This window comes from Pseudoalteromonas sp. T1lg24 (assembly GCF_002964745.1).
Taxonomy (GTDB): domain Bacteria; phylum Pseudomonadota; class Gammaproteobacteria; order Enterobacterales; family Alteromonadaceae; genus Pseudoalteromonas; species Pseudoalteromonas spongiae.
Genome location: NZ_PQCB01000033.1, coordinates 589,849 through 705,191 on the forward strand (window position 1 = coordinate 589,849; position 115,343 = coordinate 705,191).

Annotated in this window: 101 protein-coding genes and 2 pseudogenes (1 of these 103 running past the window's edge); 45 read left to right on the top strand and 58 right to left on the bottom strand. The window is 40.9% G+C overall.

Annotation, left to right across the window (positions count from 1 at the left end; translation table 11 throughout):
* The first annotated feature begins 239 nt into the window (after positions 1–239).
* A complete protein-coding gene (locus tag C2M30_RS21625; protein WP_199775893.1) occupies positions 240–407 on the top strand; it encodes a hypothetical protein in 168 nt (55 codons plus the stop codon).
* Between the two features lie 115 nt (positions 408–522).
* Here the strand turns inward: C2M30_RS21625 and C2M30_RS14745 are convergent, their stop codons facing one another.
* The gene (locus C2M30_RS14745) at positions 523–2,448 is read right to left on the bottom strand and encodes a S9 family peptidase (RefSeq protein WP_105172200.1); all 1,926 of its coding nucleotides are present in this window, start codon (positions 2,446–2,448) and stop codon (positions 523–525) included.
* Positions 2,449–2,692: 244 nt separating this feature from the next.
* Between C2M30_RS14745 and C2M30_RS14750 the strand changes: the two genes are divergently transcribed.
* The gene (locus tag C2M30_RS14750) at positions 2,693–3,001 is read left to right on the top strand and encodes a hypothetical protein (RefSeq protein WP_105172201.1); all 309 of its coding nucleotides are present in this window, start codon (positions 2,693–2,695) and stop codon (positions 2,999–3,001) included.
* A gap of 465 nt (positions 3,002–3,466) precedes the next feature.
* Here the strand turns inward: C2M30_RS14750 and C2M30_RS14760 are convergent, their stop codons facing one another.
* Positions 3,467–3,988, bottom strand: a complete 522-nt coding sequence (locus tag C2M30_RS14760) for a peptide-methionine (S)-S-oxide reductase (RefSeq protein WP_105172202.1) — start codon at positions 3,986–3,988, stop codon at positions 3,467–3,469.
* A gap of 179 nt (positions 3,989–4,167) precedes the next feature.
* On the opposite strand from C2M30_RS14760, the gene C2M30_RS14765 reads away from it, so the two are divergent.
* Positions 4,168–6,015: a TonB-dependent receptor plug domain-containing protein gene (locus tag C2M30_RS14765; RefSeq protein ID WP_105172203.1), complete on the top strand. Its 1,848-nt coding sequence runs from the start codon at positions 4,168–4,170 to the stop codon at positions 6,013–6,015.
* Positions 6,016–6,146: 131 nt separating this feature from the next.
* Here the strand turns inward: C2M30_RS14765 and C2M30_RS14770 are convergent, their stop codons facing one another.
* Positions 6,147–6,686 (bottom strand): hypothetical protein, encoded by a 540-nt coding sequence (locus tag C2M30_RS14770; protein ID WP_105172204.1) that lies wholly within the window; start codon positions 6,684–6,686, stop codon positions 6,147–6,149.
* Positions 6,687–6,883: 197 nt separating this feature from the next.
* Here C2M30_RS14770 and C2M30_RS14775 point away from each other — a divergent pair, with 197 nt between their 5' ends.
* The gene (locus tag C2M30_RS14775; RefSeq protein ID WP_100914683.1) at positions 6,884–7,339 is read left to right on the top strand and encodes a hypothetical protein; all 456 of its coding nucleotides are present in this window, start codon (positions 6,884–6,886) and stop codon (positions 7,337–7,339) included.
* Positions 7,340–7,401: 62 nt separating this feature from the next.
* On the opposite strand, the gene C2M30_RS14780 is transcribed toward C2M30_RS14775, so the two are convergent.
* Positions 7,402–8,187: a hypothetical protein gene (locus C2M30_RS14780; protein ID WP_105172205.1), complete on the bottom strand. Its 786-nt coding sequence runs from the start codon at positions 8,185–8,187 to the stop codon at positions 7,402–7,404.
* 208 nt (positions 8,188–8,395) lie between these two features.
* Between C2M30_RS14780 and C2M30_RS14785 the strand changes: the two genes are divergently transcribed.
* Positions 8,396–8,926, top strand: a complete 531-nt coding sequence (locus C2M30_RS14785) for a GNAT family N-acetyltransferase (protein WP_105172206.1) — start codon at positions 8,396–8,398, stop codon at positions 8,924–8,926.
* Positions 8,927–8,982: 56 nt separating this feature from the next.
* Here C2M30_RS14785 and C2M30_RS14790 read toward each other — a convergent pair whose 3' ends face one another.
* Positions 8,983–10,596 carry a methyl-accepting chemotaxis protein gene (locus C2M30_RS14790; RefSeq protein ID WP_105172207.1) on the bottom strand — a complete coding sequence of 538 codons (1,614 nt, stop codon included), beginning with the start codon at positions 10,594–10,596 and terminating at the stop codon, positions 8,983–8,985.
* Positions 10,597–10,753: 157 nt separating this feature from the next.
* Between C2M30_RS14790 and C2M30_RS14795 the strand changes: the two genes are divergently transcribed.
* The 3 genes from C2M30_RS14795 to C2M30_RS14805 are packed head-to-tail and all read left to right on the top strand — an operon-like array spanning position 10,754 to position 13,465.
* Entirely contained in the window at positions 10,754–11,833 is a 1,080-nt protein-coding gene (locus C2M30_RS14795; protein ID WP_105172208.1) for a porin, read from the top strand.
* A gap of 14 nt (positions 11,834–11,847) precedes the next feature.
* Entirely contained in the window at positions 11,848–12,258 is a 411-nt protein-coding gene (locus C2M30_RS14800) for a phosphate ABC transporter substrate-binding protein (protein ID WP_010558318.1), read from the top strand.
* Between the two features lie 16 nt (positions 12,259–12,274).
* Positions 12,275–13,465: a porin gene (locus C2M30_RS14805; RefSeq protein WP_105172209.1), complete on the top strand. Its 1,191-nt coding sequence runs from the start codon at positions 12,275–12,277 to the stop codon at positions 13,463–13,465.
* A gap of 76 nt (positions 13,466–13,541) precedes the next feature.
* Here C2M30_RS14805 and C2M30_RS14810 read toward each other — a convergent pair whose 3' ends face one another.
* From C2M30_RS14810 to C2M30_RS14830, 5 genes are read right to left on the bottom strand one after another with little or no spacing between them, the layout of a single operon-like run.
* Positions 13,542–14,198: a flavin reductase family protein gene (locus C2M30_RS14810; protein WP_105172210.1), complete on the bottom strand. Its 657-nt coding sequence runs from the start codon at positions 14,196–14,198 to the stop codon at positions 13,542–13,544.
* Positions 14,199–14,252: 54 nt separating this feature from the next.
* Positions 14,253–15,812 (bottom strand): cryptochrome/photolyase family protein, encoded by a 1,560-nt coding sequence (locus tag C2M30_RS14815; RefSeq protein WP_105172211.1) that lies wholly within the window; start codon positions 15,810–15,812, stop codon positions 14,253–14,255.
* Entirely contained in the window at positions 15,802–15,954 is a 153-nt protein-coding gene (locus C2M30_RS14820; protein WP_105172212.1) for a DUF2256 domain-containing protein, read from the bottom strand. The genes C2M30_RS14815 and C2M30_RS14820 overlap by 11 nt, the downstream gene beginning before the upstream one ends.
* Positions 15,954–17,405: a cryptochrome/deoxyribodipyrimidine photo-lyase family protein gene (locus C2M30_RS14825; RefSeq protein ID WP_105172213.1), complete on the bottom strand. Its 1,452-nt coding sequence runs from the start codon at positions 17,403–17,405 to the stop codon at positions 15,954–15,956. Before C2M30_RS14825 ends, C2M30_RS14820 begins: the two co-directional genes overlap by 1 nt.
* Complete coding sequence (locus C2M30_RS14830) at positions 17,406–18,764, bottom strand: DASH family cryptochrome (RefSeq protein WP_105172214.1); 1,359 nt, start codon at positions 18,762–18,764, stop codon at positions 17,406–17,408.
* A gap of 191 nt (positions 18,765–18,955) precedes the next feature.
* Here C2M30_RS14830 and C2M30_RS14835 point away from each other — a divergent pair, with 191 nt between their 5' ends.
* Both C2M30_RS14835 and C2M30_RS14840 read left to right on the top strand, forming a co-directional pair.
* Positions 18,956–19,987: a helix-turn-helix transcriptional regulator gene (locus C2M30_RS14835; RefSeq protein ID WP_105172215.1), complete on the top strand. Its 1,032-nt coding sequence runs from the start codon at positions 18,956–18,958 to the stop codon at positions 19,985–19,987.
* 85 nt (positions 19,988–20,072) lie between these two features.
* Positions 20,073–21,197 (top strand): alpha/beta hydrolase family protein, encoded by a 1,125-nt coding sequence (locus tag C2M30_RS14840; RefSeq protein ID WP_105172216.1) that lies wholly within the window; start codon positions 20,073–20,075, stop codon positions 21,195–21,197.
* Positions 21,198–21,212: 15 nt separating this feature from the next.
* Here the strand turns inward: C2M30_RS14840 and C2M30_RS22075 are convergent, their stop codons facing one another.
* From C2M30_RS22075 to C2M30_RS14865, 5 genes are all read right to left on the bottom strand, one after another.
* Positions 21,213–21,770 (bottom strand): prepilin-type N-terminal cleavage/methylation domain-containing protein, encoded by a 558-nt coding sequence (locus tag C2M30_RS22075; RefSeq protein ID WP_158683469.1) that lies wholly within the window; start codon positions 21,768–21,770, stop codon positions 21,213–21,215.
* 142 nt (positions 21,771–21,912) lie between these two features.
* Entirely contained in the window at positions 21,913–23,388 is a 1,476-nt protein-coding gene (locus C2M30_RS14850; RefSeq protein WP_105172218.1) for a sensor histidine kinase, read from the bottom strand.
* Positions 23,385–24,122, bottom strand: a complete 738-nt coding sequence (locus C2M30_RS14855) for a response regulator transcription factor (protein WP_442792812.1) — start codon at positions 24,120–24,122, stop codon at positions 23,385–23,387. Before C2M30_RS14855 ends, C2M30_RS14850 begins: the two co-directional genes overlap by 4 nt.
* Before the next feature lie 142 nt (positions 24,123–24,264).
* Positions 24,265–24,972 (bottom strand): spondin domain-containing protein, encoded by a 708-nt coding sequence (locus tag C2M30_RS14860; RefSeq protein WP_105172219.1) that lies wholly within the window; start codon positions 24,970–24,972, stop codon positions 24,265–24,267.
* A gap of 12 nt (positions 24,973–24,984) precedes the next feature.
* Positions 24,985–25,689: a spondin domain-containing protein gene (locus C2M30_RS14865; RefSeq protein WP_105172220.1), complete on the bottom strand. Its 705-nt coding sequence runs from the start codon at positions 25,687–25,689 to the stop codon at positions 24,985–24,987.
* Between the two features lie 230 nt (positions 25,690–25,919).
* Here C2M30_RS14865 and C2M30_RS14870 point away from each other — a divergent pair, with 230 nt between their 5' ends.
* Complete coding sequence (locus C2M30_RS14870) at positions 25,920–26,255, top strand: DUF2834 domain-containing protein (protein WP_105172973.1); 336 nt, start codon at positions 25,920–25,922, stop codon at positions 26,253–26,255.
* 9 nt (positions 26,256–26,264) lie between these two features.
* A complete protein-coding gene (locus C2M30_RS14875) occupies positions 26,265–26,879 on the top strand; it encodes a LysE family translocator (RefSeq protein WP_105172221.1) in 615 nt (204 codons plus the stop codon).
* On the opposite strand, the gene C2M30_RS14880 is transcribed toward C2M30_RS14875, so the two are convergent.
* Entirely contained in the window at positions 26,868–27,773 is a 906-nt protein-coding gene (locus C2M30_RS14880) for a LysR family transcriptional regulator (protein WP_105172222.1), read from the bottom strand. The genes C2M30_RS14875 and C2M30_RS14880 overlap by 12 nt on opposite strands.
* 102 nt (positions 27,774–27,875) lie before the next feature.
* On the opposite strand from C2M30_RS14880, the gene C2M30_RS14885 reads away from it, so the two are divergent.
* Positions 27,876–28,379 carry a lactoylglutathione lyase family protein gene (locus tag C2M30_RS14885; protein WP_010558335.1) on the top strand — a complete coding sequence of 168 codons (504 nt, stop codon included), beginning with the start codon at positions 27,876–27,878 and terminating at the stop codon, positions 28,377–28,379.
* A gap of 124 nt (positions 28,380–28,503) precedes the next feature.
* Here C2M30_RS14885 and C2M30_RS14890 read toward each other — a convergent pair whose 3' ends face one another.
* From C2M30_RS14890 to C2M30_RS14915, 6 genes and pseudogenes are all read right to left on the bottom strand, one after another.
* On the bottom strand, positions 28,504–29,460 hold the full coding sequence (locus C2M30_RS14890) for a glycerophosphodiester phosphodiesterase family protein (RefSeq protein WP_105172223.1): 957 nt from the start codon (positions 29,458–29,460) through the stop codon (positions 28,504–28,506).
* A gap of 80 nt (positions 29,461–29,540) precedes the next feature.
* Positions 29,541–30,014 carry a hypothetical protein gene (locus C2M30_RS14895; RefSeq protein ID WP_105172224.1) on the bottom strand — a complete coding sequence of 158 codons (474 nt, stop codon included), beginning with the start codon at positions 30,012–30,014 and terminating at the stop codon, positions 29,541–29,543.
* A gap of 113 nt (positions 30,015–30,127) precedes the next feature.
* Entirely contained in the window at positions 30,128–31,045 is a 918-nt protein-coding gene (locus C2M30_RS14900) for a hypothetical protein (RefSeq protein WP_105172225.1), read from the bottom strand.
* A gap of 77 nt (positions 31,046–31,122) precedes the next feature.
* On the bottom strand, positions 31,123–31,713 hold the full coding sequence (locus C2M30_RS14905) for a hypothetical protein (RefSeq protein WP_105172226.1): 591 nt from the start codon (positions 31,711–31,713) through the stop codon (positions 31,123–31,125).
* 521 nt (positions 31,714–32,234) lie between these two features.
* Positions 32,235–32,980 (bottom strand): annotated as a pseudogene (gene bla, locus C2M30_RS22165) (subclass B1 metallo-beta-lactamase).
* 77 nt (positions 32,981–33,057) lie between these two features.
* Positions 33,058–34,458: an alkaline phosphatase PhoX gene (locus C2M30_RS14915; RefSeq protein ID WP_105172227.1), complete on the bottom strand. Its 1,401-nt coding sequence runs from the start codon at positions 34,456–34,458 to the stop codon at positions 33,058–33,060.
* A gap of 133 nt (positions 34,459–34,591) precedes the next feature.
* Between C2M30_RS14915 and C2M30_RS14920 the strand changes: the two genes are divergently transcribed.
* From C2M30_RS14920 to C2M30_RS14935, 4 genes are all read left to right on the top strand, one after another.
* Positions 34,592–35,041, top strand: coding sequence for a Fur family transcriptional regulator (locus C2M30_RS14920; RefSeq protein WP_010558343.1), 450 nt, complete (start codon positions 34,592–34,594; stop codon positions 35,039–35,041).
* A 32-nt stretch (positions 35,042–35,073) separates the two neighbouring features.
* On the top strand, positions 35,074–36,402 hold the full coding sequence (locus tag C2M30_RS14925) for a dihydroorotase (RefSeq protein WP_105172228.1): 1,329 nt from the start codon (positions 35,074–35,076) through the stop codon (positions 36,400–36,402).
* 71 nt (positions 36,403–36,473) lie between these two features.
* Positions 36,474–37,139, top strand: a complete 666-nt coding sequence (locus tag C2M30_RS14930) for a DUF1826 domain-containing protein (protein WP_105172229.1) — start codon at positions 36,474–36,476, stop codon at positions 37,137–37,139.
* Between the two features lie 116 nt (positions 37,140–37,255).
* Complete coding sequence (locus C2M30_RS14935) at positions 37,256–38,191, top strand: GTP-binding protein (RefSeq protein ID WP_105172230.1); 936 nt, start codon at positions 37,256–37,258, stop codon at positions 38,189–38,191.
* A gap of 76 nt (positions 38,192–38,267) precedes the next feature.
* Here C2M30_RS14935 and C2M30_RS14940 read toward each other — a convergent pair whose 3' ends face one another.
* From C2M30_RS14940 to C2M30_RS14960, 5 genes are all read right to left on the bottom strand, one after another.
* Positions 38,268–38,642 carry a hypothetical protein gene (locus tag C2M30_RS14940; protein ID WP_105172231.1) on the bottom strand — a complete coding sequence of 125 codons (375 nt, stop codon included), beginning with the start codon at positions 38,640–38,642 and terminating at the stop codon, positions 38,268–38,270.
* Positions 38,643–38,671: 29 nt separating this feature from the next.
* Positions 38,672–39,478 carry a substrate-binding periplasmic protein gene (locus tag C2M30_RS14945; RefSeq protein WP_105172232.1) on the bottom strand — a complete coding sequence of 269 codons (807 nt, stop codon included), beginning with the start codon at positions 39,476–39,478 and terminating at the stop codon, positions 38,672–38,674.
* A 6-nt stretch (positions 39,479–39,484) separates the two neighbouring features.
* Entirely contained in the window at positions 39,485–40,615 is a 1,131-nt protein-coding gene (locus C2M30_RS14950) for a porin (RefSeq protein WP_105172233.1), read from the bottom strand.
* Between the two features lie 65 nt (positions 40,616–40,680).
* Positions 40,681–42,552 carry a methyl-accepting chemotaxis protein gene (locus C2M30_RS14955; protein WP_100914651.1) on the bottom strand — a complete coding sequence of 624 codons (1,872 nt, stop codon included), beginning with the start codon at positions 42,550–42,552 and terminating at the stop codon, positions 40,681–40,683.
* Positions 42,553–42,734: 182 nt separating this feature from the next.
* On the bottom strand, positions 42,735–43,100 hold the full coding sequence (locus C2M30_RS14960; RefSeq protein ID WP_010558351.1) for a winged helix-turn-helix transcriptional regulator: 366 nt from the start codon (positions 43,098–43,100) through the stop codon (positions 42,735–42,737).
* 118 nt (positions 43,101–43,218) lie between these two features.
* Between C2M30_RS14960 and C2M30_RS14965 the strand changes: the two genes are divergently transcribed.
* The 4 genes from C2M30_RS14965 to C2M30_RS14980 all read left to right on the top strand — a co-directional run bounded on the left by C2M30_RS14965 (position 43,219) and on the right by C2M30_RS14980 (position 45,570).
* Positions 43,219–43,800, top strand: coding sequence for an NAD(P)H-dependent oxidoreductase (locus C2M30_RS14965; RefSeq protein WP_105172234.1), 582 nt, complete (start codon positions 43,219–43,221; stop codon positions 43,798–43,800).
* Between the two features lie 11 nt (positions 43,801–43,811).
* On the top strand, positions 43,812–44,354 hold the full coding sequence (locus C2M30_RS14970; protein WP_105172235.1) for a redoxin domain-containing protein: 543 nt from the start codon (positions 43,812–43,814) through the stop codon (positions 44,352–44,354).
* Between the two features lie 482 nt (positions 44,355–44,836).
* Entirely contained in the window at positions 44,837–45,046 is a 210-nt protein-coding gene (locus tag C2M30_RS14975; RefSeq protein ID WP_010558354.1) for a cold-shock protein, read from the top strand.
* Positions 45,047–45,210: 164 nt separating this feature from the next.
* Positions 45,211–45,570: a hypothetical protein gene (locus C2M30_RS14980; protein ID WP_010558355.1), complete on the top strand. Its 360-nt coding sequence runs from the start codon at positions 45,211–45,213 to the stop codon at positions 45,568–45,570.
* Between the two features lie 139 nt (positions 45,571–45,709).
* Here C2M30_RS14980 and C2M30_RS14985 read toward each other — a convergent pair whose 3' ends face one another.
* Entirely contained in the window at positions 45,710–46,174 is a 465-nt protein-coding gene (locus C2M30_RS14985; RefSeq protein ID WP_010558356.1) for an HPP family protein, read from the bottom strand.
* Between the two features lie 105 nt (positions 46,175–46,279).
* On the opposite strand from C2M30_RS14985, the gene C2M30_RS14990 reads away from it, so the two are divergent.
* The gene (locus C2M30_RS14990) at positions 46,280–46,831 is read left to right on the top strand and encodes a TetR/AcrR family transcriptional regulator (protein WP_105172236.1); all 552 of its coding nucleotides are present in this window, start codon (positions 46,280–46,282) and stop codon (positions 46,829–46,831) included.
* 62 nt (positions 46,832–46,893) lie between these two features.
* Here C2M30_RS14990 and C2M30_RS14995 read toward each other — a convergent pair whose 3' ends face one another.
* The 5 genes and pseudogenes from C2M30_RS14995 to C2M30_RS15015 form a co-directional block, all read right to left on the bottom strand.
* Entirely contained in the window at positions 46,894–47,913 is a 1,020-nt protein-coding gene (locus tag C2M30_RS14995) for an acyltransferase family protein (RefSeq protein WP_105172237.1), read from the bottom strand.
* Between the two features lie 162 nt (positions 47,914–48,075).
* Positions 48,076–48,564, bottom strand: a complete 489-nt coding sequence (locus C2M30_RS15000; protein WP_105172238.1) for a hypothetical protein — start codon at positions 48,562–48,564, stop codon at positions 48,076–48,078.
* A gap of 170 nt (positions 48,565–48,734) precedes the next feature.
* Entirely contained in the window at positions 48,735–49,112 is a 378-nt protein-coding gene (locus C2M30_RS15005) for a GNAT family N-acetyltransferase (RefSeq protein WP_105172239.1), read from the bottom strand.
* A gap of 425 nt (positions 49,113–49,537) precedes the next feature.
* Positions 49,538–50,008, bottom strand: a complete 471-nt coding sequence (locus C2M30_RS15010) for a hypothetical protein (protein WP_054978058.1) — start codon at positions 50,006–50,008, stop codon at positions 49,538–49,540.
* 336 nt (positions 50,009–50,344) lie between these two features.
* Positions 50,345–50,482: pseudogene (locus tag C2M30_RS15015) on the bottom strand (succinyl-CoA--3-ketoacid-CoA transferase); the annotation flags it as partial.
* A gap of 346 nt (positions 50,483–50,828) precedes the next feature.
* On the opposite strand from C2M30_RS15015, the gene C2M30_RS15020 reads away from it, so the two are divergent.
* From C2M30_RS15020 to C2M30_RS15030, 3 genes are read left to right on the top strand one after another with little or no spacing between them, the layout of a single operon-like run.
* Positions 50,829–51,782 carry an ABC transporter ATP-binding protein gene (locus C2M30_RS15020; RefSeq protein ID WP_105172240.1) on the top strand — a complete coding sequence of 318 codons (954 nt, stop codon included), beginning with the start codon at positions 50,829–50,831 and terminating at the stop codon, positions 51,780–51,782.
* Positions 51,772–54,705, top strand: coding sequence for a Gldg family protein (locus C2M30_RS15025; RefSeq protein WP_105172241.1), 2,934 nt, complete (start codon positions 51,772–51,774; stop codon positions 54,703–54,705). The genes C2M30_RS15020 and C2M30_RS15025 overlap by 11 nt, the downstream gene beginning before the upstream one ends.
* Before the next feature lie 10 nt (positions 54,706–54,715).
* Positions 54,716–55,792: a DUF4340 domain-containing protein gene (locus tag C2M30_RS15030; RefSeq protein WP_105172242.1), complete on the top strand. Its 1,077-nt coding sequence runs from the start codon at positions 54,716–54,718 to the stop codon at positions 55,790–55,792.
* 74 nt (positions 55,793–55,866) lie between these two features.
* Here the strand turns inward: C2M30_RS15030 and C2M30_RS15035 are convergent, their stop codons facing one another.
* The 5 genes from C2M30_RS15035 to C2M30_RS15055 are packed head-to-tail and all read right to left on the bottom strand — an operon-like array spanning position 55,867 to position 60,487.
* The gene (locus C2M30_RS15035) at positions 55,867–56,526 is read right to left on the bottom strand and encodes a 3-oxoacid CoA-transferase subunit B (RefSeq protein WP_105172243.1); all 660 of its coding nucleotides are present in this window, start codon (positions 56,524–56,526) and stop codon (positions 55,867–55,869) included.
* The gene (locus C2M30_RS15040; protein WP_105172244.1) at positions 56,526–57,230 is read right to left on the bottom strand and encodes a CoA transferase subunit A; all 705 of its coding nucleotides are present in this window, start codon (positions 57,228–57,230) and stop codon (positions 56,526–56,528) included. Before C2M30_RS15040 ends, C2M30_RS15035 begins: the two co-directional genes overlap by 1 nt.
* Before the next feature lie 9 nt (positions 57,231–57,239).
* On the bottom strand, positions 57,240–58,001 hold the full coding sequence (locus C2M30_RS15045) for a 3-hydroxybutyrate dehydrogenase (RefSeq protein WP_105172245.1): 762 nt from the start codon (positions 57,999–58,001) through the stop codon (positions 57,240–57,242).
* Positions 58,001–59,176, bottom strand: a complete 1,176-nt coding sequence (locus tag C2M30_RS15050) for an E22 family MetX-like putative esterase (RefSeq protein ID WP_105172246.1) — start codon at positions 59,174–59,176, stop codon at positions 58,001–58,003. The genes C2M30_RS15045 and C2M30_RS15050 overlap by 1 nt, the downstream gene beginning before the upstream one ends.
* A 9-nt stretch (positions 59,177–59,185) precedes the next feature.
* Entirely contained in the window at positions 59,186–60,487 is a 1,302-nt protein-coding gene (locus tag C2M30_RS15055) for a GntP family permease (protein ID WP_105172247.1), read from the bottom strand.
* A 258-nt stretch (positions 60,488–60,745) separates the two neighbouring features.
* Between C2M30_RS15055 and C2M30_RS15060 the strand changes: the two genes are divergently transcribed.
* The 5 genes from C2M30_RS15060 to C2M30_RS15085 all read left to right on the top strand — a co-directional run bounded on the left by C2M30_RS15060 (position 60,746) and on the right by C2M30_RS15085 (position 66,773).
* Positions 60,746–63,058, top strand: coding sequence for a TonB-dependent receptor (locus tag C2M30_RS15060; protein ID WP_105172248.1), 2,313 nt, complete (start codon positions 60,746–60,748; stop codon positions 63,056–63,058).
* Positions 63,059–63,168: 110 nt separating this feature from the next.
* The gene (locus tag C2M30_RS15065; protein WP_105172249.1) at positions 63,169–63,840 is read left to right on the top strand and encodes a response regulator; all 672 of its coding nucleotides are present in this window, start codon (positions 63,169–63,171) and stop codon (positions 63,838–63,840) included.
* A gap of 623 nt (positions 63,841–64,463) precedes the next feature.
* A complete protein-coding gene (locus C2M30_RS15070) occupies positions 64,464–65,057 on the top strand; it encodes a hypothetical protein (protein ID WP_105172250.1) in 594 nt (197 codons plus the stop codon).
* 428 nt (positions 65,058–65,485) lie between these two features.
* Positions 65,486–65,818 carry a hypothetical protein gene (locus C2M30_RS15075; protein ID WP_158683471.1) on the top strand — a complete coding sequence of 111 codons (333 nt, stop codon included), beginning with the start codon at positions 65,486–65,488 and terminating at the stop codon, positions 65,816–65,818.
* 232 nt (positions 65,819–66,050) lie between these two features.
* Complete coding sequence (locus C2M30_RS15085; protein ID WP_158683473.1) at positions 66,051–66,773, top strand: DUF2971 domain-containing protein; 723 nt, start codon at positions 66,051–66,053, stop codon at positions 66,771–66,773.
* Positions 66,774–67,274: 501 nt separating this feature from the next.
* Here the strand turns inward: C2M30_RS15085 and C2M30_RS15090 are convergent.
* Positions 67,275–68,516, bottom strand: coding sequence for an EAL and HDOD domain-containing protein (locus C2M30_RS15090; protein WP_105172254.1), 1,242 nt, complete (start codon positions 68,514–68,516; stop codon positions 67,275–67,277).
* Between the two features lie 485 nt (positions 68,517–69,001).
* Between C2M30_RS15090 and C2M30_RS15095 the strand changes: the two genes are divergently transcribed.
* Positions 69,002–69,886 carry a transporter substrate-binding domain-containing protein gene (locus tag C2M30_RS15095; RefSeq protein WP_105172255.1) on the top strand — a complete coding sequence of 295 codons (885 nt, stop codon included), beginning with the start codon at positions 69,002–69,004 and terminating at the stop codon, positions 69,884–69,886.
* Positions 69,887–70,002: 116 nt separating this feature from the next.
* Here C2M30_RS15095 and C2M30_RS15100 read toward each other — a convergent pair whose 3' ends face one another.
* Positions 70,003–73,434: a PAS domain-containing hybrid sensor histidine kinase/response regulator gene (locus C2M30_RS15100; protein WP_105172256.1), complete on the bottom strand. Its 3,432-nt coding sequence runs from the start codon at positions 73,432–73,434 to the stop codon at positions 70,003–70,005.
* A 451-nt stretch (positions 73,435–73,885) separates the two neighbouring features.
* Between C2M30_RS15100 and C2M30_RS15105 the strand changes: the two genes are divergently transcribed.
* On the top strand, positions 73,886–75,511 hold the full coding sequence (locus C2M30_RS15105) for a methyl-accepting chemotaxis protein (RefSeq protein WP_105172257.1): 1,626 nt from the start codon (positions 73,886–73,888) through the stop codon (positions 75,509–75,511).
* A 68-nt stretch (positions 75,512–75,579) separates the two neighbouring features.
* Here the strand turns inward: C2M30_RS15105 and C2M30_RS15110 are convergent, their stop codons facing one another.
* The 3 genes from C2M30_RS15110 to C2M30_RS15120 all read right to left on the bottom strand — a co-directional run bounded on the left by C2M30_RS15110 (position 75,580) and on the right by C2M30_RS15120 (position 79,591).
* Positions 75,580–77,625: a TonB-dependent receptor domain-containing protein gene (locus tag C2M30_RS15110; protein ID WP_105172258.1), complete on the bottom strand. Its 2,046-nt coding sequence runs from the start codon at positions 77,623–77,625 to the stop codon at positions 75,580–75,582.
* An 85-nt stretch (positions 77,626–77,710) separates the two neighbouring features.
* Entirely contained in the window at positions 77,711–78,622 is a 912-nt protein-coding gene (locus C2M30_RS15115; RefSeq protein WP_105172259.1) for a DMT family transporter, read from the bottom strand.
* A 243-nt stretch (positions 78,623–78,865) separates the two neighbouring features.
* Positions 78,866–79,591: a substrate-binding periplasmic protein gene (locus tag C2M30_RS15120; RefSeq protein WP_105172260.1), complete on the bottom strand. Its 726-nt coding sequence runs from the start codon at positions 79,589–79,591 to the stop codon at positions 78,866–78,868.
* A 216-nt stretch (positions 79,592–79,807) separates the two neighbouring features.
* Between C2M30_RS15120 and C2M30_RS15130 the strand changes: the two genes are divergently transcribed.
* From C2M30_RS15130 to C2M30_RS15140, 3 genes are all read left to right on the top strand, one after another.
* Positions 79,808–80,341: a dihydrofolate reductase family protein gene (locus tag C2M30_RS15130; RefSeq protein ID WP_100914629.1), complete on the top strand. Its 534-nt coding sequence runs from the start codon at positions 79,808–79,810 to the stop codon at positions 80,339–80,341.
* Positions 80,341–81,348, top strand: a complete 1,008-nt coding sequence (locus C2M30_RS15135; RefSeq protein ID WP_105172262.1) for a S66 family peptidase — start codon at positions 80,341–80,343, stop codon at positions 81,346–81,348. The genes C2M30_RS15130 and C2M30_RS15135 overlap by 1 nt, the downstream gene beginning before the upstream one ends.
* 335 nt (positions 81,349–81,683) lie before the next feature.
* On the top strand, positions 81,684–83,858 hold the full coding sequence (locus tag C2M30_RS15140; protein WP_105172263.1) for a M3 family metallopeptidase: 2,175 nt from the start codon (positions 81,684–81,686) through the stop codon (positions 83,856–83,858).
* Between the two features lie 113 nt (positions 83,859–83,971).
* Here C2M30_RS15140 and C2M30_RS15145 read toward each other — a convergent pair whose 3' ends face one another.
* The 4 genes from C2M30_RS15145 to C2M30_RS15160 all read right to left on the bottom strand — a co-directional run bounded on the left by C2M30_RS15145 (position 83,972) and on the right by C2M30_RS15160 (position 89,173).
* The gene (locus tag C2M30_RS15145) at positions 83,972–85,552 is read right to left on the bottom strand and encodes a methyl-accepting chemotaxis protein (RefSeq protein WP_105172264.1); all 1,581 of its coding nucleotides are present in this window, start codon (positions 85,550–85,552) and stop codon (positions 83,972–83,974) included.
* Between the two features lie 192 nt (positions 85,553–85,744).
* Positions 85,745–85,942 (bottom strand): GlyGly-CTERM sorting domain-containing protein, encoded by a 198-nt coding sequence (locus C2M30_RS15150; protein ID WP_105172265.1) that lies wholly within the window; start codon positions 85,940–85,942, stop codon positions 85,745–85,747.
* A gap of 369 nt (positions 85,943–86,311) precedes the next feature.
* Entirely contained in the window at positions 86,312–86,848 is a 537-nt protein-coding gene (locus C2M30_RS15155; protein WP_105172266.1) for a S8 family serine peptidase, read from the bottom strand.
* A 12-nt stretch (positions 86,849–86,860) separates the two neighbouring features.
* Positions 86,861–89,173, bottom strand: a complete 2,313-nt coding sequence (locus C2M30_RS15160; RefSeq protein ID WP_100914623.1) for a S8 family serine peptidase — start codon at positions 89,171–89,173, stop codon at positions 86,861–86,863.
* A 172-nt stretch (positions 89,174–89,345) separates the two neighbouring features.
* On the opposite strand from C2M30_RS15160, the gene C2M30_RS15165 reads away from it, so the two are divergent.
* Positions 89,346–90,461 (top strand): anhydro-N-acetylmuramic acid kinase, encoded by a 1,116-nt coding sequence (locus C2M30_RS15165; protein ID WP_105172267.1) that lies wholly within the window; start codon positions 89,346–89,348, stop codon positions 90,459–90,461.
* Positions 90,462–90,723: 262 nt separating this feature from the next.
* Here C2M30_RS15165 and C2M30_RS15170 read toward each other — a convergent pair whose 3' ends face one another.
* On the bottom strand, positions 90,724–91,074 hold the full coding sequence (locus C2M30_RS15170) for a gamma-glutamylcyclotransferase family protein (protein WP_105172268.1): 351 nt from the start codon (positions 91,072–91,074) through the stop codon (positions 90,724–90,726).
* Positions 91,075–91,157: 83 nt separating this feature from the next.
* Here C2M30_RS15170 and C2M30_RS15175 point away from each other — a divergent pair, with 83 nt between their 5' ends.
* Both C2M30_RS15175 and C2M30_RS15180 read left to right on the top strand, forming a co-directional pair.
* Complete coding sequence (locus tag C2M30_RS15175) at positions 91,158–91,724, top strand: DUF6942 family protein (RefSeq protein WP_105172269.1); 567 nt, start codon at positions 91,158–91,160, stop codon at positions 91,722–91,724.
* A 275-nt stretch (positions 91,725–91,999) separates the two neighbouring features.
* Positions 92,000–94,129 carry a sensor domain-containing protein gene (locus C2M30_RS15180; protein ID WP_105172270.1) on the top strand — a complete coding sequence of 710 codons (2,130 nt, stop codon included), beginning with the start codon at positions 92,000–92,002 and terminating at the stop codon, positions 94,127–94,129.
* A 45-nt stretch (positions 94,130–94,174) separates the two neighbouring features.
* On the opposite strand, the gene C2M30_RS15185 is transcribed toward C2M30_RS15180, so the two are convergent.
* The 3 genes from C2M30_RS15185 to C2M30_RS15195 form a co-directional block, all read right to left on the bottom strand.
* Positions 94,175–94,615 carry a hypothetical protein gene (locus C2M30_RS15185; protein ID WP_010558394.1) on the bottom strand — a complete coding sequence of 147 codons (441 nt, stop codon included), beginning with the start codon at positions 94,613–94,615 and terminating at the stop codon, positions 94,175–94,177.
* 10 nt (positions 94,616–94,625) lie between these two features.
* A complete protein-coding gene (locus C2M30_RS15190) occupies positions 94,626–96,443 on the bottom strand; it encodes a S8 family serine peptidase (protein WP_105172271.1) in 1,818 nt (605 codons plus the stop codon).
* A gap of 545 nt (positions 96,444–96,988) precedes the next feature.
* Positions 96,989–97,975, bottom strand: coding sequence for a GlxA family transcriptional regulator (locus tag C2M30_RS15195; protein WP_105172272.1), 987 nt, complete (start codon positions 97,973–97,975; stop codon positions 96,989–96,991).
* A 127-nt stretch (positions 97,976–98,102) separates the two neighbouring features.
* On the opposite strand from C2M30_RS15195, the gene C2M30_RS15200 reads away from it, so the two are divergent.
* Both C2M30_RS15200 and C2M30_RS15205 read left to right on the top strand, forming a co-directional pair.
* Positions 98,103–100,001, top strand: coding sequence for a beta-ketoacyl synthase (locus tag C2M30_RS15200; protein ID WP_100914615.1), 1,899 nt, complete (start codon positions 98,103–98,105; stop codon positions 99,999–100,001).
* Between the two features lie 364 nt (positions 100,002–100,365).
* Positions 100,366–100,965, top strand: coding sequence for a lytic transglycosylase domain-containing protein (locus tag C2M30_RS15205; protein ID WP_100914614.1), 600 nt, complete (start codon positions 100,366–100,368; stop codon positions 100,963–100,965).
* Between the two features lie 23 nt (positions 100,966–100,988).
* Here C2M30_RS15205 and C2M30_RS15210 read toward each other — a convergent pair whose 3' ends face one another.
* Positions 100,989–101,222 (bottom strand): hypothetical protein, encoded by a 234-nt coding sequence (locus C2M30_RS15210; protein WP_010558399.1) that lies wholly within the window; start codon positions 101,220–101,222, stop codon positions 100,989–100,991.
* 464 nt (positions 101,223–101,686) lie between these two features.
* On the opposite strand from C2M30_RS15210, the gene C2M30_RS15215 reads away from it, so the two are divergent.
* Together C2M30_RS15215 and C2M30_RS15220 are read left to right on the top strand one after the other, a co-directional pair.
* Complete coding sequence (locus C2M30_RS15215) at positions 101,687–102,511, top strand: autotransporter domain-containing protein (RefSeq protein WP_100914613.1); 825 nt, start codon at positions 101,687–101,689, stop codon at positions 102,509–102,511.
* 271 nt (positions 102,512–102,782) lie between these two features.
* Positions 102,783–103,505: a YebC/PmpR family DNA-binding transcriptional regulator gene (locus C2M30_RS15220; protein WP_010558401.1), complete on the top strand. Its 723-nt coding sequence runs from the start codon at positions 102,783–102,785 to the stop codon at positions 103,503–103,505.
* Positions 103,506–103,798: 293 nt separating this feature from the next.
* On the opposite strand, the gene C2M30_RS15225 is transcribed toward C2M30_RS15220, so the two are convergent.
* Entirely contained in the window at positions 103,799–105,967 is a 2,169-nt protein-coding gene (locus tag C2M30_RS15225; protein ID WP_105172274.1) for a malate synthase G, read from the bottom strand.
* 253 nt (positions 105,968–106,220) lie between these two features.
* Between C2M30_RS15225 and C2M30_RS15230 the strand changes: the two genes are divergently transcribed.
* Positions 106,221–107,828, top strand: coding sequence for an isocitrate lyase (locus C2M30_RS15230; protein ID WP_105172974.1), 1,608 nt, complete (start codon positions 106,221–106,223; stop codon positions 107,826–107,828).
* Between the two features lie 907 nt (positions 107,829–108,735).
* Here C2M30_RS15230 and C2M30_RS15235 read toward each other — a convergent pair.
* The 5 genes from C2M30_RS15235 to C2M30_RS15255 all read right to left on the bottom strand — a co-directional run bounded on the left by C2M30_RS15235 (position 108,736) and on the right by C2M30_RS15255 (position 113,811).
* A complete protein-coding gene (locus tag C2M30_RS15235; RefSeq protein WP_158683475.1) occupies positions 108,736–109,380 on the bottom strand; it encodes a hypothetical protein in 645 nt (214 codons plus the stop codon).
* Positions 109,381–109,497: 117 nt separating this feature from the next.
* Positions 109,498–111,177 (bottom strand): substrate-binding domain-containing protein, encoded by a 1,680-nt coding sequence (locus C2M30_RS15240; RefSeq protein ID WP_105172276.1) that lies wholly within the window; start codon positions 111,175–111,177, stop codon positions 109,498–109,500.
* A gap of 149 nt (positions 111,178–111,326) precedes the next feature.
* The gene (locus C2M30_RS15245; RefSeq protein ID WP_105172277.1) at positions 111,327–111,665 is read right to left on the bottom strand and encodes a DUF3718 domain-containing protein; all 339 of its coding nucleotides are present in this window, start codon (positions 111,663–111,665) and stop codon (positions 111,327–111,329) included.
* Positions 111,666–111,880: 215 nt separating this feature from the next.
* Entirely contained in the window at positions 111,881–112,582 is a 702-nt protein-coding gene (deoD, locus tag C2M30_RS15250; RefSeq protein WP_105172278.1) for a purine-nucleoside phosphorylase, read from the bottom strand.
* A gap of 17 nt (positions 112,583–112,599) precedes the next feature.
* Positions 112,600–113,811 carry a phosphopentomutase gene (locus tag C2M30_RS15255; protein WP_105172279.1) on the bottom strand — a complete coding sequence of 404 codons (1,212 nt, stop codon included), beginning with the start codon at positions 113,809–113,811 and terminating at the stop codon, positions 112,600–112,602.
* Between the two features lie 309 nt (positions 113,812–114,120).
* Between C2M30_RS15255 and udk the strand changes: the two genes are divergently transcribed.
* Positions 114,121–114,747, top strand: a complete 627-nt coding sequence (gene udk / locus C2M30_RS15260) for a uridine kinase (RefSeq protein WP_105172280.1) — start codon at positions 114,121–114,123, stop codon at positions 114,745–114,747.
* A 21-nt stretch (positions 114,748–114,768) separates the two neighbouring features.
* Positions 114,769–115,343: the 5' portion of a NupC/NupG family nucleoside CNT transporter gene (locus C2M30_RS15265; protein ID WP_105172281.1), read on the top strand. The gene runs 655 nt beyond the window's last position; the window shows 575 of its 1,230 coding nt (coding positions 1–575); the start codon lies at positions 114,769–114,771; its stop codon lies off the right edge, out of view.

Genomic DNA, 115,343 nt, shown 5'->3' on the forward strand with positions numbered 1-115,343 from the left:
GCTGCCGAACGGTTCTTTTGAGCGCACTTTTCTCATTGTTGCTCGATATTCGCTTAGATTGCTAGGCCACACATCGAGCGCCGCGATAAAAGCACGCTCAATAGAACAAAAATAGAACAGCAAAGATCAACAGACCCTAGTAACAACTAGCCTTATCATCACCGTAATACGCCTCCTTGAATTAACCCATCAGTTTTTGTCTTACAGTACCCCCTAAGTAAAAATATAAAAGATCTAATATGATACATACATTTAGTGCCGCTAGCATAAATGCTCAGCCGCCAATTTTATCCATCTCCGTAAATAAAAACAGCGTTGTCTTTACCGATAATGCCGAACGTAAGAATGTGCGTTTTGAAACTGCCTTCGAGAAAAAGCAGTTTTTAAATTGGCTTACGACTATTTAACATTTTATCCGCGAGATCTAATGTGAAAACCCTTAAAAGTAGCTTCTCCATGATTATTCGCATTCACAAAAAAGCCGGAGATTACTCCGGCTTTTTGTAATTTAAAAAACGTTAATTAGTTATTTAAATAGGTATTTAAAAACTTAAGGTAAGCATTTGATGCTTCAATGCGGTTTTCTTTTTTGGTAAAACCATGACCTTCATCATCAAATAAAACATACTCTACCGGTACGCCATTGGCTTTTACCGCGGCCACCAGCTCATCACTTTCCACTTGCAGTACGCGAGGGTCATTGGCGCCTTGAATTACCATTAATGGTTTAGTGATATTTTTAGCGTGGAATAATGGCGAAATAGCGCGGTGACGTTCACCATCTGTTGCTGGGTCGCCCATTTCATCGTAAAGCGCTTTTTTAAAGCTCTCCCACCATGGTGGAATAGAATTAAGCGTTCTTACCCAGTTAGTTACACCAAAAATATTAATACCCACTTTAAATTCTTCCGGCTCAAACGCAAGCGCTGCCGCGGTCATAAAGCCGCCGTAACTGCCGCCCATAATGCCAATTTTATCGCCATCTACCCAATCTAAGCTTTGTAGATGTTTTTTACCGTAAACAATGTCTTGTAAGTCATCGGTGCCGTGTTTTTTATCATCCAAATGGAAGAAGGTTTTGCCGTAGCCCGAGCTACCGCGGTTATTCACCGCAAAAATAGCATAGCCATGGTTTACCAAGTGCTGCTGCATGGCGCTATAACCGGTGCGGCTTTGTCCACCTGGTCCGCCATGCACCCACACAAGTGCAGGCACTTTATTATTTCTATTTGCTTGTTTTGGTTTGTATAGCACACCAGGGATTTCTAACCCATCAAAGCTTTTAAAACGCACTATGGTACTTTCAACCAGATCATTTTGATCAATTGCTGCACTTAGGCTGTTTGTAAGTTGTGATGCGTTTGATGACCCTACCTGCCAAACAAATAAATTATTCGGTGACGTATCGGAATTTAAGTAAAACGCCATGGTTTTTTCATCTGCCGAGAAATTTACGCCACGTAAATTACCCGCAGGTAAACTTGGCATCGCAATCGATTGCCCTGTTTTTGTATCCATCACAGTGACTTTAGTGCTGGCATCAGCATTTACACCACTCACTTGGTAGCGCCCTGATTTAGAGAAATAAATAAAGTTAACATCCCACTCATCTTTGAGTGCAAGACGATGTTCACCCGAGCTTAAATCGTAGCGCCAAATCTGTGCAAATTCGCCTTTTGCGTTGGTTGAGTAATAAAGTGCCTTACTATCTCGCGAGAAGGTTTCTGGGCCAAATGTGGCTTCAACACCTTTGCCAGCAATTAACTCTGGTTTAAGTGTTTTTTTCATCGTATCGAGAATAAACACGTCGCTATCTTTGTTTGAGTTATTTTTAGAAAGCGCAATAAAACGGCCGTCAGGGCTAATTGCCCCCACATCTAACCCCATTTTATTTTGATAAACAGGGGTTACTTCATAGCTTTTTGCGTCAACACGGTATAAATCCATAAACTTAGCATCGCGCTGGTTACTGGTAATGTAAAAATGACTACCATCTTCTGTGAAACCAGCGAAGCGCGCACGGGTCTCATCGCCCGGTGTTAAGTCTTTAACACTGCCGTCCACTTCGCGTACATACACATGAAAACGCTCATTACCGCCTGAATCTTTGGTAAAAATCACGCGTTCGTCATTTGGGAAATAACGCACCGCGTAAGTACTGTCTTGAAAATCTGTTAAGCGTGTTTTTTTAGCGGTTTTAATATCAACAGCATAAAGGCTATAAATACCGCTTTCATCACTGCTCACCAGTATTTTGTCACCATTTGGTGAAAAGCTGCTGCCCATAATAGAGGTGGTGTCAAAGAAAGTTTCAGCATCATATTGTTTTAATGTTTGTGCTTGTTGTACTGCCTCTACCGCTTGCGATGTACTGTTTGTTTGTGAACAGCCAGCTAGTACAAGCCCTAGCGCACAGGCAACTGCGGCTAATTGAAAATGCGTTTTCATTATAATTATTCCTTGTAAATTATCCGTTTTCGATTGTTACCTGAACAAATATTAGACACAAGTGTCACGTGAGAATAATTGTTTCAAAATGTTGAAATGCTTGACGGATAATGTCGCAGACCTGTTACTACGCACTTTCAGTATTTGCCATTAATCACTTAACCAAACCGTTAAACACATTACGTGGGTTATTAGCGGATGTTTGATTAAAATCACAAACATAATAAAAACAGGGAGTATTGAAATGAAACCTATATGCCCAGAATGCAATAATGAAATCACTTTTTTGCAAAGTTTTAGAAATATTAATCCGTGGAATTACCACTGTCCAAACTGTAGAAAGCGTATCGATATCAGTAAGAAATGGAAGAATATCAGCCTAATTTCAGCGGGATTAGGGTTTATTTATGGTCTTTTCACTGCCGCCAACGATATACCTATGTTGCAAGCATTTGTACCTGTATTAATTATCGCTTTATTCGCACAGTGGTTTGTTTGGCAACGTATAACATTCTACAAATTTAATAATGCAAACCAGCAACAAGATACTTAATAATCACCAAACAAAAAGAGCTTTGAGGTTGATGCCCAGGGTCTGTTGACCTTTCAAGTTCGTTTTTGCAGCAGTTTTATTGGGTTTTATACAAGGCAGAGGCTGTGTGGCATAGTTATTCTATGTGAGCCAGCCGATAACACAGTAGAAAATCCAATCAAGCGCTGCCGAACGGTTCTTTTGAGCGCACTTTTCTCATTGTTGCCTACACGGATGTAGGTAAGGGGCGTGAGCTGGACGCGTAAGCTTTGCTCGATATTCGCTTAGATTGCTAGGCCACACATCGAGCGCCGCGATAAAAGCACGCTTAAAGAGAACAAAAATAGAACAGCAAAGATCAACAGACCCTAGTTTATTGCAAACTGCATCAACCACGCTAAATACGTAGCGCCAGACATCTTAAATATTCAGTAAGAACCTTTCTGCATCGCTACCTTGTGACAATCAACTTATAAGATCAAAAATTTACTGTTTGTATTTGTGTAAAAGCGATTGCGGAATATGGCAGTAGTCATCAGGGTAGCGAGTAAGCCTATCTTGATGTTCTTCATCACTTTTTACGTAATTGGTAAGGGGCAATACTTCTACTTTAATCTGTTCTTTATCATCTCGAGCATTAATAAACGCAGCAGCAGCGCCCAAATGTGCTGGGTTTTGGCTATAAACTCCCGTACGGTATTTCTCCCCAATATCTTGCCCCTGCTTGTTAATACTATATGGGTCGATAATTTCAAAGAAATACGCCATCAATTGCGCAATCGTGATACTTTCTGGATCAAAGTGTACTTTCACACATTCTGCATACCCATCGTATGGCGCATGTGTGCTATTAGCAGTGCCGTTTGCTCTACCCGCTTCACTGTTTATTACGCCGGGGAGATGCCTTAGGTATTCTTGCACCCCCCATAAACAGCCTCCTGCAAAGTAGATAACGTGATCTAACGTGTTTGCGCTAGCAATGCAGCGCTGTTTGTTTTGTTTATTCATAAATGTATAAAGTTGAGAATGATTCGTATATGCCTCAGGAGTGAGATCATATACAATGCGCGCCAAATTAGCGATGTTGTTATATGGGAACTTCCCCTGTGTTTTATTTGAGCCAAGCTAGTTGGCAAGTAGCCCTTACAACAACTGAATGTAGTTACTTACGTCTAAAAGGAAATCACATGTTTCGCGTTGCAAACGCTTTGTTTTTAAGCACGCTGTCAGCTTACTCTTTCGCGTCAAACGACCTTACCTCTTCTACCGAAATCGAAAAAATCACCGTTCAAAGCGCCGCCACGGCAAATAACCGTCCCGTCGGCACCTTTGACTCACCTGTTTCAAATTTAGAATACGACCCGCGCGTTGATTTGCAGTCGCGTAATATGGCTGAAGCGCAGGCGGATGTTACCATCCGCGGCGGTATTTTTGAAAACACAGGTTTTCGCATTGGCAGTGCAACCTTATACGACCCGCAAACAGGCCATTACTTTGCTGAAATTCCTATTGCACCTGAAATGCTATCTAAACCACAGGTATTCACTGGCGTAGATAACGCCCTTTACGGTGTTAATAGTTCTGTAGGTTCAATCGCTTATCAATGGAATACCATTAATAGCGGTGGCAATGTATCAGCAGGTGCTGGTAACAATGGGTTTAAACTGTTTAGATTGCACAGTGCATATAGCACACAGCTTGAATCTAACCGTTCGTGGACTTTAGGTGTTGAAGGTGAATACTCTCACTCACAAAGTGATGGTACCATCGAGTTTGGCGACCATGATTTTGACCGTGCCTCTGGACGCGTGCAACTCGCCAGCGAACATTCTCAAACCGATGTTTTTTATGGTCAACAAGAGAAATTCTTCGGCTGGCCAAATATGTATACGCCATTTAACGTGAACGAAACAGAAGCGTTAAAAACTAAGCTGTTTATGATAAATCACACGCAGCAATACACAAATGATAGTCACTTTGAGGTAACCGCGTACCACAGAAAACATCAAGATCATTATGTGTTCTCACGAGAAAACCCATCAATGTTTGAGGCTTTTCATGAAACGGAAGTAGATGCTTTTGCTTTATCGGGCACGCACAGTGTAAATAGCCAATTTAGCCTATTGTATTCAGCGCAAGCGATGGCTGATTCAATTGAATCAACCACCCTTGAAAATAATTTTACTTCACGTGATTATTACAAACTGAGTGTTATACCTGAATACACCACCTCACTTGATGCAAACAAAAGCCTAACCGCTCGACTTGGCGTTGCATTTGACGACACTAATCGTGATGACTCTCATGTGTCTGTGATCGGTGATGTTTCATGGCTAACACGTAATCAAAATAACTCAACACGTAAATTCTACCTATCGTACGCTGAAGCTACGCAAGTTGCTGGCTACACCGCAATTGGTGGCAGCGAAACAGGCGGCCTATTTCGAAGTAATCACAATTTAAAACGTGAAGTAAGTAAGAACATTGAAGTTGGGATGTCACTTGATGCCCTAGACTGGCGCTTCGATTCTGCACTTTTTTATCGTTTTGATAACGATTTAACCGACTGGACATATAGTTTTGATGCAACTTCAGCGCGCGCAGCCAACGCCGTTGATATTGACACGCTAGGTTTTGAACTTTTTGCGATTAAAAGTTTTGGTAACGCCGATATTGTGGCTAGTTACACTTATTTAGATAAATCTGAAAACTACTTTGACGACACGGTAGACGCCAGTTTTTATGCGTTAAATTATCCACCGCATCGTGTAACGCTTGGCGCCGTATGGCACCTTCATGACAGTGTGGTACTGCGCATTGATAATGAATGGCGCAAACAGCAAGAAAATGCCCTGCGTAACGGCGATGACAACGCGCTGTTCACCCACTTAACAGCTACCTACACACCAAGCCAATTACCAGGTGTAAATTTGGTGTTTGCCGTTGATAACTTATGGAATGAAAAATTCGAAGAAGTACCAGGTACACCAGGTCGCGGTGAACAGTACTCCATTACGGCAAATTATACTTGGTAAGTATTTAAACCTAACTTGCGCTACTTGAACAAGCCAAAAAAAGCCCCTTTTGGGGCTTTAAATTGGTTGGTTAAATTTATAGACATTGGGAATTATCGATGCTTCTTGCGCAACGTTTTGCCAGCAGATGATTAAACTTCGCATTGCCAATTAGGTGCTTTGTTGCCAATTGTGATTTGAATATTGCTTTCACCATATTTGCGAATTGATGGCTGAATTGCCGCTTCAAAATCACGAGCGGTGTGCTCAAACTGACGTGCATGCAGTTCGAGGGCTTCAATATCTTTGCTATGAGAGCGGACTATCGCTTCTATTTTTTCAGCGATTTGTTCGTGTTGCTTAATTAATTGTTTATTCACAACCACAGTATCGCCATCTTCAATTACCATATCACCTGATAAGCTATCTAATGCATGCTCATGTTTTGCAAGTTCACGTTCCATACTTTTCATCGGCTTTTCAAGTGTTTTTAACTTCACTTCATCCGCTTTCATTGCATGGTAAGCGGTCAGTTGTGATTCTGTCATCGCGATAGTATCTAGGCGCTTACAATCCTTAAACACATAGATATTTGGTGCATCATTCTCCGATGTGTTATCTGATGTTGCATTTGCAACCGCGCAAGCGGTAAGAATAGCCGAACTTAACATAACAAGGGCGAACTGTTTCATAGCGTTTAATCCTGTTGAGTAAATGTATTGGTTTAAAAGCTTAGTCGCGAGCAAAAGGGAAAAGGTTTAATAAAAAACTAATTTTTAGTAATCAAAACAAAATGTAACAATTACTCATACTTTAAAATAAACAACTGATAATTTGGTTATATTTTCATGAAATAATTACTGCAACATTAAAAATAAGGCCGCTTATCATGAAATATCTTTCAACTTTATTATCTGTACTAGTTATTTTCTCAAGCTCTGCATTCGCGAAAAAACTTGATGTAGGTGTAAACATTCCTGCCGATTTAGGCGAAACATTCACCGAAGAAAAGGTAAGTTACGAGCAATTTAAAGGACAACCTTTTTATATGTTAGTTTGGGACTCAGCAAATAAGCAACTTTTAAGAGATGTGTTAATTCGCACTGAAGATTCACCAGCGCCAGTAGTAGTTATGTGTCTAGGCCGAGTTAAAGTTGGATCTCGCAGAAAAGACTACACAGAGTGTGAATACCAAGCCGACATTCTAAACGATGAACGTGTGACACTTATTAAGAATAAGCGCAACCGAATTACAAAATCAGTTAAGTTACCGCAAGCAGATCATCTATTTGTTATTGATAATAAAGGTGTTGTTGCACAAAAAATTAGACTATTTGCACGCTAGAATAATATTTGGGGAAAGTTTAAGCGGGGCAACCCGCTTATTTTTTATGCCTTGTGATCAGCTTAATGTGCCAGGGCTTGATTAAAATACTCTTGATAAAACGCCTCAGCATCAACTTCAGACAGCGTTTGCCAAAGTTTATTCGCCAAAAGAGGCTGGCGCTCAAAAAATTGATGGCTAAACATCAAATATCCAATACTTTGATTAATTGGAATGGTATTTTGTTCAAAACCAGTTGGCACATTTTCCATATGACAATTGCTCAGCGAAACAGCCACTCGACCTTTGAACAGTAACTCATGGGCTTTATTTATTGATGGTGACTCGTATATATCAAAGCCTTTTTTACGCATTTCACCAATAACACCGTAGCCATTTGGAATAGACATGCTCATTGGTTTGTCAAAAATCAGTGTTTCGCCATCCCAATTTATACTGCCTGCTTTATGTAACAAACACGATGCAGAATTCGAAAAACTTAAGCGGTTGTCTAATTCGCCATCACTATTTTTTGGGTAACGGGCGATTTTTTCTCTAAGCGGATGGTACCGCCCCACTACAGCATCTACTTTGCCACTAGCGAGGTCGTTTAAACAACGCTTCCAAGGGTAGCGAACAAATTTAATGATTAAATCGGGATGATAAGTCGCAACTTGATTCAAAATATCAATTGCCGGACCGGGCTTAGACTCAGGTACTAATGGGCCTTCACCATAAAAATGAGGTAAAACCGGTTTGTTTTCATAACAATAAGTTAATGTGACTTGTTTATTGCTGGTTCCATGCGCGTGCAATGATAAAAAAATGAGTACTGTTAAAAACATATAATTAAATACATTTTCAAGCATAGCGCACCTTAAAAATTAAATTACATCATGTTGAGTTTAGACCGAGATAAGCGAAGATTGTATTCAAACAATTTAAAAAAACATGTACCTCATCATGCTATTGAATAATTGATAACGCTTTTTATTAAAACTCCCACCTAATTCGTTGAGCTAGTTTAATAATTTTGACATATTATGCTAAAAACATAACGAGCAACCTATCTACAAAATGGAACTTGAAACCGAAAGACTTCTTCTTAGATCGCTTTCTTCTGACGATTGGCAATTTTTCAAACATTTACATCAGCTGCCTGATGTGATGCGCTTTATAAGCGATATGCCTACGCTTGATGTAATTAAGCAACGATTTGATGAACGCTGTATTTCTTGGCAAAAACAATCTAATGATTGGCTTACACTTACTATGTTCAATAAAAATACCATGACACCTATTGGCGTTACCGGATTTTTATCACAGTGGCAACCATATCAGCAAGCCGAGCTTGGCTTTATGCTTGACCCTGAATTTCAAGGATTAGGTTATGCAAAAGAGTCAACGCGTAGAGTGACGGCGTTTGCATTTGATGAATGTGATTATCACAAAGTAACGGCTACGGTTACACAGGGCAACGACGCATCAAGTCGATTATTAACTGCGCTGGGGTTTAAACTAGAAGGCGTGATCAGAGACAACTATAAAATTGATGATAAGTGGTTTAACGATCAGAAATTTGGCATGTTGAAAAGCGAGTTTTCTTAAAACAAAACACCTACAACAGAAAGTAGTGGTAGGTGTTTTGTTTTTAAACTATTTAGTTAAAGATTAAAGCGCGATGTTGCATCCAGTAATTTATCTGATAAATCATGCAAATTTGTTGCAACACTGCGTACTTGTTCAAGTGAGTTTAATGTCGACTCAAACGACGAGTGCATATTTGATACATTATCAACCACGATTGAGGCGACCGACGTTTGCTCTTCGGTTGCCGTCGCAATTTGTGCGTTCATGCCGTTAATCGCCAATATTTGTTCAGCAATTTTACGAATTGAGTCACCTGTTTTTGCTGCGTTGTCTGAGTTCTGTTTGGCTTTTTCCATTGCTGAATTCATTGCTGTTACCGAGTCATTAGCAGCCACTGTTAATACATTTAATAAATCGCGAATTTCGTTTGTCGATTTTGCGGTACGCGATGCAAGTTCACGTACTTCATCAGCAACCACGGCAAAACCACGCCCTTGTTCACCTGCACGCGCCGCTTCAATGGCCGCATTAAGCGCAAGTAAATTCGTTTGCTCAGCGATAGAGGTAATCACGTTTAGAATTTGCCCTACGTTTTGAGTGTCATTGGCTAATTGATCAATGGTGCCCGATGCCGCCTCGATTTCATCTCGAAGTGCATTTGATTCTGTTACCGAAGATTCAATTTGCTGCGCGCTGACTTCCACTTCTTTTTCAGCGCTTCTTGCTGCTTCTGCGGCACTCGCCGCCGAGTTAGAAATGTCACCTACACTTAATTTCATCTCTTCCATTGACTGGCGTACAATCTCTGCATCATGTGATTGTTGGTTAGTTGCGTTTTCAGCGCGTTCCATACCTTGTACCAAGCGCGTTGAGTTTTCCATTAACGGGCTAACCACAGACACTACATTTTCTACCGAGTCTTTCAATAACGATATAAAGCCATTAAAGTTTTGCGATACTTGACCAATTTCATCTTCACCTCGCACTTCTAACTTACTGCTTAAACTGCCTCCACCATTGGCAAGTTGTTCAAGTGAAGACGCAACTTCTTTAGCTGATTGACTAATGGCTTGCGCAATGTAAATGGCCAATAACGCAGACATAATGATGGCGATAACAATAATCCCGATGGTTACACTAATCGCATCGCTTGAACGCTCTAATGTATCGCTAATAAGCGCCTGAAAACGTTCATCTGACTTAGCTTGAAATGTTTCAAAATGACTCACTAGCTCTTCATATTTTGCAGTTTTTTCCTGCGCTTGTTGTTGGATTTTTGAAAAGTCGGCTGTGCCGTTAATCATACCCGACGCTATGTCTTTTGCTATTTTACTGTACTCTTGCAGTAGTTTAATATCTCGACCACTCGCATCCTCAGGCGATAAACGCGAAAGCTGTTCAAGATTCTGTTTTATCTGCTCACCGGTTTCTGTTGCTTTACCAATCAATTCTTCATCGCCAAATGTCACCGACTGAGTATAAAGCTCATCCAATTTTTGCACTAAATATTTGTTAGCTGTCGCAAATTTAACTACTTCGTAACTAACATTCGAAATTTCGTTAATAGATTTTTCATTGTCTACCATGGTACTGCGACTAACCGCCAAAATGGCAATTAGCAGTATCACTGTTAGCCCTGTAATTAAGTGTATCTTCTTGTTTATACTTAAATTGCTAATAATATTCATTCTGCTTGTTACCCTACATTAAGCTATTGTTCTAAATAAGCCCTTTTAAGCACCACCATTAAATTGTCGTCTATTTTTAAATTTTTGCTAGTAATCTCGTTTATTTAACTATACTTACCTCGCTAATAACGCAAATTAAGCAATTTAGGAAACGATTATGAACAATAAAGTTTTATTAGGTTGTGCATTGTGTTTTGCGGCTTTTCCAAGCTTTTCAGATGTTAATATCTCTGGTTTTACTAGCATAAATGCAGGCAAAGTACTTAGTGGCACAGGTGTTCCTCACTACGGCATTAATGAACCCACCTTTCTCGCTGACTATCCTATAGTGAGCGTATATAACGAAGATATCACCTTTAAACCCGAGTCCCTTTTTGGCTTGCAAGTCAGTGCCGATGTCGGTGAAGGGTTAAGCGCAACAGCACAAATTGTTGCCCGCGGTGCAGATGACTTTAATGCAGAGTTTGAGTGGGCTTATTTGTCGTATGAGATCAACGACAACTGGACAATACAGGCAGGTAAAAAACGCCTTCCATTATTCTACTACTCTGATTTTTACGACGTTGGCTATGCCTACGTTTGGATGCGTGCCCCCGCAGATAACTACACTTGGCAGATTTTTAACTACAACGGTGTAAACGCCCTTTACACAGGATCAATCGGTGATTGGTCATTATCGGGTAATATCTATTTTGGTCGCGAAGACGACAAAGAAAATAAACTACTTTCAGAGTTCTTTTTTAAAGAACAAACACGTGAAATTTGGAAAGACATTATTGGCGGTGTAATTCAAACCAGTAATGACTGGTTAGAAATTCGTGCAACAGCTATGAGCTATACCAACCAACGCTATATCGGTGGCGAACCATCTACATGGAACGGTAAAGATGAGCGCGATGGCAACTTTTATGGCTTAGCGGTCAACGCTGATTTTGGTAACTTTTTTGTATTAAGCGAACTAAACCGTCTCGATCTTGATGGTAATTTAGATACCGCGATGCTGACATTAGGCTACCGTATCGATTCGTTCACCCCTTTTGTCTCTTATTCTACCTTCGATCAAAAAGATGGTGATGATGGCGAAGATCACAACACTACATCATTTGGTATCCGTTGGGATTTCCACTCAAACGCAGCGTTTAAAATTCAATACGACGAGGTGGAAGACAACTCATATGAACTGGCTGTAGCAGGTGATAGCAAGGCCATTACTATCGGCGTTGATATGGTATTTTAATTGAGGGTAATACGATGAAAAATTTTATTATTTTAACACTTATTCTATTCACATCTTGCTCATTAAGCGCTGCGGTAGATGTTATTGTTCACCCATCAAATGCAAATGCAATTGACGCGGGTGATATCAAGAAAATTTTTACCGGAAAAGCAAAATCGTTTGCCGATGGTTCAAAAGCACTGCCCATTACTCAGGCCGATGGCAACCCTGCTACTGATGAGTTCAACCAAAACGTGTTAAACAAATCGTCTAGCCAATTAAAAGCATATTGGTCAAAGTTAGTATTTACTGGCAAAGGCACTCCACCGGAAGAAGCGGCAAATGATGCAGAAGTAGTGAGCTTAGTATCAAAAAATCCAAATTTAATTGGTTTTGTTTCAAAAGGCAGCGCCGATGGTAGCGTAAAGGTTGTTCAATCTTTCTAGTTGAGGTAGAGCTAATATGAAGAAACGTTATTTAATTGCTTCATTACTATTAACTGGATTTGCAACATCAAGCTATGCAGATATCCGAGTTAATGGTTTTGCCTCTATCTACGGTGGGCAAACCCTTGGTAGTGATGATGCCTTATACAATTACTCAGATGAACTAGACTGGCAGAACGACAGTTTGTTTGCGGTACAAGTGAGCGCCGATGTGATGGATGGGCTATCTGCAACCGCACAACTGTTAGCCCGAGGCAGTGATGATTTTAATGCCGAGTTTGAGTGGGCATATTTAACCTATGAAGTATCTGAAAATTCACAACTAAGTGCCGGTAAAATGCGAATTCCATTTTATCGGTACTCCGATTTTCTTGACGTAGGTTACGCCTACCGCTGGGTAAGACCTCCCCAATCAGTTTATAACTTGTCGTTTTCGACCTACGAAGGGTTAAGCTACCTGCATAACTCGACCATAGGTGAACTTGATAGCAGCTTACAGCTAATGGTGGGTGCGGTTAATACAGATATAACCGCAATTACCGATTCCGACGCTGCTGAACTTAAAGACACAATTGGTATTAACTGGAGTTTATCAAACGGTTGGCTAACAGGACGGGTTGCTTATTTTGTTTCTGAAGCCAGTATTGATGTTAGCGGTAGTAGCGAACTCTCAGGGTTACTTAATGGCTTGCAAGCCTATGGCTTAAATCAGCAGTATAATAACTTAGCCATTGAAGAAGACGACGCTTATTTTGCAGCAATCGGTATTGGAATTGATTACAACGATATTCTATTCGACGCTGAATACACGCAATTTGAGATTGATAACAGTATTTTAGCCAAACAAACACAATATTATGTGTCGCTTGGTTATCGCATGGATTCAGTCACATTAAGTGCAACGTATGAAGGCAACGATGATGAAAATTCAAACGATCAATTTAACCAAGTACCACGCAGCATAACAGGCCCTGGCGGTGTACAAATACCTGTTGTTGCCCCTGGTACAAATCCACCATTGTATTTGCAAGATGCCACTAACTTAGCGCTCGCATCACAAGCTGCTAAATCGAATGCATATTCGTTTACCGTACGATATGACTTCCATCCATCAGCAGCATTTAAAGTGGAATTCACCCACTTTGAAGATGATTTAAGCAACAATGACGCCGACTTAGTGACCTTTGGTCTGGATCTGGTGTTCTAATTATTATTTCCTTAAAAGCAAAAGCCCTACTCTTTTTAAGTAGGGCTTTTTTATGGAATAGGTTAAACCAACGTGATTAGCAAACGTCACCTTCAATGTTCAATAACTGTGGCTTTGTGTCAGGCTTAGCATAACTTAATCGCGCTAGCCGATCGGTTGTGTGATAGCTATCAAGACCTGAAATCGCCACAGTATCAAGCGCTTCAATATCAATATAACCGTCTTTGCAAAGTGCAATATCCGGCACAATAATATGGGTTATTTCACCAATGACCAATACAGTGCCGTTAATTTCGAGCGGTTTAATTTCGCGTAATTTAAGGGCAAATTTGGCTTGCGACTCACCAACAAATGGCGCATTTATGCCTTTCTCAAATTGCTCTGTCAGTGCTACTTTTTCAAACTCAGACTCATTTTCGTCATAGCGCGCTGATGTTTGATGGGCTTGTTGCCAAATAAGAGAATTTACGTGATTGATGGTGTAGACACCCGTAGCTTTAATATTGCTTAACGTGTCTCTAGGCACGGTATCTGGGCGGATAATCATGCCTATTAACGCAGGGTCTGCACCCAAATGAAATACTGAGCTGACGATCGCCAGATTTGTTATGCCAGATGCGTTTTGGCTACCAATTAAATTTGCACTTTTAAAGCCTGATAAACTATTAATTAACCGAGCGCGTTCGCGCTGTTCCATCGCTTTAATATCATCTTGAGTTATGTGTTTTATCATTGCATTTGCCTAAAAATCATTTGCTTTGCTATACGCTTAACCACAAGTTATCGATTACAAATTTTCAAGATTTTGCAGTAAAAAATTCGCGCGACTAAGTACCTTATGGCGATCATCTTGTGCTTTCTTAAGCCAGTTACTTAACACCATTTTAGTGCGTGGATTATTGGTAAAACTGTCTTTATGTTTATCCATAAACTGCCAATAAAGAGAATTAAGCGGGCAAGCATCATCCCCCACAGTGTTTGCTACGTTATAATGGCAATCACTGCAGTAATCACTCATTTTTTTAATGTAATTACCACTTGCAGCATAGGCTTTTGAACCAACAATGCCGCCATCGGCAAACTGGCTCATCCCCCGCGTATTTGGCATTTCTACCCACTCAAGTGCATCGATGTAAATGCCTAAATACCAGTCATCGACCTCATCTGGGTGAATACCTGCAATTAAACAAAAATTACCCGTTACCATTAAGCGTTGAATATGGTGAGCGTAAGCAAAATCAAGTGATTGTGTAATCGCATGAGACAAGCAGCGCATTTTGGTGTTTCCACTCCAAAACCAACTAGGCAGTGGTAAGTTCGCATCAAGGGCATTGAGCGATGCGTAATTGGGCATATTAGCCCAATAAATACCGCGCACGAATTCACGCCAGCCTAAAATTTGCCTAACAAAGCCTTCCACCTGTGCAATGTCTATGTCGTCGTTTTGTTCAAAGGCTTCTATGGCGGCACTCACTACGCTATGAGGGCTTATCATTTTGGCATTAATCGCAAACGATAATCGTGAGTGATATAAACTCCAGCCTTTATCCTCACCAAACTCAATAAGTTTGCCTGTCATTGCATCTTGAAACTGACCGAACTTCGGTAATAGCGCTTTACAGAAAAAAGCGAGCAGCTGCTTTGCTTGACTGCGATTAATTGGCCACAGCAATTGTTTCTCTGCTTTACCCATAGTTTTAATGCCATGCCTTTCAATGCGCACCAGAATGTCACTGACATCATTAGCGAACACCAGTGGCTCAGGAATATTTGCAAGATCACTTACTTTTAATTTATTGCGGTTTTGACTATCAAAATTCCACTGTCCTGTAAGTGGTTCATCGCCATTCATCAATACATTAAATTCCACGCGCATTTTGCGATAAAAATGCTCCAACCGGTGTTTTTTACCTTGCTTGAAATAACTGGCTAATTGATTATTAGCCAAGTAAAAATGCTCGGTATCAAATACCTTGTAGTCGATAGCAAGGCTTTTACCGTAATCATTTAGCTGGGCGCGTAAACGGTATTCATCGGGCAGTTGATAGCAAAAAGTATGAATACTTTGCTCTTTGATTAGATGATTTAATAAGTCGGGTAAATCGGCGTACTTTTGCGTGTCGTCTAAAGTTAAGTAAATCACCTTATGGCCAGCTTTTTCTAATGCGCCAGCAAATGCCTGCATTGCCGCAAAAAACGCCGATATTTTTTGAATATGATGGGTGGTGTAACTCGCTTCTTGATGTAGCTCTGCAATCACATACGTCACATTACTCGATTTTTCTTTAAACCAAGAATGCTGCGCATTAAGCTGATCGCCCAAAATTAAACGAAGCTCACTGGTCATTATACTTTCCTTTTTGTCGGTTACCCGCACAGCGTTTTGAGCAATATTTCACATTGCGCCAATCTCGCTGCCACTTTTTACGCCATGTAAATGGGCGTTCACACACTTGACAAATTTTTGTAGGTAATTCTGATTTTTTCACTAATTTGGCCTAACATGGCGATTAAGTAACCGCTTACTTTCAATCACAACTTTTGGCTTTTTACGCCATAACCAAAGTAACGCTTGTGCATCTTTATAGCTTTGCTTTACATCAACAATCGGCTCAGGATAATCTTCACCCAATGTAAAGCCATACATCATTTGTTCCATTTGTGATAGCTGCCATGGGCTGTGGATCAATGGTGCAGGTACTTCGCGAAGTTCAGGCACCCACTTTCTAACAAAGTCACCCTTTTCGTCTTTTTCTTCCCCTTGTTTTACGGGGCTATAAATTCGAATGGTATTAATACCTGTCACACCCGCTTGCATTTGAAACTGGCTGTAATGAATACCTGGCTCAAAATCTAAAAATAAACTGGCAAGATGCGCTACACCTGCACGCCAATCAAGCTCTAAGTGATGACACAAAAAACTCACTAACATAGCGCGCATGCGAAAATTTATATAGCCAGTTTCAATTAGGCAGCGCATACAGGCATCAACCATGGGAATGCCAGTATGCCCCGTTTTCCAAGCATGTAATCTTTGCTCTGCTAAATCACCTGTCACCCGTGGTAAGTCGTCATACCCTTTGTTAACGTGGCGAAATTCCATCTCACACTCGCTTTCAAATTTCTGAATAAAGTGGCAATGCCAATGAAGTCGCGATGTAAAAGCAACAAGGCTTCTGCGCCAGCCGGGAACTTGCCAGTGACTGAGTACCGTTTGATACACTTGTCGCAAACTAATATTGCCCCACGCCAAATACGGCGATAATCGCGAGCAATGAATTTGACTTAAACTTGGGCTTGAAAGGTTAAATGCATACTCTTTACCGCGAGCGGTAAAAAAGTCGTTAAGCACATTAAATGCTTCGCTTTCGCCGCCATTTTGAAACTGACCCTGAATGTTTTGAAAGCGCGTTTCAAAGTGTGGCAGCTGACATTCAAACTCATTATTTTTAAACCAGTTAACTTCATTTAAATCGAGATTCAAACAAGGGGCACGCATTACCTGCTGCCAGTTTTCATCCCAATGAGTGCGATGGGTTAAGCCGCGTTGCACCGCCCCTAAAGGGGCTTCACGCCATATTATTTGATTGCTTTTACACCAAGTAGCAAACGCTTTATCGCGCGCAAAGGTGTTATCAAGGCCAATTTCTTGATGAGAAAACACCTGCGAAATACCGTATTTAAGACTAAGCGCTTGAAGTACTGCTAGAGCATCTCCCTTTGCGACATACAAAGCGCCTGTTGGTAACTTGTTTGCCATATCGCACAATGACTGCGAGACAAAGCGCCAATGGCGCTCAGAATAGTGCGCATCGTCAAGCAACATGTCTTCAAAACAGTACACTAATAATACTGGTAGACCTGTTTTTGCTGCTTCAAACAGTGGGGCGTGATCAGACAGACGCAGGTCACGTTTCAACCAAACAACTGCGATGCTCATTTAAGTTACATCGCTTAAAATTGGCCAATCTGCTGCATCATTGGCATCAAGCTGTGAGCCAACCGCTGAACCTTGCCACTTTCGAATAAATTTGCCGTTTGCATCAAACAGCTCGGTTTGTTTTTCGATATTGAAATGCCGCCCGCCGCGCGGATCAACACCAACACCTGCAATGTACTGCCAATTGCCCCAATTTGACGCCACATCAAAATCAATCAGTTGCTGTTGAAAATAAGCAGCACCATAGCGCCAATCAAGCTGTAACTCATTTACAAAACAACTTGCCGCAATTTGCCTGCCACGATTTGACATATAACCGGTCGCGTTAAGTTGCTTCATAAGTGCATTAACTAACGGATAAGGTGTATTACCGCTACACCATTTTTGATATCGCTCGGCAAAAAAGCTAGTGAGAGGTTTGGTATCACTGAGGCCTGAAAATAGGTAAAGGCGCTCGCCTAATTTTACACTCAGCCACTGAAAGTACTCACGCCATAACAGTTCAAACTTAATCCAATAAGTTGACTCATTAGCACCATCTGAATGTTCATATTGTAATACCGCATGCCAAATTTGCCGTGGCGATAAATTACCTATCGCTAAATAAGGGCTGAATTTTGTCGAGTTGTGCCAGCCATCAAGTTCATTGCGGGTTTCTTTGTAAGTTTTTGCCGCGCCACTATTTAAGTAACTCACCAAGTGATATTTACCCGCATGCTCTCCTGCGAAAAACGGCATATCATTGGGCGTAGTATAAGTCCCATCATAACGCTCAAACCAAGCAAGCAGCACACAATTGTTGTCAACCTTAATCGCTTTTGGCCAATGCTCTGGCGTCAATGTGCTTTCCAACGAGGTTGGTGCCGAAACTGTTAATGTCTTTTTCTCAACTTTGTTGCGAAATTTACTAAAACTACCCGACATACAATCAAGCTTGTCAATTTGATGCTGTGAAAACAGTGTATGTTGCCAAAACTGCATGAAGTTAACTTTTGAATGGGTGCTTTGCAATTCAGCTAGCTTACGTCTTTCGTATTCACCCACTTGCTCTGCAACCACCAGCTGATTTATGTCATGCTCACGAATAAACTCACTTACTTCACTTTGAGCTGCGCCCCCTAACACTATTAACCGATGACCTAGTGCTTGCAGTTCATCGGCAAGTTCTTGTAGAGCATTTAAGATAAATCGCGTTTGATGATCGCCAAGCAGTTGGCTGTGATAATTATTGGCAATTTTTGTACTGGGATCGAGCACATAAACAAACGCAATTTGTTCACTGTTTTTCAACGCATATTCAAGCGCAGCGTTATCACTTAAGCGTAAATCATGGGTAAACCAGTAAAGGGTTTTAAGCACTATTTTCAACCGAGCGTATTACAAACTGTAGCGTTAGATACGTAATTCAAAGTTAAAAAGTTCAAAACAACAACCCGCCTTTTTAAACCACCCCATAGCATTGTGCACTTATCACAAACGGCTTGTTTAAACATTATTGTCAATTAGCCTTGGTATTGTTTGTCGCTAGCGGTATGAGTGAGGAAATAAACGTGATCACAGCGATTCTATTAGCCGGTTTTGCACAGAGTTTGGTGTTATCTGGCTTTTTGTACAATAAATCGAAACAAATTCAGCAATTTAAAATTTTAATGCTGATCCATTTGGTGTTTGCTTTAGATCTCTTTTTGGTATTTGCCGGTCAGGTCAATTGGCTTTCATCACGACTAAACGCATGTTGGGGAGCGATTTACGCCATTTTATTTTTTGTTTTTATTCGCAGCTGCATCGGTTTGATGCCGTCAAAACGCGAAATTATATGTTACTTCACGCCTTGGCTAGCGCTTAACATTTCTGTTATTGATTTTCTATACGATCCTAAAAGTGCTGTGTTGTCTTTGCGTCACGAATTATCGGGCTACTTTTTACTGGTTATTTATCTTTATTTTGTCATTTGGGCAACTGTAACAGTAAGGCGATATCGCAAACAACAAGCGCAGTTTTCAACCACACTTAGCAACGAGAATATTTTGTTGTTATGGGGAATATGCGCCAGCTTATTTTTAGCTATTTCTGTTATTCCGTTTCAATACATGTTGCAAACCAGCTTACCTTTACCGCAATTATTAATGTGCTGTGTAATGTACGGCATTACCTATGTGTTGTTACTAAAACCCCAACTACTTGACTTTAAAACTAAGCAAGTGGCAAACACTCACAAAGAAAAATTGCACGCGAGTGAAGATGCATTACTTGCCGAGCACATTTTAACCTCACTTGATGAGCAGCAGCTTTTTACCGATCCCAACTTGAGTTTACAAACCTTTGCCGAACACTTGGCGATGAAACCCTATTTGCTCTCGCAGGTGTTAAACCATCACTTGGGAATAAAATTTATTGATTTAATTAATCAACGGCGAATTGAATATGTTTGCGACCTAATTAAAAATCAGCCGCATATGCCAATGTTAACAATTGCGATGCAAGCGGGCTTTAATGCTAAATCGACCTTCAATGCGGCATTTAAAAAATATCGCAATCTCACCCCAAGCGAGTATAAATCCCAAGTATTAAGTACAGATTAGCGAATCTGTACGTACAAAAACGCCAATAAGACGACACCAAACGCGAAACGCTGAACCATAAAGCCTTCAAAAAAAGGAAAACTTTATGAACTACAAAACACTTTTTGCGCTTTGTTTGTCGCTGTTATTAATTGCGTGCGATAGCGATGATGCACTTTTTGAGAACCCATCTGAGCAACACGTTTACCCCGCACCAAGCGGGCAATATCGGGTTGGCATTATGGAGTTTGATATTACCGACTACCGCGAAGATAAACTGGCTCCAGAGCTCGGCGAACCGCGAAAGTTTACAGTTCGTGTGCATTACCCAAGCCAATTACGTTCAACTCTCTACCACCCGTACTTTGATAAATGGCAACACCAAGTTGACTACCTATCTGCACTAAGGCCACAAGATGCCCCAATTCACCCCGAACAACATGAGCTGCAAAATATGTTGTCTTGGTCAAATTCAAAAGCGCCAATCGCATATCATCAGGAAAATGGCTGGCCGGTGCTTTTTTATTCTCATGGCTTAGGACTTTTTAATGCTGACAACACCGAGCTGCAAGAAGCGCTCGCGAGTCATGGTTTTACAGTGGTTTCAATTAACCATACTTATTTGGCAGGCGTTACCAGTTTTCAAAATGGCGAGCACAAAGGACTGTATTTACCAAGTGGCAAACACGATGTGCAAACGCCCTCTGGTCGCGCATATTTTGATAATCAAGTTGCACCTGAAATTGCCAAAGACGTGCTCGCTACATATCAGTGGTTAACGCAAGAAAGCTGGCAATTTGAGCATCAGCTCAATTTAAACAATGTTGGCATGTTAGGTTTTAGCTTAGGTGCAAGTGCGGCAATGAATGCCTGCCAGCAACTGTTAGTATGCAAGGCCGCAGCAAATATGGATGGTATCGTATTGGGTAGCGTGGCAATAAATCCACTAAACAAACCACTGTTACTATTTCGCTCGGAAAATCCTTTCTCACAGCTAGAGCCTATTTACCACGCGAACCAAAATGACAGCATTTTGGTATCAATTCACGGCAGCCAGCATAATGACTTTACCGACCAAAACCGCTGGATTGTTGGTTATCCGAGCGAGGTTGATAAAAACGCCATGCACAACATTGTGAAACAGCATATGCAGCGCTTTTTTAGTCACTATTTAAAGGCGCAGCCATTGGTACTCGCCGAATTTGAAGGTGTTAGCATTCAGCAAAAGTAATTCGACTAATCTAAACTAGCAGCCAGTATCAACAGTAGAGGCTACTTTACTGGTAACTTGGCTGCCATTTTCAGCAAAAGCGTAATAGGCATAGCATTCGTCTTGTAGGCTGTAGCCTTTAGGGAAAATAAATAATCCCCAGCCCTGAATACTGCTATTTACATAAGATGCTGGGGTTTGATCTATCACACACAAGCGCTCTTGGCAGTTATAGCTCGCAACTAAACTTGCACCTAAATCAAAATACCCATTGCCCACATAACTGAAATCTCCGTCCATTAAATCGCCCAACGCGTTATTCCAGATTTCTTGCGGAGCACCAAAATAGGTATTAACGGTAACCCCATTAATAATAACGGATTCATTGCTAACTTTATGTTTATGTTGCATCACTGCTTTAGCATAAATGCCATCGGTCAGTTGATCTAACCCTGCAGCCACTTGTTTAAGAGTTGCAATGTTTGCATCGCGATTAAGTGAAAGGAATTTAGGCGCAGCAACAACAGCTAACACGCCGAGTACAACAATCACTAAAATCAATTCAATTAAGGTAAAGCCGCGGTGAGAGGTCATAGCAGGTGTACATCTTTTAACATTAAACATTCAATGGATAAGGGAAACCCTTATGTATGCCTTACAGAGTAAGCCTTCTGGAGGAAATGTTCAAATAATTAAAAATAGCGAACATCCGTGTTCCACTAATACCAAATGAATATTAAACCGGTTTGGAGGGGCGCAAGGTAAACGCAAACTCAGTGCCTTTGCCAAGTTCACTTTTTACTTTAATGTCGGATTTAATCAGCTGAATTAAACGGTTTGTTATTGCAAGTCCTAGCCCTGCGTGCGATTTTTTACAGCCTAGGCTGTTACTTGCACGGTATCGCGCTTCAAAAATATAGGGTAAATCTTCGCTGCTAATACCCACGCCGGTATCGGCAACAACAATTTTGTACTGCTGCGACTCTAAACCGACCTTGATACTAATCGTTCCACCTTGATTAGTATGACGCAGCGCATTTTCGATTAGATTGGTTAAAATACGCTCTAACTTTGCAATATCTGAATAAACACTAAAATCACACTCTTTCGGATACACTTGTAATTGAATGCCTGCTTTTTCCGCGCGTAGGGCGAATTTTGCCATGACATCGTAAATCAGCTCACCTAAGTTGAATACTTCCAGATTAATATTGGTTTGGCCGGATTCAAGATGAGCGAGTTCAAAAATTTGATCGATCAAGGCTTTTAATTGGCCGCAATTTTTAAGTGTTACTTTTAAATAATGCGCGGCTTTTTCATTAGCATTGGGCGTTTCTTTGTTGAGTAACTCTAAATAGCCTTGCAGCGAGGCAAGTGGCGTGCGTAAGTCATGAGATAAATGCGCAAGTAGTTCTCGGCGCTGCTCATCAAGTGCTGTAAGCTGCATCATTTGTTGATTAATGGTGATAAGCATGCGATTGACCGCCGCACCTAATTGATGAATTTCATTATGGCGCTTTGGCCAATCTAATAAAGGCAGTTCTGAAATATCAAATTCGGTTTTATCCACTTTTTGAATAAAACTACTTAAGGTTCTAAGTGGTTTAGTAATAGTGCGAAACACCACCAGCATGCTAATCAACAAAAACCCTAAACCTAATACTAACCAAATACTGCTTACTAAAATTTGCTCTGAGCTTTTAATCGACGCAAATATAGAGTCATAAATAGACGAGCCAATAATCACGTACAAGTAGCCTTGTAGGGTATCGCCGTTATACACAGGAGCCACTGAAAAAATCTTTTTGTGGTCAAAATTGCGCGGATCATCACCGTAAATGGGTAAATTAGACTGATCTTCAATTAAGGTAACAAGTGGCGCTAAATCGATAAACTGGCGTTTAACTTGCCCTGGTTTGGCTGAAAACGTCAGTAATTTGCCACCCGGGTCAACAAAATAAAACTCAAACGCAGGGCCAAGTACCATTAAGGTATGGAATAGATTCTCTAATGCCTTGTAATCGTATACACCTTGTTTTAACAGTGGGTTATCATTGGCTAAATGTTCGGCCAAACCCAAGTGCAGCGCTTGCTCTGCCTGTGCACGACTTACTTGCGATACGTTTTGTGTCCACCATAAAAAAAGGCTGGCAGTAAGAATGAAAATGCTCGCTAATGTAAGTGAGAGCTTGGTATATAGCGAGTTTTTCATAGTGCAGTAACAGCCAAAGACTTAGCATTGAGTTTGTAACCAACGCCCCAAACCGTTTCAATAACGTGTTGTTTAGCATGCTTTTCGAGCTTGCCTCGCAGCCGGTTAATATGTGAGTTTACGGTATGTTCATAACCGCTATGGTCGTAGCCCCAAACTGACTCTAATAATTGGCTTCTTGAAAACACTTGATTAGGGTGTTTTGCAAAAAACACCATTAAGTCGAACTCGGTTGCGGTAAGTGGTAAATCTTCCCCTTGAAAACGCACTTCATGGCTAAAGGGGTCGATGTGTAGGGCACCAAAATTAAGCACCTGCGGTTGCTCGCTGTTTTGCATGCTTTGTGCTTGGCTTTGCTGCAATAAGCGGATGTGCCTAATTTGCGTTTTGATACGCGCTTGAAATTCACGATAACTAAACGGTTTGCAAATATAGTCGTCTGCGCCCATTTCTAGGCCGATAATACGATCCATTTCACTGCTTTTAGATGTGAGTAGTACCACGCTCACCTCGGGCATTTTGGTTTTTATTTCGCGGCATAAGGTTAGCCCGTCTACTGTGGGTAACATTATATCCAGTAAGATAATTTGATAATCTTGTTTTGCTAATTGGGCCAGTGCCGCTTCACCAGTTGTAACATGATCGACATGCAAGTTAAGTTCATTTAAATGAACTTGCAGTAACCCCGCAATATCGTGATCATCTTCAACAATCAGTACCGAGTGTTGCATCATCACACCTCTGCTTATTATAGAAATAAGATAGGCCGACGAAGACAACAACAAGGTACACTAAATAAGTGCGCTACAGTGTTTTAAAGTGCTAACTCGGGTTTACTGCAGCACACTATTCAACGTGGCAAAACAAATCGCCGGCCTATTTAACGCGTGTTACGGTGACAGCCAATAGCGGATTGTCGAATTTGTGAAGACTGGTTAATACCGAAGTACTCAGCCCATCATCTTGTCCAACAACACCTGGATGCATCGCAACTTTATTTATTTCTTCGCGTGCACTGTTAAAGCCTTCACCTCCATCAGCTGGCCCCGGTATGGTACCTGGCGCTTCAGAGTTGGCTTCTGTGCCCGCATCATAAGCAAAGGTTTTATAGTACTGCATATCCCCTACACTCATTGAAGAAACATCTATGGCATTAAGACCGGTAAAGCCATCATTTGTATTCACCATCATCGAAATTAATGATAATTTTTGACCTTCCAGCATCTCGCTTGTGAGCATCAGTTCAACTTTTTGCCCCGGCATTAATACTGCGTCACTTGATGTGCTTGCATTCACCACATCTAATGCCAAAAGGCCCGAGTTATCACCGGATTCTGCCAGTACTTCAAGTGGCTCAGATGCCATTTCACCAATTTGCCAAAATTGACCAGAGGTATGTAACGCACTGCCTAGCGGCGACATGGGTTGTGCCTGCGTTAAATTCACGGCGGTTACCATAAATTCATAGGTCATTGTGGTTGGCGGCGTGATTACTGGTGGCTCAACCGTCATTTTGTCGTTATCGTCACCGCAGGCAACAAGCGCTAAACATGCTGCTGGGATCAAAATTTTACTAAGTCTCATAATGACCCCCAATTACTTCACAGTGACGGTTACTTTCGCAACTGGGTTTAACCAGCGGTGAACTGTGTTATGTAAGTCACTACTACCTCCAGAAGCATTGTCATCGCCAAGGTTTCCGCGGTGAACATGGATCATTTTATTCTCTTCGCTTGTAGTAACGCCTGTGCCATTTTCGCCTGGAGCAACCCCAGGAGACGCCGGAATACCAAGTTCACCCGGTGCGCCAGATCCATTTTTTACTAACTCATTATTGGCTTCAGTGCCCGCATCGTAGGCATTTAAATAAATTGTGTAAGTACCCACTTCGCTTGGAATACTCCAGCTGTTTAGGCCAACAAAGCCATCATTGGTTGGCAGCATCATACCCACTATTGATAATTGGGTATTTCCGTCAGCTGTCATTAAGTTGGTCATGGTACTCATGGCTGGGGCAAGTAAACCACCCGCTGGGTTTGCCATGGTATCTGCGCCAATACCATTTACCATAGCTACAAGCCCATCTAAGCTGCCGCCTTCGGCCATTGCTTGCAGTTCAGGTGAAGCCGCTTCACCTAATTTATACAACATGGCATCGCTAGAGTGTGCCGTAACAAGTAACGGCGTGAAATAAATGCCTTGGGTTAAGTTAGTAATTTTTACATCTATATCTGCGGCACTTGCATTGCCAGCAGCAAGCAGTGCACTAGTAGCAAAAAGTGAAAGGATTTGTGTCTTCATAATTTGTTCTCGGTTGTTTTTGACCCTTTCACTATGAAAAACAAAGTTCTCAATGCCATCACCGAAATCTCACAAAATTATCACGATTTCATAAAAAATTTTAACTTGCGATAAATGAATAAGAATTGTTCAATTGAGCATTGGCAACCTATAAATTAATCTGTAACGCAAAATACGCCTTGGCCAATTTTAGTTATCGCATAAAACATGAAATGGATGTTCAACATAATATGAAGTACTTTTATCTCACAGCAGCACTTTTAGGCAGCATTATTCCTTATGGCGCGTTTCTTCCTTGGCTAATTGAAAATGGCGCAAATATACCTTTATTTGTTGAAGCGGCAACGGCTAACCCTATTGGTTTATTCGCTTGGCTTGATGTGTTAATTGCCGCAATTACTTTAATTGTTTTTATTATTGTCGATGCAAAAACAAATAAAGTTGCGTATTGGTACTTAGCGCTTGTGGGCACATTATGTGTGGGCGTGTCATGTGGTTTACCACTTTATTTATATTTGCGTACTCGTGAGCAAAATAAGCGCTTAACTCACGCAAAGTCATTTTAAGGAATTTACATGGATTATTTACTGGCAGTGACGCTTTTTGCAATTTCATCATCGGTTACACCGGGTCCTAACAATATTATGGTGATGACCTCTGGGGTGAATTTTGGGGTGAAGAAAAGCCTGCCCTTGCTAATAGGGATTTGCCTTGGTTTTAGCTTAATGTTGCTAGTTGTAGGCTTTGGTTTTGCCCAGCTTTTTGCCTTTTATCCCACCTTACATTTCATTATTAAATGCGTGGGCGTTGGCTATTTACTTTATTTAGCCTGGCTTATTGCAAGTAGCAGTTCAGGTGTTGAAAAAAGCCGTCAAGCAACACCTTTTTCGTTTATGAAAGGTGCGCTGTTTCAATGGGTAAATGCCAAAGCATGGATTGTTGCAACAGGTGCCATAGCAGCGTTTACTTCAAGCGGTGACGACTTATTAACTCAGCAATTAATTATCTCACTGACATTTTTTATTGTGTCGTTTCCCTGTGTTGGTGTGTGGTTATTATTCGGCTCTATGCTGCAAAACGCACTCAATAGCCAAAGCCACAGGCGCATATTTAATTTATCTATGGCTGGTTTATTGGTGTTATCGGTATTACCGGTAATGCACGAGATCATTTCCCAGTTACTTAAATAATACGTCGGATGAACCGTCAAAATGCTCACTTATCAAATCCAAAACTAAATCGAAACGAGCAGGTAAGTCTCGCTGGTATTTTTTAACTAAATACCTTGGCTGTGAAATTGGTTTAGGTAATTCAAATTCACAAAGCACGTCTTTAAAAGGTGAATGAGCAATTGCTACTTGCGGTAAAACGGTAAAACCCAACCCTTTTGATACTGGTAACAGGATTTGATTTAGCTGGTTGATATAACCGCTAACTGGCATAAGTTCCATACTGCTAGGGTGTTTATCAAGTTGATTAAACACCATGCTTAGGTAGTGCTTGCCATCTGGGTGGTTAATAAACCCGCGTTGGCATAAATCATCAAACGATGTAATCGTATCTTGCCAAGCTTTTGCCATCACCACAGAAATTTTTTCATGACTTAAGCGTGTTGCTGAAAACCCTTTATCAGCTGAATAGTGGTTAACAATGCCTAAATCAATTGAGCCTTGTTGTATGTGCTCTAAAATACGTTCGTTTGGTGCAATTTCAAGCTCGCACACCAGCTTTGGCAACTTAACTTGTTGTGCAATAAGCTTTTCATACAGAGATAATGCATTTGCGCCAGAGCATGCAATACGACACACCCCACTGTGTTTATCATCAAAGCTAAGTTGCTCAAGTAAATCAACCTGCCCCTTAAACGTCAACAACGCATAGTCATATACCAACTTTCCTTGCTCGGTAATTTCAAATGCTTTGCCATAGCGCTTTATTAAAGCTTGGCCGCAATAACTCTCTAACTTTTGCAAATGCTGGCTTACACCCGGTTGTGTCATTGCTAATAAATCTGCGGTTTTAGTAAAACTTTTTGTCTCAACTAGGGTGATATAGGTTTTTAACCATATGTTATTTAACATCATAATTTTAAATTATAGATTTTCTAAAATTTAATAATTTCAATTAATTTAGTTGATTAACTAGGCTTAGCACAAGTAATTTTTCTTGTTAAAAAAGGAAACACAATGTCACACACATACCCTAGAAGTTTTTCGCACATTGGTATTTCAGTACCTGACCTAGAAGCCGCAGTAAAATTCTACACTGAGGTGTTAGGCTGGTATTTAATTATGAAACCCACTGAAATTATTGAAGACGACTCGCCAATTGGCGAGATGTGTACCGATGTGTTTGGCGCTGGCTGGCAGCGTTTTCGCATTGCCCATTTATCTACTGGTGACCGTATTGGTGTTGAATTATTTGAATTTAAAAACCAAGAAAACCCCGAAGATAACTTTGAATACTGGAAAACAGGTATTTTCCACTTTTGTGTACAAGACCCAGATGTAGAAGGATTAGCTGAAAAAATTGTCGCCGCTGGCGGTAAAAAACGCATGGCAAAACCACGCTATTATTACCCTGGTGAAAAACCTTACCGTATGATTTATATGGAAGACCCATTTGGCAATATCTTAGAAATATACAGCCACAGTTACGAATTACACTATGCAAGTGGTGCCTATAACTAACTGTTACATTCCTGCTAGGCTGATTATTTAACAGTTGGTTAAGTAATCAACCCCTTTAACAGTCGCCGTCAAAGGCTTAAGTGCCAACAAATGTCATTCGTAGTAATGCCTTAATAGGTTTGAGCTAGCGGGCGTCTTGATTGACGCGTTTGTTAGCTTGTGTTGCGCGAATAAAATCAAGATCACTCGTGATAACTCCAACACCCGATGCGACAGCGTCATCGTAGGATTGAGTAATCGATTCATGTCGAGACCAAAGATAAACATCCGAACCATAGCTCTGTAATCTTGATGCGAGGCGTTCAGGATAGCCCCAAAAAAACTTTGTCATTGAGGGAGGTATGAAAAGAATGGTGTTCCTACAGGACTCGGGAACTAGTCCAGCCCAACCAACTAAAAGATAATTTATTCCGCAACTCTTTACACTACCAACGCTTGCTAACCGTAAAGATGAATCCTTGTTTCGAAACCACTCCATACCTTTTGAAGAGGTAATTACAATATGGTTAGATTTTTTTCCAGCTAAATAATCATATAGAGTTTCGAATGAACGTGTGTCGTTATTCTTTAGGTTTAACCAAAACTCATGCTTTGGATACCGTTCGTAAAACGCCTCTAACTTGGAAATCCTAAAACCTTTTCCTCTAAATGGGAAAGTCGCACCATCATCAAACGTATATCCATATCCTGCATCAAGATTTTTCAACTGCTCAAACGATGTTTTATGTACTGGCCCAGACCCATTTGTAGCACAATCTAACGTCCAGTCATGAAAAACAACCAGTTGGTCATCACGCGTTCTGTGAACATTTAGATGAATTACGTTAGCCCCCGCTGCAACGGAAGACGCGACAGCTTCTAGTGTGTTCTCCACTGAATTGACCTTTGATGCGTTTATTGAAAGGGAGGTACAGCCAGTTTTTTTTAATTTTTCATAGTTAACTGCACTTCCACCCCCTCGATAGGCCACAATCTCGCCATGTCGCTGTAGGTCTGGAACGAACACATAAGCATTAAACACTCCTAGAGTAATTATGCAAAACAGACAAATCAAAAACGTCTTAACTATTTTTATAAACATTTATTACCTGAATCCTTGATCGATAGTCGATGGTCGATGAAAGCAAACTCCCGCATGCGGGGCGCGAATTGATGCGTTTGTTAGGGCTTTTTAGCCAAAGCAACATCGTAAAAATTGTCTTTAATAAACTTATACAGCCTTAATTCAGCTCCTAGCTCAACCATGTCCTTAATAGGAACTTCCCACTCTTGGAACCCTTCCATTTTGACGAATAGCTTATGCATCGGCACGGTTTCACCGGTGCGCCCTTTTGATATGTACTGAAAGTGGTGAGACTCGTAACGCATAGATTGGACTTTGTTACTCGGAATTCTGATTTCACTGAAAGCGCCATCACGAATATACAAAGTACCGGCTTTAATCCAGGCTGATGGCTTTGTACCATTTTTAAACCAAAATACAAATGAAGCCAACATAACGACTAGGATAACAATGAGCATAAATGCCCCTAAGCCTTTAGCTTGGGCTGCCATAAACAATACAACTGGAAGAGGCGCTAAGGATGCCATGAAGATCTGAATGTAATTGCGTTCCCTTGGTAATACTGCGTCCATAATTAATATTTACCTATAGCCATAACGGCCCAATCAGGGGCTGATAATAGCTTGCTAAAATGTGAAGCGAAGCGGAACCTAACCAACTGTTTTAGTTCCGTTTAAACGCCTTATTAGCACTTTTCTCCAACGTTTTGTGCATTAATTAAATATGCAAGCTCGTGGTTTTGTTTAAAACTCTTTATCGGGTGATATTTTTTAGCAAGCTCCAAAGAGCCTTTGCCCAGTTCTACAGCACAGGCAGCACCAATAGCAAGTTCAGCACCACCAAAGAAACTAGCGGCTAACCCAGCCGCTAAAGATGCTTGAATATTTTTGGAATCAAGCAAAACACTTAAAACCGATGTTGTTAATTCAAAACCATGTTTTTTACTAACATCTGAATACATATCCAGTCGTCTGCTCAAATCATCGAATATATAACTTGATGGCTTTCCTAGGTAATTTTCGTGTATAAATAGCCTCAAATTTCTTAAAGATTTATGAGCTTCAGTGTCCATACGAAGTTCCATGATTTGATCCCACGAAGCATTAGACGCATCAATTAGATCAATACCTTTCATGCTTACGTTTAAATAGGCTGTTTCAAAATCACAGCTTTCACTATTTTCTTTAAGAAGAATCGTTGGTTTTTGCACACCTAAAGTATTCGCAAAGTTTAAAAAGTGGCTTCTTATAGAAGCTCCTGTAAGCCCAATTTCACTTTTTTCATATAATGCGCGATAGTCGTCCACATTATATCTTGATAGTTTTCCATCAAACTCTTTATGCAATTCACTAACAAATGGTGACCATTTCTCAGTCATAAACTCTAAAATTTTATAATCGGGTACATTATCCCCATAAATTAAGTCAGTTGCGACTCTGATAGGAACTTCTTCTGGCAATGTAACGTAAGGACCTTCGTCATTATGTTTTAAAGCATTGCATTGAACAGGAATTACTCTGTCAAAATACAATGCGGCTTCTTTGATGTTCCCTAAGCAGATAACGTCCAATGACTTTTTATACATAGCAGATACAAACTCCATTGAAGTGCTAGCGCTTCATTAAGCGGACTAAAATTGTTGATTAAAATGTGTAGCGAATCGAAACCTAACCAACTGTTTTAGTTCCGTTTTAATGCCTTGTTATAACCCGATTTCATCCAGCCTACTGCTTTACTTTTTAAAGGATTTAAGTTTACACCAATACCAAAAAAGTTCGGATTTAGATCTATTAACTCAACTGTTTCTGCAACCATTCCACTTCTTGACTCAGTAAATTTATTGATAAAGTCTGTATCACCGTTTTCCACATAAGCACATAGTTCACCAAAAAACTGCTCAAGTGTATTAAAGTGCTTGTCTATCATCTCCACTGGAGAATAGAGAATAATGTCTTTTGCTGTTAAATCATTTGGGTGAGCAGAGGTAAACAACAAACCAAGCCCTTTACCAGTAGAAAGCATATCTCTAATGTCATTGTTTTTATATGCTAGAGCATTAACACATTCAGAAAGGTCTTCAGTTAAATCCATACCTTCATGTAGTGCAATAACAGCACCTTTCTCACCTAACTGTTTTGCCAACGTATCAAAGTTATCCATCAATGCTTTGGTAAACCCTGTTTTCCAACTAATATCACCAACGACATATAAATAGAATTCAATACCCGGTACTTTTGGTATTTTATTTAAAGATGAAACTCGATATCCCATAATGTCTCGTGATTACCTAGGGTTATAACAATTTAATATCGACCCAATGAGTCGTTTTTCTACCGAGCCATGGGTTATTTTTATCATTGTACCAGATCTATCACACTTACTAACTTGTTGCTACAGATATACTTTTAATCATTATAGAAATTATGAAAAGGATGAAAACGACCAAATGGATTGTTTTCCTGACTATAGGAGAAACTCATAGCAACTGAACATAATATCAATGCCTAAAAATAAATTTCTAATGACCGCTAATCACTCAATTGTGGCATTGAAGGTTTTTACTGAGAAAAGCTTCCCCCTTAAATCAAACCTGAGACTATTGCTTAAATGAATAATACGAGACAGTAAGCGTAGCGAGTCGAGCAAGGTATGAGTAAATAGCGTCTTGAAACGAACTAAGTTCGGCTAGCTTTTAACGCGTATAAAAAACGATCGAGAAGAACTAGTTAATGACTTGCTGGCAAATATAAAAAGCGCACCTTAGTGCGCTTAAATTATTACCTTTGAACCGTTTATTTGTTTTGCTCTGCCAAGTAGTTTTTGGCTAGTTTGGCGGTATGAAGTAATAACGATTTATCGCCAGCGCGGCCGTGCCCCGGAAATACATGCTTGATATTCGGATACGCAGTGAGCGTATTTTCAATTGATGTTGGCCACTTTGAAACACGCGCATCTTCAAGGTTGCCTAAATTTTTACTGTTAAGCCCCTTTACAAAACAGCCTGCAAAGAGAATTTGTGGCTTTTCAAGCCATACCACAACATTATCAGCAGTATGCCCGCCACCCGGATAAAATACCTCTATTTTATCTTTGAGCAGTGAAAACTTATCCTCTTCAATAATATGTGTTGCGACAGCCCTTTATGCTTTTCCAATAATTGATTCGTTTTTTTATAGGCATAAGTTGGAATATTTCGCTGGTTTAGTGCGCTCAACCCACCACTTGCATCTTGATGAAAATGCGTCACAACAGCGGCTTTCAGCGTAAAGCCTTGCTCGTTTGTCCAATTAATCAGCTTTTCAGTGTCACTGTTCGACCAAGGCGTATCAATCATGTAAGCCTCTTTATCGTCAACAACAACTAACCCGCGAGCAGCAACATTTCCCCACTGACCAACGTGCTGATAGGAAATATGCTCATAAACCCCATTTTGTATTGGCTTTATCGTTAATTTCGGATCCGCGGCGTTAAGATTAAAGCTAATAATAAAAAGCACATATAGGGTAAATTTACCCAGCGCATTAATTGAACTAAACATGTAAAAACCAGTAACGAGAAATAAAGGTATTACCTTGCAAAAACAAACACCAAAGGTCAACTTATGTTGTTAACAGTTTATGTTTCGGTTGCTTCATTTATAAAGTTTTGCCAAGGACCCGTAATTGCCAATGTGCGCGTAGGCGAATACAAATTAACAAATAACACCTCACCATTTGGCGAAAAACACGCCCCTGCAGGCTCTGTATTAATATTTATTTTGGCAAATGGATAAACCGCCCCACTTGGCGTTACACCGCGTAAATAGTTATCAGGAAATAAACTATATTGGTCTTCACATACCAATAAATGGCTATTTGGCATCACTGTTAAGTTATCGCCAAAGTTATATAGTGATTTATCGCTACTTTCTAAAAACAGCTGTAATAACGCGGGGTGCTCTGCCTCGTTATCCGTGCCTTCAAAAGCTGACGGTTGATATCGCATTATTTGACCAAGCTGCTTTGTACCACCATTGGTGCAGCAAAAATAAAGTTCGTTTTCCCCAAAATGAATGCCTTCACCACGAGCAAAAACCGCTGCACCCGCTTCATAACCGCGTTTGCGCAGATCATCTTCTGGGCTTTCAGGGTTATCAAGGTTTATCCACTCCACCTCAAACCACTTTGCAAGTGGTAAAGTGGTTAACTGCCAATTGCGTGTATCGAACTGTTTGCTGTGTTTAAAAACAAGTGCTTGTAATTGACCACCTAAGTGCAATTTTTCTTTTACTTTAGGAATAAAGCGATAAAACAAACTATCGCCTCTATCCTCTGTGAGGTAGACAATGCCTGTACGCGGATCAACTGCAGCCGCTTCATGATTAAAACGGCCCATAGCGCGAAGTGGCTGTGCCTCAACCAAACCCGTAGCAGTTGCCGGCACCTCAAATACATAACCATGAGATTTATTTATTTCACCATCGGGGGTCGCCACCGACTCTTCACACGTTAGCCAACTTCCCCAAGGCGTTGTGCCACCCGCACAATTTCGAATCGTGCCAACTAAACTGTAAAACTCACGCTCTACTTTCTGCGTACGCAAATTGTAAATGATGTGGGTGGTCCCTCCGGGGAGTGCAACTTTGCCATGTTGCGAGTCATAAGCAAGGTCGCTTACGTGATGTTTAATCTCATTTGATGCATCATCTAAATGCTTTGGGCTTAATTCATGATTGCGCACAAGCACAACCCGATTTTCATCAAGTGCAAAACAGCCCATACCATCGGCGCGATCGGGTACTGTTAAACCATCACTCATTTCATTATTCAAAGAAGATATAACGCGGTAACTAAATCCTTTTGGCAGATCAATTAACCCTTTTGGATCTTCAACTAAATCACCATAACCGCGTACATTGGGGGTGCTAGCACGGTTTGAATTACTCGACGGCGAAATTGCACAGCCAAGTAAACTACTGCTCAACCCCATAAACGCTAATGTCACGGTATTTTTAGTAAATTGTCTGCGTGAAACCATTATAAAAGCCTCCTTTTGTTATAAATTTTAGCCTACCCCATATAGACGACATTTTCATTAAATCGCTGTGTATGTTGCCTTTGGTTTATTTTGTTATATTATAACATTTCACAAATTCATAACAGGGGCGAAAATGTTATCAATTGAAAAGGAAGCCGAACTGAAAAAGCGGTTCAAACTCGCAGGTGTAAAAGCAACACAAAAACGCATGGAAATTTTCCATACCTTAGTGCTGGCTAATCGGGCGCTTTCACCTTACGAATTAGCACATTTTTGTGAGAACGATTTCTCGCTGTCTATTCCTGTAGTGTCAATTTACCGCACGCTCGATTTACTCGTTTCGGTTAACCTTGTTCATAAGCTCGACCTTGTAAACAAATACATTGCCTGTGCCCATTTAGAGTGCCAATCACATCACCCTCACAGCCAATTTTTAATTTGTAATGTGTGTCAAAAAGTCACCGAAATCCATATTCCACACACCATCACAAATGAATTAAGTGAGCATATTGCAAAACACGGATTTCAACTCAAATCACCTCAATACGAATTTCAAGGCATTTGCCAAGCATGTTCGTCTTGACCCTTTAATACTGACACTTTTGCGGAATATAAATGAATTTAACTCTTTTAAAAAATGCCAAAATTGTTAATGAAAACAGCATATTTGAAGCCGACTTACGAATAAATAAAGGCCGTATAGAACGTATCGAAAAACACCTTAATGCACAGCCAAACGAACAAGTCATCGATTTACAAGGTGATTGGTTACTTCCGGGGATGATTGATGATCAAGTTCATTTTCGCGAACCAGGCCTTGAGTGGAAAGCAAATATCGCTAGCGAATCGCGCGCTGCGGTAGCGGGCGGTATTACAAGTTATATGGAAATGCCCAATGTAAATCCTGCAACCACAAATCATGCGGCTTTAAGGCATAAACGCGATATTGCCGCAGCCAATTCACTGGCAAATTACGCATTTTACTTAGGTGCGACTCCTGACAACCTTGATCAAATTAAGGCGTGTGACCCAAAAACAGTATGTGGTGTAAAAGTGTTTATGGGTGCATCAACAGGTGATTTATTAGTAGAGCACCCAGCTGCGCTTGAAGCAATTTTTAAAGAATGCCCAACACTTATCGCCACACATTGTGAGAAGGGCGATATTATTGCCAACAATTTAAAAGGATTAGCAAATAGACCGCTAACGATTCACGATCATCCGATTATTCGCGATGTTGAAGCTTGTTATGCCTCGTCTTCTTACGCTGTGAATTTGGCGAAAAAATATAGTAGCGACTTGCATGTGCTGCATATCACAACAGCCAAAGAGCTGACGCTATTTGAAGCTGGCCCTATTGATAACAAACACATTACCGCAGAAGCCTGTGTTCATCATTTATGGTTTAATCAAGATGATTACACTCGCCTTGGCAATTTAATTAAGTGTAATCCAGCGATTAAATCAGAGTATGATCGCCTCGCCTTGTTAAATGCGTTAAACGATGGCCGAATAGACATTATTGCCACCGATCATGCACCGCATACATGGCAAGAAAAACAAGTACCCTATAGTGACGCACCTGCAGGATTACCACTGGTGCAACATGCTCTGCTGAGTTTATTTGACCAAGTAAAACGCGGCACATTAACTATTGAGCAAGTTGTTGAAAAAACAGCTCATAACCCAGCTAAACGCTTCAAAATAAATGAACGCGGTTTTATCCGCGAAGGCTACTTTGCCGACCTAACCGTGGTAAGTAATAACGCGAGTGAAGCGGTAACACACGACAATACCCATTATCACTGTGCATGGTCACCATTTGCTGGGCATCAATTTTCATACAGCATTCGCTACACCTTTGTAAATGGTCAATGCGTTTACAACCATGGCGACATTATTGACGACACCACCAGCGCAATGCCGCTAATTTTTAACCGCTAAATGTAGCGTCTATTTGTCATGCCTATGGCACGCGATTTTTAGCAAATAAACCGACTTAACAGGGGCAACTTATGAGTAATCACGCCATTTTAGAAAACAACACCGCGCTTTACCGCCGCGCTGCCATTTCTGAACAACCAAATATCCTTGCGGATATTTATCAAGACGACGTAAACATAGCGATTTGGCAAAACGAATTGAGCGAACTCGCAACACAACAAACAAATGATTTGCGCCAAAGTAGCGAACACTTAAATATGGTACTGGCGGCAACACCAGACAACATTATGGCGCAATTATTGGAAAATCACGCCCTTGCGGATAAAACAGCACTTTGTCAGCATATTCAAATATTGCTCGATATGTTTTGTACCTTATTTGAATTGAAACGTGCTGGGCTGCGCCTAACGTTACTTGATAAAGCAATGTGTCCCAAATTCCACGTTGACAAAATCCCGTGTCGATTGGTTTCAACCTTGGGCGGGCCTGCGACTGAATGGCTCGCTTTTGAAGATGTTGATTACACTAAGCTAGGTTTAGCCAGTGTTGGCCTAAGCGATGATGAGTCTGGCGTGTATTTGCATGAAAATGCCATACAACAAATGCAATCTGGTGATGTGGCATTGCTAAAAGGTTCAGGCTGGCAAAATAATCAAGATGCGGCACTTGTTCATCGTTCACCTCACGTTGCAAACAATGAAAAACGTCTGGTAATCACACTCGATTTTATCGATTAGCGCTGCCCTGCCAAAACGGCAGATTTAACGCGCCCAGCTCAGCTAAAAATTAGCGTTTAGCGTTAATCATTATGACAAGGTATTAATACCGTTTCACATTTCATCAAGAGAATTTTATGGAAGCAATTATAGTTATTGTTGGTTTTTTAGGAGCCGGCAAAACAACCTTACTTAAAAAGCTAGTCGATAATGCACTTGCGCAATTTTGGCAGCCGTTTATTGTGCTTAACGACTATGAAACTGCCGAGTTAGATATCGCTCAGCTTAGCGATAAACTAGACAAACAGTGGTTAAAAGCCTTAAGTGGCAGCTGCATTTGCTGCAGCGGTATTTCAGAGCTGCGCGACAGCGTTAATCGCATTCCTAAGCGCACTAACGGCATTACCTTTATTGAAGCAAACGGCACAACCGACGCATGCTCATTAATGGGATTTTTAGGCGTTGGTATTAACGAGCGCTTTTTACCGCCGATTCAAATTTCAGTGGTTGATGTAAACAATTGGCAAAAGCGCGATGAGTATAACGAGCTCGAAGCAAATCAAATCCAAGTCTCGTCTATTTTAGTGCTCACCCATGAAGATAAAGTAGATGAAAATCGTGTAAACCAAGTTAAAACCGAGCTCAAAAAGATCAATTCAAGCGCTCACATTATTAGCTTTGCTGATTTAGATATTGCGCAGCTGCCTGAAGTTGCTCCATCGAACAACACAACAACAAAACTAGCGCATCATAAAGCGCATTGGGCATCGAGTTCGGCCGATTTACCACATTTACCCGATTACCTATGCGTAAAAGACATTTGCGATGCTTTGCCTAGCACCATTTTACGCATAAAGGGCTGTACCACTGTCGCCGATGAGCCTCATTATGTGTATTTTGAGCGCTGCCCAGACGGAGAAGTATATGTAAGACCTTATCGCGGAAAACCTGACACCGGAACAAAATTACTTACCATTGGCCCAGGAAGCGATAAAGCATTGTTGGAGCTAGTAATTAAAAACGCTTTAATCGCAGCAAAAAAACGGGAAAAACCGGCGGTGTGTAACGTTTAACGCAAAGCCAATTTACGGTAATTGAAAATAGCGCGTAAAGCGCTATTTTTATTGCTAATCAAAAAACAACACAACGCTAACTATTTGCCGCAACTGCACTCAAGATACTAACTACCGCAAATAACATCCACGACAAGTGTTTGGCTTTCGAGCCCACTAATGCAACGATAAAATGAATAGCAAACGTCACTGCAATAATATAAAGCAGCGCAACTTTACTAGGGTTTGGCTCTGCAAGTGTCAACAAAATCGCGGCAAAACCAACCCAAGTTACCGAGGTTAAATGCCAAGCAAAACGCAATGTGCGTTTGGTAAAATCATCGTTACCAAAAAGCTTAGGTAAATTATCTCGCTTAAACAACCTTATCAGAATGTAACGCTCACCAAGGTAAGAGTGTGCAAACGATACCAGTAACAGTAAACAAGCAGAAATGTAGAGTAGAAACGTCATATCCTTATGTACCACTTTATAGATTAAGTTTACTGATCAACTGAGTCAGTCGTTCGCTGCTGATTAGATATCTGTTTAATGGCGTTATTTAGCTCAGCCAAAAACAACTCAAAATCAGTAAAATGCTTCACATATTCTTTTGAAAAGCCAATATGTGCAGATTGGGAAGAAATGGTTTCCATAACAATAAAATCGGCATTATTCGGCATATCATTTTGCGCTAACGCATCTTTTAACACCAACAAGGTTGATGTTTTATCATTTATATAACAATCAATTCGCCGTTTCAGTAATTTTTCAACATTATGCTCAGTGCTCTTATTGCTTTCTAGCAAAATTGTGCCCTGTTTAACTGCTTTAGAATATTTATCATTGAGCAGTATATAACCCGCATTAATGCCTAAACTAAGCGGCTTTGAGTTTTTATTTTGAGAAAAATAATCAACTAATCGCACATTTTTATGGCACAACACTACGACTTCTTCTAATCCAATTTTTTCCGAATAATGAGAAATAAAGGGGCGTGTTTCAGGGTGTTTATAAGGGGGCAAAATGGCAAGTTCTTTACCTTGTTCCACAAGCATTAATGCACGCTTCCATGGCAGTGGCAAAAAACGAATATGATAATTAGGTGCAAGTTCACGGCTCACTTGGCGTATAAAGTCGATATAGATGCCTTTGACTTTGCCATTTTCAATGTAGCTGTAAGGCGGGTAATCATCATCAACTAAAATGCGTACTTCTTGACTATCTACTGCAAATAAATGGGCACTGCAAAAAAGCAGAAAACTCAATGCAACTAATGGGCGCAAACGTAAATAGTACTTAATTATCATGTGGTTTTAATGCGCCCACTGCTGAGAGTAATCATAGCGAAAGCCTACCGAAATTGACTGAGTATCGTTCAAGGCATCAAAGTCTTTCGTTAAATATTCTAAATGAAAGCGTAGATTATCGCTTGGCAGCCACTCAAATGTTAAGTTGGCTCCTTGATGGCTTTTAGTTTCAAGTTTTGAATTTCCATCGTCGAAATCAAAGAAGCCCAATTTAGCGCGATATAAAGGATGAAAACGATAAGCAAGTGATACATCGAGCGTAGCGCCGCTTCTTGAGTTAACACGCTGATAATCAACATCTTGATATGCAATTGCTGCATAAAGATTGTCGCTAATATCAAGCGCTGCCATGCCCGCTACCACTTCAGTTTTACCAATTTTAAGTTGTTGCTGGTTATAATCATTCTGTCTTGAATAAGTTAACGCTAAATGCAATCCATCTCGGCTATAACCTAAACCGGTATTAATAAAGTCGGCAAAATCATCGCCACTGTCACCGTCAAACTGTCCACCTACCATAAACTTAAAATCACTGATTTGATTTTCATAAGTGACAAGGTTATTAACAAAAAATGGGCTTTCAACATCGTAAGCAAAGGGGCTACTGCGATGGTTAAAAATATCCACATATTCCGCAATTAAGGTGTATTGCACCGGTCTTTGTTTACCAAGACCAAACTGGCCGATTGGCGAATCTAGCGCTACATATACTTGTCTGGCCTTGCCAAAATCACCATTGTTACCAAGGTCAATACTCCACTCACCGTGAGCAATTGCCTGCCAACCGGGTTTAAATTGATAGGTAGATTTAAATCCAGCATGAGACAACGCATCCTGAATATCCCAAAAGTCATCGTTTTGGTCTTCAATATAACCGTAAGTTGGCCGCAACGTCGCATACAGCTTAATACTGCCATCTTCGCGCTTCTTCGGCTGTAAAACCTCTGGGCTTTCTGGCATATCGTTTTTTTTCGTTGCGCCTTGTTGGCTGGCTTTCGCCTCTAAATCTGTCAAACGTTTTTGCAGCTCAAGTAACTGCTGTTTTATAAGCTCAATTTCATTTGTTTGGCTGTTATTGGCATGTGCAACATGAGCAAAAAGTAACGGTGCACAAAGCAGTAAGTTAAAGCGTTTCATCGGTGTATCCTCACTATGGCTAACTGACTAAACTACTGTCCATTGATTAAACAGGCGATTGTCCGTTACACCTTAAAGCGGTCTAATATTTGCTTTTGCTCTTGAATACTATTGGCCTGCAATTCAATTGATTCGCTAGTTTGGTGTGCATAATTAGAAACATTGACGGAAATATCTCGGATCCTAACGGTGTTTTCATTAATTTCTTCCGACACCGAACTTTGCTCTTCGGCCGCTGATGCTATTTGCGTATTCATGTCATTAATTAAATTAATTGCAGCGCAAATTCTATCGAGTGCTTGCTGTGTGCTTTTTGCTTGTTCAACGGTTTCTTGTGCAGCGCCTTGGCTTACTTTCATCGCTTCTACAACCGTTTTTACGCCCGATTGCAATTGATCAATCATGGCGCGAATTTCAGTTGTGGAATCTTGTGTACGAGAGGCGAGTGTGCGAACTTCATCTGCCACAACGGCAAAACCCCGCCCCTGTTCACCTGCCCTTGCAGCTTCAATTGCGGCATTAAGCGCAAGCAAGTTAGTTTGTTCAGCAATCTCGTTGATCACCTGCAAAATGGTTTCAATGTTATGGGTCGCATTTTCTAAAATTTCGACATTACCAACCGCATGCTCAATGCGCGTCGATAATGTATCAATCAATGAGGTTGTTTGTTCTACGATTTGCACGCCTGTTTGGGTGGCGTTATCAGCTTCTTTCGTGGCTTCGGCCGCACTTTGCGCATTATTGGCAACCTCGGAAGCGGTTACCGTCATTTGATTCATCGCGGTGGCAAGCAAATCAATTTCTTGCAACTGCGTCGATACCGCAGCATTCGAATCGTGTACGCCTTGTTGTGATACTCTCATACTGCTTAGAACATCATCGCCAGTCGACTTTAACAGCTTAATTTGCTCTCTAAGGTTTTCTTTAAACAGGTTAAATCCGGTGGCCAATTCAGCAAATTCTTGATCAGTATCGGTAGATAGCCGTCTTGTTAAGTCCCCTTCGCCAGTTGCGATATTCTCTATCGCACTGTTTAGTGCATTAAGCGGCGTCAATAATTTTTTCATTATAAACTGCAGCACTAACACGCTTACAATTAAGGCAATAATACTAAAAATGACAACTTGGTTACGCATATCAGTAACCGCTTTGTAGGCAATTTTTTCGTTGAGTAGCACGCCTATGTACCAATCTTGATCAGGAATTTTGGCAAACCTTAGGTTAAACTCTTCGCCATCAACGATTGGGTGTTCAATGTTATTAACCTGAATACGAGAATTTGGTAAAAACTCACTCATATTTTTGCCATTTTTACTGGCATCAGGGTGGGCGATTACCACACCACTTTCAGACACAATAAAAATGTAACCTGCATCAAATAATTGCACGCGATTAACCAAATCCGATAAACCAGACAGACTCAAATCAAAAAAGATCGCGCCAATAAATTCGTTCGCTTTAATCAGCGGAGTGGCAACGGAAATCAGTATTTCACCTGTAGCCGAATCCGCATAAGGTTCGGTAATAATCAGTTGCCTTTCATTTTTTGCTTTTACATACCAAGGTCTTACTCTTGGGTCCCAACCAGCTCCTGGCTCCCAATCAGGGTCACTTTTAAAGTTTGAACCATCAGATTCATAGCCGCCGCCAATCAGTAAAAACTCTTGTTTAATTTCAGGAATACGAATGACATCGGTAATGTGCTGATGAGAGGGGTCTAGTTGTGCAAGCGATGTAGCATAACTGGCAATTGCTTTTTTACCACCAAGCTCTGACGAAACAGTATTTTTAACACCGTGCACAATGTCTTCAATGCTCTCTTCGATGGTTGTTTGAAGTTTTGATTTAACAGTGAAAAATTGAATGGTGCCAAGAAAGGCAATGGTGATAATCAGTAACAGTGAAGATGCAATTGCAACCTTATGAACAAATTTCATAACATTCTCAACCTAATGTTTGCTACATAACTAAAAAGCGTCTAAGCAAGTGGGTTGCTTAGCCTCTTTTTATGAGATGTCTTTAACATTAGTTGATAAATTTACATTTTTCCTGCGCATTAATGGATAATGGTATGCCTTAATAACCTGCCTAAAAACCCGTTAGGCATTGATGGTTAGTCTTATTTAATGACTAAATTATGTGATTCAGACCACTGTCTCAGCGACTCTAAAATATCAAGCGCAGAGCGGCCAAATTCTGTTAATTCGTAAGTTACAGCTACTGGTCGCTCATTAATGACTTTACGCAGTACCATGCCCTCTTGTTCAAGTTCTTTTAAGCGTTGATCAACCATTTTTTTAGTTGCGCCACCTAACATTCTTACTAAATCGTTAAAACGCACAGGCTCGTCTTTTAAATGATAGATAATTGAGCCTTTCCATTTACCACCAATTAAACGCATACCTTTTTCAATTGCGCACGGTTCATCACACACGTTAAAAACTTTTTTCCTGCCCTTAGCATCTGTTTTTACATAACTTTCCATTAAAAATATGCCTCTAAATACTAGGTTACTAAAAGTATACTAATTGAATTAGCATACTAGGTTACTAAAATATACCTCATATACATTTTTGATGAAACCTAACATTAGGAAGCAACATATGAGCAATATTTTAATTATTAATGGTCACCAGTATTACCCTTTCTCAGAAGGTAAGTTAAACACAACCTTAGTAGACGAAGCCGTTTCATTATTGACGCAAAAAGGTCACGAAACACGCGTAATAACAATGCAAGACGAAATCAATGTTGAGCAAGAGCTTGAAAACCATCAATGGGCAGACGTTATTATCTTTCAGTCGCCAATTAATTGGATGGGCGTGACTTGGTCATTCAAAAAATACATGGATGAGGTATACACAGCCGGTATGGGTGGCGCACTGTGTAATGGTGACGGCAGAACCGCGGATGAACCTAAAAAACATTATGGACGCGGCGGCACACTAACAGGCACTAAATACATGATGTCAGTTACATTTAATGCGCCGGAAGAAGCCTTTAATGATCCAAGTGAATTTTTTAACGGGAAATCGGTAGATGATCTACTCTTTCCTATGCACATGAATTTTAAATTTTTTGATATGCGCGCATTACCAACATTTGCCTGTTTTGATGTTATGAAAAACGCAAATGTAGAAAACGATTTAGAACGTTTTAAAGCCCACCTGAATGATCACTTTTAACGGAGTAAATAATGCCTTTTGAATACACACAAAAATTGCACGCTGGTTCGGTATTTCCGAAATTTGATGCAACGCAGTTATCTGGTGAGACTATTAAGATTGGCTTACCAACTGAGAGTCATGATTGGCAATTAGTTTTGATTTATCGCGGTCGTCATTGCCCGCTTTGCACTAAATACCTCAATCAATTAGCAACCTTTAAACAACGATTATCTGAAATTGGGGTGGATATAGTGGCCATTTCAGGTGACAGTAAAGATCAATTAACCTCCCATTTGGAGCAGCTAGCGGTGAACTTTCCAATTGCTTATGGCTTAACAATAGAGCAAATGAAAACACTGGGTCTTTATATTTCTGATCCTCGCTCTGAACAAGAAACCGATCACCCTTTTGCTGAGCCCGGATTATTTGTTGTAAATGCAAAAGGCGATATTCAAGTTGTCGATATATCAAACAACCCATTTGTTCGCCCCGAGCTTGAAGCGCTCGTTAATGGTTTAGCATGGATCCGTAACCCTGAAAATAACTATCCAATTCGGGGGATGCACCTTTAATTGAAGTAGCTTCAAAGCGAATTATCCGTTGCAGTTTAAAGTAATAAACTGCAACGTGTTAACGCTGCATTTTAGCGCTTCACAAATGCCACTGCGGTATCTTTTGCACACTCAACACTACTGTAACTAATGTAACGTCTTGTCATTATCAAAACATTTAAACTAATTACTTATACTTCAAATAATTAAACTATCAGACAAGCTAGTCTTAAAGTAAGCATTAACACGCAACAACTGTTCACTTATCAAACAAAAATTGAGTAAAATTTTCCCAACATTGTCATTAAATTATCATTGACTTTGACTTGCATGCCAGTTAACTTGAGTTAGTAGCTAATAAGTTGAGTTACAGTATTATTTCTTCATTTCGTCGAATATGATGTACGTCGTCCTGTTGTGATTAACACTTTACTTTATTTTGACGCTATTCACGCTCATTGTGAGCAATTGTTACACCCCTATTTATATACTGGATTTATATCATGTCAGAAAAAGTAAACGGCACTGTAAAGTGGTTTAATGAATCAAAAGGTTTTGGCTTTATCGAGCAAGCATCAGGCCCAGACGTATTTGTACACTTCAGTGCTATTACTGGTGACGGCTTCCGTACCTTAACTGAAGGTCAGAAAGTTGAGTTCACTGTAACGACAGGTCAAAAAGGACCTCAAGCTGAAAACCTAGTGGTTTTATAAGCAAAAATTCCGGAGGCAAGTAATCTATTTGCCTCAGCTCCCCTCCAATAAATTCGTATTAAATTCCAACTGATATCTGTCACTAATTCAGTTACAATTACATTTTTCACCCCTAATCACCGAAAATGAAAGTTAATTCATCAAGCAGCTATGGAAAGTTCACTGTGTCCCTATTAAGTGAGCGCATTATTTACGCTAAACTTATTGGCAGCTTTAGTGAGCGTGGTATTAGTGATTACATCAATCAGGTGAAAACAATAATCAGTGATTTTGCCGGCAAACCATTTGCAATGCTAATCAATAATCTAGAAATTGAGGGTGGCACGCCAGAGGCATACCAAACCCTCGATAACTACAATCACTGGTTAAATCAGCAAGCTATCGTGGCGAAAGCATTTATCATTGATGACAACGTCACAAAACATATTTTGCTAACGCGTACGCCATCATTAAAACAGCAAAACATCGCCTTTTTTAAAACAGTAAATGAAGCACAGGACTGGCTAGAAGCCGAATTGCATTAATTTTTCACTGCAATATTTACCTTAGATAATCACTTCATAAACAGAGTAAAAAGATAGCATCTAGTCGTATTTCACATTTACCGATGCAACTCATCACAATGCGCCCAGAATAAAAGTCGCTTTCGCATCAGACAGGCATTTAAGCACGCTTTAAGACGCTTACCCCATTGCGTTTTACAACCAACATTAATTTTCCAACTAACACTAACAGCACCGCGCCAATCAGCACCGGAGTCACTAAAAAGCTCCAACCTTCTCCCGCCAACATTATTAATATTGGATTTGCTCCCGCTGGCGGGTGTGTTGTTTTAGTCAATAGCATTGCGGTTACCGCAAGACCTGATGCCAGCGCCAGAGTGAGCGGTGAAACGCCAATATACAAGGTAAATATAATACCAATCGAAGCCGTAATTAGATGGCCTCCAATCACATTTTTCGCTTGTGCTAATGGACTTTCTGGCACACCGAAAACTAATACGGCGGTTGCACCAAACGGCGCCATAAGTAAGGCAAAGTCCATAACAGACGCATCAAAAAACGAGAGTAAAGCGATGCCTAAAAACGCCCCCATACCTGCTAGTATCGGTAAAAATAATGTATTCATTTCAACTCCAAATAAAAGTAGACCGTTTTGTCTACATTTTTAGAGTAGACAAAACGGTCTACTTTTGTCAATATACTTTTCAGACCAAGTCATACAAAGGTGAATATGAGTAAAAAACGTCAATTGCTTATTGATACCGCCCTAACGCTTTTTTATAAGCAAGGCATTCACGCTATTGGGATCAATGAAATACTAACTACATCTGGCGTGGCAAAACGCACCTTATATAGTCATTTTGCAAGTAAAGACGCTTTGTTAGAGGCGGCACTCGAAACGCGCCATAACACCTTTATGGCATGGCTAAATGATAAGTTAGATGGCGCAAATTCGGATCAGCACACTATTGAACTGCTTTTTAACGCGTTGGCGAGTTGGTTTACACACAATGAACCCAAATTAGGGGATTTTAGGGGCTGTTTTTTTATAAATACGTCAGCTGAATTTAGCGATACCCAATGTAATATTTATGCACTATGTCAGCAACATAAAGCCGAAGTAAAAACCGTAATTGAAAATAAGTTGCAAGGCACTAACCCATTATTAGTTGATGCCATTTGTATTATGAAAGAAGGTGCCATTGTCAGCGCACAAGTCTCTGGGTACAACCCAAAACACATAGCAAGCTGTATTACTGCTTTGCAAGGTATGCTCGACTAAAACACCTAGTTACTGACGTAAATTAACGTCGCAGCAAGCGAGCTATTAACGTGCTCGCTTTATTAACTAGCAGATCGAAAGTTTACATTTCGCCTTATTAAATTTGCAATCGGCCTTTCAAAGTATTGATAAGATAAAAAAGCAACAAGCACACTCAAAACCAATGAGAGTAGCAATTTAATCTCGATAGACAGTTGAAGTTGATTCACTTTAGTAATAATCGGCATATGTAATAAGTACAATGAATACGATATTTTGCCAATGAAATCACCAAATCGGTTTGCCAAAAGCACATTGTTATTCGGAACCAAAAATACCACACAAAAGAACACCGTACTCATAACAAGTAGCACTTCGTAGCTAAGCCACATTCTCACTTTATCGACAGTAGTAACAGGTGAAAACGCAGGATACATTAAAGGTATAAGCAAAAGAGCCAATACAAACCTGTGTTTTTTAAGATATTCGGGCACATTAAAGGTGTGATAATGCATGCCAAAAAGAACACCAACAAAAAAGAATGGCAGCGTTCTTAATATACTAAAATAATTGTATGGAACCCCATAAATATCGCCCGTTACTCTAGGAAAATTGGTAAAAAACAAGGCGATCATTACTGCCAAAATGGATAGGTAAATATACCCTCTTCGCTTGTGTGCAAATAGCCAAAATACGATAAATAATAAATAGAAATGTATTTCTGGAGGAATTGACCAGAGCACGCTGTCGCCGTAAACAAACAGTAAATGCCCTATTAACGTATTAGCGTCAGAAATATGATAAAGGCTGTCATCTCCCATTAACGTTAAAAAATACGACGCGAAAACAACAACAAAGAATAATGGTAACACCCTTGCCGCCCTCGCTAAAAAATAGCGAATAAGGTTATGTTTGTTAAAATCTTGCCCTAAGTACAAATACGCCATTAAAAAGCCGCTCAATAAGAAAAAGAGCATTACCCCGTAAGCTCCCGAGCCGCCACCTAACGCACCATCAAGCCAATGGGTTATATCGCTAAAATGCGTAAAAAACACAATCAACGCAGCTAAACCACGCAGCGTGTTCAGTTTTCGAATTTCCAAGAAGGGCTCCTACGGAGTATTAATAAGCAACACTTTCTGTTGCTAAAAAGGTTAAATCGATTTGTTAATGTGAGTCTCTAGCATCTAATAGCAGTTCTTGTACATGTTATTTCACGTACATTAAGATACACATAACGGCAACATATCGTGCTCGTTATTCGATTATGAAGAAGTGACTAACGTTCGCTCAAAATACGTTCTCTTTTTGAAAACTAAAAAGCCAATCACTAGGTAAAGCACACACATAATTAGCAACGATGTATACATGCCTTGCTGTGAAAATATCATGTTGAGCGCATCTTCTCGCACAGGCAAACCGCGCGCTTCTCTACTTGCCGCATACACATTGCGAACCGCATCTAAATCTCGAAGCGCAAGACAAAACGTAAATATATTTTGAGTAGCCGCAATCACTAACGCATTCATTGCGATATAAAATCCCTTAGGATTAGGTCTAAAAAGGCAGTAAACAGTTGCTGTATTCAGAACAAACACTGTAAATGCAAAAACGAAGAATAACGGCGTTAGATTATTAAGCGAAAACACATAAAAATCGGTCGATAGCCCAAAGCGCACTATGGCATCAAGATCTTTCCCCGCCGCCCAAATAAACCAGACTATGAGTAATATTATTGATTTGCTCTTTTTCATTAATTTTCAATCCCTTATAACTACTGCGCGTTCTAAAAGGCCGCATGAGATCTATTACCTTACAAACCAAACTAACGCTATAAAATAGTTTCTATTACACTGAGGTAGATATTACTATAAGACCTAACTAAAGCCGACAAAAAGGCCAAAACTATAGGTATTTTAAGTGGTTATAGCTCTTTAACCATAAAGTATTTGCAACCCTCTTTTGGGTAACCTTCCTGCACCCATTGCGTAACATAGCCGTGTTTTTTATAAAATGGCATCGCTTGAAAATTTAGTGTATCTAACAAGCATTTTTTGCAGCCTCGCTTTCTCGCCGCTGTTTCAATTTTACTAAGCAATTGTGTACCCACGTTTTGGCCTCGTATTTGCTCAGAAACCCACAAAATATCGAGTAACAGCCAATCACCAAATGTGCGAGCTGAAGCGCCTGCAATAACTTCTCCCGACTCATTTTTTATTTGCGCAGCCAAAGGTAACCTTTCTTGCACTTCCCAATTCGCCCAGTTGAACTCTCTAATTCTGTCAGTAAGGTAATCCGTCAGCTCTTTTTCAGGGTTGTTAGTGCGTGTTAACCTTAACGGTCTTAATTCTGTTTAAATCCAAACCGTTTTGATCGCGGCGTTGCTTTGTAGGCCTAGTGAGCTAAGTCAAAAAGTGACAACAAAGAGCATAACGGTTTGGGTTGAACCCTGCGGGCAGCGCTTGTTTGGCATTTATACTGTGTTATCGCTCATTTATGTAGAAGAGCTACACTACAATCGCTCTGCCTAGTCTAAATGCCAAACAAACTGCTGCAAAAATAGAAAATAAAGGTCAACACGCTCTTAATCCAATCTCAACTCCAATGCATGTTATAACCACAATTACGACACCAAGTTTAAGTAACTGATATTTGTGTATTAAACGTGACAGAGCCAAGGAAAGCACCATCAGTCCCGCACGTAATTCGTAAGTGATACGTTCTTTACTATTTGCCCGCTTTTCCGGCTTCTAAAATGGGCAATCCAGCCTCAGTTGGAATATAGATGCGCTCACCTTTACCGTCCTGCAATCCTTTTATCCAGACATAACGAAGATACTCTTCATTGCCTTTCAAGGATTCTCCAATAATTTTATTAGCTTCAGCTGCGGCTTTTGCCCGTTCAATATCTGCTTGCCCTTCGGCTCTGGCTTGAACAATCTTAGCTTTACCATCTGCCTCGGCTAGCGTAACTCTAGCTTTAGCTTGCATTAAAGCAGCAGCTTCTCGCGCTTTGGCCTCTTCAATTAATATTTGCTTGCTCCATTCAGCTTCTTTTAACGCAGCAATGCCATTCATTTCTAATTTATATACTTTATATTTAGGCCACGCCCATAAGGCTAAAACAATTAATAAAACAAAAAACAATACAAGGCCGATTAGACCACCAAATGCAATAGCATTTCTATTCGGATGCATAAACTCTCCTTAGTTCTTGTAACACCATGATAAAACATAAAAATATCAGGCTAAACGAAGTAAACGATTAGCGCAAGTCTACAGCTTTTGGTTTACTGATTAATTAGTTATTTGCTCAAAATTTTTGCTTTAATCACCTACGAGTGCAACACCAAAAATTGCATCAACTTTTTTAATTTGAGCCCTATCACAACCTAAAATGGTACTGCCATAAATAAAACACTTAAAAAGCACGAGAGCAGCTACTTGTACTATTAGGTTCCTGCAAACCCCAAAAATAAAAAGGGGAAGTGCTCAGCTTCCCCTTTGGTTTAACGCTACAACTGGAAAATTAAATTAATTAAACACCATTTCTGGCACACACTCTGGCACTACTAACTTGCCTTGAGTTTTGCTGACAATTTCATCAACACTAATACCCGGTGCGCGCTCTAATAAATGGAATGCACCGTCTTTTACTTCTAGCACAGCTAAATGTTAACACGCTGGAAAGTATTGTTTATCTGTTAGCCCCACCTCCTTTTGCTGCAACCTCAAGATAAATAATCAGTTTTCAACACAGGCAAACTCGTCAACTTCCGCTACTTATGGTTAGCTCTATTGCCTAACTTGATATTGCAACAAAAAATAACCACTCCCTCTTGAACTTTTTTAATTTGCCCATATCAGAAAATACGATTCGTTCTTTACTTTGTTTGGGGAATTTACCCTGCAACTATGGAGATAATAACAATGTATTTTTCGATAACGTCTCAAGCACTCTTTTCAAATAAAAATCTATTTATAAACAACCAGTAATAAGCTTAATTCGGAGACTTCCATGTTAGAGGTGAGTAATTTAACTCGCAGCTATGGCAGTTTTAAAGCTGTAGATTCTGTGAGTTTTAAAATCCAAAAAGGTGAAATTATCGGGCTGCTTGGGCACAACGGCGCGGGTAAAACCACCATAATGAAAATGATAAGTGGCTATCTCGAAGCCGACACCGGCGACGTCAGCTTAGATGGTGTGACGCTTTCTAAAGAACCAAAAAAACTACAAAGCCAACTCGGTTATTTACCTGAAAGTTTACCCGTCTATCCAGAAATGAGTGTGGCCGAATACCTAGATTATGCCGCTGATCTAAAAGGGTTAAAGGGCAACACTAAAGTGGCTGAAATTAAACGCGCCATCAAAGCCACTGACTTATCGGCAAAATTGTTAGCACCCATCGAAACCTTATCGCGAGGTTATAAGCAGCGTGTGGGTGTAGCACAGGCTATTTTGGGACAACCAAAACTATTGATTTTGGATGAGCCAACCAATGGCCTCGACCCAGAGCAAACACAGCATATGCGTGAGCTGATTAAAGACATAGCCAAAAAAGCCACGGTGATTCTATCGACCCATATTATGCAAGAGGTGAATGCTTTATGTGATCGCGTGTTGATCTTGAAATCGGGGCAACTGGTGCTCGATGAACAACTAGAAGCATTGCAGCACAGCAAACAGCTGATGGTCGAAAGCGACTTAGCAAAAGTGAAAAAGCTCACAGATATTAAAGGCGTTTTTGCTGTTGAACAAGAGCCACAAAAATTTATCGTGAGCCTAGAAGACAAGGCGAATTTGCAGCAAGTTGCAGCCACTATCAGCAAAACTATTATTGAAAGTGGCGCGCAGTTGTTTGCCATTTATCCGCAAAAACGTGACCTAGAAACCGTCTTTAACCAAATCAATAACGACGAATTCGTCGCAACTGCGAATAACACTAAGGGAGGTGCCGTGCATGCAGCCTAGTCACTCTGCGCAGTTTAATGCTGTTCGTATTGCGCAAAAAGAAATCGCGCTATTTTTCTCATCGCCTATAGCTTACTTGTTTATTGGCGCATTTGTGTCGTTAACCTTGTTTATCTTCTTCTGGGCTGAGGCATTTTTCTCTCGTAACATTGCCGATGTGCGCCCAATGTTCGAGTGGATGCCCATTCTACTTATCTTTCTATCGGCAACCTTAACCATGAAGCTCTGGAGTGAAGAGCGACGCAGCGGCACCATCGAATATGTGCATACCTTATCGGTGCCCTTGTGGCATTTTGTGCTAGGCAAATTTTTAGGCTGCTTGGCACTACTGGCGATAGCGTTAATAATCACATTGCCTTTACCGATCACCGTTAGCTTTTTGGGCGAGTTAGACTGGGGCCCCGTTATTTCGGGTTATTTGGCGGTGTTGTTATTGGGTAGCGCCTATATTGCCATTGGTTTGGCGGTATCAGCGCGCAGTGATAATCAAATTGTCAGTTTGATCACCGCATGTGTGATTGGTGGACTTTTTTACTTTATTGGTACCGCTGCGATCACCGACTTTTTCTCCCATCAAGGGGCTGAATTTTTAAGACAACTTGGCACCGGCGCGCGCTTTGACGACATCACACGAGGTGTCATTGATGTTCGGGACTTGGTCTATTATGTTTCGTTAACTTTAGTGTTTTTGGCTTTAAACACTTACTTTTTAGAGCAAGAGCGCTGGGCGAAAAACGATAACAAAGCAAGTGCACAATCAAGTCATCATAAAACCTGGCAGCGAGTGACTGGTTTGCTGGTGGTAAACTTACTTACAGCTAACGTATGGCTCAGTCAGTTACCACAACTGCGTTTAGACACCACCGCAGGCAAACAATACTCGATTTCTGAAGCGACTGAGTCTTATTTGGCGCAGTTACAAGAGCCTATGTTGATCAGAGGGTATTTCAGTAATAAAACCCACCCGCTACTTGCGCCACTGGTGCCGCAAGTGAAAGACTTATTACAAGAGTACGAAGTCGTTGCCGATGGCAGAGTGCGCGTTGAGTTTATTGATCCGCAAATGCACCCTGAGCTTGAAGAAGAAGCCAACACTCAATTTGGTATTAAGCCGATGCCGTTTCAGGTTGCCGACCGTTATCAAGCGTCCATTGTCAGCTCTTATTTTAACATTCTGGTGCAATACGGCGACGAACATCAAGTATTAGGGTTTAGGGATTTAATCGAGGTTAATGCCCGCGCCGAGTCAGATGTTGAAGTGCTGTTACGTAACCCTGAACACGATATTACCCGTGCGATTAAAACCGTACTGCAAAACTATCAAAGCGGTGGTAACTTGTTCGATACTGTAAAGCAAACACTGACGTTTAACGCCTATGTGTCGGCAAATGACAAACTGCCTGAGCAATTACAAAGCTTAAAGCAAGGCATTGAAAAGCACTTAAACGATGTGCAAGCTAAGTCTTACAATAAGCTGGATGTAAACTTTATTGAGCCAGAAGCCGAAGGCGGTAAAGTTGCAACTCAAATAGCAGAAGACTATGGCTTTGAGCCAATGGCAACCAGCTTTTTCTCAGATCAAACCTTCTACTTTTACCTGACTTTGGCGGGCGAAGATCAAATCGTACAAATTCCACTGGATGACTTTAGCGACGCAAGCTTTGAGCGCAACCTCGATGCGGCAATTAAGCGTTTTGCCTCTGGATTCACTAAAAACTTAGCGCTGGTAAAACCCGCTTCAGCCCCGAGCTATGGTTACGGCATGCCAAGCAGCAGCTTTAGAGAGCTAGAGCGCCTGTTAGGCAGTGAGCTGAACATCATCAATGAAGATTTAAGTGATGGCAGTGTTTCTGGTGAAGCCGACATTCTAATGCTCGTCGCCCCTAAATCACTGGATGAAAAACAGTTATTTGCTGTAGACCAATTCTTGATGAAAGGCGGGACGGTGATCGCGGCGACGTCGCCTTATAGTATCAATCTTGCTGGTGGTAGTTTGAACATGACCTCAGTCGACAGTGGGCTGACAGATTGGTTAGCGCACCATGGTTTAAACATTGAAAACAGCCTAGTGATGGATGCTACCAATGCGGCATTCCCAATTCCGGTGACCCGTAATGTCGGTGGTTTCCAGTTGCAAGAAATGCGTATGTTGGATTACCCGTACTTTGCGGATATCCGTGATGGATTAAATCAAGACAATTTAATTACCTCTGAGCTACCGCAACTGACTATGGCTTGGTCGTCGCCCATTACCCTTGCAGAGAATAAAGACAATATCACTTTCACTAAGTTGATTGAAAGCTCAGACAAAGCATGGAGGTCATCGTCACTTGATGTGATGCCACAACTTAACGGGCAAGGCGAGGCGAGCTATATCTCAGAAGGTGATACCGCGAAGCAGTTAATGGGTGTGATGGCACAAGGTAAATTTACCTCATACTTTGCGGATAAAAACTCTCCGCTTTTAGCTGCCAAAGAGTCTGACAATCAAGGCACAGTATCGGATGACAACACCGAGAATGAATCTGAAAACAGTGAAGCCCAGAGCGACACGCAGTTTGATGTCAGCAGTGTGATTAAGCACTCGCCAGACAGTGCACGCATTATTTTGTTCAGTTCAAATGACTTTGTACAAGACCAAGTGCTGCAACTAACCACAGGCGTATCGCAAAGCGATTATTTAAATAGTTTGCAGCTGATGATGAACGCCGTGGATTGGTCGCTGGAAGACCGAGCGTTAATGAGCATTCGCGCGCGTGGCAATTTCAATCGCACCCTACCACCGATGGAGCACGACCAGCAGCTTATATGGGAATACGGTAACTATGCGCTGGCATTCGCATTGTTAATGGGCTTAGCCCTATTTGATCGTCAACGTAGAAAGCGCAAGCAGCGTGAGTATTTAACTTGGATTTCGCAATAGGAGTGCAACCATGAATAAAGCAGTAACTATTTTATCTATGGTCTTAGGCGCACAAGTGATTTTAGCTGGCGCACTATTTTATAACGGCCAAAATAGCTTTGAGACTCAAACGCCTGTGTCATTGTTAAGCCTAGAACAGCAAACCATCAACGAAATTACCTTACAAGAAGGTGATAATGATAAGCCGCTTACATTGGTGAAAAACGGTGAAGATTGGCATTTGGCTGATTACCCAAATTTACCTTTACTTGATTATAAAGTGTCAGCCCTGACCGACACTTTAATCAACAGCAAGGTGAATTGGCCTGTGTCACGGACTCAAGCCAGTCACGAACGTTTTAAAGTGGCCGATGACAATTTCGAAAAGCGCATCATCTACAAGCTAGGTGATGATGAAGTTGACATATTGTTAGGTGAGTCACCCAGCTTTAAAAAGCTCTACGTGCGTAATGGCGACAATAACGATGTGTTCACCATAGAGTTCAGCGGCTATCAGCTTAGTGTCGATAAAAATGATTGGTTGAGTAAGTCATTGCTGTCGGTAAAAGATATCAGCGAAATCAGCCAAGCAGGATTAGCGTTTGAAAAAACGCAAGTAAAGCAAGACGCTGACCTAGACAAACGCACAGAGTCTATCGCAGATAAAAGCGCTGTCTTACCAGATATCATCAATGCAAACGCCAGCTCAAAGACCGGTGTTGAAACCATATGGCAAGTTAAAGCCCCTGCAAAATTGCCTGAAGGTCAAACACTCAATACCGAGCGTATTGATGAACTGCTTGCGCAATTTTCGAGTTTAACGGTCACTGCAATCGCCGAGCCAGAAATCGTTTTTACAGAGATTGAAAAGCTCAGCGTGAAAGATGCCGACGGCAAGCTGTTCGACTTTGAATTTGCTCAACATGAAGACAGCTATTATGTAAAACGCAGTGACTTTGCACATTGGTTTAGCCTTGGCAAAGCGCAGTTTGACAACCTAGCTAAAATCAATGCCAATGACTTTTTCATTACCCCAGATGATGACGAAAATTCGCAGCAATTGACTAAGAAAGCAGGTCAGCAAACCGATACTGAAACATCAGAGTAGATTGATTGCATGTTTCGATAAAAAGGGGAACTATTACGTTCCCCTTTTATTTTGCGCTACAACTGGAAATTAATTTAACTAAACACCATTTCTGGCACACACTCTGGCACTTCTAACTTGCCTTGGGTTTTGCTGACAATTTCATCCACACTAATACCCGGTGCGCGCTCTAATAAATGGAATGCACCGTCTTTTACCTCTAACACCGCTAAATCGGTAACAATTTTATTAATGCAGTTAACCCCTGTAAGCGGTAGGCTGCAATGGCTGAGTAATTTGGACTCGCCGTGTTTGTTAGCGTGGGTCATTACACAAATAATGTTTTTAGCGCCTGCCACTAAATCCATTGCGCCGCCCATACCCTTAACCAATTTCTTGGGGATCATCCAGCTGGCAATATTGCCTTGCTGATCCACTTCAAATGCACCTAACACGGTTAAATCTACATGGCCGCCACGGATCATCGCAAAACTTTCTGCCGAGCTAAAAATGGCAGCGCCTGTAGCTGCGGTAACGGTTTCTTTACCGGCGTTTATCATATCGGCGTCTACTTGGTCTTTTGTTGGATAAGGACCCATGCCGAGTAAACCATTTTCTGATTGCAGCATCACTTCGATGCCCTCAGGTACAAAGTTTGCCACAAGTGTTGGAATACCAATGCCAAGGTTTACGTAAAAACCGTCTTCAAGTTCACGTGCCACACGCTGTGCAATTTGTTCTCTGGTTAATGCCATTAGTTTTGCTCCTGTGTCACAACACGCTCAATGCGTTTTTCAAATTCACCTTTAATGACGCGGTTTACATAAATACCTGGGGTATGAATGTCGCTTGGCGCAAGCTCACCGGGCTCCACAATTTCTTCTGCTTCTACCACGGTAATTTTGCCTGCGGTAGCCGCCATGGGGTTAAAGTTCATTGCAGTATGGCGATAAACACAATTGCCATAGCGGTCAGCTTTCCACGCTTTAATAATGGCAAAATCACCAACAATACTTGGCTCGAGCAAATAATCGCGGCCATTAAATTGCTTAATTTCTTTACCTTCAGCAACGAGCGTACCTACACCCGTTGCGGTATAAAATGCGGGAATACCTGCACCACCTGCACGCATTTTCTCAGCCAACGTGCCTTGTGGAGTGAGTTCTACTTCCAATTCGCCCGCTAAAAGTTGCTGCTCAAATAACGCGTTTTCACCCACATACGACGACACCATTTTTTTAATTTGCTTGTCTTCAAGCAAAATGCCCAAGCCAAAACCATCAACACCACAATTGTTTGAAACTACCGTAAGTTCTTTGGTTTGTTGGCGCTTAATTTCACTAATTAAACCTTCTGGAATACCACACAGGCCAAAACCACCCGCAATCACCGTCATACCATCTTCAAGCCCAGCCATTGCCTCACTGTAACTTGAAACTACCTTGTTAAATCCTGCCATTTTAAACTCCTATTGTGCGGTCCAGCCGCCATCTAGCGCCAAGGTTTGCCCGGTAATATTGCATGCCTCTTTTGCCATTAAAAAACGCACTGTGTGGGCTATTTCTGCAATATCGATAAATGATTTTTTAGGCATTGGCGCGAGCATAATTTGCTCAATCACTTGTTGCTCGCTAATGCCATGGTTTTTTGCCTGATCGGCAATTTGCTTTTCAACCAGTGGGGTTTTTACATACGCAGGGCAAATGGTGTTAATAGTAATGTCGTGCTCGGCGGTTTCTAACGCCATCACTTTCGAAAAACCCACTAAACCATGCTTGGCCGCCACATAGGCTGACTTAAAACGCGACGCCACTAAGCTATGAATTGAGCCAATATTAATCACGCGGCCAAAATTGCGCTCGCGCATACTCGGTAATACCGCTTTGGTCATTAGTGCCGTGCCGGTAAGCATTACATCCACCAGCAAACGCCACTGGTTTTGCGGAAACTCTTCAAGCGCCGCAACATGTTGAATACCTGCATTATTAATTAACACATCAACCGGTGCTGGCAGCTCGCTAAGCAGCTGAATAATCGCAGCTTCATCGGTCACATTAAGTGCCACACCAAGGGCGTGATAGCCTTTGCTACTGAGCTTTTTTGCAGCTTCAAGCGCGGCGTCTTGGTTTAAATCCGTTACGGTAATTAAGGTGTCGCTATCGGCGAGCGCTTCTGCAATGCCCAAACCAATGCCACTGGCACCGCCGGTGATCAAAATATGTTTATTCATTATTTGGCCTCCAAAAACGCTTGAATACGTTCTTTTTGTGCTGAGATTGCAAATACCCCTTCTAAGTGGCCCCAATCGCCGGTGAGCTCAACCATATCAGTTTGTTTACCCTGCGCTTTTAATGCGCTATTAAGAGCTCGACCCATTTCTGGGCGCAGCAGTAAATCTTTGCTGGCAGGAATAATTAAACTTGGTGCGCTAATTTTGCTAAGGCTTGCTAAGTAGTCATCTTGATGGCCCGCTACAAACAGCTGCGATGCGCGCACTAAATAAAGTACATGGTTGGCATCTTGCGTTTTAGCGCGAAGCTTGGCGCGGCTTAACAGGGTTTGCACTACCTCAGGTTGAGTACGAATATCGTTAAGTGCGCCTTTATCCATCACTTTAAAATTAGGGAAGCTCAGCGCAAACATATTCGGGTGCATCGCATCTTGGGTGATATTGAGCATAGTGGCAGTTAACCCGTCGATAGGTGCAGGTTTACCGTAGTAATCGCCGTTATTCCAGTTTTTATCTAAACGAATTGGCAATGCCCAGTGCTCTAGCGCCGATACGCTCCACGCATCCATTTGGCCAGCGCCAATCACATGCACTAATTTGCCAACCCAATTTGGGTAAGTTACCGCCCATTCAAGCGCTTGAAACGACCCCATTGATGCACCCATCACCGCATGCAGTTTTTGTATGCCTAAACTCTCAAGCACTAACTTTTGCACGTTAACAAAATCGCGAATGGTCACCACAGGAAAATCAAGGCCATACGGTTTGTTTGTGGCAGGATTAATTGAAGCAGGACCTGTAGTAATGGTGCGACCATCATTTACATTGGCATTGGCAAGTGAATCCACACTAATTACAAAATATTTATTGGTATCAATGGTTTTGCCAGGGCCAATAATCGCATCCCAATAACCTGGTAGCGCATCGCTTTCTGCGTATTTACCTGCAGCGTGCGAATTACCCGAAAAGAAATGGGTAATTAAAATAGCATTGTCTTTTTTGGCATTAAGCGTGCCGTAGCTTTCATAACCTACCTTTACTTCGGCAATGCTTTTACCGCCAAAGGTTTTAAAATTTTGTGTAGTAAATGTTTGTTTTTCAACAAGTAGCGTTTCGGCATTTACTTGCAAACAACATAGCAAGAACACCAAAGTAATCATTTTTATTATTTTCATAATCAGCCCTTAAAACCAAATAAACAAACACAATGCCAACACAACGCCAAGTAACGGTACCACCGCACTTAATGCCGCCATAGACCAATATGCCGCTTGATGGGTTTCTTTACAAATTGCGCGAATGGTGGTTACCACATACCCATTGTGTGGCAAGGTATCGAGCGCACCCGACGAAATTGACACCACACGGTGTAATTGCTCAGGGTTAACCCCAACATCTAAATAGTGCGGTGCAACTAATGGCAGCGCAATGGCTTGCCCGCCGGAGGCAGAGCCCGTCAATCCCGCAATCACACTCACAGCTACCGCTGCACCAATCAGCTCGTTGCCTGGAATTTGCGTCATTAAATCAACCGCCACGGTAAATGCCTCTGACGATTTAGCAATCGCACCAAACCCCACAACAGCGGCGGTATTACCAATCGCAATCAGTGCGCCATTAGTACCTTCGGTGGTGGCTTTGGCAAGATTGTGAAAGTGCTTAAAGTTAATCACCACAATCGATAATACCCCACCAAGCAACGCCACAATCAATGCCGCCTGCTGTAAGCTGTCGTGCAAAATAAATGACAGTGCCAACACCACTAATAACGGAATAAGCCCAGTTACTGGGTGTGGGTAATCACGCTCGGGGATTTCTGGGTCGTCATCGCGCGCTTCAAACTGCTCACCATTTGCAACCGCTTTACCAATCATTTTTCTCAGCCACCAGTAGCCAAAACACGCCATAAAAATTGCTACAACCAAACTCACTTCCCACGCAGCATAAGGCGAAGTGCCTAAATACTTGATGGGGATCCAGTTTTGAATTTCAGGCGAACCTGCGGATGTCATGGTAAAAGTGACCGAACCAAATGCCAGCGTAGCCGGAATAAATCGGCGCGGTAAATTGGCATCTTTAAACAGCGACAGCGCCATGGGGTACACCGAAAACGCCACAATAAACACGCTAACACCGCCATAAGTTAATACGGCACACGCAATTACAATTGCCAATACTGCGTGTTTCATACCGAGTTTATCGACAATATAGCGAGCTACACTGTCGGCAGCGCCAGTGTCTTCCATAAATTTGCCAAACAAACTGCCAAGCAAAAACATAAAAAACCATGCACTAACAAAATTCGCAAAGCCATTCATATAGCCTTGAATAAAGTTATCAGCGCCCGCGCTTGGAAATATCGCCAAATTACTAGTAAGCGCCACAATGAGTGCACATGCTGGCGCGGCAATAAATAAATTCATGCCGCGCAGCGTTAACACAATCAAAAGCGCCAGACCACCAATCAGGCCAAGCATACTTAACATAAAATCTTCCTATTTGAATCACTAACAAGGGTGACTTGGCTGCTAGTGCGTCAAATTACTGCTGACTATCAATGTGGCTAACGATGGCGATTTAAACAATAGCACTATAGTTATATGTGAATGATTTATTATTTAAAAACAACAAATTAACAGTGAATAGTACTATAGTGCTAAAGCTATTTAAAAGATTACCCACTAGATTGGTAACTGACTTGGCTGTGCGATGTAACGTATAACAATAAAGATAGGAACAACATTATGACCAAGGCAAATATCAACAGCAGCAAACACGCTTGCCTGCGCTCACTGTCTGCAGTAAGTGGTGCTGTATTATTGGCATTAGCAACCCCTACATTTGCAAATCAACAGGAAAACGGTGAGAAAAAAGCAGAGCTTGAGCGCATTCAAGTAACCGCGCGTAAAACCGTCGAAAACTTACAACAAGTGCCAGTGGCAGTTACCTCAATAGGTGCAACCGAGCTTGCCGAAAAAGGCATTGCCGAACTTATTGAAGTACAGCAGTTTTCTCCAAATACCACGCTACAACGCAGCCGTGGCACAAACTCAACCATCACCGCATTTATTCGTGGTGTAGGCCAGCAAGACCCGCTTTGGGGCTACGAGCCAGGTGTCGGTATATATATTGATGATGTATATTTAGCGCGCCCGCAAGGTGCCGTGCTCGATTTACTTGATGTTGCACGCGTTGAAGTATTACGCGGTCCGCAAGGCACATTGTATGGCAAAAACACCATAGGTGGAGCCATTAAGTACGTAACCAAAGAAATGTCGGGCGACCCAACATTTAACGTATCGGCAAGCGTAGGCAGTTATAACCAGCGCGATATTAAACTCACAGGCCAATACCCACTTATTCAAGATACCCTTTATGTAGGCGTTGGTTATGCCAACTTAAACCGCGACGGGTTTGGTGAATATTTACAATCAGACTTACCAAATCAAGATACCGAAAACTACAATAAAGAAGTGGAAGCTGCCCGCGTTACACTCGAATGGCATGCCAATGAAGATTTATTCTTCCGCTTAAATTGGGATAAAACCGACGATACATCAAACGCCAAAGGCGGTTATCGTTTACTACCGAGTTTATTAACAAATGCGCCAGTACCAAATAGCGTATACGACTCCTACACCAGCTTACCAACCTGGAACAAAGTAGAACTTGAAGGCTATAGCCTACTTGCTAACTGGGACTTAACGGATGCCACCAGCGTAAAATACGTTGCATCTAAGCGTGAAAGCTATTCGCCAACTAATATCGACTTTGATAATACACCGCTTCGCATTTTTGATGTGCCAGCCGTATATGACGACAATCAAACCAGCCATGAATTACAACTAAACCACGCAGGTGAAAACTACAAATTGGTGTCGGGCCTTTATTACTATGATGGCGAATCATGCGGCCAGTTTGAAGCCATTTTAGAAGTGTTAGGCAATGCGATTTCATTACCAAGCTTAACCCGTGAAGTGTCGGGTTGTAACAATTCATCAAGTAAAGCCGCTTATATTCAAGGCAGCTATTACTTTAATCAACAATGGTCGGCAACCCTTGGTGCCCGTTACACCCAAGACGAAAAAGAAGCCAATGTTAGCAACGGTTTAGTCTATGAAACGGTTTATCCGTATTCGGGCTGGATCCCTGGTTATGTTCGCCCTGAAGGCGAATTAGTGCCAGAAGTACTTAACGACAGCAAAGATTGGTCGCGCTTTACGCCACGCCTTGGTGTGGAATATCAACATTCAGATGACATGATGTTCTTTGCAAGCTACGCACAAGGATTTAAGTCAGGTACTTATAACCCGCGTGCCACAACCGCAGAGCCCGCTGCCAACCCAGAGATTGTAGATTCATTTGAACTTGGTATGAAAAGCGAGTGGAACAATAACCTGCGCGCAAATATCACCTTGTTCTCATTGCTGCATAAAGACCGCCAGTATATTTCGATTTTACCGGGCGAAACCTCAGCCGATCTTAACCAGCGCCTTGGCAATATTGGCCGCTCAGAGTCGCAAGGCATAGAAGCCGAATTTACTTATGTTGCCACTGACAACCTTAATTTTAATGCCTCGCTTGGTTATATCGATGCTGAATTTACTGAAGTGATCGACACCAACCCAGAAACAGGCGAAGAGTTTGATAAATCTGAATTTTTTGATATCGCTAACACTCCAGATCTAACCTTTAACCTAGGTTTTGATTATTCAATTGAATCAACATTTGGTGACTTTGTAGTAAACGGTAACTACTACCACCGCGGCGATTATGTGCTGTTTGAAGAAGCCAGCCTACTTTCGCAAGATGCCTACGGTTTAGTGAATTTGGGTGTTACTTGGTACTCGAATGATGGCCACTGGAGCGCATCACTAACGGGTAAAAACCTCACCGACGAAGAATACCTTGTTGGCGGTTATCAATTTGTCACCCCTGATCCTACAGACCCAACGGATACAAGCAAATATACCCCGGGGTTGGGTGGTGACAATACTTTAATTGGTTATTACGGCGACCCGCGCACCGTTACGCTCACCGTTAATTACCGCTTTTAATTAACACTCCCCCTTGGGTCGCCAACACTTAGTTTGGTGGCCCAGCTTTGGGGAAATGCTTGTAACCGTATTTCGAATACCTTATAACAGGAAGAATTGGAGTTAATTGGATGACAACGCAAGTGAAAGCCATTATCGCAGACGATCACCCGCTATTTCGCAGTGCTTTAAGCCAAGCGGCGGCAAACTATCTCGAAAAAGACAATATTCAAGAGTGTTATGATTTAGCGAGCTTGTTTTCATTGCTGAAAACTCACCCAGAAACCGAACTCATTTTTCTCGATTTAAATATTCCTGGCGCCAAAGGCCTGCAGGGGCTCACACAAATTCGCAACCAATACCCTGATATTTTAGTGATTATGGTATCGGCAACGGAAGACGCCAAAATTATTAACCACGCTATGGAAGCTGGTGCCTGCGCCTACATTCCAAAATCGACCTCGCTGAGCAATATTGGCAAAGCCATTGAAGTCGTGATTGATGGCGACACATGGCTGCCTGAAAATCTAGACCTAGAAGCGCACCCAATCGACAACGAACAAACCGAATTTGCACAAAACTTAGAAAAGCTCACACCACAGCAATACAAGGTTCTGGCAATGATTGCCGACGGTCTGTTAAACAAACAAATTGCCTACGAAATGTCTGTGCAAGAAACCACAGTAAAACAACATGTATCCGCCATTTTACGCAAACTTGGCCTAAACAACCGCACCCAAGCCGGTATTTTATTTAATCAACTCAGCCAAGTAGATACCAAATCTGCAGAAGGCTTTGCTTGATATTCGGGCTTGGTAAAACAGGAATTAGTCTTATAAATGACTTTCATTGTCGGTATTGAGCGCTGGACAGTCGTTGATAAAACTTTCATAAATACTCAAAATCTAAGGTGTTATGCAGTTAACCCGTTTTGAAACTTAGTAAAAGTAAGCACATTCGTCCCTGAATTCTATCTCACATCATCCATGATGCGCTCTCGTTCATTTTTGTTACACGACAAAAACGAACCAAAAAACGTGCCCCAAAATCAAACAATTCTTCATCTATCACTTAAATATGAACATAAACGCCATGAAGCGGCATCCATACCTAAGCATGGCTTACTCGACTCGCTTCGCTCCCTGCCTCGTATTATTCACTTAAGCGATAGTTTCAGGTTTGATTTAAGGGTGACGAAAGACCGAAGCAACGCTTCGCAGCTTGAGGAAGTGAGGTCATGGATGAGCGATGGAACCAAGCTTCATGGATGAATTATTAATTCAGGTCCATAACATGCTTAGTCGGTCTAAGGCAGCTCAGAGCGATATAACAGACGTTGAATTTATGCATTTTAACTAGTAACTTGCTTTTATAATCATGGAAACGACCCATTGGGTCGATAATAAATTGTTAGCTGAAAATAAACATGGATAATCTTTCTGCAATTGAAACAACTCGAAAAATTGGTGATGAGCTTTTTGAATTTAATGGCTCATCATTACCAATGAGCCTACTGTCGTTTTGGCAGTGGTCTTCTTCAGATATTGTCGGCAATGCTATGAGAGGCATCTTGGCTGAATATATTGTGGCATCATCTGTCGGCATGAATTCTGGCATCAGAACGGAATGGGATGCTTTTGATATAGAAACTCCTGAAGGCATCAAGGTGGAGGTAAAGTCTGGCGCATACATTCAAAGCTGGGAGCAGAAGAGGCACTCAACCATTCAATTCAGCATCCGACCAAGTCAGGGTTGGGACTCTGAATCAAACGAACGAAATAGCGAAGTCCGAAGGCAGGCTGATATTTATGTATTTTGTCTTTTAAAACATAAAGATCAATCCAGTATCAATCCGTTAAATCTGGAACAGTGGGAATTCTATGTTTTGCCTACAAACACACTAGATCAGTCTGTCGGGGCGCAGAAAACCATTACATTAAATAGTTTGGAGAAGTTAAATCCAATCAAGGTAAATTATGGTGAGCTACATGCTTCAATCAAAGCAGCTGCTAGCAAGTAGCTCCACCAGACAAAATACTCACTGCGTTTGCATTTTTCCGCAACTTTTAAAATGTTAATTTTCAAATAACTATCTGACTAGTAACAACTAATTATTAGTGTTATAAATTGCTTTAGAATGTAAACAGGCGATGTTGCGGTAGAAAAAGTGGCAACTTGCCTCTTAATAAACTGTTAGTATTTAAAGAAAATAATGAAGTTCGAAGAAGAATTCAAAACAGTAGAGTTACTGATTAACAGTAACCATCCTACAAAAATGGTTGATGCATTTTCGATTCACTGATTAAAGCGGAAAGACAAGTAAGAAAAATATTTACCTACCTAGTGTTTCAAAACGCTAATCTTACATCTGCTAATGTAAGTGAGCTTCGTCACGTATTAGCCGAATTCAGACATGTATATTTCAAGGGATTTGTTACAGGCATTAATTTGTTATCGAATAAAACGTTCGCAAGTCTATATGGTGAGCATTATGAAGAAGACATGGAAAGATTGAATACCGCGATTTCTTACAGGAACAAAATTTTTCATGGGCAACTAACGAATGAGAAGTTATCGTCCGAAGATTTAGGTGCTGTAATTGAGAACATCAAGCGCTGGTGTCAAAGATTATCTGAAGCCGCATATGATGAGTATGGTTACTGTGGATTTGGTCGAAATTCTTTTCAAAAATCCAGCTTAGATCTAAGCGAGAAAATTTCGACACCAATTAATAATTCAGCCGAATATCGTGAGTTTATTACTAATCACATGAGACGTTAAGTGCTAACAAACTGTTTAAGTGTGATTCGCAACGCGTGGTATTTTTACTATGCGCTGGTTTTAGTGTTTAAGGTGGTATGCGGGAACTTCGGTATTGCATTGCTCGCACCTTAACAGAGCGTTATGCTCACTCAGGAAAATAATCAAAACGAGATTAAATTTTAATTATATGATTTATCACTATTGTGCTGTTGATTCAATTGTTCCGATAATAAGCTCAAAGCAACTTTGGATGTCAGATCTAGAAAAAATGAACGACCCTTCTGAATATAATTTGGGGTTTGACATAATACTTTCTGAGTTTGGTGAAATTTATCCAGAGCATATCCCTTGGCTAAAATACAGACATACAAAACACTCCAATAGGGTTTTGAGCACGTCTTTCACAAAGCAAGGAGATATGTTAAGTCAATGGAGAGCATATGCCAGTAATGGGTCAGGTGTATCGTTAGGCTTTGATATAGAAGTTCTATTGGATATTAATAAATATATTCAGTCTGATGAGATTAACTATAGTAAGAGCTTTTTAATTGAAAAAGCTCGCAAACTAATCACCAATCATGAAGTTAATGAAAATAGCTTTGTATTCAAAGGCTTTAATACTTACGACCTAAATTTAGCAACAGAATTATCCAAGCTATCAATTTTTTACAAAAGTGAATTTTATCGCGAAGAAGAAGAGGTTCGACTTGTTACGTATTTGAATGATAATACTGTTATTCATTCGAAACAGACTGCTAACAAAATAGAAGACAGGGAAGTACAATTTAGAGTTTCCCAATACGGGCTAGTACCTTATATGGGTTTGAAATTTATTGATGAAAATAGAAATGCGTTAAGAGAGGTTATCATTGGTCCCAATTCAGCTCTTGCGCCTAATGATATAAAATTGTTACTTGAGTGTAATCATTTAACCGATGTCAAGGTAGTCTCATCAAACGGAAACTATCGGTAAACTCTATTCATATGATTTAAGCATTAGTATAACAAGTTACTAAAAGGACGCAAAAAAGTAGTTTTACGCTCGTGCCTCACTAATTTTAGCTTAAGCATTACGAATGACCGCTTGTGGCACTGAGCTGTCTTAGAACAACTAAGCATGTTATGGACCTGAATTAATAATTCATCCATGAAGCTTGGTTACATCGGTCATCCATGACCTCATTTCAAATTATGCTTTTCAATCAACTTAATTAGTGTCATTGATTTTATGTTATGACCTGAGTCAACAATTCACCCATGCATCTTAGTTCCAACGGCCACCCTTAACCTCAGTTCAAACCACTGAGAAACGGCGTTACGGTTGCATCTAATCTTTGTAAGATGTTAGAAGCAAAGACAAATATCGTTAAATACCAGATCAATACGATGTTGCAATGAAAGAAGTAGTCTTTATTCCACTTAAGCAGTTTAAAACCGATTCTTTAACGTTTTAAGGCGCGAACTCTACCCCTTCTTACCCTGATACAACCGCATACACATCATCTGCATAGGTTCGGCTTTGCTCTGCCAATTCAAAAATACTTGAGATGGGTGTTGCGGGTCTTACTTCAGCTAAAATGGATTCCGCTGTTTGCCAATTATTTTCTTCAATCGCCATTGCGATTTTTAATGCACCACCTAACAGCCCTTCATAATTTAATAGTGCGCCGCTTGAATTGCTGTCTAATGAAAATTCACTAATAACGGTGTTAAGATCCATGTCTAATACGGCGCCTAAAATAGACATTAAACCAATCAGGTACCCTTCTTCGGCCATATCGTTACCACCCGGCGCTAGAAATAGCGACATAAACCTTGCTCGCATTAAGCCAAACTTGGTCAATTCTGAGGGCTTATCAACGCCCAAATCACTGAGCGCTAACACGCGAATAAACTGCCTTAGTGTGTCTTCTCCCAAATACACCACAGCCTGCGAAATTGACTTCATTTCTTGTTTATCAAGTCCAGAACGGGCATTAACGAGTTTTAGCACGCGTGCAGTAAGGCTTAAGTCTTTAGCAATCTTACTTTCGATTTCTTTGAAATTGAGATTTGGTTTAGTTGTCGATTTTAATAAATCAAACACCACCAGTTTTGATGGCTCTACGTTGCCATACGTTAGCATTTCAGGTTTGGCAAAAAAATAGCCTTGAAACAAATCAACACCTGCGCCTTTTAAGTATTCAAACTCGTCGTAGGTTTCGATTCTTTCAACAACAATTTTAAGTTTTGGGTATAAACGTTTGAGCTTTTTAACTAAGGTAGTAGTTTTTATAATCGGTTGTTCTAGCTCTAATTTAACGTAAGACATATGCGGCAACAACGGCTCCCATCTTGGGTCTTTGTCATAGTCATCTAGGGCAAATTTATAGTGCTGTTTTCTGAGCGATTTCACAATTTCCAGTAATTCTTCGATATTCTGCGAGCGTTCAACAATTTCAAGCACAAGATTGTCGGGCGTTATTAATCGCGGAATTTCTTGCAGTAACGTTGTGTCAGATAAGTTTATAAATGCACAGTGATTGGCAACCAATTTATCTTTGCCAACTAAAATAAGTGAGTTAAAAAACACGCGTCCTGTAGCTTGTTCATCGGTAACACCAACAGGAAAGGCATTATTGTCTGAATCTCGATACAGTAACTCGTAAGCAAATATTTGCTTGTTCGCATCGAGAATGGCTTGTCGCGCAATAAACTGGGTTACAGGTTTCGTCATAAGTACAGCCAATTGAGTAGAGCAGAATCTAACAAAATGTTTAAAATTATATCTACTACAGTTCTGAGTAAAATATCAACACCTATATTCAGATTACGTCAGTCAAGTCGTTTGAGCAAACAAAACATGTTCTTGGAAATTTGTTTCAGAGCACACTATTCTACTTGAACAAACAACAGTTAAACACAAAATTAGATCAATCTTTATCGCTGTTTGCGTAACGATTTAAAGCTACCAAAAAATAAGTCTTAGTTACTTTTCAGCTTTAATAGCTTTAGTAAACAGCATCCAACCAGCTTAAATCTTATAACCCGTTATACTAAGTGTAATGGGTTATTATCGTGATGAATGTGCACTTTTTGAAAGGCCACATAACGAATAGCCCTATAAAAATTCATTCAATAAAGTGTACGCTGACTAGCTGGCTGCCAAATTAGCTTTTAAAAGTTACGTACATATTGTTGAGCAAGGTATCGGGTAGTCACATGAATTTAAATAAGATACTGATTTTATTAGTAGTAACATACTTATTTACGCCAATAAGCGCACAGGCTGAGCCTGAAATTACCACAATTAAACACGCCAAAGTGCTGGAGAATAACGATCCGCAAAAAAACTTCTTTATTTATATATTAGATCTCGCTTGTAAGGCCTCAGAAGATAAACATGGCCCGTGCAAATTAGAAGCGTCAGATGTGCCGATGTTGCAAGAGCGGCAATTAAAAAGTTTAAACTCAGGATTACTCGACATCACTTGGACCGCGTCTTCGAATAAAAGAGAGCGACAAGCACGTGCAATAAAATTCCCTTTAATGGCCGGCATGTTAGGTTATCGCGTAGCCGTTTATAACAAAACCGTTAAAAAGCAGTTTAGTAAAACAGCTTCAACCAATGACCTTAAAAAACTAATACTTGTACAAGGTCTTGATTGGCCAGATACCATTATTTTAAAAAAACATCACTTTAACGTTCACGAAACAAATTGGTATGAACACCTGTATACCGATACTGCGAAAGGGCTTTATGATTATATTTTAAGGGGCGTTTTTGAGGTCAGCTCCGAACTAAACAACTACCAATCCCCTAATTTAGAAATGGATAAAAACCACCTAATCGTTTATCCGTTACACATATATTATTTTGTTGCCAAAGATAATACGGCGCTTGCCAAACGCATCGAATACGGCCTTAATCAGCTCAATAAAAATAACAACTACATAAGCTTATTAGTGAATTTCCCACCACACAAAAATAGCCTACCCTTGTTAAATTTAACAAAGCGTAAAGTTCATATCATTGATGACACTAAACGTATTTCAGAAGAAAGTGTAAGTGCAATGTTAGAACTGGTGAGGCGGGCTTCACACTAATGTGTAACCCAACACGTTTGAGATTCAGCTTTCGCCATGTAACTAGCCTGATTTTAGTAATTTTTACATTTTAAACTAAGTGGCAAGTACTTGCTCAAAACTAAAATACTGCAACCTTAAGCACATAACTTTTTAATTAAACGCTTTAATGCTGGTGCTTTAACTGGTTTATACAATAGCGGGTATCCCGCATCGCTTATCAGCTCGCGCACCGACTCGTCATGCTCCGCGGTATTTATAATACAAGGCAAATGGTTTAAACCGCATTCGTCGAGTAATTCCACCCCTGTCACACCATCATCTAGGTGATAATCTGCAATGATCAACATAGGCAGTACTTTTGTCTCTTTAAGTGCCGTTAACTGAACTTTATTGGTTGCCGTTTGCACATTACAGCCCCAGGTTTGTAAACGCTTGGCCAGGGCTTGTAACACCGTTTCATCGTTATCAATTAGCCAAACTGTTAAGCCAACAAAACTCGCTGTTTGCTCAGTATTTACAGGTGTTGGAGTAAACTCTTGTCGATTTTCATTTTCTACGACAAGTGGCAAAGATATAGAAAACTGCGCGCCGCTACCTATATTTGACCGTAAAGTTAAGTCTAGATTGAGCGCATCGGAAATACGCTTTGTAATGGCTAAACCAAGGCCAAGCCCTTGCGCTTTATCATGCCCATCGAGTTGTTTAAATTCTTGGAATATCAGAGTTTTATCCTCAGCCGCAATACCTGGGCCTGTATCTTTAACCGATAACACCAGTTGTTTTCCTACTTTTTCAGCGCAAAGTGACACTTCTCCCGATTGGGTATACCGCACCGCATTGCTTAACAAGTTCTGCCCCACGCGGCGCAGTAAAGTGCGGTCAGAACTGACAGTCTCGTCATCAAATTGCGATGTAAAAACTAGGCCTTTTTCATACGCGAGGGCAGAGAATTCAGCGCTAAGAGGCGTGAGCAATTTGGCAATCGAGAATTCACTTTTTTCAATTTTTAAACTACCCGATTCAAGTTTGGTTAGCTCTAAAATGCTGCTCAGTAAGTCTTCTGCCGAAGTAAGGGAATTTTTAATATTACTCGCAAGCTCTGCATATTCTGAGCCTTGCGACTTTTCTTCCATTACTGAGCAAAATAAGCTGGCAGCATTGAAAGGCTGTAATAAATCATGGCTCGCCGCGGCAAAAAAACGGGTTTTACTCTCCGTCGCTTGCGCTAATTCTAAATTGGCCTGCGTTAATGCATGGGTGCGCTCGTTAACCTTTTGCTCAAGGTTAGTATTGGCTTCTTTCAGCGCATCTTGAGTATTCACAAACTCAGTAACATCGCTAAAGGTTGTTACAAAGCCACCGCTTGGCAGCGGATTGCCTTGCATTTCAAATACCCGACCATTTTGATGAGCACGCTGGTATTTATAGGCACTGCCCGTTTTTAAAAACGCCAAACGTTTAGCGATTTCGCTTTCAATGTCGCTTGCCTTAAATAACCCGCGCTCGGCATTAAAACGAATAATATCGGCAATGGGGCGACCAATATAAAGGGCGTTATCAGGGTAGTTGAACATGGTTTGATATACGCTATTCCACGCCACTAAATTTAAATCGCCATCTACTACGCTAATGCCTTGGTTAACGTTTTCAATTGTCGATTGCAGTAAATCGCGATTAAATTTAAGTACTTGGCTAGCTTCATCTACGATGGTTGCCACTTCGCTTAATTGCCCGTGTTTATTTTTCGCAGCCGTGAGCACTAAATTTGCTGACGAGCCGCCAATTACCGCAGCCATTTCTCGGGCAACCAAAGACTCTAATTCCATGCTAGCGGGTTTTTGCCAACCTGTTATCGCTAATGGAAAATACTGCTGAATAATTTGCTGACCAGTCGCACCATCAACAAAGCGCAGTAGTAAACGGCTCAATTCATCAACGCTTAGCTGATGTTTGGTATTGTTGGCATGTTGTTGCTCTACCGAAAATACAAACTTTTCAGCTTGCAGCTGCTCTGCCACCTCCGCGCCACGTTTTAATGAAATATACACAAACACGACCGTGTTAAAGGTGAGTGATAACAACAACGTTTGCGAAATACTATCAAGACCGAGCCCTAAAAGGTCAGCTGGTGCTAGGAATTGTAATCCAAACGGACCTGCCACTAGCCACGCACTTTGCCAATTTAAACTGGTAGCGACTGAGGGTAAAAATAAGCCATAAACCCACACAGCAAAGCCCGTTAAAATGGCGTATTTTGCTGCCTTACGAGACGCCCCACGCCATACTAACCCCAGCAATAACGCAGGGGCAAATTGCGCAACCAACGTAAACGACATAAGCCCCACATTTGCCAAACTATTGGTGCCACTAAGTAACTTATGGCAAAAATAGCTGGCAATAAGCACACCCAAAATAACCGCTTTTCGCGCACGTAAAATCCCTGTGGGTGAAAGCCCTGCTGCGGCGCTTTTCTCTTTATTTTTAGTTAACAGTAATGGGTTAATAATGTCGTTTGTTATCATCACTGAAAGCACAATTGCGGCTAAAATCACCATGCTAATTGCGGCTGAAAAGCCACCTAAATAAGCCACCATTGCCAAAGTTTGATTTTCAAATGCAAGCGGTAACGCCAGTACAAAGGTATCTGACGCAACACTTTGTGGCTCGAGTAGCAATAGCCCAGCATATCCAATTGGCAGTGTACAAATATTTAGCAAAAGCAAATATATAGGAAATATCCAGCGTGCTTTTTTAATGTCAGTTTTATCGTCGCGTTCAACAAAACTAACGTGGAATTGACGTGGTAAGCACAGCATAGCCAGTACGCCTAAAATCATATGGCTAATGTACACATAATTGGCGCTGCCATGATCTGCAACTTGTTGTTCTAACCCCGCAGATTTAGCGCTATGCAACAGCGCTGTTGGGCTTTCAAATAATTCAAAACATACATATAAACCAATCGCTAAAAACGCGAACAACTTAACTAATGATTCAAATGCAATTGAATTCATCAGGCCTAAGTTATGCGCATTAGGGCGCAGTTTATTAGCACCAAATAACATCGCAAAAATCGCTAAAACTAATGTGATATAAAACGTTCCATCGTGCCAAATTGACTGCGTTTCAACGCTACCGGCAATTAATTGAGTACTTTGACTGATGGCGCTTAGCTGCAGCGAAATATAAGGAATAATGGCAAACACTGAAATAGTGGTAATTAAGCTCGCCAGTGAGCTAGATTGCCCATAGCGTGTGGCAATAAAGTCGGAAATAGAAGTGATTTTGTGTGTTTGGCATATATCACTGATTTTTAAATATACTTGCCAACCAAAAATAAATAACAGCAAACTGCCTACATAAGTCGGCGCAAGCCACCAGCCATTATTCGCCGCTTGCGCTGTGGTGCCATAAAACGACCAAGAGGTACAATAAACCGCTAATGTTAGCCCATAAACCATGGACTTAAATGACTGAAATTTATATTTTTCACTAACATAAGCAATCGCAAATAACAGCGCTAAATAAACAAATGCAATTGCACTAACTGACCAAATTGTAAGCATTATTTTCGTTTTTATTTATATGCATAACACTAGACTAAGTCATATTGCAGCAATTAGCTCGTATAACTTTAGTACTATCAGCGCATTCATTAATTGTGCTGCAAAAATCAAATCGTTTACATTTCAAACAACACACTCTTCATTGTAAAAACTAAAATACCGAATCCAGAAATAAGTGCGAGCATAATTTGATCAGAATCAATAAGCCTTTGATTTATCGATATTCCTTAATCAAGATGCAATAAAATAAATTTAAAATGAATTTTTAGTGAATTCAACAATGTACTTTTCTCAACAATAAACCATACTTAAAACTGGTTTATGGCTTGTTTTGTTTTTTACATTGGATAGGGAGGACCATATCAGCAAAACAGTAAGGTCGAAGGGTATATATTAAAGCCGTTAATCTGACTCGCTCAGATTAATTTAATAAGCCTAAAAGGTAATTACTATGCTCAATACCGTCAGTGTTAAAACTAGACTTACCATTCTAATAACCGTTCCCATTGTTGCTTTTATTGGCCTTGCCATTATATCGCTGATGATGACTAAGTCACTGGTGATGGGAATTCAAAGTATCAACAACGACCGTGTCGTACCCCTAAAACAAATAAAAGTGGTGTCTGACAATTACGCCGTGAGCATTGTTGATAACCTGCATAAATACAACGCAAAATTACTTTCTAAAAGCCAATTACTCGCAGCCATTGAAAGCGCTGAAAACGTTGCTAATCAAAACTGGCAGGCTTACTTAAATACCGAGCTTACTAGCGAAGAAAAACGACTGATTGGTGTGAGTGAATCCCTATTTAGCAAAGTAAAACAAAAAGTAAATTGGTACCAAAATCAGATAGCAATGGAGCAGCCTCTCGCCAGTTCTCCAGAAATGTTCGTAAAAGAAATGTACGATGTGTTTGACCCGTTTAGCACCAGTTTAAATGACCTTATCGACTTACAGTTAAACACATCGCAGCAATTTACCAATGATGCAACAGAAAACTACGAATCTAAGCAACTGAGCTTTATCATTGCCTGTATTTTATTGCTTATTGCCACCATAGTGATGGCGCTATTCATTTATAAATCAATTATTACCCCATTAAGAGCGATTGGCTCTACCATGGCAAATATTGCCAATAATACCGACCTAACGTTACGTGTTTCAGAATACGGTAATGATGAATTTTCTCGCACCGCGGTAAGCATTAATACGATGCTTAACCATTTTAAATCACTGATTGAAGAGCTTTTAAACGCGGTCAAAACCCTTAGTGATGAATCAGATCAAATGTCGCGTAGTAGTAGCCAAGTAGCGGCAACCACAGAGCAACAAGAACACCAAACCACCATGATTGCCACCGCTATTACCGAAATGAGCGCAGCTATTGGCGAAGTTGCGTCCAATGCGGTAACCACATCACATAAAGCCAACGAATCTGACGACACCGCTAAACACGGATTAGCAAAAGTTCAAGAGAACATTGATTCAATTAATCAGTTAAACGAGGTGATTCGTCACACCAAAGAAGACATTGATTTATTGAGTGAAAAAAGCAATGAAATCAATTCAGTGGTGCAAATTATTCAAAATGTAGCAGAGCAAACTAATTTGCTTGCACTTAATGCGGCAATTGAAGCTGCACGCGCTGGTGAATCGGGCCGTGGTTTTGCTGTGGTGGCCGACGAAGTACGCCAACTTGCTCACAATACGCAAAAAGCCACAGAGCAAATAAGCTCTATGATCATCGCCTTACAAGATGCATCTCAACGCGCGGTTTCGAGCATGGAGGATGCCTCAGGTAAAGCGAGCCACAGTGTTGAAATTGCCGCGGCATCAGCCAGTTCAATTCAATCTATTGCCGAAGCAATTACCGAAATTGCCGATATGAATATTGTGGTTTCTACCTCAACTGAAGAGCAAACTACGGTTGCCGCTGAAATTTCGCAAAATATTAACGAGTTTAGCGATAGTATTCGCAGCGTCACAATTAGCGCATCTGATATGGCGCAAACTGGTCGTACGCTGTCGGAGTTATCGGGTAAGCTTAATAACGACATTAGTATCTTTAAAGTTTAACGAATAGCTCTCAATACCCAACAAAAAAGGAGCGATATCGCTCCTTTTTTAATATTTACAGTAGCTCGCTATAAGCTCACGTTAAACCCAACAAATACATTGCGGCCAACCTCAGGTACACCTTCACCCACCATTATTTCGCTGCCCATTGCACGGTTAACACCATTTAAATGAGGGCGATAAGCTTTATCTAGCAAGTTGTTAACACCAAAGTTAACTCTTAGTTGTGCTGTTACATCGTAATCCAATTGCCAATCAAGAGTGCCGTAACCTGCCGACTCTTTCTCGTTGTTTAATTCGCTCACTTTTGTTTGTTTGGCATACCCACTCAGTGTTAACTGCGAGTGCCAATCACCAATTTGATAATGAGCAGTAATCCGCGAGTTTAACGGCGCAATACGATAGAGATCATCGTCGATGTCTTCTCGCTCACCGGTGACGTAACTAACAACCCCGGTTAGTTGCCACATATCATTTAAGCGCCAAACTAGATTTACATCTGCACCAAATAAGTGTGCATCAATATTGTTAAACTGAAGTGGCGCTTCACCTCCCATCATAGTTCCAACCATATTCGCAGCCATATTATTTGATGGCGTACCTTGAATATAATCATCAATTTGATGATAGAAAACCTGTGGTGAGATACTGAAGCCATTGGCTTGATATTGCCATGCAAGGTTTAACTGATAAGCAGTTTCCGCATTCAAATCTATATTACCAATATAGGTTTTACCATCAGCAAGGCCACCAGTCGCTTGCATAGGTAACCATAAATAACGCTGTTGGTAAGATGGCGCGCGTTGTTTTAAACCAAAACTAATTTCCGTAGAGTAGCGCTCTGAGTGCTGCGCCCTGCCCGAGTAGCTAATATCAACTGTGGTATCGTTAACACTGCGGTCGGCATTATTAAATTGCTGTTGTAACATTTTAATATGCGGATTCATCATCGCCATTGAGCTAGACACAGTACCTGCATCTGCTTGATTGTACTTAACACGCGCACCCACACGCTGGCTAAAATCATTGGCTTCTGATTGCCACTCAGTAAAGATTGAATGGCGGTGGTCTTCAACTTGATTAAAGTTTTCAACAAAAAACATCGCATTATTTGGGTTGGTAATGCGTGAGCCATGCTCACTAACATAGCCCTCTAAACCAAATTGCCACTGTGCCAATTTGCCCGCGACAAAATAACTTAAATTCTCAACATCTGTTGTGTTGTAGCGATGTTTTTGCATATTTGCATTACTTCGCTGTGAGTAATTGTCCATACCATGCTCTGCTGTGTGGTAGGCAATATATGCATCTAATGCAAGCTCGTTAAGCTGCGTTTGATAATCAAGCTTAATGCGATCACTTTCTACGTAATCAATGTCCATTGGCAATGCGATTGTGCCGGTCGGTTTGGTGTCAGTGCGCTGCCAAATTAAGCCAACTGAAGACGCTTGTTGGCGATATGCCACATCAACGCCATACTGCAAGCGTTCGACTTTTGATGAGTGAACTTCTCGTCCATCACCATCTTCATAATCATCCGCATTCTGTAATGCGACATAGCTATTTAAGGCAAATTCATCAAACCCTGCGCCTGCCACAGCTGACACATTGTAACCCGCGTAATTAGATAAATAAGTACCGGTAAGTGCTAAATTACGCTCACCTGCATCAATATCAGCAGCACGTTTTTGATGCACCTTAACCACACCACCAAACGAATCTAACGCGCTACTCACCGGTGCAATACCGCGATACACATCTACCGAGTTAATTAAAAGAGGCGAAACATAACTCAGCGGTGCATCCATGGCATTAGGGCCTGCACCAATTTGCTTTACGCCGTCAATGGCAACAGCGACTTGGTCACCGTAATACCCACGATATTGAGCTATACCCGATATTTGACCATTTTTATTGGCATTTGCCCCAGGTACTGAAAGTAACCAATCTGATACATCAGGCAGTGATACACTGGCCTTGGCCTGCTCAGTCGATAGCGCAAATTGATTAATGTGAGACGAAACAGTGATCACCTCCATATCTGACTTAGCAAATACTAAAGATGAAGATAGCGAGAGAATACAAAGCGTTATTGTGTTAAGTGTGCTTTTCATAAAAAACTTCCATATACAAACTAAGGAAATTTTCTTAAAAAAAGCACCACATCACAAAGTAAAAACCGCAAACTGCGACAATATGTCACAGTTTGCTTGATGGTTGTAAATCCCGTTTACGTTTTTTCAAAAAACGCATGGGTGAAAATCCAGTTACTAACATGGTACCTAGTAACACCGTAATAATGCCTACTAACACATTTAAAGTTAGTACTTCGCCAAGGACAACATAACCCCAAATTGCAGCAAATCCCGGAATTAAAAAGGTGACCGACAATGCTGATGCTGCGCCAATTTCGGCAACTAAATCAAAATAAAAAATAAGCGCGATGCCAGTACACACTATGCCAAGCAATACCACCGCCAATATTTCATCTGTTGATGGCATTTGATTCATCGGGAAAAACGGCAATAGCGGCACCAATAAAATGACCGTTGCCCACAAGCTGCCATGAGATGTATCAAAACCCGGCACTTTGTGTTTTACATGCTTAGTGTAATTTGTCGCAATACCGTAACAAAACGCCGCAAACGTAGCGGCTAGTAACGCGACTAAACTTTCGGCATTGATCATATTCGGGGCTAATCCAACCATTAAAACAACGCCTAAAATACCCAAACCGAGTCCGCACCATCCTTGCCGAGAAATTCGCTCACCATGCCAAAATCGGCCAATTAAACTACCCCAAATTGGTGCCGTGGCATTTAGAATAGCTAACATCGCAACAGTTAAGGTTTGCGCCGCGTAGGCAAATAACATCCATGGAATTGCCGAATTAAAAAGCCCGACAAAAAAGTAATGCCCAATTAGGCCTTTTACCATCACTTTACGCCGCATCAATAACGCAATAATTGATAGGCTAAGCGCAGCAAATAATACCCGCGCCTCAATTAAAAAAACCGGTGCAAAGCTGTCGACGGCAATACGAATAAGCAAGAACGACGCGCCCCAAATTGCAGCGAGCAAAAGCAAAAGAAAAAACTGTTTATTGGTCATATTTATACCCAAATAGCGATACGTTTAGGGTGAGAAAAGCGATACTACGCTGCTTATTTAAAGCAGTAAGGTTATACAATAGGCTAATAAACGGAGCAAATAACACTCCATTGAGAAAGGAAAAACAAAGCAACATACACAATGCTAACGTTAAATAACAGGGGCCTGTAGCATATACTAAATCTTTGTTGTGTGTTGCACTTTTAAGCTCGTTTTTTCAGCTGTTAAGTTGGCCGTTAGACGTTACGGCTTTGCGCCATATTTAGCGTAAATAGTGTCTATTTCACCGCGTTGCTTCATATCGGTCAAAATTTTATTTAGCTCTGAGCGCAAAACACGTAAATGTGGTTGAAACCGCATGGCAACTGGCAAATCACTCACTAATAATACCGGTTTAAACGAGGTTCTTTTGTTTTTATTTATATAAAACAGCGCACTTGCTTCGCCTAAAATGGCGTAATCAATATTGCCATGTTCAATTTGCGCCAATAACTCAACCTCAGAACGGGAATCTACTTTCACTATTTTCCCTGGTGCAAAGTGTTGTTCAAACTCACCGTAGCGATAACCACGTACTACGCCGAGTACTTTATGATACAAATCTAACGGTGTTCTTTCTTGACGATATTGCGACGCGACGACAATTTCTCGTGAGCTGGCATAAAATTCACTGTAGATACCCGGTACTTTGGTGTGGCTTCGCCATATTGGATTTATGCCCGGTTCAATATCAACTTTGCCTTGATCGAACAGCCGCAAACCACGGGCAACAGAAAATGTGACAAACGTAAACTGATGCCCAGATAATTCCGAGATACGCGCAAAGATATCAGGAAAAATACCTTTCATAATATCGCCTTCAAAATAACTGTAGGGCGGGTTGGCACCGTGATAACTCAATACCGTATAGCTCTCTGCGTAACTTGTATTAACATACAAAAACCCAATAAAAACCAATAACCGCAACATGGCTAACTTCCTCACTGATAACGCTTTAAGTATAGAAGCTCAATGTAATTACGCAGGTAAAAGTGGCATCACTGCTTATGAGGAAAATCCCATCACAAAACTATTTTTATGCCAAAACAAGTCGTATGGGTTTAGTTCACTACAACAAAGAGTTATTAGCCCGATTAAAATTTTTACGTTAAATTGAATTCGGAACAATAAAAAGAAGAATTTCTGATGACAAACAAAGTATTTATTGCAACTAGTCTCGATGGTTATATTGCTGATAAAGATAACAAAATTGATTGGCTACATCAGTTACCTAACCCGGACGGCGACGACTTTGGTTTTGATGCGTTTATCGCAGGCATCGATGCACTGTTAATGGGCCGAAACACCTTTGAAATGGTGTTGTCATTTGGCGTGGAATGGCCGTACAGCAAACCCGTTTTTGTACTTTCTAACTCCCTAACACATGTTCCTAAGGGTTACGAAGGCAAGGTTTTTCTGGTAAACGGTGAGCTACAAAAAATTGTCAAAAACTTAGCTGAACTTGGCTATCACAACCTTTATATTGACGGCGGTAAAACTATTCAAAGCTTTTTAAAGGAAGACTTAGTCGATGAAATGATCCTGACACGAATTCCTGTGCTGTTAGGTGGTGGCTACCCATTATTTGGCGATTTACCTGAGCCATTGGGCTTTAAACTCTTGGCAAGCAAAAAGTATATCGATAAAGTGGTGCAAAATCATTACATTAGAGACAGATAATGCAGTACCCAAATGCTCTAGTTGCAGGCAGTAAAATCGCTGTTTGTGCATTTTCATCAGGCGTCGACGAAGCCTTTCACCCCCGCTTATCTTTAGCACTAGCGCATTTTAAACAATTGGATTTTGAACTAGTTCTTGACCCAAACCTAAAACATAACCACCAGCATGTCAGCGCCAACAAAGAAGTTCGCGCACAACAACTAATGCAATACCTGCTAGACGATAGTATCGATGCGATTATGCCGCCTTGGGGCGGAGAACTTGCAATGGAACTATTGCCCCTGCTTGATTTTGCTCAATTACAAAGTGCGAAACCTAAGTGGCTAATTGGCTTTTCGGATGTAAGTACACTGCAAGTTGCACTGTCAACGCGGTTAAATTGGGCAAGTATGCACACAGCTAATCTAATGCAATTGGTTCCTAATCAATCTGATAGTACGACAGCTGCTTTTTATAACGCAATAACGCTGAAAAAGGGCGATAGCTTTACACAAACCGCATCAAGTCACTTTGAAGCAGACTACGCTGATTTAATTAACAATCCAAATGCAGCTTATAATTTAACGCAAAAAACGTGTTGGAAAACACTTAATTGGCCAAGCGAGCGTGTTTCTGGGCGTTTAATTGGCGGCTGTTTAGATACGCTTATTTTTACCTTAGATAGTCCGTATTGTGATCTGCAGGTTTTTTGCCAACACTATGAAAAAGAAGGTGTTATTTTATACATCGAAAATGCTGAACTCAGCCCTACTGCCTGGCTACGCGCATTGCTAATGCTAAAATACAAAGGCCATTTCGAGCGCATTAATGCACTTTTTGTTGGCAGACATGCGGCCTCTGCTGCTAACAAGCAAATTGATTTTGCTTTGGCACTCACGCAAGCCGAACTTGATATTCCTATCATTTACGATATGGACATAGGCCATCAGCCGCCTAACCTTACCTTGGTAAACGGTGCACTGTGCGAAGTATCACCTAAGCTTAACCTTAAGCAAACGCTCATTTAACGCAAAAACATTGTGCTTATGCAAAAAGCTTTTTAGCATAAGCACACAATCAAATTAAGCGAGTCGCTCTGCTAGCGAATTAAACATAGCAACTTGGTGCATTGAACATTTTTAGTATGAAACCTCCTTACTAAAATTTGCTTTTCACCTGCTTGCCTGTTTTGTATCAATTCTATTAAGTATGTAATCAGACATCACGCCAAATGCACGCATTCAGCACGCTATTTAGCCCATAGAATGATTAACTATTTAAAGAGTGAGCATTCACGTTTAGCGTGCCTTATTTTCTAAACACGATTGCAATTAAGACTCGCAAATAACACTAGGAACACACAATGAAAAAACTAAACCTTTCGCTGGTTGCGATGGCAACAGTATTTGCTTTGTCAGGCTGTGGTGAAAAATCAGCACCAACAGTTTCAAACGCACCTGCAGCCGAAAAAACAGTTGCCACAAACACTAAAAACGACAACGCAATTTTGGCAGCATTTAGCGGTCCATATAACGGTGTACCAGCATTTGATAAAGTAACACTGAGCGAGCTTAAGCCTGCATTTGATGCCGCAATGGCACAAAAGCTGGCAGAAGTTGATGCCATTGCCAACAACCCTGAGCCAGCGACGTTTGACAATACCATTGTTGAATTTGAGAAATCAGGCAGCCTTTTAAAACGCGTTTACACTTACTACGGTATTTGGCGCTCAAACGTTTCTAGTGCAGAGTTTCGTGCAATTCAAAAAGAAATGGCTCCTAAGTTATCAGCCTTCAACTCAAAAATTACGCAAAATGAAAAGCTTTTTGCGCGCATTAAAGCGGTATATGAAAGCGATGCATTAAAATCACTTACACCAGAAGAGCAACGAGTTACTTGGCTTACTTACAATAGCTTTGCACGCAATGGAGCAACGCTTGATAAACCATCTAAAGCACGCTTTGCAGAAATTAACCAAGAGCTTGCAGGTCTTCACACTAAATTTGCCAACAATGTGTTAGCAGATGAAGAAAATTACGTGGTGTTTTTAACTAAAGAGCAACTTTCAGGCTTACCTGATTCGTTAATTTCAGCGGCAAAAGCGGCGGCGAAAGATCGTGGTAAACCAGAAATGTTCGCAATCACTAATTCGCGTTCATCAATGGATCCGTTTTTAACCTACTCAGATGAGCGTGCATTGCGTGAGCAAGTATGGAAAAACTACTATAACCGTGGTGGCAACGGTGATGAATTTGATAACAACCAAACAATTAAAGACATCTTAACGCTTCGTCACGAGCGCATGCAGCTATTGGGCTACGACAACTATGCCCAGTGGCGTTTAGAAGATCGCATGGCAAAAACACCGGCGAATGCAAAAGCCCTAATGGATAAAGTATGGCCTGCGGCAATTGCGCGCGTGGGTGAAGAAGTTGCTGACATGCAAGCTATCGCTGATAGCGAAGGTGCAAACATTAAAATTGCGCCATGGGATTATCGCTACTACGCAGAAAAAGTACGTAAAGCGAAATATGATCTTGATTCAAACGAAGTAAAACAATACTTGCAACTAGATAAACTGCGCGAAGCGATGTTCTATGTGGCAGGTCGTTTATTTAACTTCAACTTTAAAGAAGTGGCAACCGGTTCGGTACCTGTGTTCCATGAAGATGTGCGCGTATGGGATGTAACTGACAAAACCACTGGCGAGCACATTGGTTTATGGTATTTAGATCCATTTGGTCGTAAAGGTAAGCGCTCAGGCGCGTGGGCAACAACCTACCGCAGCCACACAACATTCGATGGTAAGAAGACCGTTCTGTCGTCAAACAATTCTAACTTTGTTAAAGGCCCTGAAGGCGAACCGACGCTGATCTCATGGTCAGATGCAGAGACTTATTTCCATGAATTTGGCCACGCACTTCACTTCTTATCAGCAACGGTTGCTTACCCTAAATCGCATTCAGGTGTACGCGACTATACTGAATTCCAATCGCAACTACTTGAGCGCTGGTTAACAACCGATGAAGTGATCAATAACTACCTTGTTCACTACAAAACTGGTGAGCCAATGCCAAAAGAGTTAGTTGCTAAAATTAAGAAATCAGCAACCTTTAACCAAGGCTTTAAAACTACTGAGTACTTAGCGTCGGCAATTATGGATATGCTATACCATACAACCGATCCAGCTAAAATTGACCCAGCTAAATTTGAAAAAGAGCAATTAGAAGCCATTGGTATGCCAAGTGAGCTTGTAATGCGCCACCGCAGCACACACTTTGGCCATATCTTCTCTGGTGAAGGTTATTCAGCAGGTTATTACGGCTACTTATGGGCGGAAGTACTAACGTCTGACGCATCTGAAGCATTTGCTGAAGCACCGGGTGGTTTTTACGATAAAGAATTAGCTGACAAGCTTGTTAAGCACTTATTCTCAATTCGCAACGCAATGGACCCAGCTGAAGCATATCGTTTATTTAGAGGACGTGACGCAGAAGTTGAAGCACTAATGCGTGACCGAGGCTTCCCAGTTAAGTAATGTGACTTAGAGTTACTATCAATTGATACAAAAATGCCGCGAATATCGCGGCATTTTTTTCACACTGAGTCTTATTAACTTAAACCTTAGCTAATAAATGACCCAACTATAGATTAACGATGCTGACTAAATTGCTTCGCCATCGTGGTTAATCGCTCTGCTTCGTTTAACAGTTTTTCTGTTGACTCAAATGCATGCTCTGACGCTTCAAGTGTTTCTTTACTCGCATTATCAATGTTAATCACATTCTTTGTAATTTCATCGGATACCGCAGACTGCTCTTCTGCAGCGGTTGCGATTTGCGCACTCATATCCGTAATGGTATTTACCGCATCTAAAATACGACTAAGTGACGCTTTTGCAAGTTGCGCCTGATCGGCACTTTGCTCTGCTCTAGTTTGCCCTTGCTGCATCGCTGATACAGCTTCACCCGCAGATTGTTGTAACGTCGCAACCATTTGCTGAATTTCTTCTGTCGATGACTGGGTACGTGCGGCGAGTGTACGTACTTCATCGGCAACAACGGCAAAACCACGACCTTGTTCACCTGCCCTTGCAGCTTCAATTGCGGCATTAAGCGCAAGTAAGTTGGTTTGCTCAGCAATACCACGAATTACATCAACCACAGTGCCAATTTGCTGGCTATCTGACGCAAGTTTGTTAATGACTGCTACAGCCGATTCTACTTCGCGTACCAGCTCGTTAATGTCTGCGGTCGTTCTATCAACTACTTGTTGTCCTTCAACGACTTCGTTATCGGCTACTTGCGTTGCATCAGCAGTAAGAGAGGCATTTTGCGCCACTTCTTTTACCGTTGCAGACATTTGATTGATGGCAGCTGCGACCTGTTCTACTTCACGATTTTGCTGCTGCATTAATTGATTCGTTTTCTCAGCCGTGTCCATGGTGCTGTGCGCAACAGTATCAAGCCCTGACGTTGCATCGTTAATACGCCACACAATGGTTTCTTGCTGGGTTTGCAACATTTTAATCGTAAGCTGCAATTGGCCTAGTTCATCACTGCGACCGGTATACACTTGTTTAGCAATATCATTATCAAAAATCTCACGCGCTTTTCGTGCAGCATCCTGATAAGGTTTGGCAACACCCCATGCAAATACGCTGAACAGCATGAATGCCAGCATTAATGGCCAAAGCTGTACAACTGACGAAACAAAGAAAGAAGCAATCAAGGCAGGAATAACAGTTGCAAACACGCCCGCAAACGTTAACTTACCCATTAAGTTAAACGACAATGCTGACGTAATTTTTTGACCAAAACTAGCGCCATTATTAACCGAGCTATAAAGCGCTTTTGCGCGTTTTAGATATTCTTCTTCTGGTTTTAGGCGCACCGATTGATAACCGACAATTTGTTGCCCTTCCATCACAGCGGTAATGTAAGCATCAACCCAATAGTTATCACCATTTTTACAGCGGTTATCAACGATACCCATCCAAGGCTTACCTTGCTTGATAGTGCTCCATAAATCCTTAAACGCCAGTGACGGCATTGCCGGATGACGGACAATGTTATGGCCATGACCAATAAGCTCTTCGCTCTGAAAGCCACTAATATCGATAAAGTCTTGATTTGCGTAAGTAATGCGACCTTTAAGATCTGTGGTTGAAACAATCCGTTGTGACGACTTTAATTTTACCTCACTGCCTGTGAGGGTTTGGTTTTTCTGCATAAGACGACGCCAATTATTTTTTATTAATTATTTAGTTATACAAAGTGTAGTACAGAAAACAGGCACTGTACTTAGCCACTAATTAAGCTCTTAGGGGCTCGCTAGTATACACTTATCTAATTAATTGGTACGTCAGACAAAAGCACTAAAAAAGCCCGCATTATTGCGGGCTTTTCAATAAAAATGAAATAGTTACTTCACTTTTCTACGACGAATAAATGCCAGCGGTGCAGCAAGCAGTGCAAGCCAACCAAATGAACCTGACGATTTTTTCGTTTTAGGTGGCGTTACTGGTTCAGGAAGTGGATTTTCATTCACATCTGTCACCATAATTTTCACCATCGCAGGCTCAGAAATATTGCCAGCAGTATCGGTAACAACCACTTCCATTGGTTAACTAAGCGATGTTGATAATTTAGTTATTGAGAATGCAACAATAACGTCAGCGATATTCAATACATATTCGTTTTTAACTCCCGGGCTTTTTATATTTTAAACCACCAATTGAATAGTGAGCCGCTCAGCTAAAGGCGTTTAAACAAATATTGGAACTTCGATTAACTCTAGTGTGATATTTTTGTAGGCTAGTTAGTTACTACAACAACGGCAGCCGAGCAAAAGCTTAACTCTATTAATGACCTTAATTTTTTCTGCATATTGGCAATACTAATAATAGGTAGCCACTTTTTTAGTTATTTGGGTTAGATTTTGCAAAAAAAAGCCCGCTCTAAAAAGCGGGCTTTATTTAAAAAGCATTTACTAACGTGCTGTATGACGCGTTTCTAATACTTCAACACGTGCCTCTTTTACAAGACCCAAACTACGAAGCTCTTCAGCTGCTTCCAGAACATCTTGATTGTCACCAACTGCAATAACAGCTAGCCTTGTTTCAGTAAACTCACTTACTAATTTAAAGCCTGTTTTAACCAAAATATCGTTAGCACTTATACCTTCAGAAAGAAGAACAGTAATGTTCCCAGAAACAGGTGCAAGGTTTCCGGTAAATATATTACGTACCAATGTACCCGGTGTAACCAAATCGTTTCGTTTATCAAGTTTTACAACAGCTTCATTACCTCTTTTTTCAATCACAGCATCTGCAGATGCAATTGAAGCGGGAACAAGCGCCAAATTTCGCTCTACCTTGTAAGTACCAAAATCAGGTTTAATAACACTCTTAACTTGCTTATTCACAACCGCGTTTTTTGGCACATTAAGCTCTAAATTATTAGCAGCTGCCGCATGAGCGGACAATGTTAGAGCTGCTAAAGTGATCGTTACCTTTTTAAATTTCATTGCAATTACCTCTTAATTAGCAGCATTACCAAATACACGAACTGCAATACCAGTCATTGTAGATGGTGTTGTATTATTTACATAACCTGCAAAGCCAGCCCAACTGTCACCACCATCCTTTGCTGTAAAGCTAGCATCAGATGTATCTAAAAAGCGTACAGTCCACTCACCTTTTGACGACTCACCGTAGAACGCATTTGATAGGAACGCACCATCTTTCAAAATATACCCAACTTCCCAGCCATTAGATAAATCAAGTGCTGGTAAAGATAAAGCTTGCTTCGAAGATAATAGTACACTGCGTGTGCCACTAGGCGATGTTACTTCAATGGCAAGGTCTGTGCCCGCTGTTGTTTGAAGTACACCATTATCCGTTTCAAAACCGAAACCCATTTCAGCGCTAAATACGTCAAATTTAAATTGCATAGCCTCAATGTTTAGCTCTTCTTCAATGACTATTTTGTATTCGGCGCCAGTGGCATTATTATCCGGAATTTCTAACGATAATGGTTCTTGACCCAATACAGAGCCTGCACCTTGCCATGGTGTAATCACTTCATCACCAAGGTCAACTGAGTATGATTTAGCCATGGCGACAGCAGCACCCGCATCTACGCGACCAAACCCATACAAGTTATTGAATTTGTATCCTGCAGCATTCTCAATCCAACCATCATGAGCAACAAATTCACCTTCACCGACAGCTAATTTGATCGCTTCATTTTCGGCGTCATTCTTAGTTGAAGTCGTTGCAAGAATATGACGTACATCACGCCATGTAAGCTCATTATTGGCAGAAAGAATAAGAGAAACCACACCTGATGCATTTGGAGCAGCCGATGACGTACCATTCATAGTAGACGTATAATTACAGCTCGTATTTTCTTCATGTCCTGGGTAGTCGAACGGGTAAATAGCTGCCGCAAAGTCTGATGTATATTGCACGATACTTCTGCCTTTATAGCCAGAATAACCGTTTAAACATGTCATCGAATCGGTCGTTACCATAGCTGGTGCAAACACTCCATATTCACCCGCAGGCGCCGCAACCAACACGTTAGCACCTGCCGTAGAATAGCTTGTATGCTTACCATTTGAATTTACTGCACCTATTGAGAAATAGTATGGATGTGCTTGGCTACTCTCACTTGTGCCGTTATAACATGTGAGGCCTAAAGCATTAGCACCATTATCTTCACAGAAGCTACCTTCACGACCACCATCTACAAAGCTGTTACCACTTGATTTAATGTTAGTAGCACCTTTACCACCACGTAACGCTTTGTTTGGATAAGACTCGATCGCTTCATCTAGCTCAGAGTAAACAATATGTGTAGGTACAGTCAGACCATAACTACGGTTAAACGCAGAAATTTCTTCATTTAGCGAAATACCTGAGCCAGGGAAACCATGAACTAAAAACTCAGTTTGCGGTACTTTGTCACCACCTAGGTAATTCATACCGATAAGCCCTGTATCAGGGGCTACACCACGACCACCAAGACCATTCCAACCTTTTGCCGCAAGCAAACCGGCAACACTTGTGCCATGGTCACCACTTTCTGAGGTGCTTGTAGGATCTGTTCTATCAATCGCCTTGTCATTTAAATTTAGAGAACGATTTGGTAGTACGTTTGGCGCTAAATCTTCATGACGAATTTCAAGACCTGAATCAACAACAACTGCTGTAACACCTGCGCCCGTCACGCCATGTTTGTAGGCTTCAACTACATTCATATCTTCACCAGCTACAAGATAAAAATTCTCATCAGCTGCGAACTCTGCGTCTCTTTTTGCTTTAGCTTCTTCTTCGCTTAAACCTCGTCCTACATCAAGCTGAACTAATAGTGCTTTTAACGAGTCGCTAAGTGCAAACGCCTTTTGGCCTGAATTGCGTAGATGCCACTGATGCTTAGCAAGTGGGTCACCTTTCACACCTGAAACAACAAGTTGAGCAGACGCTGACTTACCATTTGCAGAAACAGTGTAATCAATTACCGCATCTTCACCCGAGATACTTACGTATTTAAAGTCAATGCCGCTTAGCTCTAACACACCGTGTGAGAACGTATATACGCCATCTTGAGCTGTAACCGTTTCGCCATTTTCACTAAAGCTAACGGTTAATTCATCATAGTTACCATCACGCGCATTTAACTTGCCTTCGAAAACCATCCATTGCATCGCATCAGATACCATCACATCGTTTGCAGTAGGTGCAACATCTGGTGTAACTGACTTTTTATTATCATCACTTCCGCATCCTGCTAGAGAAATTAAAATAGCTGCGCTAAGTGCTGATAACTTCAGTTTATTATTTTTCATAATCAACCCTTGTTAATAAATTAGTTACAAGTTAACAAGGTCACACAAAGCGCACAACATGCTATTTACAAATATTTGCATTTTAAATTTTTATTTACATATTTCCGTCTACGGCTTTATCTCATTGAATTAACCTTTACAATTGACGAATACTTATTTCAAAATTGAAATCATGAAACAAAATTCTATCTACTACATTGGCATTATGTCTGGTACTAGCTTGGATGGTATCGACATTGCGTTAGTTAGCATAGTAAACGGGCAAACTAAGTTAGTAGCAAGCTTGGAAACCCCCTTTACAGACTCACTGCATCAGTTGTTATCTTCAATTATTACTAATAAGACATGCAATATTGCAGATATAGGTAATGCGTCCTATCAACTAGCCTGTGAATACGCAGTTGCCGTTAATCACTTACTGCAAACACAGCAAATTGATTCCAACGAAATAAAAGCCATTGGCGCACATGGGCAAACTGTCTTCCACGACCCTAACAGTGAAACACCACATTCAACCCAGTTATTAAATGCGTCTGTGCTCGCCACTAAAACCGGCATTACTTGTGTACATAACTTCCGCGAAATGGATGTTGCCCTTGGTGGACAAGGCGCCCCGCTTGTGCCACTTTTTCATCAAAGTTTGTTAGCTCAAATAAGCACTAATAAGCATAAAGACTCTCTGGTTTTTGCCAATATTGGCGGCATTGCAAACCTAACGATTTGCCACCAAGACACCCTACTTGGTTTTGACTCAGGCCCAGGCAATACACTTATTGACAGTTTTACACAGCAAGTATTTGACCAACCTTACGATCGCAATGGCGACCTTGCAAAGCAAGGTAAAATCAATCAAGAGTTACTTAAACAACTATTAGATGATAACTACTTTGCACTGCCCACGCCAAAAAGTACCGGGCGAGAGTATTTCAATCTGACTTGGCTTAGACAGAAGTGTGCTGAAAATACGCTCAATAACTACGATATGTTAGCAACACTAACTGAGCTTACAGCGCTAACCATTTCAAGCCCTATTCAGTCAAAAGAAGGTGCGTTGGTATTGTGTGGCGGTGGTGCTAAAAACGCCTATTTGGTTGCACGCCTGCAACATCATTTACCCAGTTGGCATGTTACTACTAGCGATAATATTGGTGTCAGTGCCGATTTTATGGAAGCAATGGCGTTTGCTTGGCTGGCTTATCGCACGTTAAATCGTCTGCCAGCTAATGCGCCCTCTGTAACGGGTGCTAACAAAGCAGCAGTATTAGGGCAGATCACCTTTGCACCTTAGTTTTATAATGGTGCAAATTTGCACCATTATAACTCGAATAAATATGGCTATATTTCTAATCATTTGATTTAAATAACAAACTGATGCTGGCACGGATTTTCCATTACTAGTAAAACGTGTAAAGGAGAAGCCACTATGAAGTCAATTAAAGATACGTATCTATTTTTATATCAAATTACCCATTTAAACCTAGGTCAATGGAGCGTTGAGCAGCCACATGGCGCGAATGATGCAAAATACTAAGCTTTAACGCTGCTAGTTACTATGCATTTTTTTGCTCTTTACTAGCAGCGTATATCCAACATGCTTGACCATCCTTTGTTTTAGCTTTTATGCGCGTATATTCCGCCACTTCGTAACTATCCGCTTGCATTAACTCTTTCGTTGAAAGCCAATAGCAATGGCCTGTAATTTCATCAATTTTGTTACCTGTGCGTACTAAAATTGGATGGTACTGCTTACCACTTTTGGCGATAACATCCTTATCCTCAATCTTCACTTCAGATAAAACATATCCTTGAAGTACTGCACGCTCGCCTTCTAACACCCGTCCAAAGTTAGCTCGCTGCACGTTTTCTTGTTGCAAAGTGCCATAGCTAAACAAACGTTCCATTTTAGATCCTTTTCGTTTGACTCAACCATTTAAGCCTTATCCGCTTTGTGGTATAAATTCGTTTAAAAAACACAGTACTAAACATGTCAGAAATCGGTTTTGGCTGCAATCAATATCAGCTTGCTTTTTATGTTGAAAACGCGCCACAGTTTTCCTCATACGCGACTCCAAACTCATTAATTGAGTTACCCACGGGCGCGATTAATGAAATTTCCATGGCATGCGGTAATGGCTGGCGAAAACAGTTTAATGTTTACGCTAAATTCATTTACAACCTAAGCTCCAGTGTTTTTTCGGGTAAAACCGCAGCGCCAACCTGGCAGCAATATCGAGACACCCAATTACTACAGCAAGGCTCTGCTACCGCATTGTTATTCAGCCCGCCAAACTACACACGCGCAAATACGCTACATATAATTGCTGGACGAGGTTACGCAAAAAAGCTTGCTTCACAAAATCTACTTGGTGGCAATTTAACCTGGCTTAACGACGAATTTGCGTACGATATCGAAAACAAATTGCTGGTTTCACCATTTTTAGACTATCGCCAACTTTCTAATCGTAAAATCGATTTTTTAGCACAAATGTGTGAGCAGCTAGTTCAACACAACTGTATTCAGCTAGAACGATTTCAACTACCGCAAATGTAGCGAATATCATTTATAAACAACATTTGTATTGCTAGTCGTTGTTTATACAGGTACCAGAGTTAATTTTGCATTTAAAAAAGTAGCTGTTAACGCGAACTATTAGCTTAAGAGGCGAAGCGAATAGTTCGGAAAAAACGTCCCTCTCAACGCGCTTTTTCTCTAAACTAAAAATTCACCAATTTATTGTTAGAAAAAGACAAGGATTTCAAACATACGCACTTTTTTTGACTACACTTACTACAAGCTAAGCGTATTTAGATAATGGAATAGCTATTTTGGTCAGGAAGTTAAGCAAAGGTTTTGCATTTAACACAAAAGCGGTGCTGCAGCACGTCCCGATTGGTTTGTTTGTCGCCAAGCCAACTGGCGAATGCATGTTTGCAAATAATGCGCTGTATCGAGTGTTAAGTTTAACCAATACTGATATCGTCGGCAGCAGCTACATTAACGCAATGCACCCAGATGATCGGCAAAAAGCCATTAAACACTGGTATGCCTGCACCGCCAAAGGTGCTAATTTTCAATTTACATTCCGATCTGCTGCAAAAACAAAAAATAAGCTGTTATCAATTCACGCTGAACCGCTCATTGAAAACAAAGTAATCACCGCCTATATCGGCATCGTTGAAGACGTAACAACCATAAATGAAACAGAGCGTAAGCTTTATTTAAGCCAACAACGTTACGAATTAGCTGCAAAAGGTGCCAGCGCTGGAGTATGGGACTGGGATATTTCAAATAACGAAGTATTTTACTCAACTAAATTTACCGAGCTACTTGGCTTTGACAATCTAGCGTTTGGTTGTGATTTTGCTTCCTTTACTGAACAAATCCACCCTGATGATATTAAACAGTTTAAAGCAAGCCTTGAGGTGCACCTAGCCGACCCATTTGAAGCATTTGATATTGAAGTGCGTATGTATAGCGCCAAACAACAAGAGTTATGGTTCCATATTGTTGGTGAAGCCATGCGCGATGAAAAAGGCAATCCGTATCGCATGGTTGGTTCAATGTCTGATATCACTGAGAAAAAGCAATCTCAGCAAGTTATTTGGCACCAAGCTAACTTTGACGCACTCACCCAGCTACCCAATCGTAATATGTTTACCGACAGGCTTAACCAAGAAATCGCCAAAAGTAAGCGCTCAGGCGATAAATTTGCACTGTTATTTATTGATTTAGACCATTTTAAAGAAGTTAACGATACCATGGGTCACAATGCGGGCGACCTATTGTTAGTTGAGGTATCTGAGCGCCTAAAAATAATTTTACGCGAAACCGATACGGTAGCGCGCATTGGTGGCGATGAGTTTACTGCGCTGCTGTGTAATATTCACAACCTAGCAGATGTTGAAAACATTGCCTCAAAGTTGATTCAAGCGATTGAGATGCCGTTCTACATAAATAATGAATCAATATTTATTTCGGCCAGTATTGGTATTACTTTGTTTCCTGATCACAGCGAAAAAATGGAAGAGTTACTGCGTTTTGCCGATCAAGCAATGTATTTATCGAAAGAAGAAGGGCGCAAACAATACCGTCATTTCAACAAAACCTTGCAAGAAAAATCCGAAAAAGCCCACTTACTCACGCAAGAGCTGCGTCTTGCTGTCATTAATCAACAGCTCGAAGTGCTCTATCAGCCCATTTTATCAATCTCTGATTTAAAAATTCATAAAGCAGAAGCGCTACTGCGCTGGCATCATCCAGAACTTGGCATGGTGAGCCCTGCTGACTTTATTCCACTTGCTGAAACATCAGGAATGATTATTGATATTGGTAATTGGGTGTTTCAACAGGCTGCCGAGCAAGTAAAAAAATGGCAATCAAGCTATGATCAACACTTTCAAATTAGTGTTAACCGCTCCCCTGCACAATTTCAGTCAAGCGTCAGTAAGCACGATGTTATTTGGCTCAATACTTTACTGCAATTGAGTCTTAAGCACGGTATTTGTATCGAAATTACCGAAGGTTTATTACTTGATGACAATGAAGAAATAAAAGAAACACTTAAGAAGTTTCGCTCAGCAGGCGTAGCAATCTCTCTTGATGACTTTGGTACTGGGTACGCCGCGCTATCTTACCTTACCAAGTTTGAACTCGACTTTTTAAAAATCGATCGCGCCTTTGTTATGAATCTTGAAAGTTCGGCACAAAACCAAGCCTTGTGTGAAGCAATTATCGTAATGGCGCATAAATTGGGTTTAAAAGTAATCGCCGAAGGCGTAGAAACACAAGAACAATTATTCATATTAGAGGCAGCTGGGTGCGACTATGCCCAAGGTTACTTTGTCTCTAAGCCAATTAGTCATTTATTGTTTGAGCGTGAACTTGCCAGCCAAGATCCATTTTCGGTGCAGCAAAAGTTAAAGCAAACTTCATTTAAAAAAACGTCTGCTATTTAGCCCAAATAGCAGACGTTAACTATACTAATGCGTGATTTAATAACGCTATTTTTCAATAACGCCTTTATCAACTAGCTCTAATGTTACCGAGCTTACACCTTCTAACTTTTTCAGTGCATCAACTAATGGCAACAAATCACGCTGGCTTTGCGATTTAAGAATGTAATAAGATTTAAATGCCTGTTTAATAATCAGGTCATTGTCTTTATTAAATTGCTCAAAGTCTACATCACCTGAAAGTTTTACGATAATTTCGCCCGTAACGGTGTAGGCATTTAGCCCGCTAACATCAAATACATCCAAGCCAGGTACAACCGTTTTCGTACCATTAGTTTTAAACGTTTTATCGTTCACAACCACTTCAGATTGCGCCAAGGTGAGTTGTTCTACCGGAGTAATTGTTAAGCCTTTAAATTGCTCGGCGCTATTTGCTATTGCAGCTTGCGTGCTTAGAGTTAACGCAGCAATGATAAATAATTTCTTCATGTTTTACTCCTTAATGACCAATTACACGTAGCGACCAGTCTTTCAACACGCCGTTTTCTGCATTGTTATTTCGGTTAAAGCCAACTAAGCCAATGCTTGCATTGAAACCAACAGTAAAGCTATTACCTTTGTCTGTATCGATTACTTTTAACTGCCATTCACCTTGTGCTGATTCACCATAAAAATGATTGCTAAGCATTAGTGTATCGGTATATCCACCTTCAGTAGTACCTAACCAGCCAGTTCGTGCACTCATTAATACTGAGCGGGTACCGGAAGGTGAAATTAATTCGATAGCAAGGTCGCGTAAGCGAGTATGATCAATATTCAATTTCACTTGAACTGCTTCAACAGTCACATCTTGTTCAAACGCCAATGTGCTGGTTGCGCCAGTCAAACTTGCATCAGGAATTTCAGCATCTGCGATTTGCGTTTGCCACGGCGTAATCACTTGCTCAGGCAGTGGTGTTACCGGTGTGAACAACGCCTTATATACTGCATCATCCACATCAACCGCACCAAAACCGTAAAACTGATGGAAGTTATAGCCAGCTGCATTTCGTTGCCAAGATGGAATTGCATTATAAGTAACTAGCTCACCATCAGCATTTTCAAATGTTAAATCAACACCTGGGTGGTTTTCATCTGTTTTGCGTGCTGTTTGCGCTAAAATATGACGAATCGCACGAGCGTCAAGTGCATGATTCGCAGACATAATATTCGCTATTGCACCAGATGTATTAGGTGCTGCCGATGACGTGCCGTTCATTGTGCCTGTATAATCACAGTTCGGATCTAGCTCCGTGCCACCATGCAATGCATTGCCATGCTCGCCCGCTACATTACTACCGGCTTCACAGCCTTGTAAGTCAATTGTTACCATTGCAGGTGCAGCTTCGCCAAATTCACCACCAGGCGCTGCAACAAATACGTTAGAGCCCACAGATGAATAAGACGTTAGCTTGCCATGCGCATCTAATGCTGACACGACTAGGTTCCAATGGTTATTGTTATCCGGAGCGATATTCGCATTATGGAAAGGTAAACCTTGGTTATTAAAGAACTGATTGTTTTCGTAAGGCAGCACTAAAATAGGCACACCTTGGTAATAAGCGTTATATGTTCCGAACGAATTACCCGCCGATTTAACATAAACAGAACCACGTCCCCAATGGCTTTGTTCAGTAATGTAGCGATACACGTCGTCTTGCAGCTCTTGCCACGGGTTAAGTACGTAATTGTGCACAACCGGTGTCGCAGGTGTGCTGCCATAACTTTGGTTAAACACTCGCGGATCGGTAAAACGGTCTAATTGACGAAAATCTTCTGACAAACCGTGAGACACAAGCCAGTTACCAACAGTTTGATTAGGTAAATAGTTAAAGCCAACAATATTAGCGTGAGGTGCAACACCGCGCCCACCGAGTCCATTTGCCTCGGTAGCAGCAATTAAGCCTGCGACAGATGTACCATGACCATTATTATCTTGCGGATAATCTGAACCGTCACCTAAATTAAGAGAACCCGCCACAACGTTAGCTCTTAAATCTGGGTGATCAATCTCTACACCTGAATCGATCACAGAAACTGTAATACCACGACCTTTAATACCCATTAAATGCGTGAAATCAATATCAAGGTCATTGCCAGATGTGCCTGCAGACTGTGAGAAGCCGGTTTGTCCAATGTTCTGTAGGTGCCATTGCTCAGCAACTAATGGATCGCCATTTTGTAATGGAAAAGTTGAATCAGTAATTTTTGCAATTGCTGGCTTACAGGCAAGTATTACACTTGCAGCCAACAAGGAAGGTTTTATTTTTATTTTCATTTTGTCCCCTGAAATTTAGTATTTCCCCTTTAATCGGGACGAACATTTAAAACAGATAACAATAAAAAAGAAAGTACGCCGATAGCAGTTACAGCAAATCATGAAGAAAACATACGAGTGATTGATTTTAAAGGAATTTATTATGACAACGCTGTCTTTTTGAGTTTGCTTATACACTCTTAACCAATTGAAAAATAAAGATTTACATTTATTTACAGTAAATTAACAAAAATCAAATAAGTTAGATTATTCAGCTATAACAAGAGCGCTCTCAACACCTGCCGATAGGCGTGAAGTGCTATCTTACCTACGCTTTATCGAAGATCTGTAATCTCTCAATAAACATCACAAATAAGCATATTGAATCTGTGTTCAGTCACTACCAAAATAACTGTAAATACATTGAGACTTCGTGATATAACCTTTGTAGAAGACCAATTTGTTGCGCCGTTTTTTGCGCACAGTAAGTTGCGAAAAACTTTAAACTCAATTGCAGAAATGAATTTTAGATAAGTGCTATTTCAAACATCTAGATAATTAAAAAATCACGAATCCGTTTTAAACAATTTTTTCCTCACCAGTAAACGATAATCGGACGGTGTTTGTTTTAACTCGCGCTTAAATACTTTGGTAAGATAACCTTGATCAACATAACCTACAGCCACTGCTACATCTTGCACGGTTAGGTTGGTCGAAGCCAATAATTCTTGCGCCATTTCAAGGCGCATTTTTTGCAAATAATGGGTGGCTGTGGTGCCCGTTGCCGCTTTAAAACGCCGTGATAAGGTGCGCTGGCTAATACCAAATTGCTCAGCAACATGCTGCATTGATAATTCGCTCGACGCGTTGTTTTTAAGCCAAAATTGAATTTGCGCAATCAATTCATCGGCATGTCTATCAACTGCCCCTTCTAAATAGCGTTGCTCTTCATATGGCTTTCTAATTTCATGAGAAAAGTTACGTTCCACATTTTGCGCAGCATCTCGACCAAATAATTGCGCAATCAAGTAAACCATAATATCAGCCAGCGAGTTTAAACTGGCCGCACAAAAAATACGCTCCGATTGCGTAATAAAAAATTCCGGCTTTAGATCGACCTTAGGATAGTCTTTGCGAAATTGCTTAGCGTAATGCCAATGCGTCGTTGCTGCGTGGTGATCAAGTAAACCTGCTTCCGCAAGTAAACAGTTACCGGTACCAACACCGACAATTGTTGCACCTTGTTGCCATTGAGCTTTCAAATAGCCAATCGCCGCTTGATTTTGCTTAATAACAGGGCGAGGATTTCGCCAGATCCCCGGCACAATAATAAAATCGGCATTGTCATCACAGCCAACAGTTAATTCGGGTAAAAAAGCACACCCCGCGCGGCATTGGATCAGCTCTTGTTTATCGGCTACAAACTTAATATCGAGCTTACGATTTTTGCGGTCATGAAATGATGCTTCGCCCGCTTTAAGCATTTCTACTGGCAGCGTAACGCTGGTCGCCAATATTTGTGGATACAATAAGAGTCGTACTTTTGTTGTCATAATAACTGCTCAAACCAGTTCAAAATGGCCAAATACACCAAAACTATGTCCAATTAAACACAAACTAAAACTTAAAATCAAAATAAACTGTGCCTAAATAACGCAAACTGTATATACTAGGGTTTTTATGACTGCATTACCTATTGTTGTTGGAATGGGTGGTATTAATGCCGCAGGACGCACATCTGCTCACCAAGGGTTCCGTCGCATTGTAATAGATAAATTAACGCAAGAAGCGCGACAAGAAACATTTCTTGGCCTTGCAACGTTAATGAATCTAGTACGCCAAGAAAACGGTGAACTTGTTGACCATGAAAACCAAGCTATTTGCGCAAGCGAGATCGAAGCTAAATTTGGTGAGCAAATTATTGCTGGTACCTTAATTCGTAAGATAGAAAACAATCATTTTGATGTTGATGCCACTCATGGACATCAAAAAATGACGGTAATGCCAAGTGAAGGCGACAGCATTGTATTTGAAACAAGTGCGCGTCACTTACCGTCACCCCAGCCGCGCGATTGGCAAATAGAAAACTTGGAAGGCGGTAAAGTTAAAGTAACGATTAACGGTGAATTATCACTTAAGCACGATACCTACCGCGATAATCCAATTAAAGCAGCTGGCCAATTTCCAACGGGCTTTGATCCAAGCACGCTTTATAACAGTCGCTATCAGCCTCGTGGCTTACAAGCCACTATTTTTGCCGCAACTGATGCAATCAAATCAACTGGTTTAGCGTGGCAAGATGTACTTGCTGTTGTGGACCCTGATCAAATCGGTACTTATTCCGCATCTGTTGCAGGCCAAATGCAAGATGAAGCATTCGGCGGTATGATGAAAAACCGCTTAAGAGGCGACCGCGTTAGCACCAAAAACTTAGCACTTGGTTTAAATACCATGTCGACGGACTTTATTAACGCTTATGTAACCGGCAATGTAGGTACAACCTTCACTACATCAGGCGCATGCGCCACCTTCTTATACAACTTACGTGCAGCAGTGCACGATATCAAAGCGGGCCGCACTCGTGTTGCTATTGTTGGCAGTGTTGATTGTGCAATTACGCCTGAAATTGTTGAAGGCTTTGGCAATATGAGCGCACTGGCAAATATTGAAGGCTTGAAAAAGCTTGATAATAGCGATACCCCAGATTTACGTCGCACCAGCCGTCCATTTGGTGAAAACTGCGGTTTTACCATAGGTGAAGGCGCACAATTTGCGGTATTAATGGATGACGCCTTAGCATTAGAGCTTGGCGCTGACGTTATGGGCTCTGTACCTGATGTATTTGTAAACGCTGATGGCATCAAAAAATCAATTACTGCGCCAGGTCCAGGTAATTATATTACGATGGCAAAATCAGTTGCACTTGCAACAAGCATTCTCGGTGAAGAAGCGGTACAAAAACGTAGCTATATTCTTGCCCATGGTTCAAGTACACCACAAAACCGTGTAACTGAGTCAATCATTTATGACCGCGTTGCAAAAGCATTTAATATTGATAATTGGAAACTGGCCGCGCCGAAAGCATTTGTTGGTCATACAATTGGCCCAGCAAGTGGCGACCAAATGGCCATGGCACTTGGTATTTTTAGCCATAACATTATGCCGGGTATCACCACAATCGATAAAGTCGCTGACGACGTTTACGCCGAGCGCCTTGATATTCGTACTGAACACTATGAGTGTGAAGCACAAGATATTGCCTTTATTAACTCAAAAGGCTTTGGCGGTAATAACGCTACGGCGCCAATGTTCTCAGCAAATATTACGCTAGAGATGCTCACTAAACGTCATGGCGAAAGCGCAATGGCATCGTATCGCGATAAACTCACACAAACTAAACAAAACCAAGCTGATTACAGCGCGGCTGCAAATTTAGGTGATTACCAATTAATTTACCGCTTTGGTGATGGCTTAATTGATGAAAACGATATCGAATTAACGCAAGAAACCCTTTCTTTGCCTGGTTTTACACACTCTGTAAAACTAACTGCAAGCAACCCTTTCGATGATATGGTGTAAGCAAATTCACTTCCTTTAAATAGGATACACTGTCATCTACTAAAGGCGCGTTAAGCGCCTTTTTACTTTTTTGCACTCTTGATAACACTTCTCTTAACCAGTTCATCATCATTACGCACTACATAACATGCTCACTACGTGTTAATTTATCGATATAGCATAACGCGATAAGATAAACTCAGCTTTGTTAGCATTTCATTTATCAATAACAGAATTTATCGAATTCCTCTATCTAGGCTACAAAGCACATCTAAAAACAGGTAAAGTAACCACCATTGAAAGAGTTGAAAATCTGCTCTTTCAGACCATAATTACAATAATACGTTATACCTTACCGAAAATGATTTTTAGACTACTTCTAATAATGCTGTTTTTCGCGTTTTCAGCGGCTGCTAAACCTATTTATCAGTACGTCAAAAGTGATGGTTCTATTGCTTTTACCGACCGAAAACCAATTAAACACAGCTACAGTATTTATCGTACGGGCTGTTATGCCTGCCAACTGCGCTCGTCTTTAAATTGGCATAAAATTCCTATCTATCCAGACAAGTATCATTTGGAAATAGCGACAGCAAGTAAACAACATAATGTTGACCCTGCTCTCGTGCGTGCAATGATCCACGCTGAATCGGCATTTAAAGCCAATGCACGTTCAAAAAAAGGCGCAATAGGATTAATGCAACTGATGCCGGCAACGGCTAAATATATGGGCATAAAACGCCCAACTCAACCGAGCCAAAATATCTTAGGCGGCGTTAAGTATTTATCTTATTTATTAGAAAAGTTTAATGGCAATATCAGATTAGCAACGGCTGCGTATAATGCAGGGCCTAATGCCGTTAAAAAATACCGAGGCATACCACCATTTGCAGAAACGAAAGCGTATGTCGAACGCGTTGGCATACTGCATAACCGTTATCGTGTGGCAATAAATAAAAAGAAAAGAAAGATTTCACCCAGCTAGGGCAAATGAGGAAGCTGTGGTGGTTAACTCACCCACCACAGTAGAATCAATGCAAAAATAACAACACTTAAACGGAGCAATGGTCCTTTAAGCGTTTCAAAGGTTTTTCCCTTTAGCTTGTTAATAGCTGCTTGCTCAGTACATGCCGCTACTTTATCAATATAGCTATAACCCGATTTTTCATAGCTTTTGCAAATTGCTTTGTCAGCAGGAATGGCTTTTAGCTCATCCCCTTTTTTTAGGATATAAAAATCCATAACGCACCGTTATTTTTATTTCTCTAACCAATACTAACTTCGGTATTTTTGCCCAAGGCAAAAAAGTGGCGGCTATTAAATACTAAGTAGAAAAAAAGTGCAATACACAATTAGCAATAGTGAATAAAAATTTACCAACCAAGCGAGTCATCTTTTCATTCGTTACGTAATCCGCAGTAACAATTCATTTTTCAAAGTACAGTCAATCTATATCGTCAACTTTGAATCACACGCTACGCTAAGCAAATTTACTAAGGGTTGCGCGGCTGTCGATTAAATAAAAACCACATAAGCGTATAAAAAGCACTCAACTGTTAAATTGAATTACAAAGTTTCACACTTTATTAGCAATTTCACTTATTTGCCGCGGTTAATTGCTGCTATTATCGTCACCGCTGTATCGTTATGAGTTGGCTATGTGCAATTTAAACCGCTTTACATATCACTGTTTTTTACCAGTTTTAATGCTTGGCATAACAACTGGTGCGAATGCTGTTGAAATTAAAGTAGGCCAAAGCCATTCAGATTTACCGCTAGATCAATCTGGCACATTGACCAGTGTAACTCCCAGTGGCACGAGTTTTTCATTAGCACACGACTTTAGTGAGAGCGTGCGAGTCAGTTTAGATTATATAAACTGGGAAGATACCCACTTTTCACGAAAAGCGAATTCACTAAAGATTGACTCACAATCTTACGCTGCAACACTAACCTATTTCATTGAAAACTTTGCGATATCGGGAAATTACACTTACTGGCAAAGCGATTACCGAGAATCATTTTTAGAGCTCCCCTCGTCACAACACAAAACGTATGCTCCTAGTTACGGCCTGTCTGTAGGTTACGGTATATTTTTTGACGAGTGGGTTATCGAGCCGTCGTTACTTGTGCAATACAACGAATGGCGTTATCGCGATATTATGATTGAGCAAAATGAAATGGCGCTAGCATTGCGCGATGCACTAGAGGACGAAACTCTGGTAGTAAGTGGCTTACTGTCGGCGTCAAAGATCATTGAAATTAGACCCGATACCTATTTACTTGCAGGTGGCGTTATACGCTGGAATGAACTGTTTCAAGGCGATGGTACTAAACAAACCGATAAGTTTGTCAGTTTTGCAGGCAGAAAGTCGTATCCTCACAATACTGATGATGATTACGCCGAGCTGAGTGTATTTGTCACGTACGATATCACGCCAGAGTGGATGGTTGAGCTAGATAGCAGTATTGCATTTTTACCACATGATAATGTGTCGAGCGTTAGCTGGCGTATTGGTTATCGCTTCTAATCCACACCTACTGCATTTTAAGTGCAACCCCTCTTTATTCATATATTAAAAGTATTTGATGAGTTTCACTTGCCACTATTCATTGTATTTATATTTAAAATATAAAACATTAAATAATTTTATTTCAATGACGTTATGTTAAATAAATGCCCTTTCTAATTATCTAAGGTAATGTTGAATAAAAAGCCAGCGTCATAGCACTAGCTGTTTTAATCCTTACTTGTTAGAATCATGCAACTAAATTTCCTGCGAGAATAGAGAGTGAATTAAGATGGGAAGAGCGTTTGAAGTTCGCAAGAACGCGATGGCTAAAACAGCAGCCGCAAAAACAAAAGTAAACTCTAAATACGGTAAAGAGATCTATGTAGCGGCTAAAAACGGCGGCGCAGAGCTAGATACTAACTTGTCGTTAAAACGCCTTATCGAAAAAGCAAAGAAAGACCAAGTACCTGCACACGTAATCGACAAAGCGATTGAAAAAGCAAAAGGCGGCGCTGGCGAAGATTACCAACCGGCACGCTACGAAGGCTTTGGTCCAGGTAACTGCATGGTTATTATCGATTGTTTAACGGATAACCCAAACCGTACCATTAAAGATGTACGTTTAGCATTTACTAAAACTAACTCAAAAATTGGTGGCCCAGGTACAGCTGCACACAGCTTTGATCACCAAGCTGTATTTGCATTTGCAGGCGACAACGACGAAGAAGTGTTAGAAGCACTAATGATGGCAGACGTTGACGTAACTGACGTTGAAGTTGAAGATGGCATCGTTTCAGTATTTGCACCACACACTGAGTTCTATAACGTTAAAACGGCTCTGGCAGAAGCATTTCCAGATGTGAAGCTAGATGTTGAAGAAATCACTTTCGTACCACAAACAAGTGTGGATATTGAAGGCGATGATATCCCACTTTTCCAAAAGTTTATGGATATGCTAAACGATAGCGATGATGTTCAAAACATCTATCACAACGCAATCGTACAAGACTAATCAAAGTCATATAAAAAAGGCCTGATTTTTCAGGCCTTTTTTTGTTAATAGTGTTTATAAAAATTGCATTAATTTACGCTTCACTGGTTGCTTTAGAAAAACCACGTCATTAATAAAATTAGTATTCAATTAATACCTATTCTGTTAAGTGTGTGATCAGAGCTAGCGCTGGATCAATAAAATGATAACAAGGCGAAATTTGTCTTATGTAGTTGTTCTACATTGATAAATTAAAACGCCGTAAGCATGATATTTAACCCGCTAGAATGATCAGCTATTTAAGTGAATTGATATCAATTCGCTGCTTTAAATTCTAAACGGCGGCGATGTAACACAGGCTCTGTATAACCGTTCGGTTGTTTTGTACCTGATAATACTAGCTCTAGTGCTGCTTGAAACGCCACGCTCTGCGCATAATTATCTGACATATTACGGTAATTAGCGTCGCCTTCATTTTGTTTATCAACCACTTTGGCCATTGCTTCAAGGGTGTCAATTACCTGTTTCTCGCTACAAACACCATGGCATAACCAGTTAGTCATATGCTGTGATGAAATACGTAATGTGGCTCTGTCTTCCATCAAGCCCACATTATTAATATCAGGTACTTTAGAGCAACCAACTCCCTGCTCAACCCAACGTACCATATAGCCTAAAATACCCTGTGCATTGTTGTTCAGCTCATTTTGAATCGCATCAGAGGTCATTGATTTTGGCTCTGGATGCAGTGGCGGACACAAAATATCATCCACATTAGCGGCAACGCGCTGTTTAATTTCCTGTTGTAAGCTAAATACATCCTGCTGATGATAATGCATCGCATGTAAGGTAGCGGCCGTTGGCGATGGCACCCACGCCGTATTTGCGCCACTTTGCACATGTGCAGTTTTTTGCACTAGCATTTGCGCCATTTCATCTGGCATTGGCCACATACCTTTACCAATTTGTGCTTTACCGCTTAAGCCACATGCTAAGCCTACATCCACATTGTTGTTTTCATACGCACCAATCCACTTTTGCGCTTTAATTGCATCCTTTGGCAACATTGGTCCCGCGAGCATACTAGTATGAATTTCATCGCCTGTTCTGTCTAAGAAACCAGTGTTGATAAAGATAACGCGCTCTTTCGCCTCAGCGATACACGCAGCGAGGTTAACCGAAGTACGACGCTCTTCATCCATAATACCCATTTTTAAGGTATTCTCTGGCAAGTTAAGTAAGTTTTCTACCTTACAAAATAACGTATTCGCATAAGCCACTTCTTCAGGGCCATGCATTTTCGGTTTTACAATATTAATGCTATTAGCTCGGCTATTTTTCCGGGTGCTTTTGCCTTTTAAATCATGCAATGCTATCAACGATGTAATAACCGCATCCATGATGCCTTCAAATACTTCATCGCCATTTTTATCGAGAATAGCAGGATTTGTCATTAAGTGACCAACATTGCGTACTAGCATTAAGCTACGGCCTTTGAGCTGCTGCTCATCGCCACTTAAATCTGTGTAGGTTAAATCTGGGTTAAGCGCACGCGTAAGTGTTTTACCACCTTTTTCAAACTCAACCGATAAGTCGCCTTTGTTTAAACCAAGCCAGTTGCTGTATACACCGACTTTATCCTCTGCATCAACCGCCGCAACAGAGTCTTCGCAATCCATAATGGTGGTTAATGCCGACTCAAGCACAATATCTTTTATATGCGCGCTATCTTGTTTGCCAATTTGATGGTTTTCATCAAACTGAATCACAATGTGCAGCCCATTATTTTTAAGAATTAATTCTGTAGGTTGCTGCTTAGTACCGTTATAGCCCACCAACTGCTCTGGTGATTGCAATGCGCTTTGGCTTACATTGTTTAACGTGACAATCAGCTTGCCATCAACAATCGCGTAATCACTGGCATCTTTGTGCGAACCATATGTTAGTGGCAATGCTTGGTCTAAAAACTCACGGCCAAAATCAATTACCGCATTACCACGTACGGGGTTGTACTCACGTCCGGCTTCACGACCATTGTCGTACGAGATTGCATCGGTGCCATATAACGCATCATACAATGACCCCCAGCGGGCATTCGCAGCATTTAGCGCAAAGCGCGCGTTACTTACCGGCACAACTAGCTGCGGGCCTGCCATTGTGGCAATTTCAGGCTCAACGCTTTCAGTTACCACTGTGACATCACTAGGTGCTGGTTTTAAATAGCCAATTTGCTGTAGAAATTGTTTGTAATGGTCAAACTCAAAGTTTGAATGCGCTTGATGGTATTGATCGATTTGCACTTGCAGATCATCACGTTTCACTAACAGTGCGCGGTTAATCGGTGTCATTTCAGACACGATTTTTGAGAAGCCTTGCCAAAAGTGCTCCACATCAATGCCCGTACCTGGAATAACTTGATGGTTAATAAATGCGTATAAGCTGGGATCAACAGCTAACCCTGCATGGTGAATACGTGTTGTCATAAATTTTCTCACCTTGAAGTGGCACACAATTGTATGCGTTTAAATAATTTGGTTATTTGATTCTATCTAAGTTACACAAGAAAGCTTGCTTTTGGCATTCATTAAAAAAATACTCATGATAAAAACTATAAATTTTATAAATCATCCTGTTTCAGCCTAACTTAAATGTAAAGGCGCTACCCGTTCAATGTTGTTGCTCAAAAAGGTAATAACACCAGCGCCATCTAATCAACAAGATGAAGGACTTAACACGATGGCTAAACAATTAACTTACCAACAAGAAATCGACCGCATTGCAACGTTAAAAGAAGTAGGCGAGAAGAAATGGCAAAATATTAACCCTGAGTCAGCAGCGCGTATGCGTTTGCAAAACCGCTTCCAAAACGGCTTAGAAATTGCGCGTTATACTGCTGATATTATGCGTAAAGATATGGAAGCGTACGACCAAGACCCATCTCAATATACGCAATCACTTGGCTGTTGGCATGGTTTTATCGGTCAGCAAAAAATGATTTCAATTAAAAAGCATTTCCAAAATAGTACTGACCGTCGTTACCTTTACCTTTCAGGTTGGATGGTGGCAGCACTACGCTCTGAATTTGGCCCTCTTCCAGACCAATCAATGCATGAAAAAACATCGGTTGCTGCATTAATCGAAGAACTTTACACTTTCCTACGTCAGGCTGACGCCCGCGAACTAGGCGGTTATTTCCGTGAACTTGATGCAGCGCGTAAAGCAGGTAACAGCGCAGAAGAAGAGACAATCCTAGCTAAAATTAACGACCATAAAACACACGTTGTACCAATTATTGCTGATATCGATGCCGGTTTTGGTAACGAAGAAGCAACTTACCTACTTGCTAAGAAAATGATTGAAGCAGGTGCGTGCTGTATCCAGATTGAAAACCAAGTATCGGATGAAAAACAATGTGGTCACCAAGATGGTAAAGTGACTGTACCGCACGAAGATTTCTTAGCAAAAATCAATGCTGTTCGTTATGCATTCCTTGAACTTGGTGTAGATAACGGCGTTATCGTAGCGCGTACCGATTCACTTGGTGCCGGTCTAACTAAACAAATCGCAGTAAGCAACGAACCTGGTGATTTAGGCGACCAATACAACGCATTCTTAGACGTAGAAGAAATTGAATCGACTGATATCAAAAACGGTGATGTTATTTTAAACCGCAACGGTAAGCTGGTTCGTCCTAAGCGTTTACCAAGTAACTTGTTCCAATTCCGCTCTGGTACGGGTGAAGAGCGTTGTGTGCTTGACTGTATTACTTCGTTACAAAATGGTGCTGACTTACTTTGGATTGAAACGGAAAAACCACACGTAGGCCAAATTGGCGCGATGGTAAATGAAATTCGTAAAGTAGTGCCAAACGCTAAACTTGTTTACAACAACTCTCCATCATTTAACTGGACTCTGAACTTCCGTCAGCAAGTTTTCGATATTATGGTTGAAGAAGGTAAAGATGTATCTCAATACAACCGTGAGCAGCTAATGAGCGTGGAATACGATAACACTGAACTTGCAGCATTAGCTGATGAAAAGATCCGTACTTTCCAAGCTGATGCAGCACGTGAAGCAGGCATTTTCCACCACTTAATTACCCTGCCTACTTACCACACTGCAGCGTTATCTACCGATAATCTTGCAAAAGAATACTTTGGTGAGCAAGGTATGCTGGGTTATGTTAAGAACGTACAACGTCAAGAAATTCGCCAAGGCATTGCGTGTGTTAAGCACCAAAACATGGCAGGTTCTGACATGGGTGACGACCACAAAGAGTACTTCTCTGGAGATGCAGCCCTAAAAGCTGCAGGTGAAGACAACACCATGAATCAGTTCTCTTAATACTGTTTAGCCAGTAAACCAGCTAGGCACTTGCCTAGCTTTTTTACCATTATTATACCAATTCGGTTAAGTATTTGAGCAGGTTTAGCACCGGATAAATAAAATGCTAACAAGGCGTCGCTTTCTTATAGTGTGATGCTACATCGATAAGCCCCAGCGCATTTAACATGATAGTTAGCCGGTTAGACTGATTAGCTATTTAAGCGAATTGATATTATGTATCCCTAACTGTGATCCAAAGGCCTGACGGCCTTTTTTTGTTTCAATAAATAATAACTTTGAGATAGAGATCATATTTTTACTAAGTATCAAGATTACCGCTAAAAAAACAGATCGAGATTTTACTAGCGATTTAAAATCACGCTCATTTGTAAAATCAAAGTTAACAACTGATTACTTTTAACCCTAACACCCCCTTAAAGTGCCGCTAACACCTCGTTTTCACAGCCAAAACCAAACAATAGAGATCAAAATTTTACTAACTGTTGATTTTATAGATCATATTTTTACTAAGTTGCGGCGTATTTGAGATCATTATTTTACTAGCTGATTAGTAAATTAATGATCAAATTCCTTAATAGATCAGTTTTTTACTAACTAAAATCAGTAAAACGGCATTTTTGTGTTTTTAGAGATCATAATTTTACTAACTAAACGCTATTTTTAGTTAAAAGTCAGCTTCGAGATCAAAATTTTACTAACTAAAACGGCCTTGCTTAATATTTTTCTGGCTTAGCTTAGTAAAAATATGATCTCTGTATTCAAATCTAAGAAATAAATACGGTAAATATGCCCGAGTACGTTTAAAAATAAGGGGGAACGCTAGTAAGTTAGTAAAATTTTGGTTTGTAACGGTCTGATACAGTAGTTATAGAAAAAACGAAGGGGATCAGTACAACTAGGTTATTTAACCTAGCTGTACAATCTTCTGTTTTGCATCTGCAATGATAGCTGCATTATCGGATACTGAGGCTTTATTAAGATTAGCTTTAACACGCGCTATTTTTAGCTCATCAGCACACTGCTGCGGCTTATTAGAAAGCTTAGCTAAGCGCTCCTTAACTTCATCAACTTTATCATCGCGTTTATTTTGGGAAAGTGCTGCGATTTTATCTTTAACGGCTTTTGCTTTATCACTTTCGCCCATTAGTACATCAAGCACACCCTCGCGCTGCATTTTTTCAACTAACGCTTGTGGCGGTAAATGTAACATCGGCATCAAGCTTTGCAGAAACGCTCTCAGCTCAACTTGCTCTGATAATGAGAAATCTGAAAATGTTTTTAGTAGCTTGTGTTTATCAAGAAACAATTCGGTCAAATGTGAACTTAGCACTGTGCTATTAATTGTGGTTAAATCCACTTTTTTTGATGCTGAAGGCATATCTGGTAGGTCAATTCCCAAAACTTGCATCTCGGCTAATAGCTCAGCTGATGGCAGTGATAACGCCTCAAGTGCATAATCAATATTGTGTTTAACTTTAAGCGCTTCCATCGGTGCAAACGCCAGAAAAACTTGCGATAAACTCGCTTTATCCATTAATAAATTGTACACAATAAGCCCTCCCTAATCAGATAAGGCACTGAGTTTAGTCAACAAACATGACAAATATATGACTAGGTTAACTAAACTCAGTATTAAGTGTGATTTATGCGGCTACTTTAATTTGTATTAAAGCACCCAAACTTCAACGCGGCGATTACGTTCACGACCAACTTCGTTATCGTTATTTGCAAGTGGCATATCTTCACCAAAGCCTTCTACCGCATAGACATTAATACCGCGAGCATTAAGCTCTTGTTCAACACTTTTAGCGCGACTTAGCGACAACATGGTGTTTTTATCGCGTGCCCCAATGCTGTCCGAAAAACCCATTAGTACAAGCTTGCGATTTGGGTTTTCTTCAACAAACGACACAAGGCGCTGTAAATCTCGCTTACCTTTGTTATCAAGATCGCGCGTTGCATAGTTAAAGCGGAAGTTCAGCGATAAACGTTTCGCAAGTTTTGCATACTGATTATATTTTTCTGGAGCCAGTTCGCTTGCCACAACATCTTCAACACGAATAGACTGTGAGATTAATCCCAGTTCCTGCACGATTTCTTGACCGCGATCTGAAATTGCAAAGTTAGCAAAGTCTTTTATTTGCGTAGCACTATTGGTCGGCGTGTATAGGTACAGTCGACGTGCCAGCGGGTAATCTTCCGTCGCAATGGTAAAACGCGTTGGGTAAATTGCTTTAGTGTCACTGCTATCTGCAATTGCCAGTGCTTTACTGTATCGAATGTAATTTAAGCCAATAAACCCAATTGCATAATCATCGCGTGACACATGCTCAGACAGCTCTGAGCTCGATTCGAATCGCTCTGCTTTCTTCGTTAATTTGCGACCATATTTCTTTAATACTAACGATTTGAACGTATCAAATGTGCCAGAGTTATCATCACGAGCAAATACTTTTATCGGGGCTTGGTCACCACCGATCTCGGCCCAATTATCAATTTCGCCAGAGAAAATACGCGATAATGTTTCAGTTGTTATGGTCTTTAACGGGTTATTCTGGTTAACAATAATTGCCAAACCATCCAGTGCAATAATGTGCTCATTGCCAAGCTTAGATAAATCACCTGACTGACCTTTTAACGCTTCAACTTCACTGGTTTTAATTTTGCGCGAAGACATACCAATTTGCGCCATATTCGCGTTTAACGCTTTAAACGCGGTTGACGAACCATGTGCTGCCAAGCCTATTTCCAACTTTTCACCATCCATTTCAAACTGCATGGTGCGCTCAGTTGCAATGCGTCCCTGTTGCCAATCAATATCTTTAGCACCTTGCTCTTCGAAATAGGCTTTTAATAATGCTGGTGCGAGTTTTTCGCCTATGGTGTTCGAGCCGTGAATTGCAAATAGGGATTGATACACCGCCTCTGGCTCTTTTTCCACCGGAGTAGGCTTGCTCATTTGTGCTGATTTTTGTGAAATCACTTTGTTCGGTACTGCCGCTACCTGGCTCGATTGTGCTGCAGTGTCGCCAGATAAGCCAAACCAAGCGCCTACCGCACAAAGCGCTAACACAGCAACTGATGCAGCAATTATTACGCCGTTGTTACGCTGTTTTGGCTGAGAAATCGGCTCAGCCTGTGAAGCTTGCGCTTGATGACTAGGTGACGCATTAAACTGCTCAATAAGACGACTTAGTTCTGCGTTTTCTAGACTCAAAAGCTCAGTGAACACTAACGCGCGATATTCTTCTTCTGAGATTAACTTTTCTTTTGCTAAATCGATATCAAACTCTCGTTTGGCAGTTGAGATTATTTGCTCGATTAACTGTTGTTTTTCCTGTTCCATTGCCATACCTCATTTTTTTTCGGGTATGTTATGAACTTTATATGGCAGTTATATGACAGTACTTTAGATTTATTATGAAAGATGATTGTAAAGGGGGTTGACAAAACAGCCTGCATGATTGCAGGCTGAATAATTTAAATGCTTATATTTCAATCATCTAGCCATACCCAAATTTTATCTGAGTTATTATAGGCAACATCATGAATTGACACCGAACCGGTTCTTAACAGCTTAGCGGTTTTATCGGCATTGTGCGTCATAGCAAAATCATACACGCTTTCACCATTACACATAAGCTTTTCACTAATTAACGGAAGGGTTAAGTGATTTGTTTTTAAATTGGTTTTTAGCTTGAGTACCTTGTTACTTTTTACATCTTTGCATGCCTGTACTAATAAGCTCTCAATAGTCGATTTATCAAACGCGATTGCCGCGCTAGGTAACACCAATAGCGATGCCGCTATTGCAGTAGTTGCTAATGCTTTCATACTCCATTCCTCACTCTCTCAGAACGCCTTTTAAAATTAGCAGAACCTAGTAATTTCGCCTGTTACAGAGGTAATCACAGTGTTAACCCGAGGATCTAACTGTAATGAAATATGTATTTGATGTGCTTTCAGCAAGTTGTAGATGAAAAAAAACCAGCAGAATTATCTACTGGTTTTTGACTTCACAACTGTTTAGGAGTTTTTTAATAAAACCGTTAAATTGACTCGAGAGCAATTTTAACCATTTCATTAAAACTATTTTGTCTTTCTTCACTTGGGGTAGCTTCACCTGTGATCACATGGTCACTTACCGTGAAAAGCGCCATTGCATTTGCGCCATATTCTGCGGCAACGCCATAAAGACCCGCAGTTTCCATATCAACTGCTAATACGCCAAGTTTATCTAGTTTTTGATAAAGTTCGTTCGACGCTTGATAGAAAGTATCTGTCGTAAATACATTACCTACTTTAGCAGCGATGCCTAAACGCTTCGCCGCTTCCACACCGTTAACCAACAGGTCGAAGTTAGCAATGGCAGCAAAATCGTAGCCTTGTACACGTGCACGGTTAACATTTGAATCTGTCGATGCGCCTTGAGCAAAGATTACGTCGCGAATTTTGATATCGCTACCAATACCACCACAAGTACCAATTCGAATTAAGTTTTTAACACCGTAACTCACAATCAATTCGCGCGCATAAATGCTCATCGATGGAATACCCATGCCAGATGCCATAATGCTCACAGGCTTACCATTATAAGTACCGGTATAGCCAAGAATATTTCTTACAGATGTAACTTCACGTGCATCTTCTAAAAATGTCTCTGCAATATGCTTCGCGCGAAGCGGGTCGCCTGGCATTAATACCGTTTCGGCAAAATCATTTAATTGTGCGTTAATGTGTGGAGTACTCATAATCTTTCCTATCTAAGTTAACTGCCAAGCTGAGATTTAAAACTATTACCGTATTCAAGTGGCGCAAGTGAAAACCATGTTGCTAATGTTTGACCTATGTCTGCAAAAGTTTCGCGCTCACCTAAATTAACCGGCGTCATACCAGGTGTATACGCTAAAACCGGCACATATTCACGAGTGTGGTCGGTGCCCTGCCATGTTGGGTCGCAACCATGATCTGCAGTAATCATTAGCACATCATCTTTGCCAAGTAAGGCTAAAAATTCAGGTAAATAATCATCCAATTGCTTTAGCGCTTTGGCATAGCCGATCGCATCACGGCGATGGCCAAACTTTTCATCAAAGTCCACTAAGTTAACAAAGGTTAAGCTATGGTCTTCCGCCTGTTTAAATACCTCGGCGGTTTTAGCCATTAAGTTTTCAAGCCCTGGCGCTTTGTGTTTTTCGGTAATGCCTTGGTGTGCGTAAATATCAGAGATTTTACCTATGCTGATTACTGCACCATTATCTTCAGCTAGTTTATCGAGTAATGTTGGTGCAGGTGGCAATACCGAATAATCACGGCGGTTGCCGGTACGCGCAAAGTTATCTGCTGCGTCACCTAAAAATGGGCGTGCAATCACACGGCCAATATTGTATTCATCTAATAACTCACGCGCTATTTCGCAAATTTCATATAAACGCTCTAAACCGAAGGTGTCTTCGTGGCAGGCAATCTGAAATACGCTATCGGTTGAGGTATAGCAAATAGGCTTACCTGTTTGCATGTGTTGTTCACCTAACGCTTCTAAAATAACCGTACCTGACGAGTGGCAGTTGCCTAAAATACCCGGTAGATTAGCGCGTTTTATAAACTCGGCGATAAACGCATCTGGGAAGCTATTTTGCTTATCGTGAAAGTAACCCCAATCAAATAACACTGGTACTCCGGCCATTTCCCAATGACCTGATGGTGTGTCTTTGCCTGATGAAATTTCTTTTGCATAACCATATGCTGCAATCGGAGCGTTACGCTCAGCAACTTGGCAATTGGTATTGCTTGCTTGTTCGCACGCATCAATTAATCCAAGTTTTGATAAATTAGGCAGCGCGAGTTTTTGGCCAGTTTCACCATGGTAAGCAGCGAGTAAATGTGCCAAAGTGTTTGCACCTTTATCACCAAAGCGTTCAGCATCAGGTGCAGCACCTATGCCTAAACTGTCTGCCATTAAAATTAGCGCTCTTGCCATAGTTACCTCAATTTAAAATAGCCTGATATACCAAATGCGTTTGTGTCTCGCCAAAAATAATTGGCGTGCCTGCATTAATTTTAGCCATTGGTTCACATTTCGCCTAGCTAATCACGCTCAGCGTTATAAATACTCTAGGCTGTGTGCCTAGGGTTACACAGGACTTTTGTCCTGTTTTTAACCAGTTAAAGGGGCTAAATTTACCGCTGTATTCAGGAAAGAACCGGTAGGCGTCACGAACTAAAGATAATTGTGCGCTTTTTTGCTAAGGTAAGTCACTGTTGTAATGATTTTTAAGGTAACGTTTTTGTGACACGCACAATTATCGCGATTGCAGGTGCATCAGCTTCTGGTAAATCGTTGTTTAGTCAAACTATTTACAATGAGCTTTTGAACGAACTAGCACCTGGTGCTATCGCTATTATTGAAGAAGACGCGTATTACCGTGATCAGTCTCATTTGCCGTTCGAACATAGAACGCAAACGAACTATGATCACCCAGACGCTTTTGAGCATGAACTTTTGCTTGAGCACTTAAATCAGCTCAAGAAAGGTAAACCAGTCGATATTCCTGTATACGATTACGCAAAGCACACGCGCAGCGACCAAACTCGTCGAATTCAGCCAGCTAAGATTCTGATTGTTGAAGGTATTTTGCTTTTATCAGATCCTAAACTGTGCGATGAGTTTAATATTAAGGTGTTTATTGATACACCGTTAGATATTTGCCTGATGCGTCGTATGCAGCGAGATCTAGAAGAGCGCGGTAGAAGCTTACAATCGGTGATTGAACAATACCAAGCCACGGTAAGACCAATGTTTTACCAATTTATCGACCCGTCGAAGCACAATGCAGATGTTGTTGTGACCCGCGGGGGGCGAAATCGAGTTGCCATTGATATACTAAAAAGCAAAATAAAACAATTACTTCAATAGAAGGTAACTTGGGAAATATATATGACCTCATTAATGAGTTTAGTTGGCATCGCGAGCTTATTAGCGCTCGCATTTTTATGCTCAACTAACCGAAAAAAAATAAATTTACGCACCGTAGGCGGTGCGTTTGCACTGCAAGTGCTGATCGGCGCATTTGTTTTGTACGTACCTGCAGGGCGTGAAGTATTAAACGGTATTTCAGTAGGCGTTGCCAACGTTATTAGTTATGCGAATGACGGTATTCGCTTTCTATTTGGTGGCCTAGCGGGAGATGAAATTGACGGCATCGGCTTTGTATTTGCAATCAAAGTACTGCCAGTAATTGTCTTTTTCTCTGCGCTTGTTGCGGTGTTATATCACTTACGAGTGATGGATTTTGTTATTAAAATTTTAGGTGGTGGCCTACAAAAGTTATTAGGTACATCGAAACCAGAATCACTTTCTGCAACCGCTAATATTTTCGTTGGCCAAACAGAAGCGCCACTGGTAGTAAAACCATTTATAGCCACGATGACACGCTCTGAACTATTTGCCGTTATGGTAGGTGGTTTAGCGACGGTAGCAGGCTCTATTTTAGCAGGCTACGTAAGCTTAGG

Bases quoted from the DNA above. Each gene is read 5' to 3' on its own strand.
- C2M30_RS15055 (WP_105172247.1), bottom strand. From the start codon at position 60,487: ATGTTAAGTATGCTTGGCCTGATTGGTGGTCTGGCGCTTTTGATTGTG.
- C2M30_RS14960 (WP_010558351.1), bottom strand. From the start codon at position 43,100: ATGGAAAGTTATGTAAAAACAGATGCTAAGGGCAGGAAAAAAGTTTTT.
- C2M30_RS14790 (WP_105172207.1), bottom strand. From the start codon at position 10,596: ATGAATATTATTAGCAATTTAAGTATAAACAAGAAGATACACTTAATT.
- C2M30_RS15220 (WP_010558401.1), top strand. From the start codon at position 102,783: ATGGGAAGAGCGTTTGAAGTTCGCAAGAACGCGATGGCTAAAACAGCA.
- C2M30_RS14925 (WP_105172228.1), top strand. From the start codon at position 35,074: ATGAATTTAACTCTTTTAAAAAATGCCAAAATTGTTAATGAAAACAGC.
- C2M30_RS14950 (WP_105172233.1), bottom strand. From the start codon at position 40,615: ATGAAACGCTTTAACTTACTGCTTTGTGCACCGTTACTTTTTGCTCAT.
- C2M30_RS14865 (WP_105172220.1), bottom strand. From the start codon at position 25,689: ATGAAGACACAAATCCTTTCACTTTTTGCTACTAGTGCACTGCTTGCT.
- C2M30_RS15060 (WP_105172248.1), top strand. From the start codon at position 60,746: ATGACCAAGGCAAATATCAACAGCAGCAAACACGCTTGCCTGCGCTCA.
- C2M30_RS14935 (WP_105172230.1), top strand. From the start codon at position 37,256: ATGGAAGCAATTATAGTTATTGTTGGTTTTTTAGGAGCCGGCAAAACA.
- C2M30_RS15000 (WP_105172238.1), bottom strand. From the start codon at position 48,564: ATGAAAAAGAGCAAATCAATAATATTACTCATAGTCTGGTTTATTTGG.
- C2M30_RS15135 (WP_105172262.1), top strand. From the start codon at position 80,341: ATGCAGTACCCAAATGCTCTAGTTGCAGGCAGTAAAATCGCTGTTTGT.
- C2M30_RS14965 (WP_105172234.1), top strand. From the start codon at position 43,219: ATGAGCAATATTTTAATTATTAATGGTCACCAGTATTACCCTTTCTCA.
- C2M30_RS14775 (WP_100914683.1), top strand. From the start codon at position 6,884: ATGAAATATCTTTCAACTTTATTATCTGTACTAGTTATTTTCTCAAGC.
- C2M30_RS15160 (WP_100914623.1), bottom strand. From the start codon at position 89,173: ATGAAAAATAATAAACTGAAGTTATCAGCACTTAGCGCAGCTATTTTA.
- C2M30_RS14875 (WP_105172221.1), top strand. From the start codon at position 26,265: ATGGATTATTTACTGGCAGTGACGCTTTTTGCAATTTCATCATCGGTT.
- C2M30_RS15245 (WP_105172277.1), bottom strand. From the start codon at position 111,665: ATGAAAGCATTAGCAACTACTGCAATAGCGGCATCGCTATTGGTGTTA.
- C2M30_RS14955 (WP_100914651.1), bottom strand. From the start codon at position 42,552: ATGAAATTTGTTCATAAGGTTGCAATTGCATCTTCACTGTTACTGATT.
- C2M30_RS14990 (WP_105172236.1), top strand. From the start codon at position 46,280: ATGAGTAAAAAACGTCAATTGCTTATTGATACCGCCCTAACGCTTTTT.
- C2M30_RS14940 (WP_105172231.1), bottom strand. From the start codon at position 38,642: ATGACGTTTCTACTCTACATTTCTGCTTGTTTACTGTTACTGGTATCG.
- C2M30_RS15120 (WP_105172260.1), bottom strand. From the start codon at position 79,591: ATGTTGCGGTTATTGGTTTTTATTGGGTTTTTGTATGTTAATACAAGT.
- C2M30_RS14945 (WP_105172232.1), bottom strand. From the start codon at position 39,478: ATGATAATTAAGTACTATTTACGTTTGCGCCCATTAGTTGCATTGAGT.
- C2M30_RS15090 (WP_105172254.1), bottom strand. From the start codon at position 68,516: ATGACGAAACCTGTAACCCAGTTTATTGCGCGACAAGCCATTCTCGAT.
- C2M30_RS15085 (WP_158683473.1), top strand. From the start codon at position 66,051: ATGTCAGATCTAGAAAAAATGAACGACCCTTCTGAATATAATTTGGGG.
- deoD (WP_105172278.1), bottom strand. From the start codon at position 112,582: ATGAGTACTCCACACATTAACGCACAATTAAATGATTTTGCCGAAACG.
- C2M30_RS15070 (WP_105172250.1), top strand. From the start codon at position 64,464: ATGGATAATCTTTCTGCAATTGAAACAACTCGAAAAATTGGTGATGAG.
- C2M30_RS14765 (WP_105172203.1), top strand. From the start codon at position 4,168: ATGTTTCGCGTTGCAAACGCTTTGTTTTTAAGCACGCTGTCAGCTTAC.
- C2M30_RS14770 (WP_105172204.1), bottom strand. From the start codon at position 6,686: ATGAAACAGTTCGCCCTTGTTATGTTAAGTTCGGCTATTCTTACCGCT.
- C2M30_RS14985 (WP_010558356.1), bottom strand. From the start codon at position 46,174: ATGAATACATTATTTTTACCGATACTAGCAGGTATGGGGGCGTTTTTA.
- C2M30_RS14810 (WP_105172210.1), bottom strand. From the start codon at position 14,198: ATGATAAAACACATAACTCAAGATGATATTAAAGCGATGGAACAGCGC.
- C2M30_RS14900 (WP_105172225.1), bottom strand. From the start codon at position 31,045: ATGGAGTTTGTATCTGCTATGTATAAAAAGTCATTGGACGTTATCTGC.
- C2M30_RS14870 (WP_105172973.1), top strand. From the start codon at position 25,920: ATGAAGTACTTTTATCTCACAGCAGCACTTTTAGGCAGCATTATTCCT.
- C2M30_RS22075 (WP_158683469.1), bottom strand. From the start codon at position 21,770: ATGACCTCTCACCGCGGCTTTACCTTAATTGAATTGATTTTAGTGATT.
- C2M30_RS15225 (WP_105172274.1), bottom strand. From the start codon at position 105,967: ATGACAACACGTATTCACCATGCAGGGTTAGCTGTTGATCCCAGCTTA.
- C2M30_RS15095 (WP_105172255.1), top strand. From the start codon at position 69,002: ATGAATTTAAATAAGATACTGATTTTATTAGTAGTAACATACTTATTT.
- C2M30_RS14890 (WP_105172223.1), bottom strand. From the start codon at position 29,460: ATGTTTATAAAAATAGTTAAGACGTTTTTGATTTGTCTGTTTTGCATA.
- C2M30_RS15190 (WP_105172271.1), bottom strand. From the start codon at position 96,443: ATGAAAATAAAAATAAAACCTTCCTTGTTGGCTGCAAGTGTAATACTT.
- C2M30_RS15065 (WP_105172249.1), top strand. From the start codon at position 63,169: ATGACAACGCAAGTGAAAGCCATTATCGCAGACGATCACCCGCTATTT.
- C2M30_RS14840 (WP_105172216.1), top strand. From the start codon at position 20,073: ATGAACTACAAAACACTTTTTGCGCTTTGTTTGTCGCTGTTATTAATT.
- C2M30_RS14885 (WP_010558335.1), top strand. From the start codon at position 27,876: ATGTCACACACATACCCTAGAAGTTTTTCGCACATTGGTATTTCAGTA.
- C2M30_RS14905 (WP_105172226.1), bottom strand. From the start codon at position 31,713: ATGGGATATCGAGTTTCATCTTTAAATAAAATACCAAAAGTACCGGGT.
- C2M30_RS14895 (WP_105172224.1), bottom strand. From the start codon at position 30,014: ATGGACGCAGTATTACCAAGGGAACGCAATTACATTCAGATCTTCATG.
- C2M30_RS15185 (WP_010558394.1), bottom strand. From the start codon at position 94,615: ATGAAGAAATTATTTATCATTGCTGCGTTAACTCTAAGCACGCAAGCT.
- C2M30_RS14800 (WP_010558318.1), top strand. From the start codon at position 11,848: ATGAAAAATTTTATTATTTTAACACTTATTCTATTCACATCTTGCTCA.
- C2M30_RS14745 (WP_105172200.1), bottom strand. From the start codon at position 2,448: ATGAAAACGCATTTTCAATTAGCCGCAGTTGCCTGTGCGCTAGGGCTT.
- C2M30_RS14850 (WP_105172218.1), bottom strand. From the start codon at position 23,388: ATGAAAAACTCGCTATATACCAAGCTCTCACTTACATTAGCGAGCATT.
- C2M30_RS15115 (WP_105172259.1), bottom strand. From the start codon at position 78,622: ATGACCAATAAACAGTTTTTTCTTTTGCTTTTGCTCGCTGCAATTTGG.
- C2M30_RS15230 (WP_105172974.1), top strand. From the start codon at position 106,221: ATGGCTAAACAATTAACTTACCAACAAGAAATCGACCGCATTGCAACG.
- C2M30_RS14920 (WP_010558343.1), top strand. From the start codon at position 34,592: ATGTTATCAATTGAAAAGGAAGCCGAACTGAAAAAGCGGTTCAAACTC.
- C2M30_RS15165 (WP_105172267.1), top strand. From the start codon at position 89,346: ATGAAACAAAATTCTATCTACTACATTGGCATTATGTCTGGTACTAGC.
- C2M30_RS15140 (WP_105172263.1), top strand. From the start codon at position 81,684: ATGAAAAAACTAAACCTTTCGCTGGTTGCGATGGCAACAGTATTTGCT.
- C2M30_RS15215 (WP_100914613.1), top strand. From the start codon at position 101,687: ATGCTTGGCATAACAACTGGTGCGAATGCTGTTGAAATTAAAGTAGGC.
- C2M30_RS14970 (WP_105172235.1), top strand. From the start codon at position 43,812: ATGCCTTTTGAATACACACAAAAATTGCACGCTGGTTCGGTATTTCCG.
- C2M30_RS14930 (WP_105172229.1), top strand. From the start codon at position 36,474: ATGAGTAATCACGCCATTTTAGAAAACAACACCGCGCTTTACCGCCGC.
- C2M30_RS15030 (WP_105172242.1), top strand. From the start codon at position 54,716: ATGAATAAAGCAGTAACTATTTTATCTATGGTCTTAGGCGCACAAGTG.
- C2M30_RS15170 (WP_105172268.1), bottom strand. From the start codon at position 91,074: ATGGAACGTTTGTTTAGCTATGGCACTTTGCAACAAGAAAACGTGCAG.
- C2M30_RS15195 (WP_105172272.1), bottom strand. From the start codon at position 97,975: ATGACAACAAAAGTACGACTCTTATTGTATCCACAAATATTGGCGACC.
- C2M30_RS14795 (WP_105172208.1), top strand. From the start codon at position 10,754: ATGAACAATAAAGTTTTATTAGGTTGTGCATTGTGTTTTGCGGCTTTT.
- C2M30_RS15130 (WP_100914629.1), top strand. From the start codon at position 79,808: ATGACAAACAAAGTATTTATTGCAACTAGTCTCGATGGTTATATTGCT.
- C2M30_RS15150 (WP_105172265.1), bottom strand. From the start codon at position 85,942: ATGGAAGTGGTTGTTACCGATACTGCTGGCAATATTTCTGAGCCTGCG.
- C2M30_RS15025 (WP_105172241.1), top strand. From the start codon at position 51,772: ATGCAGCCTAGTCACTCTGCGCAGTTTAATGCTGTTCGTATTGCGCAA.
- C2M30_RS14975 (WP_010558354.1), top strand. From the start codon at position 44,837: ATGTCAGAAAAAGTAAACGGCACTGTAAAGTGGTTTAATGAATCAAAA.
- C2M30_RS15010 (WP_054978058.1), bottom strand. From the start codon at position 50,008: ATGCATCCGAATAGAAATGCTATTGCATTTGGTGGTCTAATCGGCCTT.
- C2M30_RS15050 (WP_105172246.1), bottom strand. From the start codon at position 59,176: ATGAAAATAATAAAAATGATTACTTTGGTGTTCTTGCTATGTTGTTTG.
- C2M30_RS15020 (WP_105172240.1), top strand. From the start codon at position 50,829: ATGTTAGAGGTGAGTAATTTAACTCGCAGCTATGGCAGTTTTAAAGCT.
- C2M30_RS15100 (WP_105172256.1), bottom strand. From the start codon at position 73,434: ATGCTTACAATTTGGTCAGTTAGTGCAATTGCATTTGTTTATTTAGCG.
- C2M30_RS14750 (WP_105172201.1), top strand. From the start codon at position 2,693: ATGAAACCTATATGCCCAGAATGCAATAATGAAATCACTTTTTTGCAA.
- C2M30_RS14780 (WP_105172205.1), bottom strand. From the start codon at position 8,187: ATGCTTGAAAATGTATTTAATTATATGTTTTTAACAGTACTCATTTTT.
- C2M30_RS15145 (WP_105172264.1), bottom strand. From the start codon at position 85,552: ATGCAGAAAAACCAAACCCTCACAGGCAGTGAGGTAAAATTAAAGTCG.
- C2M30_RS14815 (WP_105172211.1), bottom strand. From the start codon at position 15,812: ATGACCAGTGAGCTTCGTTTAATTTTGGGCGATCAGCTTAATGCGCAG.
- C2M30_RS14915 (WP_105172227.1), bottom strand. From the start codon at position 34,458: ATGGTTTCACGCAGACAATTTACTAAAAATACCGTGACATTAGCGTTT.
- C2M30_RS14880 (WP_105172222.1), bottom strand. From the start codon at position 27,773: ATGATGTTAAATAACATATGGTTAAAAACCTATATCACCCTAGTTGAG.
- C2M30_RS15035 (WP_105172243.1), bottom strand. From the start codon at position 56,526: ATGGCATTAACCAGAGAACAAATTGCACAGCGTGTGGCACGTGAACTT.
- C2M30_RS15175 (WP_105172269.1), top strand. From the start codon at position 91,158: ATGTCAGAAATCGGTTTTGGCTGCAATCAATATCAGCTTGCTTTTTAT.
- C2M30_RS15200 (WP_100914615.1), top strand. From the start codon at position 98,103: ATGACTGCATTACCTATTGTTGTTGGAATGGGTGGTATTAATGCCGCA.
- C2M30_RS15240 (WP_105172276.1), bottom strand. From the start codon at position 111,177: ATGGAACAGGAAAAACAACAGTTAATCGAGCAAATAATCTCAACTGCC.
- C2M30_RS21625 (WP_199775893.1), top strand. From the start codon at position 240: ATGATACATACATTTAGTGCCGCTAGCATAAATGCTCAGCCGCCAATT.
- C2M30_RS15205 (WP_100914614.1), top strand. From the start codon at position 100,366: ATGCTGTTTTTCGCGTTTTCAGCGGCTGCTAAACCTATTTATCAGTAC.
- C2M30_RS14805 (WP_105172209.1), top strand. From the start codon at position 12,275: ATGAAGAAACGTTATTTAATTGCTTCATTACTATTAACTGGATTTGCA.
- C2M30_RS15045 (WP_105172245.1), bottom strand. From the start codon at position 58,001: ATGAATAAACATATTTTGATCACCGGCGGTGCCAGTGGCATTGGTTTG.
- C2M30_RS15110 (WP_105172258.1), bottom strand. From the start codon at position 77,625: ATGAAAAGCACACTTAACACAATAACGCTTTGTATTCTCTCGCTATCT.
- C2M30_RS15040 (WP_105172244.1), bottom strand. From the start codon at position 57,230: ATGGCAGGATTTAACAAGGTAGTTTCAAGTTACAGTGAGGCAATGGCT.
- C2M30_RS14855 (WP_442792812.1), bottom strand. From the start codon at position 24,122: ATGATGCAACACTCGGTACTGATTGTTGAAGATGATCACGATATTGCG.
- C2M30_RS15255 (WP_105172279.1), bottom strand. From the start codon at position 113,811: ATGGCAAGAGCGCTAATTTTAATGGCAGACAGTTTAGGCATAGGTGCT.
- C2M30_RS14760 (WP_105172202.1), bottom strand. From the start codon at position 3,988: ATGAATAAACAAAACAAACAGCGCTGCATTGCTAGCGCAAACACGTTA.
- C2M30_RS14860 (WP_105172219.1), bottom strand. From the start codon at position 24,972: ATGAGACTTAGTAAAATTTTGATCCCAGCAGCATGTTTAGCGCTTGTT.
- C2M30_RS15155 (WP_105172266.1), bottom strand. From the start codon at position 86,848: ATGAAATTTAAAAAGGTAACGATCACTTTAGCAGCTCTAACATTGTCC.
- C2M30_RS14785 (WP_105172206.1), top strand. From the start codon at position 8,396: ATGGAACTTGAAACCGAAAGACTTCTTCTTAGATCGCTTTCTTCTGAC.
- C2M30_RS14825 (WP_105172213.1), bottom strand. From the start codon at position 17,405: ATGAGCATCGCAGTTGTTTGGTTGAAACGTGACCTGCGTCTGTCTGAT.
- C2M30_RS15105 (WP_105172257.1), top strand. From the start codon at position 73,886: ATGCTCAATACCGTCAGTGTTAAAACTAGACTTACCATTCTAATAACC.
- C2M30_RS15210 (WP_010558399.1), bottom strand. From the start codon at position 101,222: ATGGATTTTTATATCCTAAAAAAAGGGGATGAGCTAAAAGCCATTCCT.